This window comes from Vibrio sp. D54, from assembly GCF_021728075.1.
Lineage (GTDB): Bacteria > Pseudomonadota > Gammaproteobacteria > Enterobacterales > Vibrionaceae > Vibrio > Vibrio alginolyticus.
In genome coordinates this window covers 288,358-403,700 of the sequence record NZ_JAKKCS010000004.1, presented here as the reverse complement: position 1 = coordinate 403,700, position 115,343 = coordinate 288,358, and the positions used below count along the sequence as shown (strand labels likewise).

92 protein-coding genes and 6 tRNA genes (2 of these 98 only partly in view) are annotated in these 115,343 nt (G+C 43.2%); 37 read left to right on the top strand and 61 right to left on the bottom strand.

Annotation, left to right across the window (positions count from 1 at the left end):
* On the bottom strand, nt 1-511 hold the start of the coding sequence (locus L3V37_RS08280; protein ID WP_237306151.1) for a cobyric acid synthase. Its footprint begins 941 nt before the window's first position; the window shows 511 of its 1,452 coding nt (coding positions 1-511); its start codon is at nt 509-511; its stop codon lies off the left edge, out of view.
* A gap of 155 nt (nt 512-666) precedes the next feature.
* Here L3V37_RS08280 and L3V37_RS08275 point away from each other — a divergent pair, with 155 nt between their 5' ends.
* Nucleotides 667-1,041: a YgiW/YdeI family stress tolerance OB fold protein gene (locus L3V37_RS08275; protein WP_005376220.1), complete on the top strand. Its 375-nt coding sequence runs from the start codon at nt 667-669 to the stop codon at nt 1,039-1,041.
* A gap of 154 nt (nt 1,042-1,195) precedes the next feature.
* A complete protein-coding gene (locus tag L3V37_RS08270) occupies nt 1,196-1,732 on the top strand; it encodes a hypothetical protein (RefSeq protein WP_017634623.1) in 537 nt (178 codons plus the stop codon).
* 129 nt (nt 1,733-1,861) lie between these two features.
* On the opposite strand, the gene L3V37_RS08265 is transcribed toward L3V37_RS08270, so the two are convergent.
* The 3 genes from L3V37_RS08265 to L3V37_RS08255 all read right to left on the bottom strand — a co-directional run bounded on the left by L3V37_RS08265 (nt 1,862) and on the right by L3V37_RS08255 (nt 4,757).
* A complete protein-coding gene (locus L3V37_RS08265; protein WP_005388032.1) occupies nt 1,862-2,545 on the bottom strand; it encodes an ATP-dependent zinc protease in 684 nt (227 codons plus the stop codon).
* An 11-nt stretch (nt 2,546-2,556) separates the two neighbouring features.
* The gene (locus L3V37_RS08260) at nt 2,557-3,744 is read right to left on the bottom strand and encodes an amino acid aminotransferase (protein ID WP_053303643.1); all 1,188 of its coding nucleotides are present in this window, start codon (nt 3,742-3,744) and stop codon (nt 2,557-2,559) included.
* A 155-nt stretch (nt 3,745-3,899) separates the two neighbouring features.
* On the bottom strand, nt 3,900-4,757 hold the full coding sequence (locus tag L3V37_RS08255; protein ID WP_005388028.1) for an AraC family transcriptional regulator: 858 nt from the start codon (nt 4,755-4,757) through the stop codon (nt 3,900-3,902).
* A 120-nt stretch (nt 4,758-4,877) separates the two neighbouring features.
* On the opposite strand from L3V37_RS08255, the gene L3V37_RS08250 reads away from it, so the two are divergent.
* A complete protein-coding gene (locus tag L3V37_RS08250) occupies nt 4,878-6,263 on the top strand; it encodes an MATE family efflux transporter (protein ID WP_237306150.1) in 1,386 nt (461 codons plus the stop codon).
* Between the two features lie 84 nt (nt 6,264-6,347).
* On the opposite strand, the gene nrdG is transcribed toward L3V37_RS08250, so the two are convergent.
* Together nrdG and nrdD are read right to left on the bottom strand one after the other, a co-directional pair.
* The gene (gene nrdG, locus L3V37_RS08245; protein WP_005376213.1) at nt 6,348-6,818 is read right to left on the bottom strand and encodes an anaerobic ribonucleoside-triphosphate reductase-activating protein; all 471 of its coding nucleotides are present in this window, start codon (nt 6,816-6,818) and stop codon (nt 6,348-6,350) included.
* An 85-nt stretch (nt 6,819-6,903) separates the two neighbouring features.
* On the bottom strand, nt 6,904-9,024 hold the full coding sequence (gene nrdD, locus L3V37_RS08240) for an anaerobic ribonucleoside-triphosphate reductase (protein ID WP_205391165.1): 2,121 nt from the start codon (nt 9,022-9,024) through the stop codon (nt 6,904-6,906).
* Nucleotides 9,025-9,333: 309 nt separating this feature from the next.
* On the opposite strand from nrdD, the gene L3V37_RS08235 reads away from it, so the two are divergent.
* Nucleotides 9,334-10,197, top strand: coding sequence for an endonuclease/exonuclease/phosphatase family protein (locus L3V37_RS08235; RefSeq protein ID WP_237306149.1), 864 nt, complete (start codon nt 9,334-9,336; stop codon nt 10,195-10,197).
* A 36-nt stretch (nt 10,198-10,233) separates the two neighbouring features.
* Here L3V37_RS08235 and L3V37_RS08230 read toward each other — a convergent pair whose 3' ends face one another.
* Genes L3V37_RS08230 through L3V37_RS08220 form a run of 3 tightly spaced genes read right to left on the bottom strand, consistent with a single transcriptional unit; the run spans nt 10,234 to nt 11,398 of the window.
* On the bottom strand, nt 10,234-10,674 hold the full coding sequence (locus tag L3V37_RS08230) for a YeeE/YedE family protein (RefSeq protein ID WP_017820171.1): 441 nt from the start codon (nt 10,672-10,674) through the stop codon (nt 10,234-10,236).
* A 14-nt stretch (nt 10,675-10,688) separates the two neighbouring features.
* Nucleotides 10,689-11,102 carry a YeeE/YedE family protein gene (locus tag L3V37_RS08225; protein WP_254901900.1) on the bottom strand — a complete coding sequence of 138 codons (414 nt, stop codon included), beginning with the start codon at nt 11,100-11,102 and terminating at the stop codon, nt 10,689-10,691.
* 5 nt (nt 11,103-11,107) lie between these two features.
* Complete coding sequence (locus tag L3V37_RS08220; protein WP_005376206.1) at nt 11,108-11,398, bottom strand: metalloregulator ArsR/SmtB family transcription factor; 291 nt, start codon at nt 11,396-11,398, stop codon at nt 11,108-11,110.
* Between the two features lie 146 nt (nt 11,399-11,544).
* On the opposite strand from L3V37_RS08220, the gene L3V37_RS08215 reads away from it, so the two are divergent.
* Nucleotides 11,545-13,248 (top strand): FAD-dependent oxidoreductase, encoded by a 1,704-nt coding sequence (locus L3V37_RS08215; RefSeq protein WP_237306148.1) that lies wholly within the window; start codon nt 11,545-11,547, stop codon nt 13,246-13,248.
* 67 nt (nt 13,249-13,315) lie between these two features.
* Here the strand turns inward: L3V37_RS08215 and L3V37_RS08210 are convergent, their stop codons facing one another.
* Both L3V37_RS08210 and L3V37_RS08205 read right to left on the bottom strand, forming a co-directional pair.
* Nucleotides 13,316-14,014, bottom strand: a complete 699-nt coding sequence (locus L3V37_RS08210) for an aspartate/glutamate racemase family protein (RefSeq protein WP_237306147.1) — start codon at nt 14,012-14,014, stop codon at nt 13,316-13,318.
* 141 nt (nt 14,015-14,155) lie between these two features.
* Nucleotides 14,156-14,956, bottom strand: a complete 801-nt coding sequence (locus L3V37_RS08205) for a PhzF family phenazine biosynthesis isomerase (protein ID WP_237306145.1) — start codon at nt 14,954-14,956, stop codon at nt 14,156-14,158.
* 147 nt (nt 14,957-15,103) lie between these two features.
* On the opposite strand from L3V37_RS08205, the gene L3V37_RS08200 reads away from it, so the two are divergent.
* Nucleotides 15,104-15,553 carry a YkgB family protein gene (locus tag L3V37_RS08200; protein ID WP_005376100.1) on the top strand — a complete coding sequence of 150 codons (450 nt, stop codon included), beginning with the start codon at nt 15,104-15,106 and terminating at the stop codon, nt 15,551-15,553.
* Nucleotides 15,554-15,751: 198 nt separating this feature from the next.
* Here the strand turns inward: L3V37_RS08200 and L3V37_RS08195 are convergent, their stop codons facing one another.
* Together L3V37_RS08195 and L3V37_RS08190 are read right to left on the bottom strand one after the other, a co-directional pair.
* Nucleotides 15,752-16,228, bottom strand: a complete 477-nt coding sequence (locus L3V37_RS08195) for a DM13 domain-containing protein (protein ID WP_005376099.1) — start codon at nt 16,226-16,228, stop codon at nt 15,752-15,754.
* A gap of 195 nt (nt 16,229-16,423) precedes the next feature.
* Nucleotides 16,424-18,748, bottom strand: coding sequence for an FdhF/YdeP family oxidoreductase (locus tag L3V37_RS08190; protein WP_237306144.1), 2,325 nt, complete (start codon nt 18,746-18,748; stop codon nt 16,424-16,426).
* A 668-nt stretch (nt 18,749-19,416) separates the two neighbouring features.
* On the opposite strand from L3V37_RS08190, the gene L3V37_RS08185 reads away from it, so the two are divergent.
* The 10 genes from L3V37_RS08185 (at nt 19,417) to L3V37_RS08140 (ending at nt 32,848) form a co-directional block, all read left to right on the top strand.
* Nucleotides 19,417-20,301 (top strand): LysR family transcriptional regulator, encoded by an 885-nt coding sequence (locus L3V37_RS08185; protein WP_237306143.1) that lies wholly within the window; start codon nt 19,417-19,419, stop codon nt 20,299-20,301.
* Between the two features lie 52 nt (nt 20,302-20,353).
* Complete coding sequence (gene fdhD / locus L3V37_RS08180) at nt 20,354-21,184, top strand: formate dehydrogenase accessory sulfurtransferase FdhD (RefSeq protein WP_237306142.1); 831 nt, start codon at nt 20,354-20,356, stop codon at nt 21,182-21,184.
* A 406-nt stretch (nt 21,185-21,590) separates the two neighbouring features.
* Entirely contained in the window at nt 21,591-22,985 is a 1,395-nt protein-coding gene (gene uhpT / locus L3V37_RS08175; RefSeq protein ID WP_021707729.1) for a hexose-6-phosphate:phosphate antiporter, read from the top strand.
* 138 nt (nt 22,986-23,123) lie between these two features.
* Nucleotides 23,124-23,732, top strand: a complete 609-nt coding sequence (gene uhpA / locus L3V37_RS08170) for a transcriptional regulator UhpA (protein WP_005376090.1) — start codon at nt 23,124-23,126, stop codon at nt 23,730-23,732.
* Nucleotides 23,732-25,234 carry a signal transduction histidine-protein kinase/phosphatase UhpB gene (gene uhpB / locus L3V37_RS08165; RefSeq protein ID WP_237306141.1) on the top strand — a complete coding sequence of 501 codons (1,503 nt, stop codon included), beginning with the start codon at nt 23,732-23,734 and terminating at the stop codon, nt 25,232-25,234. The genes uhpA and uhpB overlap by 1 nt, the downstream gene beginning before the upstream one ends.
* A 6-nt stretch (nt 25,235-25,240) precedes the next feature.
* Complete coding sequence (locus L3V37_RS08160; RefSeq protein ID WP_005480243.1) at nt 25,241-26,581, top strand: MFS transporter; 1,341 nt, start codon at nt 25,241-25,243, stop codon at nt 26,579-26,581.
* A 124-nt stretch (nt 26,582-26,705) separates the two neighbouring features.
* Nucleotides 26,706-27,923, top strand: a complete 1,218-nt coding sequence (manA, locus tag L3V37_RS08155) for a mannose-6-phosphate isomerase, class I (protein WP_237306140.1) — start codon at nt 26,706-26,708, stop codon at nt 27,921-27,923.
* Between the two features lie 351 nt (nt 27,924-28,274).
* Nucleotides 28,275-29,537 carry a hydroxymethylglutaryl-CoA reductase gene (locus L3V37_RS08150; protein WP_237306139.1) on the top strand — a complete coding sequence of 421 codons (1,263 nt, stop codon included), beginning with the start codon at nt 28,275-28,277 and terminating at the stop codon, nt 29,535-29,537.
* Between the two features lie 407 nt (nt 29,538-29,944).
* A complete protein-coding gene (locus L3V37_RS08145) occupies nt 29,945-31,513 on the top strand; it encodes a DUF1800 family protein (RefSeq protein WP_237306138.1) in 1,569 nt (522 codons plus the stop codon).
* A 9-nt stretch (nt 31,514-31,522) separates the two neighbouring features.
* Nucleotides 31,523-32,848 (top strand): DUF1501 domain-containing protein, encoded by a 1,326-nt coding sequence (locus tag L3V37_RS08140; protein ID WP_158173096.1) that lies wholly within the window; start codon nt 31,523-31,525, stop codon nt 32,846-32,848.
* An 85-nt stretch (nt 32,849-32,933) separates the two neighbouring features.
* On the opposite strand, the gene L3V37_RS08135 is transcribed toward L3V37_RS08140, so the two are convergent.
* Complete coding sequence (locus tag L3V37_RS08135) at nt 32,934-34,028, bottom strand: ketoacyl-ACP synthase III (RefSeq protein ID WP_005387993.1); 1,095 nt, start codon at nt 34,026-34,028, stop codon at nt 32,934-32,936.
* A gap of 162 nt (nt 34,029-34,190) precedes the next feature.
* On the opposite strand from L3V37_RS08135, the gene trxC reads away from it, so the two are divergent.
* Both trxC and L3V37_RS08125 read left to right on the top strand, forming a co-directional pair.
* On the top strand, nt 34,191-34,625 hold the full coding sequence (trxC, locus tag L3V37_RS08130) for a thioredoxin TrxC (RefSeq protein WP_065275331.1): 435 nt from the start codon (nt 34,191-34,193) through the stop codon (nt 34,623-34,625).
* Nucleotides 34,626-34,801: 176 nt separating this feature from the next.
* Nucleotides 34,802-35,962 (top strand): MFS transporter, encoded by a 1,161-nt coding sequence (locus L3V37_RS08125; RefSeq protein ID WP_033907039.1) that lies wholly within the window; start codon nt 34,802-34,804, stop codon nt 35,960-35,962.
* 49 nt (nt 35,963-36,011) lie between these two features.
* Here L3V37_RS08125 and L3V37_RS08120 read toward each other — a convergent pair whose 3' ends face one another.
* Nucleotides 36,012-36,401: a nitrous oxide-stimulated promoter family protein gene (locus L3V37_RS08120; RefSeq protein ID WP_005387988.1), complete on the bottom strand. Its 390-nt coding sequence runs from the start codon at nt 36,399-36,401 to the stop codon at nt 36,012-36,014.
* Nucleotides 36,402-36,415: 14 nt separating this feature from the next.
* Nucleotides 36,416-36,925, bottom strand: a complete 510-nt coding sequence (locus L3V37_RS08115) for a GNAT family N-acetyltransferase (RefSeq protein ID WP_054865303.1) — start codon at nt 36,923-36,925, stop codon at nt 36,416-36,418.
* A gap of 136 nt (nt 36,926-37,061) precedes the next feature.
* Here L3V37_RS08115 and L3V37_RS08110 point away from each other — a divergent pair, with 136 nt between their 5' ends.
* Complete coding sequence (locus L3V37_RS08110; protein WP_005376066.1) at nt 37,062-37,253, top strand: DUF2986 domain-containing protein; 192 nt, start codon at nt 37,062-37,064, stop codon at nt 37,251-37,253.
* Between the two features lie 49 nt (nt 37,254-37,302).
* Here the strand turns inward: L3V37_RS08110 and L3V37_RS08105 are convergent, their stop codons facing one another.
* Nucleotides 37,303-39,474 (bottom strand): TonB-dependent receptor, encoded by a 2,172-nt coding sequence (locus L3V37_RS08105; protein WP_213885561.1) that lies wholly within the window; start codon nt 39,472-39,474, stop codon nt 37,303-37,305.
* Between the two features lie 89 nt (nt 39,475-39,563).
* A complete protein-coding gene (locus L3V37_RS08100) occupies nt 39,564-40,301 on the bottom strand; it encodes a siderophore ferric iron reductase (RefSeq protein ID WP_042520969.1) in 738 nt (245 codons plus the stop codon).
* 419 nt (nt 40,302-40,720) lie between these two features.
* Between L3V37_RS08100 and L3V37_RS08095 the strand changes: the two genes are divergently transcribed.
* A complete protein-coding gene (locus tag L3V37_RS08095) occupies nt 40,721-42,052 on the top strand; it encodes an anaerobic C4-dicarboxylate transporter (protein ID WP_005376060.1) in 1,332 nt (443 codons plus the stop codon).
* 85 nt (nt 42,053-42,137) lie between these two features.
* Here the strand turns inward: L3V37_RS08095 and L3V37_RS08090 are convergent, their stop codons facing one another.
* On the bottom strand, nt 42,138-42,626 hold the full coding sequence (locus tag L3V37_RS08090; protein ID WP_005387978.1) for an NYN domain-containing protein: 489 nt from the start codon (nt 42,624-42,626) through the stop codon (nt 42,138-42,140).
* 119 nt (nt 42,627-42,745) lie between these two features.
* Here L3V37_RS08090 and L3V37_RS08085 point away from each other — a divergent pair, with 119 nt between their 5' ends.
* A complete protein-coding gene (locus tag L3V37_RS08085) occupies nt 42,746-43,186 on the top strand; it encodes a DUF4174 domain-containing protein (RefSeq protein ID WP_005387976.1) in 441 nt (146 codons plus the stop codon).
* A gap of 16 nt (nt 43,187-43,202) precedes the next feature.
* Here L3V37_RS08085 and cobA read toward each other — a convergent pair whose 3' ends face one another.
* The 4 genes from cobA to nirB form a co-directional block, all read right to left on the bottom strand.
* Nucleotides 43,203-43,961 (bottom strand): uroporphyrinogen-III C-methyltransferase, encoded by a 759-nt coding sequence (cobA, locus tag L3V37_RS08080; RefSeq protein WP_017634651.1) that lies wholly within the window; start codon nt 43,959-43,961, stop codon nt 43,203-43,205.
* Nucleotides 43,962-44,167: 206 nt separating this feature from the next.
* A complete protein-coding gene (locus L3V37_RS08075) occupies nt 44,168-45,016 on the bottom strand; it encodes a formate/nitrite transporter family protein (protein WP_130545623.1) in 849 nt (282 codons plus the stop codon).
* Nucleotides 45,017-45,210: 194 nt separating this feature from the next.
* On the bottom strand, nt 45,211-45,534 hold the full coding sequence (gene nirD / locus L3V37_RS08070; RefSeq protein WP_045456938.1) for a nitrite reductase small subunit NirD: 324 nt from the start codon (nt 45,532-45,534) through the stop codon (nt 45,211-45,213).
* 13 nt (nt 45,535-45,547) lie between these two features.
* Complete coding sequence (gene nirB / locus L3V37_RS08065; RefSeq protein WP_237306137.1) at nt 45,548-48,112, bottom strand: nitrite reductase large subunit NirB; 2,565 nt, start codon at nt 48,110-48,112, stop codon at nt 45,548-45,550.
* 527 nt (nt 48,113-48,639) lie between these two features.
* On the opposite strand from nirB, the gene rnk reads away from it, so the two are divergent.
* Nucleotides 48,640-49,047, top strand: a complete 408-nt coding sequence (gene rnk / locus L3V37_RS08060) for a nucleoside diphosphate kinase regulator (protein ID WP_005376048.1) — start codon at nt 48,640-48,642, stop codon at nt 49,045-49,047.
* 616 nt (nt 49,048-49,663) lie between these two features.
* Nucleotides 49,664-50,869: a hypothetical protein gene (locus tag L3V37_RS08055; protein WP_225495853.1), complete on the top strand. Its 1,206-nt coding sequence runs from the start codon at nt 49,664-49,666 to the stop codon at nt 50,867-50,869.
* Between the two features lie 70 nt (nt 50,870-50,939).
* Here the strand turns inward: L3V37_RS08055 and L3V37_RS08050 are convergent, their stop codons facing one another.
* From L3V37_RS08050 to L3V37_RS08040, 3 genes are all read right to left on the bottom strand, one after another.
* Nucleotides 50,940-52,604 carry an Ig-like domain-containing protein gene (locus L3V37_RS08050; RefSeq protein WP_237306136.1) on the bottom strand — a complete coding sequence of 555 codons (1,665 nt, stop codon included), beginning with the start codon at nt 52,602-52,604 and terminating at the stop codon, nt 50,940-50,942.
* 948 nt (nt 52,605-53,552) lie between these two features.
* Nucleotides 53,553-53,626: transfer RNA gene (locus L3V37_RS08045), tRNA-Cys, on the bottom strand.
* Nucleotides 53,627-53,662: 36 nt separating this feature from the next.
* Nucleotides 53,663-53,749: transfer RNA gene (locus tag L3V37_RS08040), tRNA-Leu, on the bottom strand.
* A 692-nt stretch (nt 53,750-54,441) separates the two neighbouring features.
* Here L3V37_RS08040 and L3V37_RS08035 point away from each other — a divergent pair.
* Complete coding sequence (locus tag L3V37_RS08035; protein WP_237306135.1) at nt 54,442-56,691, top strand: hypothetical protein; 2,250 nt, start codon at nt 54,442-54,444, stop codon at nt 56,689-56,691.
* Nucleotides 56,692-56,799: 108 nt separating this feature from the next.
* On the opposite strand, the gene L3V37_RS08030 is transcribed toward L3V37_RS08035, so the two are convergent.
* Both L3V37_RS08030 and L3V37_RS08025 read right to left on the bottom strand, forming a co-directional pair.
* Nucleotides 56,800-59,487, bottom strand: a complete 2,688-nt coding sequence (locus tag L3V37_RS08030) for an Ig-like domain-containing protein (protein ID WP_237306134.1) — start codon at nt 59,485-59,487, stop codon at nt 56,800-56,802.
* A 777-nt stretch (nt 59,488-60,264) separates the two neighbouring features.
* Nucleotides 60,265-61,053 carry a thioredoxin domain-containing protein gene (locus tag L3V37_RS08025; RefSeq protein ID WP_237306133.1) on the bottom strand — a complete coding sequence of 263 codons (789 nt, stop codon included), beginning with the start codon at nt 61,051-61,053 and terminating at the stop codon, nt 60,265-60,267.
* A 422-nt stretch (nt 61,054-61,475) separates the two neighbouring features.
* Here L3V37_RS08025 and L3V37_RS08020 point away from each other — a divergent pair, with 422 nt between their 5' ends.
* Together L3V37_RS08020 and L3V37_RS08015 are read left to right on the top strand one after the other, a co-directional pair.
* A complete protein-coding gene (locus L3V37_RS08020; RefSeq protein WP_237306132.1) occupies nt 61,476-62,411 on the top strand; it encodes a CHAD domain-containing protein in 936 nt (311 codons plus the stop codon).
* 69 nt (nt 62,412-62,480) lie between these two features.
* Nucleotides 62,481-63,269 carry a lipase gene (locus L3V37_RS08015; protein ID WP_213987041.1) on the top strand — a complete coding sequence of 263 codons (789 nt, stop codon included), beginning with the start codon at nt 62,481-62,483 and terminating at the stop codon, nt 63,267-63,269.
* Between the two features lie 74 nt (nt 63,270-63,343).
* On the opposite strand, the gene L3V37_RS08010 is transcribed toward L3V37_RS08015, so the two are convergent.
* The 4 genes from L3V37_RS08010 to L3V37_RS07995 all read right to left on the bottom strand — a co-directional run bounded on the left by L3V37_RS08010 (nt 63,344) and on the right by L3V37_RS07995 (nt 65,756).
* Nucleotides 63,344-63,598, bottom strand: a complete 255-nt coding sequence (locus tag L3V37_RS08010) for a hypothetical protein (RefSeq protein ID WP_005375990.1) — start codon at nt 63,596-63,598, stop codon at nt 63,344-63,346.
* A 130-nt stretch (nt 63,599-63,728) separates the two neighbouring features.
* Complete coding sequence (amyS, locus tag L3V37_RS08005; RefSeq protein WP_213972774.1) at nt 63,729-65,252, bottom strand: alpha-amylase; 1,524 nt, start codon at nt 65,250-65,252, stop codon at nt 63,729-63,731.
* Nucleotides 65,253-65,559: 307 nt separating this feature from the next.
* Nucleotides 65,560-65,633: transfer RNA gene (locus L3V37_RS08000), tRNA-Cys, on the bottom strand.
* A gap of 36 nt (nt 65,634-65,669) precedes the next feature.
* A tRNA-Leu gene (locus L3V37_RS07995) sits at nt 65,670-65,756 on the bottom strand.
* 550 nt (nt 65,757-66,306) lie between these two features.
* Between L3V37_RS07995 and L3V37_RS07990 the strand changes: the two genes are divergently transcribed.
* From L3V37_RS07990 to L3V37_RS07975, 4 genes are all read left to right on the top strand, one after another.
* Nucleotides 66,307-67,938: a methyl-accepting chemotaxis protein gene (locus L3V37_RS07990; protein WP_005375988.1), complete on the top strand. Its 1,632-nt coding sequence runs from the start codon at nt 66,307-66,309 to the stop codon at nt 67,936-67,938.
* Between the two features lie 201 nt (nt 67,939-68,139).
* Nucleotides 68,140-69,369, top strand: coding sequence for an alanine racemase (gene alr, locus L3V37_RS07985; RefSeq protein ID WP_237306131.1), 1,230 nt, complete (start codon nt 68,140-68,142; stop codon nt 69,367-69,369).
* Nucleotides 69,370-69,680: 311 nt separating this feature from the next.
* The gene (locus L3V37_RS07980) at nt 69,681-70,412 is read left to right on the top strand and encodes an AzlC family ABC transporter permease (protein ID WP_017820197.1); all 732 of its coding nucleotides are present in this window, start codon (nt 69,681-69,683) and stop codon (nt 70,410-70,412) included.
* Nucleotides 70,409-70,717, top strand: a complete 309-nt coding sequence (locus L3V37_RS07975; RefSeq protein ID WP_017820198.1) for an AzlD family protein — start codon at nt 70,409-70,411, stop codon at nt 70,715-70,717. Before L3V37_RS07980 ends, L3V37_RS07975 begins: the two co-directional genes overlap by 4 nt.
* 140 nt (nt 70,718-70,857) lie before the next feature.
* On the opposite strand, the gene dld is transcribed toward L3V37_RS07975, so the two are convergent.
* The 6 genes from dld to L3V37_RS07945 form a co-directional block, all read right to left on the bottom strand.
* Nucleotides 70,858-72,564: a D-lactate dehydrogenase gene (gene dld / locus L3V37_RS07970; protein ID WP_086047351.1), complete on the bottom strand. Its 1,707-nt coding sequence runs from the start codon at nt 72,562-72,564 to the stop codon at nt 70,858-70,860.
* A 382-nt stretch (nt 72,565-72,946) separates the two neighbouring features.
* Nucleotides 72,947-73,849, bottom strand: a complete 903-nt coding sequence (locus tag L3V37_RS07965; protein WP_213966257.1) for a LysR family transcriptional regulator — start codon at nt 73,847-73,849, stop codon at nt 72,947-72,949.
* 239 nt (nt 73,850-74,088) lie between these two features.
* Nucleotides 74,089-74,164 (bottom strand) — tRNA-Gly (locus L3V37_RS07960).
* Nucleotides 74,165-74,201: 37 nt separating this feature from the next.
* Nucleotides 74,202-74,275 (bottom strand) — tRNA-Cys (locus L3V37_RS07955).
* 203 nt (nt 74,276-74,478) lie between these two features.
* Nucleotides 74,479-75,933 (bottom strand): ATPase RavA stimulator ViaA, encoded by a 1,455-nt coding sequence (gene viaA / locus L3V37_RS07950; RefSeq protein ID WP_033907023.1) that lies wholly within the window; start codon nt 75,931-75,933, stop codon nt 74,479-74,481.
* Nucleotides 75,934-75,942: 9 nt separating this feature from the next.
* Nucleotides 75,943-77,604 carry an ATPase RavA domain-containing protein gene (locus L3V37_RS07945; RefSeq protein WP_237306130.1) on the bottom strand — a complete coding sequence of 554 codons (1,662 nt, stop codon included), beginning with the start codon at nt 77,602-77,604 and terminating at the stop codon, nt 75,943-75,945.
* A gap of 269 nt (nt 77,605-77,873) precedes the next feature.
* Between L3V37_RS07945 and L3V37_RS07940 the strand changes: the two genes are divergently transcribed.
* From L3V37_RS07940 to L3V37_RS07920, 5 genes are all read left to right on the top strand, one after another.
* Entirely contained in the window at nt 77,874-78,389 is a 516-nt protein-coding gene (locus L3V37_RS07940; protein WP_017820203.1) for an NUDIX hydrolase, read from the top strand.
* Between the two features lie 22 nt (nt 78,390-78,411).
* Complete coding sequence (gene ltaE, locus L3V37_RS07935) at nt 78,412-79,416, top strand: low-specificity L-threonine aldolase (RefSeq protein WP_005375978.1); 1,005 nt, start codon at nt 78,412-78,414, stop codon at nt 79,414-79,416.
* 78 nt (nt 79,417-79,494) lie between these two features.
* Nucleotides 79,495-79,815, top strand: coding sequence for a cytochrome c (locus tag L3V37_RS07930; protein WP_130545611.1), 321 nt, complete (start codon nt 79,495-79,497; stop codon nt 79,813-79,815).
* Nucleotides 79,816-80,026: 211 nt separating this feature from the next.
* Nucleotides 80,027-81,559, top strand: a complete 1,533-nt coding sequence (gene yfcC / locus L3V37_RS07925; RefSeq protein WP_005387492.1) for a putative basic amino acid antiporter YfcC — start codon at nt 80,027-80,029, stop codon at nt 81,557-81,559.
* A 110-nt stretch (nt 81,560-81,669) separates the two neighbouring features.
* Nucleotides 81,670-82,665: a succinylglutamate desuccinylase/aspartoacylase family protein gene (locus tag L3V37_RS07920; protein ID WP_033907020.1), complete on the top strand. Its 996-nt coding sequence runs from the start codon at nt 81,670-81,672 to the stop codon at nt 82,663-82,665.
* Nucleotides 82,666-82,872: 207 nt separating this feature from the next.
* Here L3V37_RS07920 and L3V37_RS07915 read toward each other — a convergent pair whose 3' ends face one another.
* Nucleotides 82,873-83,406 (bottom strand): lipocalin family protein, encoded by a 534-nt coding sequence (locus L3V37_RS07915; RefSeq protein WP_017820207.1) that lies wholly within the window; start codon nt 83,404-83,406, stop codon nt 82,873-82,875.
* Nucleotides 83,407-83,713: 307 nt separating this feature from the next.
* Here L3V37_RS07915 and L3V37_RS07910 point away from each other — a divergent pair, with 307 nt between their 5' ends.
* On the top strand, nt 83,714-84,094 hold the full coding sequence (locus L3V37_RS07910) for a cystatin domain-containing protein (RefSeq protein ID WP_025767719.1): 381 nt from the start codon (nt 83,714-83,716) through the stop codon (nt 84,092-84,094).
* Between the two features lie 59 nt (nt 84,095-84,153).
* Here L3V37_RS07910 and L3V37_RS07905 read toward each other — a convergent pair whose 3' ends face one another.
* The 22 genes from L3V37_RS07905 to tagH all read right to left on the bottom strand — a co-directional run bounded on the left by L3V37_RS07905 (nt 84,154) and on the right by tagH (nt 113,102).
* Nucleotides 84,154-87,210 (bottom strand): AAA family ATPase, encoded by a 3,057-nt coding sequence (locus L3V37_RS07905; protein ID WP_237306129.1) that lies wholly within the window; start codon nt 87,208-87,210, stop codon nt 84,154-84,156.
* A 9-nt stretch (nt 87,211-87,219) separates the two neighbouring features.
* Entirely contained in the window at nt 87,220-88,353 is a 1,134-nt protein-coding gene (locus L3V37_RS07900) for an exonuclease SbcCD subunit D (RefSeq protein ID WP_213886021.1), read from the bottom strand.
* A 358-nt stretch (nt 88,354-88,711) separates the two neighbouring features.
* The gene (locus L3V37_RS07895; protein ID WP_237306128.1) at nt 88,712-89,551 is read right to left on the bottom strand and encodes an NAD/NADP transhydrogenase subunit beta; all 840 of its coding nucleotides are present in this window, start codon (nt 89,549-89,551) and stop codon (nt 88,712-88,714) included.
* Entirely contained in the window at nt 89,552-89,842 is a 291-nt protein-coding gene (locus tag L3V37_RS07890; protein WP_005375969.1) for a PAAR domain-containing protein, read from the bottom strand.
* A gap of 11 nt (nt 89,843-89,853) precedes the next feature.
* Entirely contained in the window at nt 89,854-91,689 is a 1,836-nt protein-coding gene (gene tssI, locus L3V37_RS07885) for a type VI secretion system tip protein TssI/VgrG (RefSeq protein ID WP_237306127.1), read from the bottom strand.
* A gap of 49 nt (nt 91,690-91,738) precedes the next feature.
* A complete protein-coding gene (locus tag L3V37_RS07880) occupies nt 91,739-92,218 on the bottom strand; it encodes a type VI secretion system tube protein Hcp (RefSeq protein ID WP_005375967.1) in 480 nt (159 codons plus the stop codon).
* Nucleotides 92,219-92,426: 208 nt separating this feature from the next.
* The gene (tssH, locus tag L3V37_RS07875) at nt 92,427-94,994 is read right to left on the bottom strand and encodes a type VI secretion system ATPase TssH (RefSeq protein WP_130545606.1); all 2,568 of its coding nucleotides are present in this window, start codon (nt 94,992-94,994) and stop codon (nt 92,427-92,429) included.
* Between the two features lie 10 nt (nt 94,995-95,004).
* Nucleotides 95,005-95,970 carry a type VI secretion system baseplate subunit TssG gene (gene tssG, locus L3V37_RS07870; RefSeq protein ID WP_005375963.1) on the bottom strand — a complete coding sequence of 322 codons (966 nt, stop codon included), beginning with the start codon at nt 95,968-95,970 and terminating at the stop codon, nt 95,005-95,007.
* Nucleotides 95,967-97,790: a type VI secretion system baseplate subunit TssF gene (tssF, locus tag L3V37_RS07865; protein WP_130545605.1), complete on the bottom strand. Its 1,824-nt coding sequence runs from the start codon at nt 97,788-97,790 to the stop codon at nt 95,967-95,969. Before tssF ends, tssG begins: the two co-directional genes overlap by 4 nt.
* On the bottom strand, nt 97,787-98,251 hold the full coding sequence (gene tssE / locus L3V37_RS07860; RefSeq protein ID WP_017635621.1) for a type VI secretion system baseplate subunit TssE: 465 nt from the start codon (nt 98,249-98,251) through the stop codon (nt 97,787-97,789). The genes tssF and tssE overlap by 4 nt, the downstream gene beginning before the upstream one ends.
* Before the next feature lie 7 nt (nt 98,252-98,258).
* Nucleotides 98,259-99,053 (bottom strand): type VI secretion system accessory protein TagJ, encoded by a 795-nt coding sequence (locus L3V37_RS07855; protein WP_017635622.1) that lies wholly within the window; start codon nt 99,051-99,053, stop codon nt 98,259-98,261.
* Between the two features lie 10 nt (nt 99,054-99,063).
* Nucleotides 99,064-100,575: a type VI secretion system contractile sheath large subunit gene (tssC, locus tag L3V37_RS07850; RefSeq protein ID WP_025767712.1), complete on the bottom strand. Its 1,512-nt coding sequence runs from the start codon at nt 100,573-100,575 to the stop codon at nt 99,064-99,066.
* Nucleotides 100,576-100,627: 52 nt separating this feature from the next.
* Nucleotides 100,628-102,121, bottom strand: coding sequence for a type VI secretion system contractile sheath large subunit (gene tssC / locus L3V37_RS07845; protein ID WP_005375950.1), 1,494 nt, complete (start codon nt 102,119-102,121; stop codon nt 100,628-100,630).
* Nucleotides 102,121-102,651, bottom strand: coding sequence for a type VI secretion system contractile sheath small subunit (gene tssB, locus L3V37_RS07840; RefSeq protein WP_005375949.1), 531 nt, complete (start codon nt 102,649-102,651; stop codon nt 102,121-102,123). The genes tssC (L3V37_RS07845) and tssB overlap by 1 nt, the downstream gene beginning before the upstream one ends.
* 15 nt (nt 102,652-102,666) lie before the next feature.
* Nucleotides 102,667-103,782 (bottom strand): type VI secretion system protein TssA, encoded by a 1,116-nt coding sequence (gene tssA / locus L3V37_RS07835; protein ID WP_237306126.1) that lies wholly within the window; start codon nt 103,780-103,782, stop codon nt 102,667-102,669.
* Nucleotides 103,775-104,569: a PP2C family serine/threonine-protein phosphatase gene (locus tag L3V37_RS07830; protein ID WP_237306125.1), complete on the bottom strand. Its 795-nt coding sequence runs from the start codon at nt 104,567-104,569 to the stop codon at nt 103,775-103,777. The genes tssA and L3V37_RS07830 overlap by 8 nt, the downstream gene beginning before the upstream one ends.
* A 9-nt stretch (nt 104,570-104,578) precedes the next feature.
* Nucleotides 104,579-105,274: a type VI secretion system-associated protein TagF gene (gene tagF / locus L3V37_RS07825; protein WP_005387528.1), complete on the bottom strand. Its 696-nt coding sequence runs from the start codon at nt 105,272-105,274 to the stop codon at nt 104,579-104,581.
* A complete protein-coding gene (gene tssM, locus L3V37_RS07820; protein WP_237306124.1) occupies nt 105,256-108,774 on the bottom strand; it encodes a type VI secretion system membrane subunit TssM in 3,519 nt (1,172 codons plus the stop codon). Before tssM ends, tagF begins: the two co-directional genes overlap by 19 nt.
* A 16-nt stretch (nt 108,775-108,790) precedes the next feature.
* Nucleotides 108,791-110,083 carry a type VI secretion system protein TssL, long form gene (tssL, locus tag L3V37_RS07815; RefSeq protein WP_167416000.1) on the bottom strand — a complete coding sequence of 431 codons (1,293 nt, stop codon included), beginning with the start codon at nt 110,081-110,083 and terminating at the stop codon, nt 108,791-108,793.
* 11 nt (nt 110,084-110,094) lie between these two features.
* Nucleotides 110,095-111,420 carry a type VI secretion system baseplate subunit TssK gene (tssK, locus tag L3V37_RS07810; protein ID WP_080659252.1) on the bottom strand — a complete coding sequence of 442 codons (1,326 nt, stop codon included), beginning with the start codon at nt 111,418-111,420 and terminating at the stop codon, nt 110,095-110,097.
* 21 nt (nt 111,421-111,441) lie between these two features.
* Nucleotides 111,442-111,897 (bottom strand): type VI secretion system lipoprotein TssJ, encoded by a 456-nt coding sequence (gene tssJ, locus L3V37_RS07805; protein WP_017820223.1) that lies wholly within the window; start codon nt 111,895-111,897, stop codon nt 111,442-111,444.
* 11 nt (nt 111,898-111,908) lie between these two features.
* Entirely contained in the window at nt 111,909-113,102 is a 1,194-nt protein-coding gene (gene tagH / locus L3V37_RS07800) for a type VI secretion system-associated FHA domain protein TagH (protein WP_237306123.1), read from the bottom strand.
* A gap of 312 nt (nt 113,103-113,414) precedes the next feature.
* Here tagH and L3V37_RS07795 point away from each other — a divergent pair, with 312 nt between their 5' ends.
* Nucleotides 113,415-115,343 carry the 5' portion of a serine/threonine-protein kinase gene (locus L3V37_RS07795; RefSeq protein WP_237306122.1) on the top strand. Its footprint extends 222 nt past the window's final position, so 1,929 of the gene's 2,151 nt are visible here — the first part of the coding sequence; it begins with the start codon at nt 113,415-113,417; its stop codon lies off the right edge, out of view.

Below are 115,343 nucleotides of genomic sequence, written 5' to 3'. Positions count from 1 at the left end.
GATCAATATCAGCGACAATGATCACTGGTACATCAGCGGCCTCAGCAAAACCCATGTTTGCAATATCGCCTTCTCGTAAATTGATTTCAGCAGGACTCCCCGCGCCCTCGATAATGATCGAATCAGATTCTTGAGTCAGACGAGAGAAGGAATCTAACACCGTGTCCATCGCCACTTTCTTGTAATCATGAAAGCCAGCCGCATCCATATTGGAAATCGCCTTACCCTGCAAAATGATTTGAGCACCTGTATCACTGTTAGGTTTAATTAAAACCGGATTCATATGTACAGTTGGCTCAATGTTACACGCCTGTGCCTGAACGGCCTGTGCTCGACCTATTTCACCGCCATCTTTGGTTACCGCACTATTTAGTGCCATGTTTTGTGGCTTAAATGGGGCAACATTTATCCCTTTTCGTGCTAATACACGGCATAAACCTGCCACAAGGACACTTTTTCCGGCATCCGAAGTGGTGCCTTGAACCATTAAAGATGGGATCGCTGATTTCATGAACATTTGTAAGGAATAGAGGAAGATGAACAATCATAACGTCATCGTCCCCACTTACTCAAGCAAATGAATAGAATATGAATGTTGAAATCATCATTGGTTCAAACAAGCCCTGCTTTAATGACCCCATCAAAACAAACCGATGAGGATGTAACATGAAAAAGAATACAATTATCGCAACAATCGCCGCCTTAGCTATTGCTCCTTCTATCGCGTTCGCGAAAGATAACGCTCAAAACCAATCAAACTTGCAGTTTAACGGTCCTGTCACTGTGGAAAAATTGGATGCCTTGCTAAACGACTCCAATATGTTTACTGAAAAAGATGTGGTCGTTGAAGGTAACTTATTGCGTCAAGTTCGCGCGGATAAGTTTGTCTTTAGCGATGGTTCCGGTGAAGTGATGGTCGAACTCGATGACGATATTCAGCTAAATACTCCGATTGATCACACGACTAAAGTCCGTCTGTTTGGCGAATTTGAAGGCGGGAACAAACCAGAGATTGAAGTCGAACAACTCGTGGTCATGTAAAACAAACCCCGATTGATGTGCATATCAACATGATGTAGTGACGATTACAGCTAAATAGTGACGGCAAGCACTTAAAATGATAGCTTTATCAATCTTGGTCTGCTTTTTGCAGACCATTTTTTTGTTCATTTTAATCATCTTGCCCGGAGACACCATGCTAGGTAAAGCTCTAAAGGTTGCAGCCTTTGGTTTGTGTGCTATTTTGCCACTTTCCGCACATGCAAATAATTTCAACTACAACACGATGGAATTTCGCATGGGCACTAGCCCTGGTACATTTGGTGGCGAGTTCAATACCTACTTTACAGAGAATACCCATTTCATTGCTCGCGCAGACAGTGAATTCAGCGGAGACTGGGACATTGCTGGTGGTATAGGCTTTAATGGGCCAGCAGGCCAATTTGCAGATATTTATGGCCAAATGTTGGTACACAACATTAAAGAGAACGGCAGTGATAAAGTGGGCGACGAGTGGCGCACGGAAGTGAATATTGGTACTCGTATTTGGTTTATGCAAAATGTTGAGCTACATGGCCGTATCGGCCAAATCATAGATAATGACGATTCGAATACCATTTACAATCTAGGCGCACGATTCCACTCAACTCAGCAACTATCGCTTGGTGCAGATTTTAAAAATAATGGTGTCTATGGCCAGCAAATTGTAATGTCTGCTCGTTTTGCATTTTAGTGGACATGACTATGACTACCAGGGCATCACAAGCAAGCATATGATTCAATAAAAATGGCCTCCAATTTTGGAGGCCATTTTTTGTTAATCACGAATTATTAGCTTGTAGCAGAAACTAGCTGTAATACATCAGTTTTTAGCGGTTTTTTTAGGTTTATCTTGCACATATTTTTTCGATACATCTACAACGGCGATATCTCTAAAAAAGCTTCGACCAAGCAAAATTGGAAACGTCATATGTCCGCGATCGGCTAACGTAAACTCTGTCTTTTCTTTGTGATCCCCAACGGTAATGTAGGCTTTTACCACCGCTCGTTTATCCACCTCTTCTGACGAAGACTGCTTAACTTTAGCCCAGCGCTCAACGGGTACTTTAAATTCTTTGGTGTCTTTGTCACCTAAATCTATCTTAAATTTAACCCAGTCTTTACCATCACGCTCAAACGGAACAATGTCAGTCGCACTAATTGATGATGTTGTCGCACCTGTATCGACTCTAGCCTTGAAAGTCTGGTCAATTTCAGGAACATAAACCCATTCTTCAGAACCAAGAATTAACATGCCATCGGGTGTTTTTGTGACCTTGACTGGCTTCTTAGGCTTTGGTTCCGGCTTTTTCTCAGGTTTCGCTTCTGGTTTGGGCTCCACCTCTGGCTTTGGATCTACATCAGGTTTCACTTCTGGCTCGACTTTAACGGGCTCTTCGACCTTTGGCGACTCTGGCTCAACAGGTTCCTGCGTCGTTTGAGTTGACGTACAAGCAATTAAACTGCCGCTCATCATAAGCGGCAGAATCAGTTTCCAGTTTTTCATCCACACTCCAATTAAGCTTGAGATACTTTCTTAATTGCGTCCGCTACGTATGGAATATGAGTTTCGGTAAGTCCGGCAATGTTAATTCGACCATCGCCAACACCATAAATGCCATAATCTTCACGCAGTTGCGCCATTTGGTTTCCACTAAAGCCTAGCACAGTAAACATGCCTTTGTGACCCTCAATGAAATCAAATTGATCTGTATTATGGTTGTTTCTCAACTCGTTACACAAACTTTGACGAAGGCTAACCAAACGATGTTGCATTTCACTCAATTCTTGCTTCCAAACGGAAGTGAGCTTGTCATCTTGCAGAATGGTCTTGACTAAAGCTGCACCATGGTCGGGTGGCATCGTGTAAGTCGAGCGAGCTAGAGTGAGGAGTTTACCTTTTGCATTGGTTACATCATGCATGTTCTTACCAACCACAATCGCTGCACCAGTTCGTTCACGGTACAAACCAAAGTTCTTCGAACATGAAGTAGTAATCAACATCTCTTCAACGTTATCTGCCATAAAACGAAGACCTTTTGCGTCTTCTTCTAGGCCATCACCGAAGCCTTGGTAGGCAATGTCCACAAATGGGATGAAACCGTTCTTCTGCGACAATTCTGTAATGGCTTGCCAAGCAGAGAAGTCAATATCTGCACCAGTTGGGTTGTGGCAACAACCATGAAGAAGTACCACATCTGAAGGCCCAGCTTTCGCAAGATCATCCATCATTTTTGCGGTGTCTACTTGTTTCGTTTCCGAAGAGAAATAGTGGTAGAACTTAACTTTAAGGCCTGCTGCTTCCATCACGGGCTTGTGGTTTACGTAGCTTGGGTTGGAAATCCAAACCGTCGTATCTGGCTGTGCGATCTTCATTAGATCACCGAGCATACGCAGCGCACCACTTGCACCTGGCGTTTGAATAGCTGCAACACGATCCATTGCAGACGTTCCCGTCAGCAGCAAATCGATCATGCTTTTATTAAATTCTTCGCAACCCGCAAGACCAACATAAGACTTGGTTTTTTGAGTTTCAACAACGACATCCTGCGCCATTTGAATGGCTTTCATAATCGGCGTTTCGCCTGCGCTGTTTTTGTATACGCCAATGCCAAGGTCAACCTTGTTTGGACGTTCATCGTTACGGTATGCAACGGATAGAGATAAAATAGGATCTAATACGGGAGTTGGGAGATTAGAAAACATGAAAGTCATAACCCTTTGAAATTCAAGTACCGAACCTCACGTTAACACCATCGCAAAAAATGACGAAATGATTTTTCACTTATTTCATCAATTAGAGAACAAAATTCTGGATTGCGGTGAGTTTTGTGCGCTCTATCGTTCAGAAAAAGAACGATTCACTCCTCGTCGTACCAATCCACTCTACCGTTTTTTCTAAACTCTCTTGGTGTCATGGTCGACCACGCTTTAAAACGTGTACTAAAGTTAGCGCTGGTCGGATATCCGACTATTTCTCCAATATGCTGAATTGGCCATTCTGTTGAACGAAGTAACCTAGCAGCATATTCCATGCGCATACGCGTTAAATGTGCCATTGGGCTTCGACCAAACTGCTTTTGAGTCAGTCGATGCAAATGAGGCTCCGAACATGGATATAGAGCCGCCACCTGCTCAACGCTCCAATCCTTATGGAGCTGACGTTGGACAAGGTCAAATACACGCCGAAGCCTCAATTGGCTGCGTGATATCGACTCTGAGGGCGGCATGTTTAACATCAGCTCTAACTGAGCCACACTATGCTCACCTACCGCACCACCATAATCGATTGGAAGGTGAATGCTGCGTAGTAGTGTTTGGATACATGCATACATCACTTCAGGTGTAGATGAAAGCTGATAGCGAACATCACATTCTAATATCGGCCACTCTCTATCAGGAGCAAGAAAAAGCCACGCGATCTGCCAAGGTTCTTCTTCTATACCAAAACCGTTTTCAACACCTGCGGGTACTGTAATCAACGAGCCCGGTTCCAAATCGTATCGATAAGTCCCACTCTCTAGCCACCCTTTACCACGCACCGTATAGAGCAGCATGTGTTTCTTTTGGTTTTTACGATAAACAGAGAAGAAGTCACGACAAGTGGCAATGCCGCACTGCACAATGCCTCTCTCCTCAAGTGCTAATACTCGACTGTGATCAATAAACTCTTGATAAGTTTTTTCTGAAATCGCGTAGCGTTCTTGTTTATCTTCCATGATTTATTGGCTCACATGTGCGTTAGTAGAGAGTTTTACAAAGGTTTTGGATTCCTTTGAAAAATACACCGCCAAATCATGAGGATAAACTACTCGCATTAATCTTTAAGGAGAAATGCGATGCTCTTAACACGCGAATACATCGATAAAGCATTTTGGCAAAAGCTGATTACGATTGGCCTACCTGTTTCACTTCAGTCCATGCTTTTTGCTTTGCTCGGCGTCGTGGATATTTTCATGGTAAGCCTACTCGGAGAATCTGCAACGGCAGCAGTTGGAGTTGGAAATCGTATCTTTTTCTTCAACCTAGCGGTTGTCTTTGGCCTGTGCGGTGCAGTTACCGTACTTGCTTCTCAATACTACGGCTCAGGAAACCTAGCCGGAATTCGCAGAACGTTGGCGCAATCTTGGTTTATTTCCATTTTGGTGACGCTGCCGTTTATCGTTCTTTATGCGATTTTTGATGAAGAGATCGTCTCTTTTATGTCAGACGATCCTGAATACGTCACTTATGCACGTGATTATCTTGTGGTTACGGGCTTTAGCCTCATTGCTACGGCGATAGTAGTACCGATTGAAGCGGTATTGCGCTCCGTGGGCCAAACCAAACTGGCAACCAACGTTAGTATCTCCGCCATTGTCGTTAACGTCGCGCTTAATTATGTTTTGATTTTTGGTTTATTTGGTTTCCCTCAATGGGGCGTATTTGGTGCAGCCGTAGGTAGTTTTGTTTCTCGATTTTTCCAAACCGCCGTCTTGATTTATTTTTTCTACAAACGATATGCTTACCTAATTCCGACTAAGTTCGATTGGGTACAAGGCCGCTTAAAACAGTATCGAAAAAAGTACTTTAAGGTTTCTTTACCCATGTTGGTCCACGATGCGCTTTGGACTGGTGGATTGATCGTTTACAGCATCATCTATGGTCAATTGGGCGTTTCAGAACTGGCGATCATCTCATTCTTATCACCGATTGAAGGGGTACTGATTTCAACCTTTATGGGATTTGCGGTCGCTGCATCCGTTCTTCTTGGGAATGATATTGGTGCAAAACATTATGACCGAGTCGAGAAAACGGCGTGGTGGTATGTGTTAACCAGCGCAATCTTAGCCACCTTGCTGTTTTTCCTAGTGTGGTTGAGCTCGCCCATGATTCATCACCTATTGGTACTGAGCCCGTTAACCGATGCAGACATGGCACTTAACGTATGTTTAGTCATGGCGCTAGGTATGATTTTGAGGGTGTTTAACATGGTTGGGATTGGCGGCGTACTAAAGAGTGGCGCTGATATTCGCTATAGCATTTTCATCGACACGTTCGGTCAGTGGGCTATTGGCATCCCCCTTACTTATTACACAGGCATGGTGTTAGGGCTGCCTTTGCATTTTGTCTTGATGTCTCTGCTCGCGGAAGAGTTAGTGAAAGACGTACTGACGACTTACCGTATTCAATCTAAACGTTGGATAAATAATATGGTTGAAGATGACCAATCGGTGACAGCGTAACCAAAAAGACATTAACGAACTCACACCAAAAGGGCTCACCCGTTATGCACGCGTGAGCCCTTTTTATGTGCGGAGAATGCTTGATTAGATGTCCGTAAAGCGATGAATGATTTGGTTTGAACTGCCACGCCATTCGAGATTGAGGTCTTTCTTGTCTTGTTCAAACTTACCATCAATCAAAACATCGATGTATTGCACCACTTCCCTTTGCGCGTCATTCAGTTCCGTCAGCGTGTAGCCAGTCCAAACCCAAATGTCTTTACCTGGGCACTCCTCTCTCACCCTTTTCACTATCTTCAAAATATGAGGCACATTAGCAGGGTGAAGCGGATCTCCACCCGACAACGACAAGCCACGGCGTTTGATACGCGTGTCGTTTAAGTCAGCGATGATTTTGTCTTCCGCTTCTTGCGTGAAAAGTACACCAGAATCCAAACGTTGCGTCGACTGGTTATAACAGCCACGGCACTGATGCACACAACCCGACACAAACAGCGTGCAGCGCGTACCTGGTCCGTTAACAACGTCAATTGGATAGTATTGGTGGTAATTCATAATCGTGCCTTGTTTTGCTGGCTAGAAAAGAAAATCAACCCACGACAGGTTGATTTTCATTATTGGGTTTGAGCTTAAGTAAACCTTACAGGTGCTTAACTCGACGCTTCACTTCTTCTTGCTTACCGAAGTTAAACGGACGTGCATCTGGGCTGCCTAGGTAGCCACAAACACGACGTGTCACTGATACTTTAGTTGAGTCATGGTTACCACAACTTGGGCAAGTGAAGCCTTTACTTGTACAGTCAAACTCGCCGTTGTAGCCACACTCGTAACACTCATCAATTGGCGTGTTTGTACCGTAGTAAGGCACTCGGGTGTAACTGTAATCCCATACGTTTTCTAGTGCTTCAACGTTGCGTTGCATGTTCGGGAACTCGCCGTAGCAGATAAAGCCGCCACTTGAGATTTCTGGGTAAGGCATCTCAAAGTCGATCTTGTCGTACGGGTTCACCTTCTTCTCAACATCTAGGTGGAAGCTGTTGGTGTAGTAACCTTTGTCTGTTACGCCTTCAATTACGCCGAACTCTTTCGCATCGATGCGGCAGAAACGGCTACATAGGTTTTCACTTGGCGTTGCATATAAGCTGAAGCCATAACCTGTTTCATCAGCCCATTGATTCACAGCATCTTTTAGATGCTTGATGATCGCGACCGCTTTTTCACGCAAAACAGCGTCATCATAAACGTGCGCTTCTGTACCGAATAGCGCGTTAATTGTCTCGTGTACACCGATGTAACCAAGAGAAATAGACGCACGACCGTTCTTGAAGATATCTGCGATTGAGTCGTCTGCTTTCAAGCGAACACCACATGCGCCTTCCATGTATAGGATTGGGGCCACACGTGCTTTCACGTTTTCAAGGCGAGAGATACGTGTCTCTAGTGCTTTACGAGCAAGACGTAGGCGGTCATTTAGAAGCTCGTAGAATTTCTCTTCGCTTCCGTTTGCACGGATAGCGATACGAGGAAGATTCAAGCTCACGACGCCAAGGTTGTTACGACCTTCGTGAATCAGCTCACCGCTTTCTTCGTAAGTACCAAGGAAGCTACGGCAACCCATTGGCGTTTTGAATGAACCGGTTACTTCCACTACTTTGTCGTAGTTAAGAATGTCTGGGTACATACGCTTAGACGCACACTCAAGCGCAAGTTGCTTGATGTCGTAGTTTGGATCTTCTGATTTGTGGTTCAAACCATCTTTGATGCCGAATACAAGTTTAGGGAATACCGCTGTTTTACGGTTCTTGCCTAGACCTGCAATACGATTCTTCAGAATCGATTTCTGGATAAGGCGGGATGCCCAGCTTGTACCAAGACCAAAACCGAACGTAACGAATGGGGTTTGACCGTTCGCTGTATGCAGCGTGTTTACTTCGTATTCTAGAGATTGAAATGCGTCGTAACACTCTTTCTCAGTGCGCGCTTTTGCGAACTCTTCTGGCTCAGCAATGTTCCACTCTTTTGCAATCTCTAGGTGTTTCTCATAGCTTGTGATTACGTACGGTTCTAGAACCTCATCAATACGGTTGATGGTTGTACCGCCGTAAATGTGGCTCGCGACTTGAGCAATGATTTGCGCTGTTACCGCTGTTGCAGTCGAAATTGATTTTGGCGTATCAATCTCAGCGTTACCCATTTTAAAACCATGCGTCAGCATGCCTTTAAGATCGATAAGCATACAGTTAAACATTGGGAAGAACGGTGCGTAGTCTAAATCGTGGTAGTGAATGTCACCCACTTCGTGCGCTTGAACCACATCGCGAGGAAGAATGTGCGTCTTCGCGTAGTGTTTCGCTACGATACCAGCCAACAAGTCACGTTGAGTCGGAATTACTTTGCCGTCTTTGTTCGCGTTCTCGTTGATTAGATCCAGATTACTTTCTTCAATCAAACCTTCGATTTCGCGAGTTAGTGCACTTTGCTTCTCACGAGCGATGTCGCGATCGTGGCGATATTCAATGTAAGAACGCGCTAGGGCTTTGTAAGGACCTTGCATGAGTTCATTTTCGACTAAGTCTTGAATCTCATGGATGTGAACTTCATCGTGTTCTCTTAACTGTAACTCGACAGCAAGAGCCACATTAAGAGCATAAATAGCGACATCTTTATCTTTGTTTTCCGCTGCTGCTTCAACTGCTGCTTGGATACGATCCCTGTTGAACGGAGCTCTTGATCCGTCGCGTTTGATTACGATTGGTTTCACCTTGTTCTCCTTACCCGAGCATACTCACAGAGTTATCCACAAACACACTATATGGGGTTATTTTTTATTCTAGCAACACAATATATTGTGGCGTATTTAACGAGAAGCACCACTCGAAAACATTGATTTTGATCAATAAAGATTGGCTAGCGAACAAGAAGAAATCGATCTTATTGGCGTTGATCTCAGTTGCGAAGAAAACCATGAAAATTGCAAAATTGGTACTAAATCTACTTGCTATTTTTGGAGGTCTTGTAGGATAAAGGATGGAAAGGAATACGCTAAAAGATAGGAGTGCAACAGGCCAAAATGCGATCACTTTTTGTTACGTTAATATTACTTTTTAGTTCTCTTTCATTTGCTCAAAACTCCATCAATCTAACCAGTTGGAACATAGAATGGTTATCTATAGATGGTGGAAAAGTGTCGAGAACACCACAAGATTTTGAAAAACTGACCCACTATGTGGATAAAACACAAGCCGACATTCTTGCTTTTCAAGAAGTCGAAAGCGTCGCTGCAATGCAAAAAGCTGTTGGCAATGACTTCACTATCTATCTTTCCGATCGTTCAAACGCCTCCAACCGACACTTTCAGTTTAACGACACCAACCAATACACAGGCTTTGCCGTGCGCAATGGCGTAAGCGTATTAGACAAGCCAGACTTCTCTATCACACGAGGCAACAGCAAGCTTCGCTTCGCGAGCTACCTTGTTTTAAATCCAAACCAAGAAAACGAGACTCACCTACTCTCTGTACATCTGAAAGCGGGTTGCAGTGGCGCGTATCGTAATAACCGCGATTGTAAGATAGTGAAACAACAAGGACAGGCACTAGCTAAGTGGATAAAGGCGCGCGAGGACAACAAACAACATTATGTCGTGCTTGGCGACTTTAACCACAACTTGGGTTATCAAGGAGATTGGTTGTGGGACGTGATATCGGACAATACTAGTGCAAAGCTAGTGACTAAAGACACTAAAGCGGAATGTAAAGTGCGCTCTAATCGTAATCCGAATAAAACCCACCAATTCCGCTCGGTGATAGACCACATCATTGCGAGTGGTGATTTAAAGGCGTCGTCTGGTGTTCAAACCGTTTTCAAAACACAAGATGTACTCGACTATAAACTGAGTGACCATTGCCCGGTTTCTACGACACTCACTTTTTAGCGTTTAAGTACTCTTTTTAACGTTGAAGTACTTTCTTTATTGACGAACCACTCTTTTAGCGGTGAATGAACCAACCAACATTGCCGCTATAAAGAGCAGAACTTGTGTGTTGCCAGTAAAAAGGCTGGCAACCGCAGGACCAGGACACACACCCAGTAAGCCCCAACCAATACCAAACAGTGCTGCACCACCGACTAACTTTTTGTCTATCGTTTTAGAAGTCGGACAGACAACCTCATCACCAAACACAGATTCGCTTCTTGGCTTTATTAATAAAAGATAAGCAGGAACGAACACAACAAGTGCTCCGCCCATAACGAAGGCTAAGCTTGGGTCCCATGAACCGGTAATATCAAGAAAGCCGATCACTTTTGCCGGATCTGCCATACCAGAGACCACCATACCAATACCAAAGAGCACACCAGAAAATGCAACAACGGACATTTGCTTAATACTTTTCATTACGTGAGTTTTCATAACGACACTATTCCTCACGATACTAGCAAGACGGTTAACATGGCTGTGGCCATAAAAGTACACGTCGCGACCACAGAACGGATTGAGAAACGCCCTATCCCACAAATACCATGGCCACTAGTACAACCATTGCCGATACGCGTACCAACACCGACTAACAAGCCAGCAACGATAACTAAAATAAGAGAACCGCTGTACTGATCTGGTACATGCCCGCCAAGAACATAAACAGCAAACAAGCCACCTAATACCATCGCAATTAAAAAAACAATTCGCCAAACGCGGTCTGCGCTCTCAACGGCACCGTTTAAGATCCCACTGATCCCAGCAGTCTTGCCAGTAAATAGCATCAGTGTTATCGCTGATACGCCAACTATTATGCCGCCCAAAAGCGACATCCAAGGAACTTCAAACATAGCATCCGCCAAACTAATTACTTACAGAAAACTTGCTTAAACGCTTCAACCAGCGGACCAACTCTTTCATCAGAAATTGAATAAAATACCTGCTGAGAAACCTTCCTAGCTTTAATGATGTCGTGCTTTCTCAATACGGTGAGATGTTGTGAAAAAGCAGATTGGCTTAATGATGAACCTTCAAACAGTTCACCGACCCCTTTCTCGCCTTCAATCAGCTTACACATCACGATTAGGCGCTCTGGATGAGCCATAATTTTAAGCAGCTCACTCGCTTCGGTCGCACTTTGTAGCATACTGTCGCCCATTCTTATGCCTCTTCATTACTACATTTCATTAGATATTACTAATTAATATTATTAAGTCAATGCTAATGTAGATTAAATAACATTAGACTAAGCTAATTTATTTAAGTAAGGTGTAGGCGTTTTCGATCATTCAGCAGGAGAAATCCATGAGCAAAATCGTGATTATTGGTGGGGTTGCTGGAGGTGCATCTGCAGCAGCTCGCGCTCGTCGTTTAAGTGAAGATGCAGAAATCATTATGTTTGAACGCGGTCCATTTGTGTCATTTGCAAACTGTGGCTTACCCTATCACATTGGTGGTGATATCCAAGAGCGCAGCAAACTGCTTCTTCAAACGCCTGAGAGCTTTTTAGCGCGTTTCAATGTTGATGTCCGTGTGATGAACGAAGTGGTTTCAATTAACCGCCAAGATAAAACGGTTACGGTTAAGAATTTGCTTGATGGCTCGGAATACCAAGAGAGCTACGACTTTCTTCTACTCAGCCCTGGCGCAGGTCCAGTTGTGCCGCCTATTCCGGGTATTGATAACCCGTTAACGCACTCGCTGCGCAATATTCCAGATATGGATCGCATCATTAAAACGATCGAAACCAACAAAGTTGAACACGCTACGGTCGTTGGTGGTGGTTTTATCGGTTTGGAAATGATGGAAGCCTTCCACCAGCTAGGCATAAAAACCACATTAGTTGAAATGGCGGATCAAGTGATGACGCCCGTTGACCGTGAAATGGCTGGCCTCGCACATGCTGAAATTCGTGAGAAAGGCATCGACCTTAAACTTGGCGTCGCACTTGAGTCGGTGAAATTCGTACCTAACGAGCACGTGGCAAGTTTCGACTCTGGTGAGAGCGAAAAACACCAACATCTAGAAGGTGAATTGGAATTAACACTAAACAACGGTGAAAGACTCACCACCGATATTTTGATTATGGCAATTGGTGTTCGCCCCGAGACCAAATTAGCGAAAGAAGCTGGCTTAGAAATCGGCGCTCTTGGTGGTATTTATACCAATGAATACATGCAAACCAGCGATCCTTCGATCTACGCTGTCGGCGACGCGGTAGAAGAGAAAGACTTTGTGACTGGCGAGCAAACTCTAGTGCCACTTGCGGGCCCGGCAAACCGTCAAGGCCGAATGGCAGCAGACAACATGCTTGGCCGCCAAGAAACTTACCAAGGTACGCAAGGCACGGCGATCTGTAAGATTTTTGATTTAGCCGTCGCTTCTACTGGTAAAAACGAGAAACAGCTGAAACGTGAAAACATCGCTTATGAAAAAGTGTATGTGCATACAGCAAGTCACGCGAGTTACTACCCAGGTGCAGAAACCGTGTCATTCAAAATGCTGTTTGATCCAGTAACAGGTAAAATATTAGGTGCGCAAGCAGTAGGTAAAGACGGTGTTGATAAACGTATCGACGTAATGGCAGTTGCTCAGCGTGCTGGTATGACGGTAGAACAACTGCAACACCTTGAGCTAACTTACGCGCCACCTTATGGCTCTGCTAAAGATGTAATTAACCAAGCGGCGTTTGTGGCAAATAACATCATCAAAGGCGATGCGACCGCGATTCATTATGATGAAATGGATTCACTGACAGAAGACCAACTGTTACTTGATGTTCGTAATCCTGGTGAATTGGAGTCCGTTGGTTATCTTGAAGGTGCAATTAATATTCCTGTCGATCAACTACGTCGTCGCATGCACGAACTTCCTAAAGACAAAGAGATCGTGATTTACTGTCAAGTAGGGTTACGCGGTAACGTAGCATACCGTCAGCTGGTCAACAATGGTTACAAAGCTCGCAACTTGATTGGTGGATACAGAACTCTCAAATTTGCTCGCTTATAACTTGATAATAAAAAAGAGAAAACCACGTGCTTGGTTTTCTCTTTTTTTGCAGGAAAGAAAGCGTAGATCATTCACCGTCAATTGCCAAACGGACTGCTGCTTGAGCATGGATAGAAGTGGTATCAAGTAGTGTAACCTCGGTGTGACTTTGGTTTACAAGTAAGGCAATTTCAGTGCACCCGAGAATCACAGCTTCAGCTCCGTGCTCTTTTAGTTTTTCAATAATTTGCAAGTATATCGTCCTTGACTCCTCTTTGATTTCACCTTGGCATAACTCTTTATAAATAATGTTATGTACTTTAGAGCGGTCGTCTTGATCGGGAATGACGACATCAAGCCCATAACGGTCGGAAAGCCTTCCTTTATAAAAGTCTTGCTCCATTGTGAATTGAGTACCAAGGAGTCCGACCTTTTGAACCCCTTTCTCACGAAGTAACTCAGCAGTCGCGTCTGCGATATGTAGTATGGGGATATTAATACTGGCTTCAATTTGAGGCGCAACTTTGTGCATTGTGTTAGTACAAATAAGAATGAAGTCAGCGCCCCCTTTTTCTATTAAAGATGCAGCATCAGATAGAATGCTTGCCGTTTCTTCCCATTTACCTTGATGTTGAAGTTTCTCTATCTCCGAAAAATTCACGCTATACATACAAATTTTTGCGGAATTTAGGCCGCCTAACGCCTCTTTGACTCCTTCGTTGATCAATTTGTAATAACTAAGCGTCGACTCCCAGCTCATACCACCTAGAAGACCGATAGTTTTCATATAACTCTCCAATCGTTATACACCACCGTGCCAGGGGTGTTTTTACAAAAAAAAAATCAGCCACTTAAATAAGCAGCATTCAAGCGTCTTCACTATTGAGCATTGGGTAACACGAAAATAAAATCATTCCCACAAGGACCGCTACGCGATTCTCATATATCCTCGCAATATCGTTACTGCATTTCCAGAAAGCTTAACGTGCTCAGTGCTTGACAACTCTGTATGGACGACCCCACTTCTCTTGGAGGCTTGGAAGCCTTTCAGTTGCTTTTTGTTGAGCTCTTTAGCCCAGTAAACACATAAAGCGCAATGTGCAGAGCCTGTAACTGGGTCCTCATTAACACCTACCCAAGGCGCGAAGTATCGAGAGACAAAATCGGCGTCAGTGCTTGATTGAGCAGTGATGACGACGCCACGGCCTTTTTGTTTAAGCAGCGCACCAAAATCAGGGTCGAGCTGTTCAAGCACAAATTCATCATTAATGACGACCAACTGCTTATTATCAAACTGACCGTAGGCGACTACATTGGCGGCATCTAGCCCCAAACCATGAAGTAAGTCTTTGTTAATACTAGCTCGCATATCTAAAGTTGGAGCAGGAAACACCAAATGAATTTCTTTATGATCGAGTTGTGCAGTTAAAACCCCAGATAGCGTAACGAACTCAATCGTATCTCCAGTATTATATAACCCCTGCTCTTTCAGAACGTGCGCCGTTGCAAGTGTGCCGTGTCCACACAAAGCAACTTCCGTCCTCGGTGTAAACCAACGAAGTTGCATTGTACTGAGTGACAGAAATGCCGTTTCAGATAACGACATCTCGGCCGCGATGGCCAACATCGTTTCCTCATCAAGGCTTGACTCTGTGATACAAACACCCGCGGGATTACCTTTGAAAACCTCTGATGTAAACGAGTCAACCTGAAAAATTTTAACTTCCACGAAATATCCTTAAGTTCTATCAAACACGTAATTCTGTATCACGTGATTTTTAATATCTGTTGTTTGAGCGAAAAAAACCTATGAAATTTTCTACCAACCTTATAGGTCTTGTTGGAAGCGCTAACAAACAGGAGAATGTAGTTAATTATGCAAAACGTAAAAAGCCATCATCAATGTGACTCAATTGGATATCTTATCGGAGTTTTCGGCGTTTCTTTAGTTCTAATATGGATTGGTATTTATAAATTCACACCTACAGAGGCCAAGCTTATACAACCGCTCGTTGAAAATCATTTTCTGATGAGTTGGTTGTATGATGTGATGTCAGTTCAAGCCGTATCAAACATCATTGGCGCAACAGAAATCATTGTCGCTATTGGATTAATCGTTGGCCTTAAAAACACACGAGTCGCTTATTTTTCTGGCATAGCCGCCGCAATTATTTTTCTTGCGACACTCAGCTTTCTAATTACGACACCGAATACATGGAAAGTGTCTGATGGGGTTTTGGTGACAAACTTCTTTTTAGTAAAAGATATTCTATTTTTAGCCATTGCGATTAGCGTCATCGAACGAAACAAGCCAAACAGAGAATAACTCTAAATAGTTCGAAATCTTGTTTTTCCAGAACGTAGCCTGAAAGGTGCAAACGACTTACAGGTCGAATGGTTCTGTCAATAACTCTAAACAAAGGCTCTTAAATTTAGAGTGTTTAAGAGTCTTTGCCTCTTAATTATGCGAAACAACATCCTAGCGTAAAGTGAAAAGAAAAGCCTTTCACTCTACTGCTAAGGTTTATTGATACTTTGCCGAAGTAATGAACTCACCGAATGTCTCGCACCATACAACAACCGTATTGTATTCAGAAATTGAAGTGCTTTGAGGAACCTCAACAACGAAGTTATCGAACGTTTTGACATCACCAATTAAGCTCATCTCAGATTTAAGGTCATTAAACTCTTGTTCCGTTTCGACAAACTTAGGAGATAGATAGAGTTTATAGTCTGGTCCGGGAGCGAGTTTTCCTACCAACGTAATGACTTCAGAACTCAAATGAATTTCTCCCTCTCCCCAATGAAAAGCGTCGCTACCTTTGAGTTCCCTCTTAAACACTGCGCTGTATTCTGCGCCTTGCTTGCTCTTAGCAACTTGCTCATCGGTCGGCGCAGGTGGTGCAATAAGGATCGGTAAAGTATAGATACCTATCGCAATGCCAATAGAAACTGCCACTAAGTGACTGATTGTTAATTTAATTATATTTTTCAAGGTCATAAGCATCTTCTTATTAGTTTTACTACTTGAAATTAGATTCAAATCGGCCTTATCTGTCTATTATCGAGCAGCATAATGTCATTAACATTATACACAAGCTATGCGCACTAAATGCAGACTGAGCGCAATTAAAAACGGCTGATAATTAATATCAGCCGTTTGCTTATCGGAAATGTCGTTGTGCCGGTTTGGTCACTATTCCGCTTCCACCAAAGCGATCTTATCGGATGTCGATTTTTCCAATTTTATCGCAATAAACTTAGAGGTTGGCGTAAACGTTCTATCCCCATAACTGTCCAAAGGAACTAATGGGTTTGTTTCTGGATAGTAAGCCGCCGCCTGACCTGCTGGTACATCGTAGGCAACAAGCGTAAATCCGCTCACACGGCGCTCAACGCCATCTTCCCACAATGACACCATGTCCACTTTGTCGCCCGGTTCAAAACCGAGTTTACGAATATCCGCTTCATTGATAAACAGCACTTCGCGCATACCAAATACTCCACGATAACGGTCATTCAAGCCGTAAAGTGTCGTATTGTATTGGTCGTGTGAGCGCATGGTTTGCAAGATCAAATCTGGCTTTTGGCCTTTTTCGAGTATCGCTTCGCTGATCAACTGCTTCGGCAACTCGCTAGAGCTGAACTGTGCTTTGCCGCTTGGTGTATTCCATCGACGCTCGGCAGCTGGGTTTACCAAGTGGAATCCACCCGGTTGTTTAAGCTTATGGTTAAAGTCGGTAAAGCCCGAAATCGTGTCGGCAATCAAATCGCGAATACGGTCGTAATCTTCAATCGCCCACAACCAATCAATTGGTTTTGCCCCGAGTGTAGCATTGGCAATACCGGCAATAATCGCTGGTTCTGAACGCAAATGCTCCGAACGCGGTTTTAGCTGACCAAATGAGATATGTACCATGCTGAAGGTATCTTCAACCGTCACGCCTTGTGGGCCAGTCGCTTGCTGATCAATCTCAGTACGGCCTAAGCATGGAAGAATAAGCGCATCTTTACCTGTGACAAGGTGAGAACGATTTAACTTCGTCGAAATGTGTACGGTTAAATTACAGTTTCGCATCGCGTTGTGCGTACGTTCTGTGTCTGGCGTTGCTTGTGCAAAGTTACCGCCCAAACCGATAAATACTTTCGCTTGCCCTTCTTCCATCGCTTTAATGGCTTGCACAGTGTTGTGGCCTTCACCACGCGGGACGTCAAAGTTAAATCGACTTTCAATGCGATCCAACAACAGATCTGAAGGTTTTTCATCAATGCCCATCGTACGGTCGCCCTGAACGTTACTGTGACCTCGCACTGGTGAAAGACCCGCGCCCGGCTTACCAATGTTACCCCGTAATATTTGCACGTTTGCGACTTCTTTAATGGTTGGCACAGAGTGACGATGCTGAGTCAACCCCATCGCCCAACACATGATCACACGTTCTGCACGTCGATACATGCTCGCCACCATCTCGATTTCACTTAAATCAAGACCCGATTGTTCCGCGATGTGTTCCCAAGAGGTTGCGTCCACTTCAGCCAAATACTTATCAATACCTGTTGTGTGTTGCTTGATGAATTCACGATCAAATACCGCTTTTCCACCGTTTTGCAATGCCTCGCGTTCCCATTGCAACAAGAATTTCGCGATGCCACGAAATACTGCCATGTCTCCGCCCAAAGCAGGACGCAGGTACGCCGTGTTTGTAGGCTCTGAGCCGTTACTCAACATCTCAATCGGCATTTGTGGGTTTTGGAAACGCTCTAACCCACGCTCTTTCAGCGGGTTTAGACAGATAACCTGTGCACCACGTTTTACCGCTTCGCGCAGAGGTTCCAGCATTCGTGGGTGGTTCGTGCCCGGATTTTGACCAATCACGAAAATCGCATCAGCTTCTTCAAAATCATCAAAGATCACTGTGCCTTTACCAACACCAATGGTGTCTTTCATCCCTATTGCACTGGCTTCGTGACACATGTTGGAACAATCTGGAAAGTTATTGGTACCGAATGCGCGGACAAATAGCTGATACAAAAACGCCGCTTCGTTGCTTGCACGACCAGAGGTATAAAACTCCGCTTGGTGCGGTGAATCCAATTGATTGAGATGCTTCGCGACAAGTGCAAAAGCCTCATCCCAAGAGACTGGCACATAGTGATCGGATTCTGCATCGTATCGCATTGGGTGCGTGATACGGCCTTGGTATTCCAACCAGTAATCGGTTTGAGTTGAGAGAGAAGAAACGCTGTGATTGGCAAAAAACTCAGGATCAACCAGACGATTGGTCGCCTCCCAGTTTACCGCTTTCGCGCCATTCTCACAGAAACTGACTTTACCGCTATCTGGCGACTCACCCCATGCACATCCCGGGCAGTCGAAACCGCCATTTTGGTTGGTTTTGAGCATAGTGCGAATGTTTTTAACTGCATTTTCACTGCCCCACCAACTTCTGGTTACGGCTTTCAGTGCACCCCAACCACCAGCTGGACCTTTGTATGTTTTTATTTGTTCTTTTTGGCTCACGACTTTACTCCTCGCAGATATACCAGCAAGCAGGGTGCCCGTGAAAACAAGCGCGTTATTTATTGAGATAATGCGGAAGTATTGAAGGGCTTAGTTTCTAATCCATGTATTTTTTAATCCAAATAAGTAACCACTCAACATGCTCTCGCTTGTCCGAGTGTTTACTTATCTAGATTCTTGATATCGGATACCCGCCTACTGTTTCTAAGACTGGTAGATTCAATTCGCATTGTTGCGTCTTGATCTAAATCAAAGATTAAGTCGTTATTCAATATGCGTCCAATTGATAATCCTGACCGAGTGATAAACAAAATCTATGACGAATTTTTCCACTGACGGTCTTCACATTTTTAATCAATACAATTTATGAGGTTAATCGTTTTCCCATCCGATTCCACCTAGTTCGCTTAACAAACTCAATAAAATCGGCACTCTTGATAATAGATAATATCTATCACACTATAGATACTTTAAATTTGACCCTAATTAATATCAGGAATAGCCTTGATTCAGATCAATTTTGAGTGTGGTTTTATTCTTGACTTGGTTTTGGTTTTCCATTCCCCAGTTAAAACGCTCCAGCGCTTAAAAAGTACGGTAGTGCTGTGCCCTTTTTAGGGAGTTCCCCCCCGTACATGTGACTCACAACGCAAGGTTAACAAGCCATTATGGATATCAAACAACTTAAATATCTCATCGCACTTGAACAGACCAAACACTTTGGTCAAGCCGCCGCATTGTGCCACATTACGCAGCCTACCTTGTCCATGAGAATCCGGAGCTTAGAGGAAGAACTCGATCTCGAATTAATCCAAAGAAGTCAACGATTTGAAGGGTTTACTGAAGCAGGAGAACGCATTTTAGCTTGGGCGAAAACCGTCTTAGCCGCTCATGATGGATTGCAAGCCGAGGCTGCTAACTGCCGTGGTCAGTGGGTCGGTTCACTTCGGCTTGGAATGGTGCCACTCGCCAGCCAAAACCCGATGCAATTGCTCAAACCATTAGCTCACCAGTTCCCTGAGTTACGCTTTCAAATACTCTCCATGACGACCGAACAGATCATAGACCAACTCAATCGCAATCAGCTTGATTTGGGGATGTGTTATGTCGATCAAGTTAACACCGCTTACTTCGATGTTATCGAGCTCGACTCGACCAAACTTGGCGTTTTATTCGATGAGCGTCATTTTGATTTTGGCGAATCTGAAGTGTTGTGGGAGTCACTCAATAACATTCCGCTAGGGCTGCTTTCGAAGGGTATGCACTATCGCCACTCAATTGATCTTAGCTTTGTGAGTAAAGGGCTGGTTCCGCAAACCGTCATTGAAAGTAACTCCACCTTTCACTTGATCCAAGCAGTAACCAGTGGCCTTTGTTGCGCCATTATGCCGCTGAACTGTGGATTGGAAGAGTTGAACGATACGCTTCGCATTATCCCTATCGAAGAAGCCGCCGTTCACGCCCCGCTAGGTTTGTTAAAGCGAAAACAAGAACCCTTCTCCGCGCTAACCGATCAGTGCTTCGCAGAAGCAAAAAACATATTCAATCGATAACAACAACCCACATGTCAATTTTGGCATACATAACAGCTTATGAGGTGATTTCATGAGATGTACTACTCAATCTTATTTTGAACTGTCCGATTTCAATCAAGCACCACCTCAACCAAGTGCGTTCAATTACCGAGAATTGATTGATGGCCGCCCAGTGCAACAAATGTCGCTGGCGAGTGAATCCGCCTTAGCTATCAGCTACAACGGCATTAGCCAAGCGGTCATGATGGTGACGCCAGGCCATCTGGAAGACTTCGTGAAAGGATTTAGCCTAAGCACAGGCATCGTCCACGACTTCAAAGAGATCAAAGACATTGAAATTGGTGGCGATCACGAATCTCATTATGCGGAAGTAGAAATCAGCAACCGCGCTTTCTGGGCGCTAAAAACACAACGTCGGAATCTTGCCGGCACAACCGGATGCGGCATTTGTGGCGTCGAGGCTCTGGAACAAGCTTTGCCTGATTTAGCAACGCTAACACCGTCTCTTCCTCCGCGCTCCGATGTATTCGAAGGGCTGCGAGACAAAGTCGCACTGCATCAAGAAGCCGCACGTGAATCTGGCGCGTTACACGCCGCCTTATTTGCAGATTTACAAGGCAACATCAAGTTGTGCCGAGAGGACATCGGCCGTCACAACGCGCTAGATAAGTTGATTGGCGCATTGGCCAACAATCACATCGAACCTCAAAGTGGCTTCGCAATCATGACAAGCCGTTGCAGCTTAGAGTTGATCCACAAAGCCGTTCGCGCGCGTATCCCCACTCTGGTTTGCTTATCTGCACCTACAGCGTTAACTGTCGAATGGGCAAGAAGAAACCATTTGAACCTAATTCACTTACCAAAACACGGCTCGCCGCGTCTATACAGCCCTGCCCCTTAACACGTCAACCTAGCCGAATTCCTAATATTTCTAACAGAGACCTCTGGGTCTCTGTTGTTTGCTTCTCGTTCCCAGTTGATACTTAGCGACAAGCCACTATTCTCTCCAACCAAACGTGCTCACCCCTTGTCAGCACTAAGCTTGCGTATATTAACCTGCTTGCATTTGAACGCTTTCCAATCCGATAAGAACCCTGTCAAAAACCCATAAATTAGTAAGGATTTTGTGTGACTCTTTTCACGCTTTTCCGCCTTCCTAGGCATTTCTAGGAATTTTTCCTAGCCGATCTAGGCAACCATCTCATGTGCCTCACAAAACCACTCTCTAGAATTCCGCTCAGTCAAAGGTAACAAGAGCGCATAACGGTCGCCGTTGTGTTTCTAAAACAATTACAAGAGAGTTCATCATGTTAAAATTCCTCGAACAGGTGCGGAAGCCGACCCTCGATCTTCCTGTCGAAGTTAGAAGAAAGATGTGGTTTAAACCGTTCATCCAATCTTACTTGGTCGTATTCATCGGCTACCTAACCATGTACTTGATTCGTAAGAACTTCAATGTCGCGCAAAACGACATGATCTCAACTTACGGTTTGAGCATGACAGACCTAGGTCTTATTGGCCTTGGCTTCTCCATCACATACGGCATCGGTAAAACCGTTGTCTCTTACTACGCTGACGGTAAGAACACCAAGCAATTCCTCCCTTTTATGCTGATCCTTTCTGGTCTTGCAATGCTTGGTTTCAGCTTCAGCATGGGCGGCGGTAGCGCAAGCCTGTTCTTGATGGTGGCTTTCTACGCTCTGAGTGGTTTCTTCCAAAGTACTGGTGGCCCTTCTAGTTACTCAACCATTACAAAATGGACACCTCGTAACAAACGCGGCTCTTACCTAGGCTTGTGGAACATGTCACACAACGTTGGTGGTGCGGGCGCAGCGGGTGTTGCTCTTTTCGGTGCCAACTACCTATTCGACGGACACGTAATCGGCATGTTCGTGTTCCCTTCTATCATCGCGATCATCGTTGGTTTTATCGGTATGCGCTTTGGTAGCGACTCTCCAGAAGCTTACGGTCTAGGTAAAGTAGAAGAACTTTTCGATGAAGCAGTGAGTGAAGAAGACACCGCCGCTGAAGAAAACCAGATGACCAAAAAAGAAATCTTTGTTGAATACGTTCTTAAAAACAAAGTTATCTGGCTACTTTGCTTTGCCAACATCTTCCTTTACATCGTTCGTATCGGTATCGACCAATGGTCAACGGTATACGCGTACCAAGAACTTGGTCTGTCAAAAGAAACGGCAATCTCTGGCTTTACTCTATTCGAAGTCGGTGCGCTTGTGGGTACTTTGATGTGGGGTTACTTATCTGACTTAGCAAACGGTCGCCGCGCATTGGTTGCTTGTGTGTCTCTTGGTTTGATCATCGTATCGCTTGAGTTCTACCAACACGCCACTAGCGAGTTCATGTACTTAGCCTCTCTATTTGTATTGGGCTTCTTGGTGTTTGGTCCGCAACTTCTTATCGGTGTTGCCGCGGTTGGTTTTGTCCCTAAAAAAGCAATCAGTGTGGCTGACGGCGTAAAAGGTACATTCGCTTACCTAATCGGTGACAGCTTCGCGAAACTTGGTCTCGGTATGATTGCAGACGGTACACCTATCTTCGGCTTAACAGGTTGGAAAGGTACCTTCGCAGCCCTAGATACCTCCGCCATGATTTGTATTGTTTTGCTTGCTTTCGTCGCTATCGCGGAAGAGAAGAAGATTCGACACGCGAAGAAGCTTCAACTTGCACAAAACCAAGCCTAGCTTCTCTGCGCGCTTTACTTCGGTAAAGCGCGCAAGATCATTAAAAAGCATGGCTCAATTCAGTATCATTAAAGATTTTTCTATTGGCTCCTGTTGGAGCTTATTGTTGTTAGTCGTCTGCTCTATTTGGTTGTAATAATGATTCATGTTGCTCTAGTTGATGATCACGTCATCGTGCGTTCAGGTTTCGCACAATTATTAAATTTAGAAAGTGATATTACCGTTGTTGGTGAATTCGGCTCTGTCGCCGAAGCGCGAAAAGGCTTGCCTGCGGTACACCCTCATGTCGTCATCCTAGATATCTCCATGCCAGATGAAAGCGGCTTAAACTTTCTTAGCGAAATACCAACTGGCATTGCCTGCGTGATGCTTAGCGTGCATGACTCCCCTGCGATGGTGGAAAAATCACTAAAGCTAGGTGCAAAAGGCTATCTTAGTAAACGCTGTAGCCCAGACGAACTTATTCAAGCCGTGAGAACCAGTGCTTCTGGTGGCTGTTACCTCACATCAGATATTGCACTTAAACTTGCAACGCCTAGCGACAACACCACCTCTCTATGCCAACTGACAAAACGTGAAAACGAGGTCTGTCAGCTACTTGCGACCGGGTTGGATGTAAAGTCAGTCGCGGCAGAGCTTGGCTTGAGCCACAAGACCGTGCATGTTCATCGTGCAAATGCCATCGACAAACTCGGCGTTAAAAACAACGTTGAGCTCGCCAAACTATTTTCTCAAGAGTCCTTTTAATGCGAGCTTATGCTATTACCACCATTTGCGGACTTTTTGTTATGGCTTGCGCCTGGTTTTGCTTGTGGGTGATTGCCTATTACTTTGTCAATGATCCCGAGCTGGCGATCTTATTGTTTCCTTTCGCTTTACGATTAGGTGTCGCCCTGCACACTCGCACCGCTTATTGGCCGACGATTTACCTTTCGGAGTGGGGGCTTTCCATCGCACTTGCGATGTTACTGGGTCAACCGCAGTGGCTTACCGTGCTGATTGCGAGCATTGCCAGTATCCCGGTCACTCTGATTGCGAAAAAATACTACTACGGAGACCAAAACCGCCATTTAGCCGTGATGAGCGTTGTCATTATCATTAGCGCGTTTATTAATGTGATGGCCGTTGGTTTTCACGTTCCTTCTGTTTACATGGTGTGGCTGGCTAGCATTTCTGGAGGCTTGCTCGTGGTGCCTATGTGCTACTTGTTATGGAGTTATTTGTTCCAAAGTCGTTGGTCTCCGCTTAGCTCTCTCCTACTTAGTAATGCCGTTGTATTTCAGGTGCGTCATATCGTGCTTTATGCGCTGCTTTTGATCGGCAGTATTTTGGTGCAAACCAGTTTGCCTGAAGAGCTAAAACGATTTGCGCCATTTTGTATGGCGATTCCAATCATCGTGCTTGCTCTGCGTTACGGCTGGCAAGGTGCCCTACTCGCCACCATGCTCAACAGCATTGCGCTGATTGCGGCTCGCAGCGGCGTATCAAATCTAGAAATCACCGATTTGTTATTATCTCTCTCGGCACAAACCATCACCGGCATTATGCTCGGCTTAGGAGTTCAGAAACAAAAAGACCTCAATCACAAACTGCGCGGCGAACTTGCACGCAATCAGAATTTGTCTCGCCAGCTTATCAAAGCGGAAGAATCCGTAAGACGCGATATTGCGCGCGAGCTACATGACGAAATCGGCCAGAACATCACGGCGATCCGCACACAAGCCAACATCATTAAGCGGGTAAATAACGCCGAAACAAGCGTGGGTTGCGCCGACATGATCGAAGGGCTTTCCCTCAACGTGTACGACACCACTAAGCGACTGTTAAGCAAACTAAGACCAAAAATGCTGGATGATTTGGACTTGAAAGAATCCGTCGAGCAACTGACGCGAGAGATGGAATTTGCCAATCACGGAACGACTGTTCAACTGAACTGGCAAGGCGATTACACCAGCCTGAGTGACACACTCAAAGTAACCCTATTCCGTTTATGCCAAGAGTCATTAAATAACGCTGCCAAGTACGCAGAAGCGCAGTTGATCAATATTGAACTGACAATTGGAGAAACGGCGGTGTCACTGATGATTCACGATGATGGTGTCGGCTTCAAAGTTCAGGACAGCATGAAAGGCATGGGCGTTCGCGGCATGCAAGAGCGTGTGCACGCGTTAGGTGGAAAAATGGTTATCTACTCCACCAGCGATCAAGTGATCGGCACACAAATCAGCATTACTTTACCTAAGGTGTAACTCAAGATGTTTGGATTTTTACGTTCACCTAAATTTACTCAACCGAGTCTAAGCAACGAGCAAATCGACCAGCGTTACCGCCATTGGCGTTTGCACATTATGTTGGGGATGTACATCGGCTACGCAGGTTTCTACTTTACCCGTAAGACCTTTAACTACGCCGCACCAGCGATGATTACCGATCTTGGCTTAGATAAAGGCGATTTGGGTCTTATCGGTACGCTTTTCTACATTACTTACGGCTGCTCGAAGTTTATTTCCGGTACGATTTCAGATCGCTCTAACCCTCGTTATTTCATGGGATTAGGATTGATTGCGACAGGTCTGGTCAACATCGCGTTCGGCTTTTCTAGCTCACTCGCGGCTTTCATTACTCTGTGGATCTTAAACGCGTGGTTTCAAGGCTGGGGCTGGCCTTCATGCTCCAAGCTGTTAACCACTTGGTATTCACGTTCCGAGCGTGGCTTCTTATGGGCGATTTGGAACACCGCACACAACGTTGGTGGCGCGCTGATCCCTATTTTGGTGGGCTATTTAACGTTGCACTACAGCTGGCGTGAAGGTTTTATTCTACCCGGCATCATCGGGGTATTGCTCGGTCTATTCGTTTGTTGGCGATTGCGCGACAAACCCACAACAATGGGTTTACCAAGTGTCGGCCAATGGCGCAACGACGCACTAGAACTTGCGCAAGAAAATTACGGACGTGGCCTCACCTACCGCGAAATTCTGAAATCGTACGTATTTAACAACAAATACATCTGGCTGCTCGCGTTCAGTTATGTGTTGGTTTACATCGTCCGAACCGCAATCAATGACTGGGGAAACCTTTACTTAACAGAGCAGCATCACTACAGCCTGATTAACGCCAACGCTGCCCTTTCTATGTTTGAAATCGGCGGTTTTGTTGGTTCATTGGTTGCGGGTTGGGGCTCAGACAAACTCTTTGGCGGTAACCGTGGGCCAATGAACTTGCTGTTCGCTATTGGGATTTTCTTATCTGTCTCTGCGCTTTGGCTAATGCCTCTGACCAACTTTGCTTTCCAAGCCGCGGGATTGTTCTCCATCGGCTTCTTTGTCTTTGGGCCACAAATGCTGATCGGTATGGCGGCGGCGGAGTGCTCTCACAAAGATTCTGCCGGCGCGGCAACAGGATTCGTGGGCTTGTTCGCCTACATGGGCGCAGCATTGTCTGGCTATCCGCTGGCGTTAATTCTTGAAGAGTATCATTGGACGGGTTTCTTCATCACCATTTCAGTTTGTGCAGCCGTCATTGGCCTTTTGTTGCTGCCATTTTTGCAAGCGCAGCCATCACGAAAACCTCTCGAACCAAAGCCTCGGTTGTAAATCGACTTATCGCCCTTCGGGCCAATTGGCGAGTGACCTAACCGCGCTCGCCCTCCTTATTTAACGTATCTCTGCTCAATTTTTCTTCCGATTCAGTTCGGAGGGTTAACTATGGGAAAAATTCATGAATTTGAACACTATTTCATCGCATAGCTTCTTTCAAATGAACAACAAAATCCAAAACTACGCTTGGGGAAGCACCTCTTCTATTCACGATTTGTTTGGCTTTTCTAACGAAACGAATGAGCCTCAAGCAGAAGTATGGATGGGTACTCACCCAAACGGCTGCTCTGAAGTTCAGGTTGAGCAAAACACGCTGCCTTTGTCTGAACTGATCAAACAAAACCAACCCGCTTACTTATCAGCAGAAACCGCAGCGAAATTTGGCGACCTGCCCTTTCTGTTTAAGATCTTAGCGGCCGAACACGCACTGTCGATTCAAGTTCACCCAAGCAAACAAGATGCCGAAATAGGTTTCGAAAAAGAGCAAAGTGCTGGGATCCCACTAAACGCAAGCCATCGTAACTACAAGGATCCAAACCACAAACCTGAGTTGGTGTACGCGCTGACAAGTTACCAAACCATGAACGGTTTTCGCTCGTATGCCGAGATTATTGAGGCATTTGGCCTTTGCGATATCGATGAGCTACGCGCGCCATTAGATGCATTCAAACGCGAAATCAACTCACAAGGTTTACGCGATTTCTTTGTGCACATTCTTACCATGGAAGGAGAAACAAAAGAGCGAGCACTGAAACAGCTTCTTGCCCACGCTTCACGTCAATCGGAGCAAGGCACTGACAGCGACGTTTTCCAGCTCATCTTGGATCTATCCACTCAATACCCTGGCGATGTCGGCTTGTTTGCGCCATTACTGTTGAATGTCATCACGCTGCAACCTGGCGAAGCGATGTTCCTGAGCGCAAGAACGCCACACGCTTACATTAAAGGTACGGGATTAGAGATCATGGCGAACTCAGATAACGTTTTGCGTGCAGGACTCACGCCGAAACACATGGATGTTGAAGAACTGGTTAAATGCACAGACTTTGTGCCTAAGCCGTTTAACAGCCTTGTTCTAGAACCCAATGCCGATGGTTGCCAAAGCCTTTATCCGGTCCCAGTGGCAGACTTTAGCTTCTGCATTCTAAACCAACCGAACAATGAAGTGGTTGAGGCAAACAGCGCAGAGATTTTGATGGCGATTGATGCCGACCTGACACTCATCAGTGATAACGGTGAGACGTTAACCGCCGCGAAAGGACAATCTGTATTTGTTCCTGCTTACGTTGGCCATTACCGTATTCAAAGTGCGGGACGTGTGGCTCGCGCCTTCAACTAGTTTTTGAATAACTGATTCAAACTAACGTCTGACCCAAGGGACTGGGTTAGACAATTTATTCCTTTCATAGATTGAACCATTCCGCTCTTAAGGCACTCATGCTTACACCTTGTCGAATCAAAACACCTACAGGCCAGTTTCTCTAAAAGCCATAACCTCCCGGATCTACCATTTACTCAACATTCATTGTCAAAACCCATTTATGTCCGATAAATTCGTCGCTCCAATATCAAATCACTTGGATAATAAAGGCGCTTGCACAGTGGTATTTGTTGCAAAACGTATAATCAACGTTGTAATCAAAGCCTCAATCACTACAATCTCTGGTTCGATTTTTCAGTTAACGTTTGTATGCCGAAGTTAAACCAAGATAACCCTGTTCAAAGCTCCGCCCTTTCCGATATCGAAACCAGCAGTAAGATTCAATCGGCATTAGAACCGAAGTTTCACAAGCCAGAGAAACGTCTCTGCTTAAGCCCTGGCCTATCGGATAAGCATTTGGCGCGCCGTTGGCAAGTATTGGAACACGTGACCAATAAAGATCATCTCCTTGATCCTTTCACGCAGTCACACCGCGATGCTTACTCCAACAACATCGAGCACTTCATTGGTACTGTTAATGTGCCGGTCGGCATTGCAGGCCCTTTGCGCGTCAACGGCTTGTATGCGAACGATGACTTTTTGGTTCCGCTCGCAACGACAGAAGCCGCGTTAGTCGCTTCCTACAACCGTGGCGCAAATCTTATCACCGCCGCTGGTGGCGCGAGCGCATTGTTACTAAGTGAAGGGGTGAGCCGAACACCAGTATTCGCCTTTAATCACCTTGCTGACGCCGGCCAGTTCGTCAGTTGGGTTGTGACCCAGTTTGACGTATTTCGTCAAATTGCGGAATCCACCACCTCACATGGCAAACTCAAAGACATCAATGTAAATATCGAAGGAAACCATGTTTATTTGGTCTTTGAATACGTGACCGGTGACGCTTCCGGACAAAACATGGTGACCATCGCAACAAACGAAGTGTTCCATCATATTTTGGCGACCAGCCCAATCAAACCAACTCAAGCATTCTTGGATGGCAACTTATCAGGTGACAAAAAACCAAACGCGCACACACTGCGCTCGGTACGCGGTAAGAAAGTATCCGCCGAAGTGACCATTCCTGCTGAGTTGGTGGAAAAATATCTGCATACGACGCCGGAGTCTATGATTCAATTTGGCAAAATGACCACAGTGGGCGGTTTACTCAGCGGGACAATTGGCGTCAACGCGCATTACGCAAACGCCCTTGCCGCGCTGTACATTGCTTGTGGTCAAGATGCCGCTTGCGTTGCAGAGTCTGCCATTGGAATCACTCGTATGGATGTGGACGCTCAAGGCAACTTGTACGCGTGCGTGACCTTGCCAAACATCATGGTGGGAACGGTTGGCGGTGGTACTGGCCTTCCAACGCAAAAAGCATGTTTGGATATTTTGGGTTTGCACGGCAACGGCAATGCGAAAGCGTTAGCCGAAGTCGCAGCTTCGCTTTGTCTGGCTGGCGAACTCTCGATTGTGGGCGCATTTTGTGCCGATCACTTTTCTCGTGCTCACCATAAGCTTGCCCGAAAATAACCTTTGTTGCTTTGTACAAGAGAACATCCGTGTGGTTTTCTCTTGTGCAAACCAATGGACTTTATTTATTGGCTCAATAATTTCTTGAAACTAAATTAAGCCTTAACAAACATACCAATCTCTTGTTAACAGTACTTTAGCTGTCCCCCTTCTATATCCATTGCGATATCTCTGCTTGTTACTCTTCATTGGCCATATTTAATATCAGTATCTTAGAAAAAATAGCATCAAAAAATTCTAGCACTATAGTACCAAATTCATCGTTTGAGTTTTTTGTTCACCACTTATTGCTACTATACTCGCCTATGCAGCTGCTTGATTTTCATAAATTTACTAAACAGCTCAAAAGAGCTTAATAACTCCCGTTAAATGGACTTAAATCGTTACTTCGGGTAAGCGAGTTAACTATGAGACGTCAGAAGCTAAATAAAATCTCTGCTTGGGTACTAGGATTGGCTATCTTATTGCTGAGCCATGTGCCTAATGTATCAGCACAAATACAGCAATCCCCATCCGATCAAACCGTTGCGCGTTTTCTCTATCAAACCTCTTTTGGACCAACTCCTGCGTTAATTAATGAGGTTAGGGAAAACGGGTTAGAGGACTGGATACAGAAACAAATCAACCTGCCAGCAACCTACCATCAACCACTTTATCAAACGCCTTTTTCTAAAGGCCTACAGTCAAACCGAGAAAATGCTTGGTATCAGATTGTTGTTACTGCTGAAGATCAGCTCAGACAGCGAACGGCTTATGCATTGAGTCAGATCGTAGTCGTTTCTCGTTATGGCGGCGTTCTTTCCAGCAAACCTACAGGGTTAGTGAATTACTACGATCTGTTGGTTGAGCATGCGTTTGGCAACTACCGAGACCTGTTGTATGACGTTTCCATCCACCCAGTCATGGGGAGCTATTTGTCTATGCTCGGTAGTGCAAAAGAAAATAGTGCGACAGGAACGCTTCCCGATGAGAACTTTGCTCGAGAGTTAATGCAGTTATTCACTATCGGTTTGTATGAACTCAATTTAGATGGCAGTAAAAAGCTAAACCACGCAACAGGCAAACCTATCCCCACGTACAATCAAACTGATATTCAAGAGCTCGCGCGAGCATTAACTGGATGGAAAAATTCCGACATCGCATTCGTGAAACCGATGCGAGTTATCAGTCAAAGACACGACACCGGCGAGAAGCGATTTCTAGGGAACGTGATCCCATCGGGTCTAACCGCACAAGAAGAGCTTTCAAAAGTGATTGATATGTTGATGTCTCACCCAAATGTTGCTCCATTTGTTTCAAAGTTACTTATCCAACGTTTGGTCAGTTCAAATCCAAGCCCAGAGTACGTCGCGCGTGTTGCTACGATATTTAACAACAATGGGGAAGGAGAAAAAGGCGATCTAACCGCCGTTGTTCGAGCCATATTGCTCGACCCTGAAGCATTAGGGATGACGGATACCCCGCCTATAAAAGTGAAAGAACCGATACTGGTCCTGACTAATTTTCATCGAGCATCAGGTTTTACGGTTAAAGGATCACGTTACGAAGACGCAACAACGATGATGAACATCGCTAATCAAGGGCCGCTTCGTTCTCCTTCCGTTTTTAATTTTTACTCTCCAGACTATCAGCCGTCTAACGAGTTTACGGAGTCTGGTATTAACTCTCCAGAGTATGAACTTCTCAATTGGTCTGTTTATACCGATTTGGTCAACTATATGTTAACCAGCACTCGTAGAGGAGGTGGTGATTCCTACCACTTCGATCTTAACGAGTTTTATCTTCTTCTGGACGATCACCGTGCCTTAGTCGAATTGGTTAACGAGCGTTTCTTTGCTGGAACGGCTTCTGCTGAATTGAAAGAGCTCATGCTCACCGCCCTGAATGATTATCGTGGGGACTATGTGCCAACAACAAAACTCGCTCTAGTGATATTTACCGCCATTTCTGGCGACGAATTCTATATTCAGGATTAGGAGTGAATTATGGATATTTCACGACGACATTTTATACAAAGCACGCTATCGATGGGCGCACTGGCCTCTCTTAGTCTGCCAGGTTACTCTCTCGCAGCGCCATCCAATGACTTTCGAGCATTAATATGTGTGTATTTAGCAGGCGGAAACGATGCATTCAACACCATACTGCCATTATCGGAGGCGCACTATCATCAATATTCCAAAGTCAGAGGGCCACTCTCTGTCGCCAAAGAAGACATACTCCCTATCAATTTGAGTGCTGTCGATAGCTCAAATCACCCAGTGAAGCTCGGCTTACACCCAAAGTTAAATGCGTTAACTTCCGTTTTCGAACAAGGCGATGCCAGCATCGTGCTCAATAGTGGCATTCTCAACCATCCCGTCACCAAACAAGCTATTGAGCAAGGTGAAGCATCACTTCCCGAGCAACTGTTTTCTCATAATTCTCAAACAGACGCTTGGTTACTTGGTGGAATGAGCGAGTCTAAAAATCTTGGTTGGGCTGGCAGAATGTTGGATGTATTAAACTCTGAATCAGAAATAACACCGCTATACAGTGTGCATGGCAACTCGCTTTGGTTACGGGCAATGGAACACCGCCAAACCGTCCTGAAAAAAGATCGCGCAGTTCAGCTTACCGCGATTGATAACCCGCTATACAAGGGGATCTATGATCGCCTTCTCTCTCATCAAACTGACAATCCATTTAATGGTCATTTTAATTTGATGGTTGATGAGTCGATGGTAATGAGCAGTGTACTGAGCGAGCAACTCAACCACATTGCTGACGAGCCGCTGTTTACGTCATCGACGCTCGGCAAGCAGATGCAAACCGTGTACAAATTGATAGCAAGCCAAGATGTATTGAAGCAGCAACGACAAGTCTTTTTCGTTAAACACTCTGGGTATGACCTACACGATTCGCAACTGGCACGTCATCCAGTGTTACTTGAGGATCTCGCGACAAACCTTTTAGCAATGTATCGTGCGGTCGAACGGTTAGGGCTAAACAAGCAAGTCACCTCTTTCACTATGTCTGACTTCGGTCGACGGATGATGAGCAACGGAAATGGTACCGATCATGGCTGGGGTGGCCATCAACTATTAATTGGAGGCGCGGTAAATGGGAAACAACCTATCGGTACATGGCCGGAACTAATACTGGGCGGAAACGATGATTACTCTCAAGGCCGACTCATACCCAAAATTGCCGCTGATCAAGTTGGTTCAACACTAGCGCAGTGGATGGGCGTGAGTGATAACGCTGCACTGGAATACGTGTTCCCGAACATCCGTAATTTTACTCATTCAAACCTGGGTTTTATGTCGTAAGATATTTTACAGGTAGCTGTAGAACGCATCATCAAATAAGGGAGACTCGCGCTCCCTTACTCATCTTATGTTTGCAAAGTGTCCGTTACACCTCGTCGCGACGGCGTTCGTTACACAGCTTAATGGCACGCTCAAGTAATTCTAACGCGGATTGCTCACATTCAGGCAGAACCGCATCACTTTCGCCAATTGGCGTTACGCGGTCACCCCATTTCAATACTGCCGCACCCCATGTCAAACCTGCACCAAACGCAGCAAGAAGCATGTTATCACCTGGGTTAACTCGACCTTGCTCTACCGCTTCACACAATGCAATTGGCACCGTCGCAGCTGAAGTATTGCCATAGTTTTGAATGTTAACAAACGCTTTGTCGTGTGGAATTCCAGACAGGTCACACAAGGTTTGAATAATACGAATATTCGCTTGATGCGGAATCACAACATCGATTTGTTCCGTCGTTAACTGTGATGCTTTCAGTACGGTTTTCGCAGCTAGCCCCATGCCTTTTACTGCACGTTTGAAAATTTCTTGTCCTACAAAGTTGAAATCCCAGTAACCGTTGTCTTCCGCAAAGCGATCCATACAAGTACCAAACTTTGGTACGGACAGAATATCGCGGCCTTTTGCGTCACAACCGATTTGAGACTGTAGTAAACCCGTTTCTTTTTCCGTTCTTGATAACACAACGGCGCCCGCACCATCACCAAATAGAACAGCGGTATCTCGCATTGCCCAATCGATGTAGAAAGACAATCTTTCCGCACCAATAATGATCGCGTTACGATAGTTACCTGATTGAATCAAACGTGTGCCCGTTTCTAGGCCATAGACAAATCCCGTACATGCGGCATTTAAGTCAAAGGCAGCGGCTGCACGAATACCTAGGTTCTGCTGTACCTTAGACGCGATATTTGGAATCAATGAATCTGGTGAACAAGTCGCCACAATGATTAAATCCACGTCTGTGGCATCGACGCCTGCTCGAGCTAATGCATGTTTAGCAGCAACGGTCGCCATGTCTGACGTGTTTACATGACTAATGCGGCGGTTTTCGATACCAGTGCGGGTACGAATCCACTCATCGGAAGTATCGAGGAAAGTGCTAAGATCATCGTTAGAGAGCACGGCTGGCGGAACACATTTCCCCCAACCTGTAATTTCAGCGTAGTAATTTGTCATCGCAGACCTATTTATTGTTGTATTTTAATAAAATTTCTTAGAACCTTAGGCTCAAATACAAACCTGCGCTGCGTTATTTCGGCAGGTTAAAAAATAAGTATACAAATAATGAGGCTGACTGGTAAGTCATGTTTTCATCAATACGTAATAAAGGAAGAAGTCATGTCATCGTTTAAAACTCGCTGCCCTTCGTGCGGCGGTCTAAATCGTATCCCTAATGAGCGCGTTGCCGAATCTGCAACTTGCGGTAAATGTAAAAGTGCACTTTTAGACGGCTCGCCTATCGAAGGTACACAAGATAACTTTTCTGCTCTATTACAAAGTGATATGCCTGTTGTAGTAGATTTTTGGGCCCCATGGTGCAACCCGTGCGTTGGTTTTGCTCCTGTTTTCTCTGATGTTGCTCATGAGCAAGCCGGAACGGCTCGTTTTGTTAAGATTGATACCGAAGCTCAACAACAACTTGCGACGCAATTTGGTATTCGCAGTATTCCTACCATTATGGTTTTCAAGAATGGTCAACGCGTTGATATGATCAATGGTGCGTTACCTAAAACTCAATTCGATCAATGGTTAAATCAAGCACTTACTAAATAATCTTCCACGCCAACCTTGTTTGTAGGTTGGCGTTTTTATGCAACTTATCAACCTATCTAGTTAACAAATATTATTTATCGAAACGACTTAAATTTATCATTTTACTTGCCTAACTATTAGCCTCATATTCGCGCCGAATAACCCTTAGATTTCATTTAACTTATAGGCGCAAAACAGTGGAAAACACAGTCGTTCCTGCAGCATCACCACGAGTTACAGTTCCAGTCGTCGCACTGTCTCTTTATGCGGTGGCTTCGGGCTATTTAATGAGCTTGATCCCTCTCATGCTCGGTGAATACAACATCTCAGCAGATTACGCGAGTTGGTTGGCGAGTGTGTTTTATGGCGGCTTATTAACCGGTGCTATTTTTATTGAACGTATCGTACGTCAAGTTGGTCACCGTAACGCGTTTATTGGTTGCTTGGCCGTATTTTCGCTAACTATCGTCACACTACCCGTGTTTGCTAACGGATTGATGTGGCTTGCCGCTCGCTTTATTGCGGGTATCGCGGTTGCTGGTGTTTTTGTCATTGTTGAGTCTTGGCTAATGTCTGGAGACGAAGCATCGCGTGCGAAACGTTTGAGCTTGTACATGCTATCGCTTTATGGTGGTTCAGCATTAGGCCAGTTTGGTATTGGCGTGCTTGGCGTAAGTGGCGGCGTTCCGTTTATTGCGATCACGACGTTGATCCTAATGGCGATGCTGGTGCTAATGTTCATTGAGTGTGAGCAGCCAAACAGCCATGAATCAACCGCTTTATCATTTAAGCAAATTGCCAAACTAAACCATGCAGCAATTATTGGTTGTGTTGTTTCAGGTTTGACCTTAGGCGCGATCTACGGATTAATGCCAGTTGAGTTAACTAACCGTAAAATTAGCCATCAAGACATTGGTACATTGATGGCGCTAGTGATTCTAGGTGGCATGCTAGTTCAACCAATGGTGACCGCGTTAAACAAATACATGAGCCGCACAGTGCTAATGGCGTTTTTCTGTATTTTGGGTATTTTTTCGATCGGTATGACGTTTATTTCCTCGTCAGCCGTGGTATTGGCTGCTGCATTATTCTTTTTAGGTGCAGCTACTTTTGCTTTGTACCCGATTGCAATCAACTTAGGTTGCGAAGGTCTTGATGAACGCTTTATTGTCTCTGCGACACAAGTCATGCTGTTTAGCTACAGCATCGGCTCTGTTGCTGGTCCTGTTGTCGCTGATAAATTCATGGGCCAAGAACACGGCTTGCTAGGCTACTTGTTTGCCGCTTTGGTTGCGACTGGCGTATACATGCTACTTGCTGCGAGCAAAACCAAGCAGCGTATGGCCGCTGGCCTCTAACCACGCCGCTTCTACTCAACGAAAACGAGGGCATGTCGCCCTCGTTTTTTTATTCTTCGCATTTTTGTTTAGATAAACGCTTGTGACGGTTTGACGCGTTCGCTGCAGGCTTTTCCGGTACCATGCGCTTTTCATGAAGCAAATGACGAACCGCCAAGATGGGATGTTTCAGTAACATTCTGGGGCCAGAGTAACGCATGACCAAACGCATTTGTTCTTTCGGCTCTGGTTTGTAGCAGTGAATCGGACATTTGTTACACGTCGGTTTATTCTCTCCATAAGGACAGCGGTCGAGGCGCACTTCTGCGTATTCAAGCAGCTCACGACATTCTGAGCATAAGTCACGTTTTGTTCCATGATGGTCATGACAGTAAACCTCTACCATGGCTTTTACTGTCTTAAATTCAGTGGCGAGTTTGCCAAGTAAAATATCGCTCATGCGCTATCCAAAAATCACAACATCATTGTGTAAAGTTCTAACGTGCGGCCATTATCATATTGCTGCTCAACTCGTTCAAACTCAAAGCCCAGTTTTTTGAGCAAACTTATACTACGAATATTGTCATTATTGGTGATGGCAACCAAATTATCGAGTTTCATTTCCTCTCTAGCGTATTCCAGCACTGCGGTTGCAGACTCCGTTCCGTAGCCGAAGCCATAAGCGGAAGGTAAAAATCCATATCCGAGATCATAGTGTTGTAATGTGTCACGTTTAACCAACCCACAAATCCCGATGGGTTGCCCATCTTCTTTCTTCTCTACAACGAGTAAACTCACGCCTTTAATTTGTTGCATGCGTAGCATGTTTTCTTTTATGTAACGCGCCGCTTCATATTCGGTACGAATTTGTTTGTCTCCGACAAAACGGTAGAAGTCTGGGTGGTTATAAAGTTCTAGTATAAATGGTGCATCATCTACACTCACAAGACGCAGTATCAAACGTTCGGTGTACAGTGTTTTCATTTGGGCTCCATTAAAACGCGATAGATGATTGGACATAGGAACGTACTTGAATTTTGCGACCGATACCGGCGCTTATTTAGTTGTAACTTGATAAAAAAGTAACTATCCTGCCTCGCTAAATTAAAGGACCACCACCATGAACCGCAAGAAGAAAATCAATCAGATCTTGAAAGCGAAGCAGAAGAAGCATAACGCTAAGCTACATAAGAGCAATAAGCCGCGTTATATCTCCAAAGCTGAACGCGCGAAAATGGAAGCTGAAGAACAAAACCAAGCTTCAGAACACACGGAAAACGTTGTAGACACAGCGCAGACAGATCAAGCCTAAAAGAAAAGCCGCTTCAAGCGGCTTTTTTGATATTTGGAGCGAGTTAGCTTTAGTATTCAACACTGTAGTTCAGTGTGAATGTGCGACCTCTTCCTTTGTAGTCGTACGCTGCTGCATCGTAGTGTGCTGCATAAAGAATCTGCGCACGTTGTCCCCAAGCGGTTGTGTAGTCTTCGTCAAATAGGTTTTGAATACCAAAACCTAACTGCCCGATAGGTAGTGTTACGTTACCAAGAAGATCAAACGTAGTGTATCCATCTAGTTTATTGTTTGCGTCATCTTCGTAATCAAACATCGTCTGGCTTTGTAAACGTACTGAATAGCCATCCTGATAGTAAGCCGCCCACGCGTTCGCTTTTGATGTACTTGCTTTACCCGCGCTTAGATCTTCCCACTTACCGTTGGTTTTAAGCTCAGAAACCACATAGTGACCTGATGCACCTAACAAAATATCACGGTTTACCCAGTAGTTAATGTTTGCTTCGGCACCGTATACACGTTGCTCGTCATCAACATTGGTGATTAGGAGCGTCTTCTTGTCATACTTGATTGAGTTATCCGAAACCGAATAGTAACCCGCCGCTTGCAGTGCGACAGTATCCGTATCTAATCGGTAACCAATTTCATAGCTGTCCGTTTTGATGCCCGACATTTTTGAGTCAGATACATTAATGCTATTGTTCAACGCGTAGTGACCATTTGCATCCGCGGCATCGTAGCTACCTTGGCCGTAGTACTTTGCAGGATCAGCGAGTTCGAAACCTTGAGAGAAGTTCGCCCAAAGCTGAGATTCATCGTTAAGCTGATAAATAGTGCCCAAATTAAATAAGCTCACAGAGTAGTCAGTGCTGCCACCTGGTACCGCATCCGCTGATACACCATTACCCGATGCGATCTTCTTTTGTATACTATAGGCAACAAAATCATCAATCTTATTGTCCATGTATTGGTAGCGGTAGCCTGCTTGTACTGACCAATCTTGATTGATTTGGTAATCCCCTTGGACAAATATTGCGTAAGACGCCACATCAACATCTGGGTAACGCCCCACTTCGGCATAGGTTCGATTAATTAAGTTCCCAGAGCTGTTCGCAATGGTTGGATCGAACAGAGCCTGGTTACTTTCAAAACGGTCTAAGTACGCATCGACACCATAAACAAGTTTGAATGACTCCCAGCTTTTAGCTAACGCTAAGCGCCCAGCAAAAACTTCTGTTTTTTGTTGAGAGGCACTTTGGTAATAAGGAGTAAAGGTTTGGTCTTCACTACGGTAAGATAACTCGCCTATCAGTTGATGACCGAATACGCTGTCGTGAGCGTAGTTCGCACTTAAGAGAACTCGCTCTGTACCATGTTCACGGTCGGAATCGAACCCCTCTCGTACATCAACAAATTTATTGTTAACAATGTACAAACCGTATGGCGAATCTTGCTGGCTGTCATAGTATTGTGCGACAAGGTTTAACTTGCTGGCATCGGAGATTTGAATCTCGGTCGATCCCATAACATCGAGCGTTGAATTATACTGCAAGGAGCCCTGTGAAATGTCTGGGGTGACAATGTCGCCATTTGCGTCAAATGCACCTTGTGTCTCGGTGTACACAACCGAACCTCTAGCGGTAATTCGCTCATTACCACCCGAGATAGACTGAGCGAGTTTGTAATCAAAGTCATCGCTGCTATTAAAACCTGTAGTGCCACTCACGTAGGATTCAAACGACAAGTCATCCGAGTACGCTTTCTTGGTGATAATGTTAATAACACCACCAGTAGCGCCTGCACCATAAATGGAGGTTGCACCAGATAGTACTTCAATTCGCTCGATGTTGAATGGGTCTATTGCGTCTAACTGACGACTAATCGGGCGAGAAGACTGTAACGAGACACCATCAATCATTACCAACATTGCTCTACCGCGAAGGTTCTGACCATAATTAGTTCGACCACCGGTGCCGACGTCTAAAGAAGGGATGGTTGCAGAAAGAATATCACCCAGTGTCTTGCCCGCACGATATTGCTGAGCAATCTCTTCTTGGCCAACAAACCAAACCGTTCCTGGAATATCGGAGATCGATTTCGGCATCACACTGCCTACGACAACCAATTGCTCATCGCTCGGAGTCGATGTTTGTTGAAGATCTTCTGCTGCTATTGAGCTAACTGCGTATCCACTGCTCATCGCAAGTACGATGAGATTGAAAGAAAACGTCCTTTTCATCATTGTATTTATCTTTTTGTTGTCAACAAGAGCATGCAATGATACTTATTCTCACTCTCAAATCGAGCACTGTTACACAAGTTAAATAAATGTTAATTAAGAACCTTCTTGCTCATAAGCTGTCGATTTTCCTCTAAACGAGGACAATCTGCACAAAGCTTTCTGCCTTCACACTTATAGACTAAACAACAACTTTTTCTTACTAACTTTAGCGGCTGATCAGATTCCGTCTCATGAAGTGAGCGGCTATTATCAACATCCAAACCCATTGCGCTTAGCCACAAGACCGCATGCTCCTGAAGTGTCGAGTTAGTCATTTGCGGAAAGCGCTGTTGGAGACGAATTAAACAAGCCATGATTCCGTCCGACATCAATTGATGGGTGAAGCCAGGACGAATGCGTGTCCATTGACTCATCTCTTGTTGATAGAAGTCGAACAGTTCTCGGATTTGACGCCCCGCCTCTTTTATCAACGCTTCTGGCTCGCCATGTATATGCGCTTCGTCGGCGAATCGGTACCCAGAAACAAAACAAGGTTTGAGGTGCTGCGCTATCTCGCGAATGTTTGGCAACGTGTGGTAACCGTAAATAGAGATGAATGCGACATAAACTGGCTGCCAACAAAGTAAATCCCACGTTCTTGTCAACCAATATGCTTTTCCCGCTTCCGGATGAGCCTCCGAGATTTGCTGGTAAAGGCCTTGGATGATCGGGTTGATATCATTCTCGATATGGATAGCTTCTTGCCCTATCTCGCCGATATCACCGTGTAGGTAAGGTGTAATCTCACTCGAAGTTTGAAACAGTTGCGGGAAAAATTGCTCAGACATGATGGCTTATTGTTGGTGTAGTCATTCTGACACCTTTATACCCAAGCACCAATCGCAATGCAAACTATTATCCTTTGCGTTTTCATAACAAAGAAGCACTCTTAGGGTTAGTTATGAATGTATTTCCGAGTTCTGTGAAGCTGTAAGGTCTGGTTACGTATGCGATGAATAGCAACAAACTCTTAAACCTCTTCGCATTTAACGCTCACATGATCGCAAAAATACACAGCATAAAAACACCCTGATAAAACTGTGTTAACAGTTCCCCTGTGTAGCGTGAGTTATTGCCAATAATTGAATATTGCTGTTTCTTATCCAGCGGATTGTGAACAACATGAAGTATTTTCTTTCTGAATATCGAGACAATACAAAGAGGTAATTTGGCTATGTAGCCCTCTGTTTTGAATAAGGAAATCCACATGTTGTATCTTGAGTTTCTATTTTTGCTCGTGATGCTGTATATCGGCTCACGTTATGGTGGTATAGGCCTTGGGGTCGTATCCGGAATTGGCTTGGTGATTGAAGTATTCATCTTTAAGATGCCGCCAACCTCTCCTCCTGTCACCGTTATGTTGATCATTTTAGCGGTGGTAACATGTGCTTCCATTCTTGAAGCCGCTGGCGGTTTGAAATACATGCTGCAAGTTGCCGAGCGTGTGCTTCGTAAGAACCCAAAACGCGTCACCCTTATTGCGCCGTTCGTGACTTACTTTATGACCTTCCTACTTGGTACAGGTCACGCGGTTTACTCTATCATGCCAATCATTGGCGACGTTGCATTGAAAAACGGCATTCGTCCAGAGCGTCCTATGGCTGCCGCTTCTGTCGCCTCTCAAATCGCAATCACAGCCTCGCCAATTTCAGCGGCCGTAGTTTACTACTTGGCGCAACTCTCCGACATTCAACACGAGATCACTCTGCTCTCAATTCTGCTCGTTACCGTACCTGCAACGCTATTCGGTACGTTGTTGATGTCACTTTACAGCCTAAAGCGTGGTAAAGAGCTAGACGACGATGAAGAATACCAAGAGCGTTTGAAAGATCCTGTGTGGAGAGAAAAAATCCTCAACACAACTGCAACGTCTCTTGATGAAGTACTACCAACAAGTGCTCGTAACTCTGTATTGCTGTTCATTGCTTCTATCTTGGTTATCGTCGTTATCGCGATGTGGCCAGACATTCGTACCATCGTAGATGGCTCGAAGCCAATCAGCATGGCAGTTGTGATTCAAATGATGATGCTCTGCTTCGGCGGTATCATTTTGCTTGCGACCAAAACTGACCCGCGTGACGTACCAAATGGGGTGGTATTTAAATCTGGTATGGTGGCGGCGATTGCTATCTTCGGTATTGCATGGATGTCAGATACCTACTTCCAGTACGCTATGCCTCAATTTAAATCCGGCATCGTAGAGATGGTAACCAACTATCCTTGGACATTCGCGCTTGCGTTATTCATTGTGTCGGTTGTGGTGAACTCTCAAGCTGCAACGGCTCGCATGATGCTGCCTGTTGGTCTCGGCTTAGGTTTGGAACCTGCGCTGCTTATCGGCTTGATGCCAGCGGTATACGGCTACTTCTTTATTCCAAACTACCCTTCAGATATCGCGACTGTGAACTTCGATACCTCGGGCACAACTAAGATTGGTAAGTGGTACTTCAACCACTCATTCATGTCTGTGGGCTTAATCGGCGTGATTGGTGCGTGTTGCTTGGGTTACTTGCTAGGGCAAATGATCATTCCTTCGTAACTAGCCAAATCAACGATAAATTAGAGGCGAGTCATTGTACGTTTCGTACAGCCTGAGTGACTCGCCTTTCTTTATTGCACTATTACTACAGCAAGAAATCGTCATCAATCGCGACAAAATTGTCGGCACAATCAATCAGAGTTTGAGATGTAAGTTTAGGTACACCATAAACGGTCACCGTTTTATTGAAGCGCTGCTGAATTCTCTCTACTAGCAGACTAAAGTCTCCATCTCCCGAAACTAGAATCACTTCCTCAACTTCGGGAGCAATTTCAATTGCATCGAGAGTAATACCCACATCCCAATCGCCTTTCGAGCTACCATCACGACGCTGGATGTAGGGTTTAAGCATCACCTCAAAGCCAACACCCCGAAGAATATGGTGGAACTGACGTTGCTTGGGATCATTGCTCGCAATAGCATAAGCACGAGCACTTACCACCTCTTTCCCTTGTGTGGCAACATACCAAAACTGGTTGTAATCAAAATTGCTTCGATACGCTTCGCGACAGGTGTAATACACATTCTGTACATCAACCAAAATGGCGATTTTTTGTTTGCTTTCCGAACTCATCTATTTCTACGCTCAATTTATTTGCTGCCTACCCTATGCCAGTTTTGGAAAAAGCACAATGAGCCAATTCCACTAAACTTAACGTATAAAAAGTTATTTGGGTTTCTAGGGGAACTGTCATGGGCGGAAAGTTACTAGTGATACTGCTTTCTTGTATCTTGTCATCGACAGCATTTGGTTATCCAGCGCACTCCAAATACTGGCCACATAGAAGTGTGCTCTACTTTGCGCCAGAAAATGATGAATACGTCAAACAATTCTTGCTAGAAACACTTATGAATGAGTGTGAGTTGGAAGACAGAGATGTCGTCACGCTGGTCATTACAGAACAAGGTTATACTTTTCCTGCTTGGCTTAAAGAAGAGTTCGACCTAAAAATGCTAGCTCGTCTTTATGAGGTCGAAAAAGGTTCTCATACCGCTATTTTGCTTGGTAAAGATGGTCTAGAAAAGCACCGCTGGGGCGCAGAAACAGACTGGTCGTTTATCAACAACCTCATTGATCAAATGCCTATGCGTAAGCAAGAAATGCAGAGGCAACAAAGCCCCTGTAAAATATAGTCACTTCTGGGCAGTATTACTTTGCGAACCAATCCAACTTGTTGTGAAGTTGAGTCACGCTGCCAACCACAATCAATGCTGGACTCACGGCTTGCTCTGCCATGATCGATAGCTCGTTCAACTTTCCTTGGAACACGCGCTGCTCCGGGCGCGTACCGTTTTCAATAATGGCGCATGACATCTCAGGATCTAACCCATGAGTGATCAGCTTATCCATAATGTGGCCGCTTTGCTTCAAACCCATGTAGAACACAAGTGTGTTGTTGGATTGTGCTAGAGAATGCCATTCAATCTCACGACCATCTTTTTGTACGTGACCAGTGATGAATTGAACGCTTTGCGCATGATCGCGGTGTGTTAATGGAATACCAGCGTAAGCCGTTGCGCCCGCTGCGGCTGTGATACCCGGAACCACTTCGTATTTGATACCAAATTCCGCTAGTTCTTCTAACTCTTCACCGCCACGGCCAAAGATAAATGAGTCACCGCCCTTCAGACGCACAACACGCTTACCTTCTTGTGCTTTCTGCACCAAGATTTGGTTGATTTGATCTTGAGGCACACAGTGAAAGTCTAATTTTTTACCTACGTAGATCATCTCTGCTGATGCATGAGCCAATTCTAGAATGTCTTTCGACACCAAACGGTCGTATACAACAACTTCAGCCGCTTGAATGGCTTTTAAGCCTTTTACTGTGAGCAAATCAGGATCACCTGGACCTGCACCAACAAGAGAAACAAAGCCGCTGTTTAAAGATGAGTGAGCAGTAGTCATATCAACGCCTATCGAAAAATTTAGATATAAAGAGTAACACTCGCGTTATGCACTTAGGGCTAAAACCACTCTAAGGAGTTATTACTTTTTATAGCTAAATCAATAAAATATGTCGCGAAAGTGAAAGTTAAAAATTGAAATCTAGTTAGAGAATAGTCCCGCCCATCCAGAAGCGGGACCATATTAAGCGAATTACCCGTTAATGGTTATTTAGCCATTGCAGGTTGCGCTTTTACTTCTTCTTCAGCATTGATAGAAGGCGCAGTTTTAGCGTGAGTTAGGTACAGTGGAATACAAGTCATTACTAGACCACCAACAATGTTACCTAGGATGGTTGGGATAAGGTTGAAGTTCAACCAAGTCGCGATACCAAAATCCGCACCTAGAATCATACCTAGTGGGAATAGGAACATGTTTACTACTGTGTGCTCGAATACTAGAGCGAAGAAGATGAAGATTGGGAACCACATCATTGCTACGCGACCAGATACTGAACGTGCTGTCATGTTGCCGATAACGCCTAGACATACCATTAGGTTACAGAAGATGCCGCGTACGAAACACGTGATCCATCCGTCCATACCCATATTTTCAAAACCAAGGCTACGCGCGGTGGAAACAGCCACAAATTTCTTCGCTACTGCGTTCAGTTCTAGAGAGAAGTTACCTGTTAGAGAGATAGCCACTAGGTAAGCAACGATCAGAGAACCGATAAGGTTACCCAAGCCTACAAGACCCCAACAACGGAAGATACGACCCCAAGTGATGCCCGGACGGTTAGCAAACTTAGCCAGAGGCGCTAGACCAAAAACACCGGTTACTAGGTCATACCCCATCACACTTAGAATTACGAAACCAACGGGGAAAACAAGTGCTCCTACAAGGCCGATACCCGTTTGTACAATCGCGGTAATAGCAACCACCACCGCAAGCGAAAGAATAACGCCAGCCATCGTACCGCGAAGCAGAAGATCTCGCGAGCTTGTATTGGTTTTCGCTTCACCAACATTGATCATGGTTTGCACGAATTCTGCAGGCTTAAAATCAGTAGACATGAATGTGTCCTTATCCAAAATTGAAAGTTAAAAAGTTAAAGATTGAATAGAGAAAGGCTTCCCGTTGACACCTGAACGCTGTCTACAACACCTCGCTTCCCTGTTCCCCTGAGTTGATGCTTGGAAAGCCTTTGTCTATTAAATCTAGGTTTCAGTTCATTCCCTCCCCTAAGAGGAGGGAATGAAAACCAAGCTTACGCAGAGATTTCTACTTCGCCGTTTGTTACGCGGGTTTTGTACGCTTTCACGCTAAAACGCTCGTCTTCCATGCACGCACCTGTTGTCAGGTTAAAGCGTTGCTTCTTAAGTGGGCTAGCCACCCAAAGCTCGCCTTGGTGCTCACAGATCAAACCGCGAGAAAGCACGTTTGATTGGAAGAACGGGTCTGTGTTGCTGATCGCCAGCACTTCTTCTGCTTTTGTTGGGCGGAATACCGCAACTTGCTGACCATCAACCAAAGCACAAACACCCGTGCCCGGTACGATGTCGCTGATTTGGCAAATCTTTTCAAATGACATAATCAACCTTCCCTTATGCTTCAGTGATCGCTACGTGTAGGATGTCGCCTTTCGCTTCAGGGTGTTTTTCCGTGAAGGTTGCTGGGCGGTGCTGTTCACGCTCATGTACAAACACAACGTTGTCATCGCGCTTGTCAGAGTTGATGAAGTGTGCGAAACGAGTCAGTTGTGATTCGTCGTTGATGGTCGCAGTCCACTCACACTCGTACTCGTCTACAAGCTTCGCTACGTCAGCTTCTAGTTGAGCGTTGATACCAAGCTTGTCTTCAACAATCACTTCGCGTAGGTAGTCAACGCCACCTTCCATGTTTTCCATCCAAACTGATGTGCGTTGTAGTGGCGCAGCAGTACGGATGTAGAACATCATGAAGCGGTCGATGTACTTAATCAGCGTTTCTTTATCTAGGTCACTTGCAAGTAGGTCTGCGTGACGAGGTTTCATACCGCCGTTACCACATACGTACATGTTCCAACCTGCGTCAGTCGCGATGATGCCAAGGTCTTTACCTTGTGCTTCCGCACACTCACGAGTACAGCCAGAAACACCGAACTTCATCTTATGAGGTGTACGAATGCCTTTGTAACGGTTCTCGATGTAAGAGCCTAGACCAACAGAGTCTTGAACACCGTAACGACACCAAGTAGAGCCCACACATGTCTTCGCCATACGAAGTGCTTTTGCGTACGCTTGACCTGTTTCGAAACCAGCGTCGATAAGCTTGCGCCAGATCTCTGGAAGATCGTCTTTTTGAGCACCAAACAGACCAATACGTTGAGCACCGGTTACTTTGGTGTATAGGTTGTATTCTGCTGCAACGTTCGCTAACGCACCCAGTGCTTGAGGTGTTACTTCACCACCCGCCATACGTGGGATAACAGAGTAAGTACCGTCTTTTTGGATGTTACCTAGGAAGTTATCGTTCGTGTCGTGCAGCTTAACCAGTTGTGGCTTAAGAATGTGCTCACCCCAGCAAGAAGCCAAGATAGAACCAGCCAGTGGTTTACAAACTTCACAGCCGTAACCTTTACCGTATTTCTCTAGAAGCTCATCAAACGTTTTGATCTCTTCAATACGGATTAGGTGGAACAGCTCTTGGCGTGAGTATGCAAAGTGCTCACACACGTCGTTCTTCACTTCGATACCAGATTTAGCAAGCTCAGCATTTAGAACAGACGTCACTAGAGGAATACAACCACCACAGCCTGTACCTGCGCCAGTCACTGCTTTGATGTCACCCAATGTATGGTGACCATCAGCAACTGCTTGTGCGATCTTGCCTTTTGTCACGTCGAAACATGAACAGATCACTGCGCTTTCTGGTAGAGCGTCTGCACCTAATGCTGGTTTCTCAGCGCCTGCGTGTGCAGGAAGGATCAACGCATCTGGGTGTTCTGGTAGGTCGATTTCGTTCAACATAAGTTGAAGCAGGTCGCCGTAGTCAGAGGTGTCACCAACCATAACCGCGCCAAGCAGTTTCTTGTTGTCTTTAGAAACGATAAGACGTTTGTAAACTTCTTGTTCTTCGTTCTGGTAAACGTAACTCTTACAGCCTTCAGTACGACCGTTCGCGTCACCAATTGAACCTACTTTCACGCCCAACAGCTTCAGCTTCGCAGACATGTCAGCGCCTTCGAATTTGCTTTCTGTGTTACCTAGTAGGTGATCAACAGCAACGGTCGCCATCTTGTAGCCAGGAGCAACAAGGCCGTAGAACATTTCGTTCCAAGACGCACACTCACCAATCGCGTAGATGTTCTCATCAGAAGTCTGACAATGGTCGTTGATAGCAACACCGCCACGAGGTGCCACTTCTAGCTCCATTTGGCGTGCTAGTTTGTCTTGTGGACGAATACCTGCAGAGAATACGATGAAGTCTGTTTCTAGCTCTGAACCGTCAGCAAAACGCATAACATTGCGTGCATTTGTGCCTTCTGGCGCAATCTCAAGCGTATTTTTGCTGGTGTGAACGTTCACGCCCATACGCTCGATCTTTTGACGAAGTTGGTTACCACCAGCAAGGTCAAGTTGTTCAGCCATTAGCTTCGGTGCGAACTCAACAACGTGCGTTTCTACACCCAGTGCTTTCAATGCACCAGCTGCTTCAAGACCTAGCAGACCACCACCGACAACAACGCCTGATTTGCTCTTCTTCGCACACGCTTCGATCGCTTTAAGATCTTCGATAGTACGGTAAACAAAACAGTCTTTGCTTTCGTGACCTTTGATAGGTGGAACAAATGGGAATGAGCCAGTAGCAAGAATCAGCTTGTCGTATTGAACTTCACGGCCAGTGCTTGAGTAAACAATGCGGTTTTCACGGTTGATGTTAATCGCGCGTTCGCCGATCAGCATGTTAATACCGTGTTTCTCGTAGAAGCCTTCTTTCACTAAAGAAAGTTCATCTGCAGTATGGTGAGAAAAGTAAGAGGAAAGGTGCACACGGTCGTATGCGACACGAGGTTCTTCACAGAAAACCGTAATGTCTATATTAGACATATCAGCTTTCTCGACTAAGTCTTCAATATAACGGTGCCCTACCATACCGTTACCGATGACTACTAGCTTCAACTTGCTCATTATAATTCCTAAGGGTTAGGTTCTTATCACTGAGCTCATTGTTAATTGTGAAAGAAAATTAATACATGATGTAAATCAATTACAATTTCAAACTACCCTAAAGGGGTAGATGAACGTATTTATCTGACTATTGCGAAATAAAAAGTAATTTATTAACGGATATTGGTAGTTTTAACAAACTGAGATAACCGAAGCCATGCTAGCAACGGACTATACCGTTTTGCTTTTATGAAGTTAGGCTGACCATCGAAACCGAGCACACCTACGATAAATCCTGCTTTGCTTCTAAACGACGCACTCACTTGACTTCACCGTTTCAAGGTGATCAGTGAACAATATCTGAAGTGATTGAAAGATTTAGAAAAATCAAGCTTCACAACAAAAATTTTTTACTAGCTAAGTCGCACTATAAAGACTAAAATCAGGTTTAGTTCATATGGAATAGCGTCCATATGATTGATACCGTAATTGACATATAGAGTGCCGTCCCATTTTTGTGTGGCGGCCTTTTATTTGGGAGTCATAAAATGTCAGAAAACAATTCTATCTACATCTCAAGCTTAGATATGAACCGAATCACGGCTTTGTTGGATAAAATGCCAAACATCGCAGCGGAGCTTGTGGAGTTAGAAGCAGAGCTCGACCGAGCAACAGTTCTTGAGCCAGAACAAATGCCAGATAACGTGGTCACGATGAACTCGACTGTAGAGTTTAAATTTTCAGGTGAAGATAGAACCATGACAAAGACACTGGTTTACCCTTCTGAACTGAAAAGCAGTGATGATATCTCTATTTTTGCGCCCGTAGGCAGCGCACTGATCGGTTTGTCTGTTGGTCAAAAACTTGAATGGCCAATGCCAAATAATCAAGTGAAGACAATTGAAATTGTCGATATCACCTACCAGCCTGAGCGTTGTGGTGCACTAAACCGCTAACCCTCAGTAGTCCCGGTGCAAAGGCCTCCATTTAAGACTTTGCACCAGGAGAGTTATCCACCTTGAAAAACACTCTAAAGCCCCCTTCAAACCAACTAAATTTTCAACCTATCATATACACTGTCATCTACACACTCTCTATTAGACTCACCATACTTTGCAACTCAGTAGCGCATACGAATTCCGGGCCCAACCGACTAAAGCTATTCACTTTTTGAATTGTGGCAGTGGAGATTAAGGGAGCCATAACCCTCATGTGTAACACTGCTGAACACTGTGTAACATTGCTGTGGACATTTTTAACTTCGAACTTAAATCTTCCCAATCATAGAGTTAACTGAAATCAAAAATACGCCTGCATAAAACTGTAAAAAGCGCTGACACAATTTTATCATCAAAAATCACAAAAATAATGCAAATACAAATAGTTATCTAATGGCATGCTCTGTGCTTTTATTTTCACCCGAAGTTGACGTTCCACAACAAATAACAAACTAACAACGAGTTTTGGTAAGCAGTACCCCCCAGGCTCAACGGAGGTTTTATGGAAAGCAATATTAATTCATGTTGGATCACAAACGTATTGAGTTGTGCCAACATAACCAAGGCAAAACTATTGGCTTTATTACTAGTTGTTCTAAGCTTTGTTTTAAGCACGCAAAATGCGTTAGCTAACGACCCTGGTGAACCTACAGACAATGGGGTACACCCTATGTTCGTAGAGGGCAATCCAACTTGTTCGGATCTTATGGGCAATGTTGAAGGGCTCGTGGAGTATCGCATAGATGGAGATCAATTGGGCGATGGTGTGCTCGGCGATGGGGAATTAAGCGTTACTATCGATGTTCAACCAGATAAGACATTTGATTGGTCAAGCAGCGGAGGTATTGTCCACTCTATCTTTGTTAAAGGCGGACCAAATGGTAATTTCTACGAATATTATAGTGACGGTGGTGTAATAACTTATTCCGACGGAAACTTACACTCTCCCGTTAATCCTAAAAATGGTAACTACTACGGTCTGAGCCATGTGTCATTCTGTTACACACCAGGAGAACCAGAAATTACTCTTGTTAAAGAATGTACATTTGGCGAAGTTGTTGGTGGTGATTCATTGCGATTCAATTACAAGTTAACCGTAACAAACTCAGGTACTGTGCCGCTATACGATATTGTCGTCACTGATGATACCGCAGAAGATATAGATGGTTTAGGTAGCCACACAACCAATATAGGTATGCTCGATCTGGACGACTCACAGGTTATTAATGGCAGTTTTGTTATTAACCAGAATGGTATCCTGAACCATGCTAGTGCTAAAGCTGCAACTGAAGTAGGTGGCGAAGTGGCAACTCAAGACACGGCAAGTTGGGATTGTCCTGAACAAAACCTTATCGGTTCATTATCACTTGAAAAAGATTGTGACGTACTCGTAGTGCTTAACGACTATGGACATTACGGACTACAAGTGAATTACAGTGGTGAAGTCTGTAACACATCCGAAGTAACCATAAATAACGTATTTGTGACTGACGATAAAGACGCTGATCCTCAATTTATCGGTACCCTAACCCCTATGGGAACTATAGGGGCATGTGCTCCATACTCAGGTAGCTACGTTCCTGTTCCAGGAGAAGACGAATTGGGTGAAGGTACTCCGGGATTTTATGTAGGTGCCTTTAAAGATATGGTAACTGCAACGGGTGTTCCTGTGTTTGGCGATCTAGCACCAGTTATGCCTGCTGAGGCAGAATGTACCTTGTGTCCTCAATGTGTTGATCTCGAGATGTGCCCTGCGCCCGCATCGGACCTTAACCTATAAAATGCGTTTCTAATAATTAGAAATAGGAAAATGCCTGACTCAAAGAGTCAGGCATTTTTACGTGATCCTGCTACTTGTTTTTTCCTTTACCTGGCTTGCTGTTATCACCACCATCCGACTGTAGCTTTATCAACACATCGGCCGTTGAGCGGCTATTACCATCGCTAATGGTATAACTAAAGCTGTCATTATTTTTGAACCTTCGGCTTGGTGTGTAGCGCAAGGAACCATCTGACAATAGTTCGACACTGCCTTTATTAGGCTCTGTAAATGAGACGACTGAGGCCGAAGCTTGCGCATCAATAATATCGTTTACCAACACATCTATTAGAACAGACTTTTTTTCATTCAAGATAACGGTATCATCAACAGCAGCCAGTTCAGGCTTTGTCAATTCATCTGCCATCACGGCATACATTACTGATGTTGCAGCATCATAAGATAGATCAGCTGAGTGCTCAGTTTGAATAGACAGTGAGTAATTTTTTGCTTCAGTTTCTGTTGCTGAGGTCACAACGACTACTGCTTGTCCGGACTCACCAGAAGCCAGTGTTAACTGATTGTCACTAGCTTGCCAACCAATCGGTACCACGGTATTGATATTAAAGGTAGAAGTTCCGCAATCTATAGAGTCATTGTTTGTTATGCTCACCTGATACTGCACATCTTCACCTGCCAGAACTGAGTTTTTCGTAATCGCTTGAGCCGTTATACTCGGTGCGTTAATAGTGCAGTTACCCATGCCACCACCAAGCTCAGAACCACTTAGCGTTACCGTAACCTCAGCCTGAGTGCCATTTGCGCTATTTAAGTTGATCGTCGCTCCAGAAAGCGGATCAGTATAACTATCACCAACTGGCATGGCTGGATCGTACCAGTCGTTTGAGCCAGTAATGGCATAATATTCAGAGCCCATTTTAAAATGAAGCAGATTGCTACTGCGTTCATCACCTTCTAGTGCTGAGCGAATGACAATGCCGTCCGTTACATCGCCACGATAAAAAATGTAAGAGCGTGCATCTAAAAAACTGTCGTAGCCAACTGATTGGCGATACTCAATATAAAACCAGCTTTTCTTCCCCGTAGTCGGATCAATACCACGTGGTACCTTGATGGTTACAGGAGCGCTACTTTGTGTTTCGTAGTTTGCAATTACATAAGTGCCACTTTGAGTAACTTCAATTGTTTTAGCAGCATAACTACCTTCTAACCAACCTAGCTGCTCTCTCTGGAAAGTATTGATATAACCATTAGAGCCCCCCATCACATCATAGCTGTCACCATATTCACGTCTTGTACAGTGATCTGAGATAGGTTGGTCACCACAGTCAAGTGCCCCCGAGTGACGCATTCCAAGATTATGTCCCAATTCATGAGCAATGTTCATTGCGGAAAAGTTGCCATTAATCCAAGCTCGTGACGGCTTACCCTGCATCGTCGCTGAGCCAGCAATGCTGCACGCCGTTTTCGTCATCATATAAACGATACGATCATACTGGCCCAAGTCTATACCTGATGAAATAGCTTTCTGATCTGCCGCTTCGCGCACGGCGCTTAAGTCACATATCTGGTTTGAAACAGGCAGTGTATACCAACCCACAACTTGACCAGAAAACCAAGTCTGGCCAAAAGAATTCTCGCGATAAAAATCATCCACAGTATCAAATACTAAATGATTTGCTTCGGCCTTGCTCAACGGTTGCTCATTCGGGTTCTCTTTGAAATTCAGCAACATAACTAGTGTATTTTGTTGTCCCGTCGTATTTGCTGTTGCATTGGCGTAGTGGGTACTCTGTAGAAAAGAGAATATTACCAATAAAAATGACAACCCTTTATTTAGAGTTTTTCTATTTATTTTAATATTTTTTATCACTGCTTCACCTAATTTAGAATAGTAAATAATTCATTTTTCAATGAAAATACATAATGTAAATAATATAAAATTTAGACAATAAAATGCCCTAGCCTACTAATCCAGGCATGTCCTCATTTAACATGAATATGTTCATAAATGAATAATAAACAAAAATATATTCGCGAGAATCATAACAAAACAAATGGTCAAAATTCAACCACAAAGACGAACAACTTAAATAAAGAGCATAAACAAAAAATTTATCTTAGCTATCAAATATTTAATTGAATATAAAAACAATTTTATATAAACAACATTTATATTATAAAATAAATTTAGCAATTAAGTTTAACCACAAAAATTAATTCTTTAAATATCAGCAGAATAGGGACGAAAAACAAAATAAAGAAAATACACAACAAAAGTTATAAGCTTTAAATTCATTAACTTAATAACGACACATAATGTTAATATTATTCATCATTTCCTGAACCACATTAACTCATTATATTGTTAAATTTACGTCAAATAAAAACAATGAAACATCACAATACTCACCTATACTCATATTTATTAAAAGGTTAAACCGAAGTACAGAGCACACTAATAAATCAAGAAAAATATATTTAAAAGGAGATAAATATCAAAATTAAATTCAGTATTAGACTAAGTTAACAATAATTATATAGAGAGAAATATAACTAAGTTAGATATAATAATTAATTTAGGTCTGTAGTTTATACACAACTACTATTTAGATATGTATTGGAATGGTTTGAAATGCCAAATATAAAAAAACCGGCTATAAGCCGGTTTTTTTATAAATATTGGAGGCGCCTCCCGGAGTCGAACCGAGGTCCACGGATTTGCAATCCGCTGCATAGCCACTCTGCCAAGGCGCCTTTCTGATTTTATATCTCTGTCATCAAAGATTTTGATGGTGCCCCGGGCCGGACTTGAACCGGCACAGCGCGAACGCCGAGGGATTTTAAATCCCTTGTGTCTACCAATTCCACCACCAGGGCAACGCAATCATGCGATGGGTTAGACACCATCTTTCTCAGCGACCTTCATCGTGAGAACGAGGTGTACTTTAACGGATTAATTTATTAGGTCAACAATAAATTTTATCTTTTTGATTCATATGGTTAAGAAACAGCCCGAAAGAGTAAATAACCTTCAAATTGTAGATCTATTATCCTAATTATATCCATGTAGCTTCTCAGAATAATCCTTTCGATAAACATCTAATTGGCCATCCTTCCACCAGATTCTTAAATAACAGTATTCCGTATTTATTCAGCATACCCTTTAGCATCGAATACCGACAAAGTGTTCACTTGTAAACTAGAAACACATACTAAAGGTATGTTCTTCTGCCTCCTTGTAACTTATTGATATTAAATTTAATTCTCGTTTTCTGTCTTCCATGCGAATGCGAACAAGTTAACACTCTGTTCACAATGTGTATTTTAAAGACACTTGTCAAAAAACAAAAACAATAAAAATCAAACAGTTAAGCTTGGTTTGATTTTTGCTCTCTTATGGTCACCGACAACCGCTCCAAAAGCACAGTTTCTAGTTATCCACTTTGGAGTAATTGTCTTAGGACTAGGGGCACAGCAGTTCGTGTACTCAATGATGCCGAAGTCCAGTGTTGGCATCATTGGGTATTCACATCGCCCTTTTATCAACTTTCAAGAAGAAAAGAAGGTAGATGATGGAACATTTAATAAATAGCCGACATAAAAGGCTGCTTAGCGCCATGTTAATAGGTGCCGCGGCATTTTATGGGCAAACCGCATTCGCGCAAGACCCTGGTATACAAAGTATTTGTATGGAGGATCAATATGGTAAGAATTTGAATTGTACCGCTAATGATATCAATATCGCAGAAGCTACAAATATCGAAGTTACTGCAATCGGTGGTAATCCGGTAGACCCAGGAACGACGGTCTGTGTAGCTCAACAAACCGTAACGTTTACCGCTGACTTTGAAGTTGTATCAACTGCAAGTGATCGTTATGACATCGGACTTTACTTCCAGAACGAAGGAGGACCGAATGCACTTAATGGTAGCTGTAACATCTATACTTTGAGCGATGAATACTCTCAGAACGCGAACGACACCGATGGTGACGCTTGTTTTGACGTACAACAAGCACAAGTCGTTATCCATTCTGCCGAGGTAACCACGCTGTGTGAAGATACTGACGGAGATGGTCAACTCAACCTACCAAACTGTGTTAGCTGGCGCCAACCTGGTAAAAATGAAGTCTGTGAAGATGGTAATGATGCCTACCCTGGCGCTCCATCAAAATGTAATTGTGACGACAATTACAACATTCCAATTTTTATTCAACCAGATCCACCCGTTTCCACCAAATCGGTTAATAAAATGGCGGGAACAGAACCTGGCGACGAATTTATCTACACAATTAAAATCGTCCCAGCTGAAAGTACTGGTAACAGCGTTTTCGTGACTAAAATCGAAGATGAAATATCCTCTAGCACTAACTCTGATTCACAAACATTCTTGCTAAACAGTGTAGGTGGCGGTAATGATATTGGCATGACGAAAGGTCACTACACATTAATGTCAAGTGAGCTAGCCAACGCTTGTGAAAACATCGTGCTTCCTTATGAGATTCCGCCAGAAGCGGTTGGTTTAGAGTGTACATTCAAAATTGCTATTAGTGACAACGACTTACCAGATATCCCTACTGACGAATCGTTTGAAAACTATGTTCGTTCCACTATCGTCGATGAATATGACGAACCTGTCGGAGACAACACTTGTACCGTCGCGAGTACCGCTGGTACGCCAAATCCAAACTGTAGTAATGAGATCATCGTAAAACTCACGAATGTATCTCCTGAAATTTCTGTTACTAAATCAGCTAATCCAACAACCGTTGTCGAAAGTCTTGCTGGTGAACCTGTCGAATACACTGTTGTTATCACCAACAATTCGTCGGTTGACGAGGTAGAGATCACATCTATAACAGATGACCAATACAACATCGCAACTGAAGCAGCAACGTGCTTGGGAGCAATGCTTGGAATCGGTGAGTCTTGTCAATTTAGCTATACACGAAATGTTGCAGGTAATGTGGGTGATCCTGCATTTGTGAACAACGTTACTGCTATCGCTTTTGATAACGAAAACGACTCGGATGAAGACTCTGGTCAAGCGAGTGTGTCCTTTAGTAACAGCCCTGGTGCTATTGATTTGGTCAAAACTCCTAACGCTTTAGACGAGCCACCATATTCTGTAACCGAGTCTGGTGATAATGTAGACTTCACGTTTACTATTACCAATACGTCCCCTGTAGACAGTATCACTCTCACAGAAATGACGGATGACAAACTTGGTGTGTTATTCGATGCAGGAAGCTTCCAAGGCAATTGTAACTTCTATGGTGATATCTTAGCTCCTGGAGAAAGTCGATTCTGTACTGTTACGACTTTCCTATCGGGTGAACCAGACATGCCACATATGAACACAGCGGAAGTAACAGGTGAAACCGATGATTTCATTCCTGAAATCGTCACAGATACCGATAACGGTAAAGTTGCATTTATCAATGAACCAGCTGATATCAACTTGAATTTCGCTCTGTCATTAACATTGAGCCTTAACATTGAGAACGCCTCTAGCTATGAAGCGGTTAATTTAAATGCTCTTAGTATTGCGGGCACTCCAATAGAAGCTGGTCAAGGTAATACACATTACTTGATTACCGCAAGTAATTGTCCAGTTGCGTTCCCATTCTCTATCGCTGCGAACGGTAGCATGAACTGTACATTCAGTGTTGATTTGCTCACACCGGATGCTTCTGTAGATAACCTATTTAGATCTGCAGGCTCTGGAGGCTTATTGGTAATCTCAGTAGCAGATGAAGATGGTGGGCCAGCAGTAGAGCCAGTGATTGTTGTCAACGCACAAGCCGTATTGGCGCCCTAACTAATGATGATGAGGTAAATAAAGTTATCGGCTTACCTTAGTTAAAAAAGGTGCAATGATTTAACACATTGCACCTTTTAATTTTACTGAGCCTTGTTTACAGAAAAATTATTTTCTACCCTTTCCTTTATTGGTATTAGAGCCTGAAGTGCTCGCCATACTAATATACACTAGCGCTGACGCAGTAAGATCGCCATCGCTGATGGTATAACTGAAACTATCACTTCCTTTAAAGTTCTTAGCTGGCGTATATATTAACTGACCATCTGACGTCATTCGTACCGCTCCTTTCGAACCCTGAGTTACAGATGTTATCGTTAGTTTATCCCCTTCAGGATCGCTATCATTTGCGAGCACATTAATACTTACTGAGTCTTTTGAACTTACTTCCACTCGATCTGTCTGGGCAACTGGTGCGCTATTCACCTGGACTGGAACTGAGATTCCGAAGCTCACCTTTTTGCTAATATTCAGGCTCGTATCTGCTGAATGCTGAGCGTTAATGGCGATATCGTATGTTCCATCTGTTGCTTCTGCGCTTGACGTAACATTCATTGTGAATGATTGAGTTTCACTAGGGCTCAAAGTAATACCACCGCTATTAGCAGTCCACCCACTTGGCACACTCGCTGATAGGGTAAATGTACTCGAATCACAAGTTGCACTATCTTGGTTGGTCAGAGTTGCTGTGTAACTAGCAGTACTGCCCGGTTCAAACTCCCCCGTCTGATTTGCAGATAACACCAACAAAGGCGTTCCACGTGAACAGACGTCCACTGGCGTTTTGATAACAAAATTTGCTTCTGTATTTGTGTAGTAATCAGTATCAATACTGTTTATTACGCTAAATAGCATCGAGTAACTACCATCCGTCGCCGTTAAGTCAGAAGTCACATCAATGACCACACTCTCACTGTCTCCTGGCGCTATACTTAGCGTAGATGAGGTGGCACTCCACCCACTTGGTACCGAAGCTTCAACGTCAAACTCTGAGGTATCGCAACCTTCTGCGTCATTATTAGTGACTGTAACACTATAACCGAGCGTGCTCCCCGACTCCGCTGTGGTATTTTGGCTAGGAGAAACGGCAACAGTGGGAGCATTTTTATGGCATGTTGGCTGCGTAAAGCTGATATGGACACTTGCTCCGGTATTTTCGGCCCACTCGGTGGTAATGGTTAACCCAGCCTCTATATCTGTATAACTTTTTCCAACAGCCAAAGCAGAATCGTTCCAGTCAGTTATTTGGCTAGCCGGGGTTAAATCAATAAGTTGGCTACTGTTCATATCGGACTCTGTACTTAGGCGCATTGTTACACCAGACGTAAGATCCGAATAACTCGCAAGATAGCTGTCAAAACCTTTAGGCTGCCGATACTCTAGGTAGTACCAAAGTTTCTTTCCTGTTGAAGAGTCCACACCTCGCTGAATCTTTATTGCTTTGGCTTCCCCCTCAGGAACGGACTCATAAGGCTCAAGTATGTAACTACCATCAGAATTTACTTCAATAATTTTACCTGCAATTGATGATGGCTCAGAAGAAAACCACCCTAGACTGTCTTTGTTGAAAGCACTGAAATGTCCGGTAAAGCCCGGAGCTCCCATGATCTCCAAACTATCACCGTATTCAACTGTGTAACAATCACCACTAATCACCTCAACACCACATTCAAGCTTTTTCGCATGATGCAATCCAAGGTTATGGCCAAGTTCGTGGGCTACAGTTCTTAGTGTCATAGAACCATTGATCCAAGTTCTCGACGGTGTCCCACCCACTGTACCTTTTCCTGTCCACCCACAATCAGCAATTTTAGGAAAAACGAAAACCACTCGATCATAGGTATCGATGTCTACGCTGTCAGCTGTAGCAGCTTCTTTAGCCGCAGTATAAATTTGCGCAGTATTACATACTGCGTTCATAGGCAGCGTGTAATAGCCTAGAACGTCTCCAGTAAACCATGTCTGATTATTTGAATTTTCTTTATAGAAATCATTCACCGAGCCAAATACTAGATCAGTTACTTCTTCAACAGTCCATGGTTCTTGTACATCATCCAGAAAATTCACTAACATCACGAGTGTCGACTGCTCACCTAGAGTATTAGACAAAGTAAAAGGTGAAGTACCGGTTGATGCGGCACCTGTATCTCCATCAGCCAATACAAGAAGACCTTGCTGCGACTCTTCCAAAACTAACGCGTTTTGATCATCAAACTTCCAACCGCTAGCGCGAACTTTAGCACCAGATGGAATTGGGTTGATTTGTGATTTAGAAGAACCGTAAACCTCAACAAAGCCCTCAGAGGTTTGCAGTACATATCGAAGACGGCTCTTGCTATGATCTTCATAATCTTCATAGAAAACTTCCAGTTCGCCTTCTAGCGTTTGCTCATGCTCTAACAAAGCTTGCACTTTTTCAGGCATACCTTTGCGAGCTTTTGCAGTCAGAGCAACCTGCGCTACCGTGCTAGGGTCTGACTGAAACAACTCGGAAATCAATACTTGACGATCGTGAGCAAGAGAAATCATTTGCTCTAAATAGTGATGTTTGTTTTTCGCCGATGCACCATGATAATTAATCATCGTCTGCTTTAGCACGCTAGTATTATCTTGAGCCTGCTGGCGCTTCTCCTTGGCAGTAGGTGAAACCGATTTTTCTTGTTGAATCAAATGCTCATGCGGGATGTCTTGTGACTGCGCCGTCGCGTTGAATGTCAGAGATAAGAGGCTGATAAGAGCCGTTGTGGAAAGTTTAAATGTATTGGAAGTAACAATATTAAAATGGGTATTAAACATACTTAATTTCTTATGTGGTTTTATCTTTGGTTCTAATTTTTCACACAGCATAAGTCCGCAATCATGTCGAAAGATTGATGATTAGTAAGCGAAAAAAATAACTAGCCTAAACGTATAAATTTAATTTAACTTCAAACGCTTATAAACGTTAAAAGCAATAAAATAAGCTATAATTAGAATCCAAAGACATATAATAATTATTCAATAAAAGGCATTGCCTTTTAAGCAAAATGAAAATCATAAATTAGTTATTTATTATTTAAGTTAAACTTGCGTTAGTCACACAAGATAAATCATTTATTCGTATGCAATTAATTTACCTCTTTTTCTTCAGCCTTTAAGCATAGGTTGGTTTTTGTGGGTAAAATCCTACAAACACGGCGATTAAATTTCAACCAAAAACAATTAATTTTCATCACAACATCAAACATTATTATTCAAATCATGAATATATAAGAAGATTTATCTTACAAGTAAACTCTCACCACTAATATGAGCCCAGACTAATATCAATTTAATATTTTTATATAATTCAAAAATTACTATATGAAAAATAAGAACTTTATTTTAAACAACAAAAAACTAACACAAACAAAACAACTATTAATAATCGATGATTTAATAAAAAAATATGCATGTCGTTTCAATTCACCACAACAGCTATAAATCTCGACACTTAATATCAAATATCGAGAGCTAATCTCTAAATCAACGAATTAATTTAGATAAAATAAAAGGCAACTAACATTAGTTGCCTTTTATTCAATATGAAAATCATTATTCTGTTTTATCACTATTTGATAACCCCTCTAATAGTGATTCAAACACCGTATAGCCCTGTGCACCTACCACGATTTGCGGTTCTACAAGTTGATCATTTTCTACCCGACCAATTAAAAAAGTTGGTGTGCCGCGAATACCTAAGGATTTTCCTAGCGTCATATCTTGCTCAATCTTGTCAGCAACAGATTGATCTTCCATACATTTATTGAACTCTTCAATGTTTAAAGATAAGTCTATCGCTGCTTTTTGATAGAACTCCTCCCCTAAATCTTTAGCGTTGTTAAACAACATTTCTCGCATAGTCCAATAGGAGTTTTGCTTAAGACTACATGCAGCCGCGATCGCAGCCCCTTTGGCTTTGGCATGAAAACTTAAAGGAAAATCTCGCGCAATATATTGCACCTTTCCGTTATCGATATAATTTTCCTTTATCTGTTTAAAAGCATTATCCGTAAATCGCTTACAATAAGGACATTGAAAGTCAGAAAATTCAACGATAGCAATTTTTGCTTCTTTATTCCCAAGAATTGGAAGTGTACCACCTTCGGAAAAGTTAAGTTGGTTTGGCAAAGTCGGAGGTTCTTTTTTCGGTGGATTAAATGCTAAGTCTTTAATTTCTTTAACTTCATTTTGTATCTCCCCCATTTCTTTTGTTAATTCACTTATCTCTTCCTTTAACAACTCAACTTCTAATTTTAGATTATCATTATCATCTGACTGACAACCGGTTAAAAATTGCAGTAGCACTAATGGTATGATGAATCTTACTGTTTGTATAAACATCTCACGTCCTCAATATGAAACAAAACAAATATAAAGATTTAACTTTACTTTTCTCTATCAAAAGATTTGCTGAGGCGTCAATGATGAAATAAGCCTATAAATGAATATCTAACATAGAAACCATCAGTAATAACAACAAGCTACAAGGTACCACCGAATTCAAAAACTAATAAATTATAAATGACCATTCACACTCCGATAAGACAGCAATTTCTTTCGAGTTGATAAAAAGTATTGTAAAAGAGTAATTATAAGTCAATGAAGTCACAAAGATTATGACGCCATTTTAAATAATTTAGAATGGAGAGAATAAATGTTATTTAATAAATAGTTATTGTTTTAAGATCAAATTTATATAAGCCACTATTAGTCGTACAAAAAATCAGCCTCTACACTAAGTTTAAGCTTTTTGGAGGACAATCATGACCATTCATAAGAAACCATCATTTCACTTACCCTTACATGCCGACTCCGAACTCGACTTCGTAATGTCCCACTTCTTCCTTAGTGAATTTGATTATGCACGCTCTCTGGAACAGGGGATCGTCCATGACTTGGACCCTGAATATACACACCAGTATCGCGTCACACTAAGGCGCATACGCTCACTATGCGTACTACTTCGCGAACTGATACCTCCTTTTGAACAGCGTATTTTGAAACCTCATTTAAAAATAATGATGAAGAAAACAAATAAGCTGCGTGATTTGGACGTATTTATCTTGGACAAAAACCAATACATTGAAATGCTCCCAAATCACAAATCGTCTCTTGAGCAGCTTTTTGGCTTTATCGAAGCCGAACGTGCTTACGAACAGGCAAAAGTTACGCGTTGGCTAGCTACAGAAGAATACACAACGCACTGCACTTTGGTCAGGAATAGTCTGCTGCGAAGTACGCAACACGAACGAGTGGATAGCAACGTACCTGCGTTACTCTTCGCAAGCCAAAAAATCTCCGATCAATTTAAAAAAGTTGATAAAGCACGACGCAAGATCTCGGACAAAAGTCGTGACAGCGTGATTCATTCGATGCGGATAAAGTGCAAATCGCTTCGTTATTTGTTAGAAGGATTTTCCACGCTCTATCCTTCCCAACAGCACAAAAACAACGTGAAACAACTAAAACTATTGCAAGACAAGCTCGGTGACTTTAACGACACTTCAAGTCAAATTGAATTTTTCGCACAACTCAAAGAAACAGCAAATCTTGATAAACAAGATCGTAAGGCTTTGAAAAAGCTAATTAACGTGCTTAGCGAACATCATGCACTCTCTCGCCAAACCATCTTGACGCATTTAAGCCAGTTTGAGTCTTTCATTCGCGATACCAATACACAGAATCTCTACCGACCCTAAATCAAGGTTCACGTATTTTTAATATTCATTAATTACAGTCAACCGTTAGGCTCCACTAAGAAAGTTAACGTGAAACCATTAAAACGATACCAATACGAGCGCTATGCGGTGCTTTGTAATCTCGCCTACCCTCGCGTCTTCAGGCAAACTCAATACGGGTTCGATCCTAATGGGCAACGAGTCATTAGAAATGAACACGGTAAGATTATGATTCGCGTGCTCTGGAGTAAAAAACAGAGTGAAGTGGTCGTAGTGATTAAAGGCTCACACAGTATCAGTGATTGGTTGTTGAACTTCGCGATGTGGACGAGAAGCTGTCGAAGGTTGGGACTAAACTATCGCATTCACGCGGGTTTCTATCATCTGTTGTTCCAAGAAAGTTTACCGAGCCGAAATGAAGATCGGTTAGGGTTGACCGTGATCGAACGCCTCGAAGGTATCGTTGTACCACTTATTCTCAGGGGGAAAAGAATCACTATTACTGGCCACTCTTCAGGTGGCGCGATTGGCAGTGTTTTTGCTGACTATATTGACAAAAAATACCCAAAAAGCATTAAACGCGTGGTCACTTTCGGACAGCCCGCTGTCGGGGATTGGACGTTTAAGAAACGCTACCGTTTGGGGCACAAAACATACAGGATTTGTTGCGACATCGACATCGTGACCTTTATGCCGCCCGTACCTTTTTTGTATTGGCATGTAGGCAAAATGCTATGGTTATATAACGGGAGAATATACGAGAACACCCCAACGCTCATACGGCTTGGGCGCTCCTTATTTAGTTGGCTAATGCGACCGTTCTCTTATCACTTTATGAGTAAATACATTCGCGACAAAGACTTTTTTGATGAACGCTGAGTTAAACATCCGAAAGGTATGACGTACAGACACGAAAAAGCCGGACTTCGCCGGCTTTACGATTAAGTGGTGATCTACAGAGAGGCAATTTCTTTTTCAAGTTGATATTTGTTATCTGTGACAATTCGCTCTAACACTTCAACACGTCGCTTCAAGTCACCAATTTGCTTGTTAAGGTTATCTTGTTCTTCTCGGCTCATCGTATTACGTTCAGATATCTCCAACGCTCTTACTTCTTTACGATGGTTCAAGATTAACTTTATTATCCCGCCCCCAAATATGGCACCGAACACAATAGCCACAACCAATACATCAGCAATAGATTCCATTCTTTATCTTCCTCTAGATTATGCTCAAATATAAGTTACTCATTTGTTGAATGAATATCAAATAACACATTGATTCATTGAAAAGTTTTATCAAGAATTGCCTACTCTGTATCAAAATCACAGGAATGGATTATTCAACGCCAACCCAAACCGAGACAGATCCGCCGTTTACTGGGAACTCAGCCCAACCATTCGCATCAGTCCAAACTTCTTCAGTTCGGATACCCAACTTGTCTACGTAGCGAGCACTTGGTTTACCCGTATACATCCACTTCGAGCCGCCTGGTCCATCGCTCATGATCACGGCCATTGAATGTGGATGCTCTGCATCACCTTCTCGAGTCCAACCAATTACGTCCCAGTGGTCGAGATAAGAATGTTGTTTGCCATACGCATAATCTTTACGCAGTGTTACTAGCTCTTCAATGTAAGGCACTTTGACCATGTTGATGTCATGCCCTTTATCACTGTACTGCGCGCCGTAGTAATCTGCATAAAACACGGATGGATAACCTTCTTCACGCAATAAGATAAACGCGTAAGCGAGCGGCTTAAACCACCAATCAACCGTCGACTCCAAAGCCTGCAAAGGTTGAGTGTCATGGTTTTCTACTAAGGTTACCGCTTTGACTGAATTGTCCTTCATCAGCGTACCATCCATGATTTGACGCATATCGTAGCTACCACCCGATTTAGACGCATTGTAGAAGTTCATATGTAACGGTGCATCGAATAGAGACATGCTGCCAGAAGTTTTGATGATAAAGTTATGCAGCTGATTCACATCGTAGTTCCAGTACTCTCCGACCGTGAAAAGTTCTTTCCCTGTTTTCCAACGTAGGTGATCAATCCATTCTTGCAGGTATTGATATTTGATGTGCTTCACCGCGTCCATTCTAAACCCATCCACACCCGTCATGTTGATATACCACTCGCCCCAGTCTTTCAGCTCTTGCTTCACTTCAGGGTGATCCATGTCTAGATCAGCGTACATAAGGTAATCGTAGTTGCCTTTTTCCGAGCTAACTTCCCAATCCCATGCCTTACCCTCACCTTTGAATTTGAAGATAGCTTTTTCTTCGCCAGCATCGTCCCAATCCACGCCATCAAAGTGGTACCACGTCCAATGAAAGTTTGAATACTTGTCGTTGCGCCCAGGGAAATCAAACTCTACCCACGCTTCAATCCATTTATCACCAAGTTCAATATTTCGGTTGTTCCAATCTACTCGCTTGGTATCAACCCAAGACTTTCCATCCGCACCACCGCGATGGTTGAACACCACATCGCCATAAATCTGGATATTGTTTTTATGGGCAGCATTGATGGCGCTTAGGTACTGATCTTTGGTGCCATACTTGGTGCGCACCGAACCTTTTTGATCAAACTCTCCCAAATCGTACATATCATAAACGCCATAACCGACGTCGTTGCTACCACCAGCACCTTTATAGGCGGGTGGTAACCATAACGCAGTAAAGCCGTTATCAGATAGTGCCGACGCGTTGTTTTCAACTTGTGTCCAGAGTGCACCGTCATTTGGCACATACCAATGGAAATACTGCATCATGGTGCCATTTTGTGCCGCCATTACAGGCGAACTGAGCAGCAAAGTTAAGGGTAAAAGTGTAGGTTTAAGGTTGAATGTTTTCATTATTTTTCTCTCACGTTAAGGACTAGAATCCTCCTTTCTGCATATACGCACCAAGCGATACTAACTATGACGCTAGCTAGGTTGCTGCCTGTAATACAAAAAGTTCGGATTACAATCGAAGAGAAACTATCACCAATCACACTATACAATTATTGAGTTGTCTAACATTTATAAAATCAATAATTAGCGCGTTAAAAATATTGAATGGTGATCAAAACATGGGAGACTTTAGGAAAGCGCGAAGGGTTACGAAAAGGCGGATTAAAAACGAAAAAAGCCAGTCATTTAAGACTGGCTTTCGAAATAGTGGAGGCGCCTCCCGGAGTCGAACCGAGGTCCACGGATTTGCAATCCGCTGCATAGCCACTCTGCCAAGGCGCCTTTCTGATTTTGTATCTCTGTCACCAAAGATTTTGATGGTGCCCCGGGCCGGACTTGAACCGGCACAGCGCGAACGCCGAGGGATTTTAAATCCCTTGTGTCTACCAATTCCACCACCAGGGCAACGCAATCATGCGATGGGTTAGACACCATCTGTCTCAGCGGCCTTTGCCGTGAGAACGAGGCGTACTTTAACGGATTAATTTATCTGGTCAACAATAAATTTTATCTTTTTGATTTAAGTGCTTAAAAAGCGATCTGACTAGTACGTTTGGCATTCAATTAGACCAATAAGCACCCTTTCCCTTTCATTAGCTATGAAGTCATACGCATACTAGTGTCCGTAACTGCTTCGAGGTAAACACGCGACTATCACGTTATGAACGCTGATCTTTTCATCGTTGTAACATCTGTAACAATTTGATTCCCTACTCTTGGCACGACTGCGTACAGAACATCATATTTTGTTACCGATAACTTTATATCGAATGTGGTCGTACCTTTATAAAATCATTGACTTTTTTTATTTTCAAACAAAGCTCAATTCATTATCGAAAATATCAATAAATAATGGTACGTTACACGAGTTGCAGTAATTTAATGGACATATATCACATATAAGGATGTGGTTTACTTTGGCGACACAACATAAGAAAAACAAGGTATATCACTAATGTCTATCAAGAATCTTTCTATAGCGAAAAAGATATCGCTATCGTTTTTACTCATTGCCATCGTCAACATTGCATTTGGCGTATTTTTATCTACAGAGCTCAAAAGCATCAAATCTGAGCTTTTAAACTATACCGACGATACGCTTCCTGCAATGGAAAGGGTCGATTCGATTCGAGATCACTTGTCTCGCTGGCGCCGAGCTCAATTTGCTGCGTACACTTATGAAGACGCAGACCAAGTCAAAACTAAAATTTCTAACAATATTAGAGAACGCGAAAAGATCACTAGAGAGCTCAACGCTTACGGTGAAACTATCTGGCCTGGCGAAGAGCAGCAAACTTACCAGCGTCTTATGCGTCAGTGGAAAAAGTACTTGGTTACTATGGACCAGTACAATGAAGCGATGCTAGCTAACGACAAAAGCAAGGCCCACCCTATTTTGGCGAACTCTTTGTCTGCTTTCGAAGCGGTTGACTCAGAGTTAGGCGAACTAATCCGTCTCCTTAAAGAAGCTATGGACAGCAACAAAACTCATATCCTGTCCTCTGTAAATGGATTGAGTAATTCTTCAATTGCAAGTAACGTGATTATTCTACTGATCATGGTAGGCATGACATACGTGCTGACTCGCCTAATTTGTGGCCCACTTAAACTTGTTGTTGAGCAAGCAAATGCCATCGCGACAGGTGATCTATCAAGTGACATTGACCGTAAAGCAATCGGCAATGACGAGCTTGGTGAACTGGCAGACGCGACCACTAAGATGCAAGATGACTTACGCCAAGTTATCGATAACGTGATTGCTGCAGTTACTCAGTTAAGCAGCGCTGTCGAAGAGATGAACCAAATCTCCGATATTTCTGCGTCTGGTATGAAAGATCAACAGCTGCAAATTACGCACATCGCAACAGCAATGACAGAAATGAAAGCGGCCGTAGCCGATGTTGCTCGTAACACTGAAGACTCAGCGAACCAAGCTAACGAAGCAAACCGCCGCACACAACACGGTGTTCGTGAAACCCAAGGTATGGTTGACGCGATTCAAGAAGTTTCAAACGTAATTGGCGCTGCAGGCGATACCGTAGCAGAGCTTGAACAGCAATCGAATAAAATTAACGTGATCGTGGATGTTATCCGCGACATCGCCGATCAAACCAACTTACTTGCACTTAATGCAGCCATTGAAGCGGCGCGTGCTGGTGAGTCTGGTCGTGGCTTTGCCGTCGTTGCAGACGAAGTTCGAACTCTTGCCGGCCGTACGCAAGATTCAACGAGTGAAATCACTTCGATCATTGAGCAGCTACAATCACTTGCAAAAGACGCAAAATCAGCCACTGAACTTTCTAGAACCAGCATCTCAGAATGTGCAGAACAAGGCATTCAATCAAAACAGCTGATGAGCGACATTGAGCATTCGATTTCGGACATCTCAGACATGGGTACCCAAATCGCCACGGCTTGTAACCAGCAAGACTCTGTTGCGGAAGAGCTTAACCGCAGCATTGAAAACATACATTTGGCATCTCAAGAAGTATCACAGGGCTCAGAGCAAACCGCACAGGCGTGCCGCGAACTAAGCCAGCTATCCATTTCTCTTAAAGATGTAATGAGCCGCTTTAAACTGAGTTAAACTCAGTGGATACCTTAGTAGATACCAAATCAATCCCGATTTGCTTAAATAGAATGTCATCACTGAGGTATATTTAGGTATATATTAAATCACTATCTTAACAAACGCTCCAAAGCACCACTTGGAGCGTTTTACTTCGTCAGGTACTTTCCCCAAGTACTCAATAACATAACCAATACAAAAAACGCGTACGGAGACTTTATGCGCTTAAATAAAACCTTACTATCACTGACTATCGCTGCTGCAATCGCGGTTCCTGTAATGCAAGCTACTGCTGCTCCTCTTCAAATTAGCAATACAGCAGCAAAAGCAGAGCAAGTTCAAGGTGCTAACGCTTGGCTAGAAATAAACTTAGGTCAGTTCCGCGATAATATTGAGCATTTTAAATCGCACATGGATGGCAAAACCAAAATTTGTGCCGTGATGAAAGCCGACGCATACGGCAATGGTATCGCAGGCCTGATGCCGACTATTATCGAACAACAAATTCCTTGTGTTGCCGTTGCAAGTAACGCCGAAGCACAAACTGTTCGCGACAGTGGCTTTAAAGGCCAACTTATGCGTGTACGCTCAGCGGATATTGGCGAGATTGAAGCCGCAATCGACCTAAATGTCGAAGAGTTGATAGGCACAGCAGAGCAAGCTAAAGCACTGTCTAAACTAGCCGAGAAAGCTGGTAAAGAAATCAAAGTTCACCTTGCTCTGAACGACGGTGGTATGGGACGTAATGGTGTTGATATGACGACAGAAGCGGGCAAGAAAGAAGCGCTAGAAATCGCTCAACAAGCTGGCGTTAATATTGTTGGTATCATGACTCATTTCCCTAACTACAATGCAGACGACGTGCGCCAAAAGTTAGCTTCATTCAAAGACAGTTCTGCATGGCTGATTAAAGAAGCGAATCTAAAACGCGACAACATTTTACTGCACGTAGCAAACTCTTACACCGCGCTTAATGTTCCAGAGGCGCAGCTTGATATGGTTCGCCCTGGTGGCGTTTTATACGGAGACTTACCAACTAACCCTGAGTACCCTTCTATCGTGTCTTTCAAAACACGCGTGGCATCCGTTCACCACCTGCCAAAAAATAGCACAGTCGGTTACGACAGCAGCTACACAACAAGCAAAGAAAGCTTAATGGCGAACATTCCTGTTGGTTACTCTGATGGTTATCCACGAAAAATGGGGAATACAGCAGAAGTTCTGATCAATGGCCAACGTGCAAAAGTTGCGGGCGTTGCTTCAATGAACACCACAATGGTAGATGTTACAGGTATCAAAGATGTTGAGCCTGGTTCTGAAGTTGTTTTGTTTGGCTCCCAACAAGGCAAAACGATTTCAGCTGCTGAGATGGAAAAACACGCAGAAGTCATCTTCCCTGAACTATACACGGTTTGGGGAAGCGCGAACCCTCGTGTCTACGTAAAATAAACCTACTCAGTTATTCGTAACAGAGCGAAAAAGCGAGCCTCGTGCTCGCTTTCTTTCTTATTTACTAATCTGTACTAGCTCGTGATGTTATCAATTAAACAGAGCTTACTATTTCTGTTGTTTTACTCTCCTTTAGCACTACCAAGTGCGACTCTCTACACTCTGTTTCTTAAAGCCGCTTGGATGGCTCATTTTTATATAGCACTTAGTGTTTGAAAGCCCCTCTAATTGATGTTAAACATGAAGTTTACAAAAGAATAACAAACACACTCGTATGGCACTGCCCCTTTGCCTGCTAGCTAGGTATCTCTATGACAGAAAATACTCAACATCTTCAACGCTCCTCCACTGAGTTGCACGAATTTAATCGGCTTGACGTCTGGAACGGATTCACCCAACTTTTACCCCTCTCTATGTTCGTGGTCATATTTGGCCTCGCTTTCGGTGTTGCTGCCGTACAGACTGGACTAGATGTATTTCCCACTATGTTGATGAGCACACTGGTCTTCGCCGGTGCTTCACAATTTGCCACGTTAGAAATGTGGGGAGCAGAAGTCCCTCTCATTCCAGTACTTATTACTGTATTTGCGATTAATGCTCGTCACCTCTTGATGGGAGCCACACTTTATCCATGGTTACGACAACTCCCACCAACAAAACGTTACGGTGTAATGCTGGTAGCATCAGACGCTAACTGGGCAATGGCACTCAATGCATTTGGTAGAAAAGAACCAGGCTTTGGCTTGCTTGTTGGTGGCGGCTTAGCGATGTGGTCTTTTTGGATTGTGGGCACCTGGATCGGCATTTATTTTGGTAGCGCAATCAAAGATCCGGTGGGCCTAGGGCTCGATATGGTTATGGGATGCTTCCTGCTGTCTATGGTGGTAGCCGGGCCGAAAGACTTAAGAATCTTTGCGATTTGGGCCATAGCAGCAGCCTCTTCTATGTTGGCGTATTGGTATTTGCCAGAGAATAGCCACGTAGTGGTTGGCGCCATTACTGGCGGAGTATTGGGTGCTTGTTGGAAGGAGAAGAAAGCATGAACATCGAAACAACCTTAGGTGGCACACTGCTTATCATCATCGCTATGGCGTTAGTCACGCTCATAACCCGCTGGGGCGGAGTGTATGTTATGTCATTCATTCCAATTAGCGAACGGGTTCAACGTTTCATTACTGCGATGTCAGGCTCCGTATTGGTTGCCCTTTTAGCTCCGCTAGCAGTAGAGGGTGATAACGGTGCTAGAGCAGCACTGTTTTCTACTGCCGTTGTCATGTTCATCGTGAAAAAGCCTCTACCCGCAATCGCAGCAGGCATCATCGCCGCCGCTGCAGTACGTGCTCTTTAGTCGTTGTTTCAAAGCCGATACCAGTCATCAATAAAAGACCCAAAACACAAAGCCCTGATGTCACAAGTGTCATCAGGGCTTATCTTATGCTCATCATTTTAACGATGAACAACGATTATTAATCATAGTGAGACAGCACATTACGCACAGCAGTTACAATTGCGCTTATATTTGTCCATTTTACCAATACCAGGGTTAAAGGTATTGGTTGGGTCTAATTCGTGGTAAAACTTCTGCAACGAGTTTTCGGCTTCATACAAGTGACCCACGTTATGTTCTGCTGGGTATTTGGCACCACGGCTATTGAGGTGCTCTAGCATCAGCTTTTTCATCAACTTCGTGTCAGTCCCTTTTTTGAAAATGTAATCTTGATGGAAGACGTAACACATAAAGTGACCATAATAGAGCGCTTGAACAAGGTTCTTACTCACCTCTTCAGGCAAAGTTTCTAGCCACTCTTCATCATTACGTCGCAAAGCGATATCAAGTGCAACGATGTCTTCTACGTCTTTTCGGTGAATCGTCTCGTAACGAATTGCTGCACCTGCTGCTGCAAAGCGATGTAAATAAGCTTTTTTACCTTCTTCCGGCGTACACTCGAAGAAATCACAGTCGTCTTCAACAGCCCAAACTTCTTTGAGGTATTTTTGTGCTTCAGCAATACCACCATCACTCATTTTCAATACCAGGTGATGCTCATACTTGTCACGGAAATCCAGCATTCGCTCTGGTAAATGTTGTGGGAACAACTTGCTCGCGTAGTACAGAATGGTGTCTGGCAGATATTTACTGACAAACGGGATGCGCTCTAAGAAGTTTTCTACCTTAGCTTTAAGTGCGAACATTTTTGGCAGCTTATCTGTGCCTAACAAATCGATTGATAAGAACACATCCTTGCCGTACTTCTCTGCCATGTTGAAGATATCTCGATGCAAGTATTCTCCCATCTCAGGCAAGTCATCAAACGTAGATAAGAAGTCTTTTCGCAACTTCGTTAGTTTCGCAGGGTCATTGGTGCCAAGGTAAAAAACCTGCTCTTTTTCGGGTACTGGGTAGCTGTCAACCCGAACGGCAAAAACACCCAACTTGCCAGCACAGCCACTGGCTTCAAATAATCGGCGTTCATCGGCATTAAAGCGAGAAGGAATGTCAGAAGTCACGTCTCGAACACGTTCATCGTATTCTTTGTCTGATGCCATTCGCTCATCATGAATGATCTTCGCTGGGTCAAAGTTCCCTTCTTGCAGGTTTGTTAGAATTTCTTCTGGCGTTTCACCTAATCCTTCAATACCAAGGTGGTTCACCAAATGTAACTGGCCTTGCTTATCCACCTGCGCATAGATCGCCAGTTCCGTATAAGCAGGACCACGCTTAACTAGCGCACCGCCCGAGTTATTGGCGATACCACCAACCACAGTGGCACCTAGGGATGAAGAACCGATGATAGAATGCGGTGCTCGATTCACTGCCTTCAGCTCTTTCTCCAAAGAGTGTAAGCTCGCACCAGGCAAGCAAACCGCCTGCTTACCGCCATCTAATAAGTGAATCTTCTTGATTTTGGTAATATTGATCACAACCACATCGCGATCATAATCATTACCACTCGGAGCCGAGCCCTCTGTTAAACCTGTTTTAGCCGCCTGCATGATAATGATGCAGTTTGCTTCAACACACTGTTTAATAATCTTCCATTGTTCTAGAAGAGTGTTAGGAAACACGATAGCAAGCGCATTACCACTACCCGAACGAAACCCCGAGCGGTAATATTTCGTTTTAACCTCGTCGGTTAGAACATTTTCTTCCCCAACGATGGCTTTAAATTCTTCAATCAGCTGCTTTTGTTTCATATCCGTATCTCTAGTTATTGTACTTCGCTCACAACACCGCTTAGCGGCAGGCATGGCGTTTGAGCCACTATAAGCAGTCCATTTCTCTGCGTCTATGTCAGACGGGCGAGCAATACGTAATCAATCAACAACAAACAAAATAATTCTTTATTTTTCTGTTACTTACCTTTCACATTTGAGAAATTTAACGTAAGAAACAGACCGTTTCTTAAAAGAAACAATAGCAAAACCATTTGTTAACAGTTGTGCGAGGTATCTTGTTATCAATATTAGTGAAGAAAACGAGGAGAAGCGTAAACCCCTAAATTTAAGAGGATTCTTAGAAATGAAGATGGAAACATAAGCTCAACACCAACATAACGATCGGTGTTGAGTCATTGGCTTAAAATCGATGGTTTTGACTTTGAAAGCTTGTGTATAGATGATCGATAAAGATCTTAATTTTTTCTGGTTGCTGACGAGTGTAAGGATATACCGCATAAATACCCAAACATTTGGCGGTTTCGTCTTTAAATAACTGAATCAGACTGCCTTGCTTTAAGTCTTCATAAACCAAGACACGCGGCACATAGATGATTCCCTGCCCTAACAGCGCCACATTTCTCAATACAGAAGAATTGTTGGTACAGAGATTACCGTCGACGGTGATTTGATATACTTCGTCTCCATCTTTAAACGCCCACTCATGCGCTCCGGTTTCTTGGTAGGAATAGACTAAACAATTGTGTTTAGCCAAGGCTTGAGGTTGTTTAGGTATGCCATGTTTAGCTAGGTATTGGGGTGACGCGCAAATGATCCAATTCGCATCCACCAGCTTTCTTGCAATCAGACTAGAATCTGGCAACACACCCGTTCTAATTGCCAAATCAAAACGTTCATTCACGATATCGACGAAACGATTATCTAGATCCATATCGATATTGATGTCTGGGTATTTCTGATTAAATTCATTAATCACTTGAGGAAGAATTAATTCACCAGAGATAGTAGGCACCGAAATTTTAATGTTTCCAGATAAGTTTTTACCTAAACCCACAATGGATTCTTCCGCCGTTGCCACCGCTTGATAAACCGCTTTTGCATGAGTAAAAAACGCTCGTCCTGCTTCAGTCAACGTTAGCGTTCGCGTTGTTCGATAGAGAAGCTGTACACCAAGCTGTTGTTCAAGCTTGGCAATGCGTTTACTGACGACCGATTTGGTCAGTGACATATGTCTCGCGGCAGCACTAAATGAACCTTGCTCGATCAAGTGATAAAAAATGATGTAATCGTCGGTATTTCTCATGCGTCTTCGTCAAATCCTTTGGAAGCCCGTATTGTAAACTGAAATTGGCTGAGGTGCGAAACATCGGGTCACACTTAATATCAGAAACTCGTGACAGAGATGGGGTTGCTAAGCTCACAGGTAATGAAAAAGAGATGGTGTGAATTTATTAGTCTTCAGATACAAAAAAACCAGCTGTCGCTGGTTTTAAGTTGATGCACTTGGCATCGAGATACCGCCATGGCCATATCTGAATAATTTGGAGCGACACACGAGGTTCGAACTCGTGACCTCAACCTTGGCAAGGTTGCGCTCTACCAACTGAGCTAGTGTCGCATTTATTCTCGAAAGCCATTAGCTCTCAAAAGAATAATGGAGGCGCCTCCCGGAGTCGAACCGAGGTCCACGGATTTGCAATCCGCTGCATAGCCACTCTGCCAAGGCGCCTTTTATTACGCTTCAGGGCTCTACCCCGTTGCGTTGGTGGCTACTTTACGGATTGAGAGAAGATAGTCAAACAAAAATATTTCATTTTCTGTTCGTTTGATTTCTTTTAAGTCAATTCGACCAAAGTTCGATCTTATTGGCTTAAAACGAAGCAATATAAATCTAGCTTTCAGTTCGTTTTGTCCCATGAAACATTAAGGCGTTTAATAGTTGCTGACCCTTTTTAGCAATCTTCCCACAACATTAGGGTGATAAGACCAAGTGTGATCAAACATCGACATTAATGCAGGATTTCCGTATTTCGATAAGCTAATTGCGTGAAAACGGTTTTTCTTCGCTTTGAGCGCATCCACTTTGGCCAGTAACTCGTCTTGTTGTTTTGGCGCGATAAAGTCGGAAATGACTACCATGTCTGCGTTTTTATATTTATCACCGCTCATCAAGTCGATAGATTTAATCAAAGTTGGCTCTAAGTCTGTACCACCATGGAAGCTATAAGTTAGAAAGTCCGCCGCCTCGCGCAGACCATCTTGTTTGGTTAGTTCGTAGGTAATGTGTTCCGTAGAAAAAATAATGACATAGCAATCACGTTGCTCCGCTAGTGCGATTTGCATCAGAGCATAAGCCATGGCTTTGGCGCATTGCTCAGGAAAGCCACTCATGGAACCGGACGCGTCCACACAAACAATGAAGGGGCCTTTTTCGATATCTACCGCTTTATGGTCAGGTCGGTGAGCTTTAACTTTACGTAACGTGCGCGATTTGCCTTGTGTACGATAGTTCATGAGCCGTTTATCAACTAAGTGTTTATAGAACACAACTTCAAGTTCAGGATACGCCAAAAACATCGTTTCGTTGGGAAGTAGCTTATTTAGATCATCGCTTTCGTGAATACCGACAATATCATCCGTCGCCTCATCACTTTTCTCTTCGACCAATTGAAGTTCTTCAGTGGGCGCACGATTTAGTTCAGGATCATTTACTTGCCCCGCCATACGACCGAGTTGCTCCGCAATTTCTTGCAAGCCTTGGTGCTTCTTCAGAAACTCAGCATGGCGTTTCATCACCGTTAAGTCTGTTTTACTCAACTTGGCAGATGCCATATCCCACAGGCGCCCTACACTTTCAGCATCACCCGACTCCGTGACTTTATCCATATTACGCATGGTTTCCATACGTTGATACAGGTCATTCAGCACCTTTTCTTTATTGGCTTCAAGCTCGCTTACTTGCGCTTGTTTTATTGCATCGGTGAGGCTTTGGTACCATTGGTCACAAAAGTAATGTGGGAACATAGGGTTATTCATCCCTTTGTTCTTTTCCATCATTCGGCGAGCTTGCATGTAAAACGCAGAGTGCCATTCCAGCTTTTTAATCACATCTTCGATGTTTTCAAAAAACGCCTCTTCATCCCAATGAATAACCTCTTGATATAAAGACAGCTCTTGTTGGAAGCGCTCTGTCTCACATACCTTGGTGATCCGTTTTTTGACGCTGCCTCGCCACTTTAACAAGTGACCTTTGACCGAAGATTTAACGCCTCGGTTTTCTGCCATCATCATGACTTGTGAACGCGCCATCAAATCATTAACTGCGCTATCGATGATGCCAGAGTCGGCCACCATCAGCGCGAGGTTAAGTCCGTCTGCACCTAGCATGTCGTCTCCTTATGAGAAAAACTGATGTAAGTTTTTAAAGCGTTGGATAACTTTTTCACTTTCTGCTTGGATTGATTCAAGTCTCTGACTTACCTGTTGCAGACTCGACTCCATTAGGCGGGGTAATTCAGGATCAACAAAGCTATGCGGAAGCGCATCATGAAAGTTCGCTTTCACCTTGCGCATATGGTGTTCTGCCTCACTAAGCTGATTTACGGCTTTTTCGCTCTGCGTTAACCACTTTTGGTAAAGCTCTACATCCAAGCCCTCTTGAGTCACTAGGCTAACCAAAATGCCTCGATTCGCGATATCACGGATAGCTAGGTTATTCGCCGCGTCAACGTCAAATCGTAAACGGCACATGTTGGTGTTTTGATTGACGTAACCATACACATCACCGCTTCCCTCTTTAATGACTCGATCTAACTCATCTTTGGGTACATAAACCCAGCGGCTATCACCTTTTTCTGATTCTGAAACCGACATGTTGCTTTGCAAGACAACCAATTTAACTAAGTTAACGGCTGCGCCAACTTTGTACATCTTGGCTTTAGAGGTATCAAAGCGCATGGTTTCTTTACGCAAAATACCCGTTGCCGCTTCAGACGTTAACGTCATGCGGTAGGCATCTTCAAGTTCATGTTGAACATCAACCAAAGACTCTCGGCAGTACTCAATTTCCTGCTCCGCGTCTTGTTGATCAAATGCATGTTTTAAGGCGAACTCTTGAACCACTTCACGTACCACATCTCGCGATTCAGGACTGTTCCATAAACAATCTTGCAACAGTAGAAGGTCAAGCGGATTTATTTCATCGCGACCATTAAAAAACGCGCTCGCTTTTAACAACTTCACGGCTTTCTTCCAGCGGCGGTCAGAGACATACATATCGGTATTGACCACATCACCAAACTGAGCTTCAACTTTGCTTTCTAACATCGTTTTAAGCTGGAAAAGCTTTTCGAATGCATTGTCGGTTAACGTCAATTTGTCGAGCTGTTGTTGCCATTGATGATATTCTTCATCAGTTATCGCTAGGCCTTCTGGTACTTGTGCCTCTTGCGATGTGCCCACAGTCAACATCGACTTAAAGTTTTGTTTATTCTGAATTCGATTCACAAACACACGCACCAACATGCGGTCGTAGAGCGCATCCAATCCACTATCTTCATCGGGTAATTCATTGGAAGCCGATACCAACAAGCGCATTGGCACACGCTCGATATCGCTGCCATTTTTGAATGTTTTCTCATTAACCACTGTCAGCAATGTGTTAAGAATTGCAGGGCCCGCCTTCCAGATTTCATCCAAAAATACGACTTGTGCAGTTGGTAAATACCCTTTAGTTAAGCGAACATAACGGCCGTTGTCTTTTAGCTCTTGGATACTCAGTGGCCCAAACACCTCTTCAGGGGTTGAGAAGCGCGTCATCAGGTATTCGAAGTAACTGCTGTTATCGAACGCTTGGATGAGTCGTTTGGCAATTAAGCTTTTTGCAATACCAGGGGGACCTAAAAGAAAAACACTTTCACCAGCAAGTGCAGCAAGAAGGCAGAGCTTGATCGTATGTTCACGCTCATAAACGCCATCCGTTAACGCTTTCGCCAATTTATTGATGCGTTCTGAGAGAAGCGCTTTTTCGGCATTTGAGGCAAATAAGGTTTGTGTCATACGTTCTCCGGCTGCTGAAGTAGTATTGCGTTAACATTTTTATACACTTGTTATAACTTTGTTACAAATGTATTTTGTCGAATTCCCCTTATAGCAGATGCTTTTCCCCTTCTTGACGAAGCAATCAAAGTTTCCATTTATGAGACATTGCTCACTTAAAGTGCAAACGCTTTCGTCGTGTTGCAGTATTTTTTGCTTTTGTTTCCCACCATTTGTGGTTAATGTCGAAAAACGTCAAAAATGCGGTAACAGCTAGGGTTCATAACTGCATGAGCAAGATAATTCATAAATGGAAGCAAATTTCTCTGATTGAAGAAGACGTTATGCTTCCTACAGGACAGGCAATTACGCACACCACAATCCATCATCCGGGTGCTGCGGTGATTCTCCCTATTACAGCGGAGGGTGAGATTGTCCTTGTCCACCAATTTCGGCCTTCACTTAATAAATGGCTATTGGAACTGCCTGCTGGTACCAGGGAAGGCAACGAAGAGCCACTCTGCTGCGCCAAAAGAGAGTTAGAGGAAGAAACTGGGTTTAGTGCAGAGAAATTCACGTCTCTCGGCCAAGTCACCCCTCTTGCCGGATTTTGTGATGAGATACAGTATCTATTTGTTGCCGAAAAGCTCAACAAAACAAACCGTTACGAGTGCGATGAAGACGAAGTGATTGAGGTCGTCACCTTGTCAATCAAGCAACTCGAAGAAAAGATTGTCGATGGCACGATCACCGATGCCAAAACGATCGCTTGCTTAAGCAAAGCGCGCCTTTGCGGATATATTTAGGACTTTGACCAAGGAGACATTCATGGATTTTCGATCAGATACCGTTACACAGCCCACCCAAGCCATGCGAGAAGCCATGTTTAAGGCCCCCGTTGGGGATGATGTTTATGGTGATGACCCTACGGTCAATGAGCTTGAAAAATTTGCTGCGCAGCTTGCTGGTTTCGAAGCAGCTTTGTTTACCACTTCAGGCACTCAAGCCAATCTGCTCGGTTTAATGGCGCATTGCGAGCGGGGAGATGAATATCTATGTGGGCAACAAGCACATAACTACAAATACGAAGCTGGTGGCGCGGCGGTTTTGGGATCAATTCAACCTCAACCAGTCGAAAATAACCCAGATGGCACGCTACCATTTGATAAACTGGCTGCTGCGATTAAACCAGATGATTGTCACTTTGCTCGCACTAAGCTTCTCAGCTTAGAAAACACAATTAATGGTAAAGTACTACCTCTGTCTTACTTAGCAGAAGCACGTGACTTCGTGAATAAACATAACTTGCAGATGCATCTAGATGGCGCTCGCGTTTTTAACGCAGCCGTTGCACTTGATGTTCCGGTAAAAGAGATCGGTCAGTACTTTGATTCAATGACGATCTGTCTGTCGAAAGGTCTGGCTGCCCCTGTTGGCTCGCTACTGCTTGGTAGCAAAGACTACATCGCAAAAGCACGTCGCTTAAGAAAGATGGTCGGCGGTGGTATGCGTCAAGCGGGTATTCTTGCCGCAGCAGGCAAACTTGCCCTTACCGAACAAGTGGAACAGCTAAAACAAGATCACATCAACGCAAAAACCTTAGCGGAAGGTTTAGCAGAACTGCCTGGTTTTTCAGTCAACCCTGAATTTGTTCAAACGAACATCGTGTTCGCGAAGCTTGATCCTCAAGTGGACATAGTAAGTATCGCTGCGAAACTAAAGGAACAAAACATCACGATAACCCCTGGAAATCCAATTCGTTTTGTAACTCATAAAGATATTTCAGCGAAAGACATCGACACTTTCTTATCAAGTATAAAATCTCTACTTTAATTTGATTTTGATCATTGAGCTTCCCCTAAGGGGAAGCTTTATTGTATCGGCATGATTTTTAGCGAATAGATAACCTCCATGCTCAGATTTGTACTTTTAATCTCTTTTATTTTCTCTTCCGCTATCCATGCCGAGCCGTTTGGTGATGCTGATAAAGGTAAAATCAAATCACCTAGCTGTGTCTATTGTCACGGTGTTACAGGCATCGCAACGAACAACACCTATCCAAGCCTTGCTGGTCAAAATTCTCAGTACCTTTACAATGCAATGAAATCTTATCAAGCCGGTGAGCGTAAAGGGCCACTTGCAGAAATGATGGCAGCACAGTTAAAAATGTTAAATGATGAAGACCTTCGTGATGTCGCTGCTTTTTATGCAGAACAGACAGAAATCAAGTGATTAGATCACCTGTAGATGACTATGAAAGCTCGTGAATCATCCAAACTCAGCGCATATTGAAACATTAACCCAACATTTGACCACAAAACAATCAAATTAACTTCACTTCAAATATTTGATGAATTTATAGTTCAACATAAGCATTAATATTGACTTTTTATTCTATTTTATCGATATTTCATGCTTTATTGAATTTGACGTGAAGTAAGTTATGTCTCACACACATGCGCAACCAGCAGACTCGGTTGCTACCCCTAAGTCGTGGCAGATGCCAGATACCCTCATTTTGATCTTCATTGTTGGTATTCTTGCTGCGATTCTTACCTACTTAATTCCTGCTGGTCATTTTGATAGCCAACAGGTGACCTACATGGTCGACGGTGCAGAAAAAACTCGCACAGTTATCGATCCTTCTTCTTTCTCTTATGCAACCGACGAAAACGGTGAATTGGTTTACAACAAGGTTGGTCTGTTTGCTTCTGGTGGTGGCATTGGCCTGATGAACTTCCCTTTCGAAGGGCTAGTTTCTGGCTCTAAATGGGGCAGCGCGATCGGCGTGATTATGTTCATGTTGGTTATCGGCGGTGCTTTCGGCGTTGTAATGCGCACAGGCACAATCGATAACGGTATCCTGCGCCTTATCGATAAGACCAAAGGTAACGAAGCGCTATTCATTCCAGTGCTATTTTTGCTGTTTTCGCTAGGCGGTGCGGTATTTGGTATGGGTGAAGAAGCCGTAGCATTTGCGATTATTATCGCGCCGCTTATGGTTCGCCTTGGTTATGATGGTATCACTACGGTAATGGTTACCTATGTTGCGACTCAAATTGGCTTCGCTACTTCTTGGATGAACCCTTTTTCCGTAGCTATTGCGCAAGGCATTGCGGGTGTACCTGTTTTATCCGGCATGACAGTACGCATGGGGTTATGGGCTGGCTTTACGTTAATCGGTATCGCTTTCACAATGATCTACGCCGCTCGTGTGAAGTCAAATCCTAAACTTTCTTACAGCCATCGCACAGACCAGTATTTCCGTCAGCAAGAGCTTGGCAATCAAGATTCTCGTTGGAACCTAGGTGACACACTCGTTATCCTTACGGTTATTGCGACCACGGTGTGGGTCGTTTGGGGCGTAGTCGCTAACGCATGGTACATCCCAGAAATCGCGTCTCAATTTTTCACTATGGGCTTTGTTGTCGCGATCATCGGTACGATTTTTCGCCTGAACGGTATGACACTAAACTGCGCAGCTGATGCATTTAAAGAAGGTGCAGCTATTATGCTTGCACCTGCCCTATTAGTGGGTTGTGCAAAAGGTGTATTGTTGATCCTTGGTGGTGGTACAACTGATGAAGCGAGTGTACTGAATTCAATTCTAAACAGTGCTGGCGGCGTGATTAGCGGGCTTCCTGACGTGGCTGCGGCATGGTTAATGTATGTATTCCAATCTATCTTCAACTTCTTCGTCACTTCGGGCTCTGGACAAGCGGCACTAACGATGCCTCTACTGGCCCCTCTGGCAGACATTGCAGGAGTTACGCGCCAAGTGGCAGTTTTGTCATTCCAACTTGGCGATGGCTTTACTAACGTTATCGTCCCTACTTCGGCATCTCTCATGGCAACGCTTGGTGTCTGCCGTATCGACTGGGGTGACTGGGCAAAATTCTGCTGGCGATTTATTCTATTACTCTTTACCCTATCAAGTATCGTCGTTATCGCAGCTCATATTATGGGTTTTGCGTAAAACGAAACCAATTGGTAATTAAGGCGAGACATGTTCTCGCCTTATTAATATTCATGGTATGACGACGCTAAGGTTTTAGATTAGCTTATGGTTTTGGAGTGGTAACTTTAATGGCAACACAATTTCTCGATGACGTGATTCAGGGTCATCAAGTGATTCAATCTCTCAATGTAGCAGACCTAAATTCGGGCGAGCATAAGTTTTGGTTTCGCATCGCAACGAATGCTCTCTCTCAGTGGCAACACCTACCTGTGCTAGTGTTCAAAGGTGAAAAACCTGGCAAGAAGATCATGATTACCGCAGGGGTTCATGGTGATGAGTACAATGGTGTGTTAGCAGCGCAGAAAACTGCTCGAGAGCTCATCGGCACTGAAGTCGCTGGTACTGTCACTATTGTTCCAACCATTAACATGCCAGGTATGCTAAACCACAGCCGCGATTTCTATTCCGCAGACCCTGATGCGTCTCCTGCAAACTTAAACCGCTTTTTTCCTGGTGACCAAAACGGCAATGAGGCCCAACGTTACTTATATGCATTGTGGAATGATTTGCTCAAGCCAAATGCTGATTTAGCCATTGACCTTCACACTCAAACCAGTGGTGCGGCCTATCCACTTTACGTGTTTGCAGATTTCCGAATCGAGCAATCATTAGAAATGGCTCGCCTCATTAATCCTGATGCGATTTTAAATGATCCTGGAGATGCTGGCGTCCTTGAAACGGTCTGGAATAACCATGGTGTCCCAAGTATTACTGTTGAAGTAGGTATGGGGCGATATACCGAGCAAGAACTTATCAGTCGAACTGTAACAGGCATTTTTAATGTGCTGAAAGAGCATAACATTGTTGAAGGTGATGTGGACACTATTACGTCATGCTTGGAAGGAAACGAAATCATCAGTGTGAAAGCGACACACGGCGGCTTTGTACTGCCTCATGTTAGTTTGATGGATTTTGTCGAGCAAGGCCAACTTCTTGCGATTCAATACGACAGCTTTGGCGCTGAGATTAAACGCTACACCGCCCCAACAAGCGGCACAGTACTTAGCCACAATGTTGAATCTATTCGAGCACCAGGTTCCCTGATCGTTCGTTTGATTAAGTAAACCATAACCGTTTGTTGATAGATCAACCTTTCGACGCTCACTCAAATTTATATAAGCCCCATCACGAGTAATCACAAATGATGGGGCTATATCCATTTTGACCACATTAAGTTACGCGGTAACAAATTACTGTTAAGCGAAATGACAAACTGAGCTCTTAATTAGGAAGCTTCCCCTCTGTCCGCTTTTTCAGCCACGCTGATGAACTTAAAGCTGTCTTTGTTTCTCTTGTTCAACAAAAATGAGCTCGTCTATAGCGAAACCTTTCTCTTTAGCTACGTACTTAAAGCGCTCCACTACTTTCTCATCAACGTTAGGCGTTCTAGACAATAGCCACAAGTAGTCGTGGTTGTAACCGGAAACAAACGCATAGTCATAGTTTTCACCTAGCTCAAAAACAATGTAAGAAGAGTATATTGGCCCAAAAAAGGAAACCTTTAAGTGTCCAACCGTTTTATCTTCAACAAAATAAGCTTTGCCTTCAGCTTCTGACCACTGTCGCTCTTCTTCGGAATATCCACGGTTTATCACCTTAACCCCACCATCCTCGCGAACCTGATACTCAGCGGTAACGTTGGATAAGCCTCGCTCAAATGAATGGTCTAGGCGTGCAATCTCATACCACTTACCTAGATATGGCTCTAAATCGAAATTATTGACGGGTTCCACCCCATCCGGCTTCGAGGTACAACCAAATAAAGTTGCAAGTGACAAAAGTAAAAATATTTTTATCGATTTCATACAACACCTAAATTTTAATTAGTGATTGATTTTACTCTAGAAGATAACAAATCGATCACTAAGCCGCACCATCGCCCTCATAGGTACACATCACAATTCTTCATCATCAATAGCGCGCTGAACACCGAAACCTCGTCATCTCAGCAAATCGATAACAAGATTGCTCTATTTTTGACTTACAAGCTGACCATGCTTGTACATTTTGTCAGCATTTAACCCTATGCATATAGAAACTTTGCACAACATAGACATTCGTAGGCATATCACCCTCCTATAATACGTTGCGTTATAGACAGAGGTTATTGTTATGAAATTAAAAACAGTGTCAGTTTGTGCACTTTTGGTGTTACTTGCAGGTTGTCAGCAGGAAAAGCCGAGCGAAACGACACAATTAACGACCTCGGCAGATGTATGTAATGCACAAGGAAACATGCCAGGTGGGTGGAATGAGTTTAACGCGACCCCTGATGCACAAAAGGCAATGGCCTTTGTTTTAAAGAAAATGGACACAATAGCGTCGTTTAAACGAATACTGAATGTTCACGCGCAAATCGTTAGCGGCGTCAACTATGCTATTGAGTTTGAGTTGGATGATGGCTCTGTTTGGAACACGATTGTTTATCGCAACCTTGATGGCGAATATGCGATTACCCAATCACCAAAAGAAGGCCACTTTTGCGAACAGTAGCGACTTAGTCAGAAAGCCCCTAATAATAGGGGCTTTTTGATCTAACAGTAGTCACTGAATTAGACAGCGAAGCGACATTGAGATTTAATCGACACCGTTGAACCAAGTCTTGATGGTTCAACATCAATCCTCTGCGCCATTTGCTCTTTCAGCTCAGAAACGTGAGAAATAACACCGATCATGCGCCCAGTCTGTTGCAGGTCCACTAGCGTTTGAATAGCAAGATCTAAAGACTCTGGGTCTAAACTACCGAAGCCCTCATCAATAAATAAAGTGTCTAAACGGATACCGCCACTATAGGATTGCACAACATCCGACAAACCAAGTGCCAGAGCAAGCGCTGCCATAAATGATTCACCGCCGGAAAGTGTCGCAACATCACGCGTTTTTCCTGTGTAGCCATCTTCAACCATTAAATCTAAGCCGCGACCCGCAGCGCCTTTGAAGCCCTCTGTTTTTCGAGCAAGTATATAGCGCCCTTTACTCATAAGGCTTAAGCGTTGAGAGGCCTGAATCAGCACATCATCCAACAGTACACCAAGAACAAAGCGATGTAGGCTAACCCTGCTGCCTGTTTTACCGCTAGCAACGTCGTACAACGTACCAAAGACTTTGTATTCTTCTTCTAACTTACTATTTTTCTCATGCAACACGGCAATATCTTTACGAACCTTTTCAAGGCGTTCAAATATTGAGCGTGTGGTATCAAGTTGATTCCTTACTTCAATATATTGCGCCTGCAGAGTGGTTAACCTGTCGTTAATCGACTCCAAATTAGGCCTTTCAAGATCTTTCAATGCATGATTTAAATCATGTAGTGTTTGCTCAAGCTTGGTTTGTGTCTGTTTGAAACTGTCTATTTCTTGCTGCCAGGCTTGAAGTTCATCATCTCCCACTCGACTACTTAGATAATGGCTTTCATCCTCAAATTTACTCGCCTGTAGTGCCTCATTCCACGCTAATTCTGCTTGGCTAAGTTTTTGCTCTGACTCAGATAACCACTGCTTGTTCGTCGCTAAGTGACTTTCCGCATTTGATTTCTCCAATATCGCTTGCTGCAAAGCGTTTTGCGCCTTTTCTAAGCCTGTGTTCAAACTCAGAATTTGCTCGTTTGTCAGCAAAATTTCACGTTCAAGCAAGTCAGCGGAACTGTATTTTGGGTCAATAGAAGCTTGTAATTGAGCCAATTGTTCTTGGTTCGCTTTAACGGTTGATTCATTTGCCGCCATTTGATTCTGCAGCTCATGAATTTTATTTTCACCCACGACGCAGCGTTGATTAAGCTGTTCAACGTTCTTTTCTAGCTTTTCAATATCAATAGCTTGTAGACGTAGGAGTTGAGCATTGATCGCTTGCAAATCATTTTGAACCGTCGAGATCTCAGATGTAGCATACTCACCCAACTCCTCTTTCAACTGGTTACACTGATTCTGATACTGACTAATGACAACGTTATGTTGTTCTAGCTGATTGCTTAGTTGGTTCAACAAGGTTTGAGCTTCTCGCTCTTTCGCTCTAGCCGCCTGAACTTGCTCTTTTGTAACGGCTTCTTCAACAAACGTTGCGGGGTTAGGATGCGTTTCGCTACCACACACCGGGCATGCTTCACCTGCTTTTAGTCGCTGCGCTAATACTGCCGCTTGAGCGTTGTGCCACTTAAGCTCTATCGTATCAGCGGCTTGTTGACGCTGCATATAGCGCTGACTGGCTTCGTGTAGTGACTGCTGCTTGCCTACAGTTAGCGCATTGAGTTTAGAGAGCTCTAAAGTAAGATCATGCAGCTTTTGTAGATCCTGTAACAGCCGTTGTTTTTGTTTTATTTCCGCATCGATGCTGCCAATAAGCGCAACATCAACTCGTGCTTTCTCTAGCTCCTTCTGTCCCTGCTGGGCCTGTAACGTTAACTTATCTTTTAGTTCTATGTACTGTTTTAACGTTGCTTCAAATTGTTGTTTTTGTTGATAACCCGCCGTTATTTTACTTTCCAAATTGTCTTTCTCGACCAACTTGTTTTTCATACTTTCAAGCTGATACTGCAGTTGCGTTAACTGCGGGACCTTTGCCGCGGCCTCTTTTGCACTTTGCTGCAAGTTTTCTTGTTCTCTCGCAACGACATGAGCTTTTTCGAGACTCTCTTTCAAAGCTACGATTTTTTGCCTAAGCTCTTGCGTTTGAGCTTTTGCATTTTGTAATGAGATATAGGGCAACTCTATCTTATTGGCATTTTTAGCGTTTTCTAATTGCTGTTGAAGAGCTTTTATCGAATCTGAGTGTTCTAGATGCAGCTTGAGTGCGCTTTCTGCTTGCTCTCGTTTCGAAAACTCTCCATTCAAGGTTTCCGCTTTTTGCAATTCAGATTTAGCAGTATTGAGCTTATCTAACGCTGCTTGCTCATTCTTTTTATCAGACTCTAATTGCTTAGTTACTTGTTCCAGTTGTTGTAATAGTTCTTGTTCAGAACTCGCTTCTGCAACTTGTAAAGCACCTCGAATTTGATTATCAAATTCGCCTTTCGCTTTACTAATTGCACTCGCTTTATCTTTGAGCGCGTACTCAATTTTTTTATATATGTCAGTTTGAAAGAGCTGGCCAAAAATTTCTTCACGCTCTTTAGAGCTAGCAAGCAACAGTTCTCGGAATTTTCCTTGAGGCAACACCATAACTTGACGAAATTGAGTTTCATTCAAGCCAATAATATTGCTAACTTCAGTTTTAACCTGAGTCGTCTTGCTGGTGATAAGCGTTTCAGTCTCACCGAGTTCATAAAGAGCCGCAGTGTGCTTTTTAATCGTCATCCCTTCACCACGGGCCTTGGGCGCTTCCTGCTCAGGGGATCGAACAACTCGGTATTGTTTGCCGTGTAACGAAAATTCGAGAACTACTTCGGTTGGTAAATCTTGCGCGGATAAGTCACACCGCATCTGAATACCTTGTCGCTCATTACCTGTGGTTTCACCATAAAGGGCGAAGCAAATGGCATCTAAGATCGACGTTTTACCGGAACCTGTAGGGCCATTAATCAAAAATAGAGGGTTACTGCCAAGCTTCTCAAAATCAATGATTTCAGTTTTTGCAAACGGACCAAAAGCTTGCATGGTTAGTTTAATTGGTTTCATCTTTGGTCCCTATTGCTGTGATAATTGCTTAATAATGTCAGTAACAGCTTGCTCTTGCTCTTTAGACAACTGGCTATCTTGCGCCTCAATAAAAAAATCTCGGAACATATCAATTTCGCTTCGCGCCAACTTTGCTTGCGCCATTTCCTGCTCTACCCCAATTAACATGCCAGGTTTCTCAAGGTGTAAAACGTTTGGATACACTGAACGAAGTTTTTCCATTGGGTTTAAAATCGCATGTTTATCCATCAAACGAACTAACAAATAATCTTCATTCTTGGGGTCTGTTTTCCCTTGCTCAATAACTTTATCCAGCTCGCCCTCTACAATACGCATTTCATGAGGAGCCGTAAGATCAATATGCTTTGCAGAAACGAATCCTTTCTTGTCCAGTTCAACTAACGTGAAACCTTTTCTCTGGTTCTGTTCACCAAAGCTATACTTCATGAGAGAGCCAGAGTAACGGATATGCTCTGCGCCTTTCTTTTGAGGCTGATGCAAATGACCAAGTGCGACGTAGTCAAAATCTAAGAAGTGTTCATGACTCACGCGATCAGAACCACCAATAGATAATGGTCGTTCAGAGTCTGACTCGATAGCCCCATCAACAAAACAGTGACTCACGAGCACGCGCTTTTGCTTAGAGATAAAGCGCTCTTTAATTTGCTCAACAAGCAATTGATGAGCCTCATCATGAGTGGATACCGAGGCTTTGTAGGCAAACCTAACCTGTTCAGGGTCGTTATAAGGCATACCATAAAACGCGACCTCATCCGCAGAGTCCGTTTTTATGATGATGGGAGTGAGCATCTCTTCAAAGTTGCTAACAATATGGAGACCTGCATTTTTCATTTGCTCTGAGCCGAAACCTAGCCTTTCTGCACCATCATGGTTGCCAGATATCAATATCATTGGTGTTTCTAACTCGGTACAAATGCGTTTCACGACTCGATTTAACAGTTCTATTGCAACCGTTGGCGGCACCGAACGGTCATAAATATCTCCCGCCACTACAACCGCATCGACGGGATTGTGTTCAATATAGTTAATCAGTTGTTCGAGTACTGCTTGTTGATCTTCGAGTAGTGATACGTTGTGGAATTGTCGACCAAGATGCCAATCTGAGGTGTGGATAAACTTCATTCGAATTCACTTTCCGCCAATTCTATGAGTAGGCTTGCTTCTGTCAGAGTCCATGTACCGTTTATAAAAAGGAATGCGTCACGGGTGGGATCTCGAACAAGCCAAAACTCAAGTTATTTTATATCGGTAAGGATATCTTGAGTCGAACAGCTTTTCATGTGGTTTGTGTTCTATGGCTGGCTATTTAATCAGAAAGCGAGAAGAACACTGTAAAAACGCGGTGAGCAAAGCTATTTTGACAAGCAAGCTGCGCCTAGTCATTGTCCAAACATCATTAAAGGGCCAGTTTCGAGTCAATCCCCCAAAACATTTGCATCACTAAAACCTCAGCTACTAGAAGGAAAAGCAATAGCCAGGCCTATTCACTACGCCAATTGTATATTACTCCTACCGCGTAGCCATCTGGCTCGATGTCGGCTTGCAACACGTGAAAGTCTGGGCAGGGGCTGCTTCTTTGAAGCTCATCAATCACTAACGCTTTTAAAACGCCGCCACATGCACCCAATCCGCCAAGCTTGATATCAACAAATTGATACTGAGTTTGATCGGTCACCCACGGAGACAAGAATTGCATTGAGTTTAACCATTGCGGTTCTTCCTTATTAACGGATAAATACAATTGACTGAGTGGATGTTCACAACTTACTCCTAATTGCTTAAACACCTTGTCCACGGCGATGCGTTGTTGTTTGGCATCTAAATCAATTCGAACAACATCAGGCACAAGACCTGAATGTCGAAAAAAACACTTGGTTAAAATGATAGAGCTTTGAGGTTTGACATGCCCTTCTACATCACTCGTAACCTCTATAGCCAGTATCCAAGTCGCTTGCGTTTCATTAACTTCACGATTTATCCGATTTAGTGCCATCAAAAATGCAGCTTGGCCATAAGGATAAAAGTAAATTTCAGTATTGACAGTTTGGCCAACGAAAATAGAAAGCTCGCTTATCAATGCTTTAAGCAAGCTTTTGTCTACCGAAGATGGTAAAAGAACACAGAGATTCCCCTTGATATCAACTTGCTCAAGACTCTCGCGCTCAGAGCGCACGAGGCTTAATATATGCTCATCTATTGATTGAGCAAAGTCAGGGGGTCGGATTTCCTCGGACAATCTAAAAGAATCATCAGCTATCTCGCGAACGGTGTGTGAACGGCCATTAAAGGATAGAAGATGCGTTTGAAATGCGAGTGGCATCTAGCCTCCGATTAAAACCGTAGGCATACCAGATAGAATTTTGCCACCATGAGACGTTGAATCGCCGACTCTCGCGGCTGGTTTACCGTTGATTGTTACGCTAGAAGAACCTGCTGAGATACTATCCGGAGGACCGATACAAATAAGCTTGTCGCCTTGTCTTGCCGCAGGTATCCCGCCAATCGTTACGTTTGGTGAACCAACAACGACGGGACCACCGACATGCGGTATCTTTCCTGTTTTTTTAGGGCAAAGATGAAAGCTGCCCAAAATTGCGGCTGGTTTACCCACTTTAAATCACCTTAGTTCAATGAAATTTGCCCAGCTTTAAGAGCAATAGCTGAGCCGTTAATGGATATTTTATTACCTTTGATATTGATTTCTCCAGAGCTAGACATCTGAATAGAAGCACCACCTACTTTGATCTCGACGCTCTTTCCTGCATTAAAAGACAGCACTTCACCCGTTTCATTCGAAAAGTTTTTACCTACTTTCAAGCTCGCGTTCTGACCAACCTCTTGATTAACATCATTGGTCACTTTTTCGGTTTTACTGTTTTCAACGGCGATATCAACACAGTCTTCAACTAGCATTTGGAACAGTTTTTCAGCATGAAGATAAATGTGCTCTTCACCGGGCTTATCATCAAAGCGCAACTCATTAAAATTGGATGTACCTTTTTGTACAGAGCGTGATTTATAACCACTCTGAGAACTTTGCTCTGGTAAAGCGTAAGGAGGGAGTTGACTACCGTTATATAGTGACCCCGTAACGATTGGTTGATCAGGGTCTCCGTTAACAAACTCGACGATGACCTCTTGTCCGACTCTAGGGTGAAACACCGACCCCCATCCGTTACCTGCAATATTTTGCGCAACACGAATCCAACATGAACTATTTACATCGTATTTACCAACACGGTCCCAGTGAAACTGAACTTTGATACGGCCATGTTTGTCTATGTAAATTTCACCATCTTTGTTCCCCGTAACTACTGCGGTTTGCAAACCTTTCATCTGAGGTTTCGGGTAGTTAACTGAAGGACGCAGGATTGTCTTTGAGTCAACACAACTAAACGAGACTTTGACACCTTGCGCACCGGTGCCACCTTGACCAGTCTGGTTATAAACAGCAGCAGACAAAAAAACAGAAGACAGTACATATTCTTTGCCAACTCGAGATTTATCTTCATGTTTTTTAAACTTGAAGCACTTGCCTACGCTGAATGTTCTGCACGTAGCCTCGCCACGACACAAATATGCATTTTGCTGTAGTGCTTCTATTGCATGCGTGTTTCTCAGTGCGTATTGATCATTGCTCTCCATTTCACCCATGTATTCAAAATACTCGCTTTCAGGCACTGTAAAAAAATCACTTTCACCCTTTGCAGTATTTTTAGGATTCGAAGAAGGCTTGAGCATGTTATAGCCTGACTTTTGACTCGCTTTAGTAGTCAGAATTTGCGTTTCATGCCAAGAAGAAATGTGGCTAGATTTCGCCGTACCTGTATCAAAATCGACTAAAAACTCAGTACCCGGCTTATAAAAACTGATGTCATCAAAAATATTGAGCGTATGGGCAGACTTAGTATGTGTAAAACAAAATGATAGCCCCTCTTCCGATAACAGACGTCGAACAAATTCAAGATCTGATTCTTCATATTGTACTTTGTACGTGTATTTAGGATAGGACTTGGTTAGCTCAAAACTAAAGGCAACACTATGCTCCGATAGTACTTCAGAGATAATTTCCTTTATATCTTTATGCTGAAATATTCTGCAATTTTTTCGATATTCAGCGAAACGTAATTTAGGCTCTATTAATAATTCTATGTTTTTATAATTTTCGCCTTTATGTGTATTAGAAACCCTTTTCCCTTCTAATCTTGCAGCAGAAACGTAACCATGCATATAACGAGGATTTGAAGAAACATCCTCATTATTTTCAAGGGTAATGGTAACTTCCTTACCAATAATTTCGTTTAACTCACTTCGTTGATCATTAAAGTAAGCTTTAGCACGCAATGAAAAAAGTTCTGAGATCTCTTCTCTATACTCAAACGAGTTTAGTATGATGGCATCTTTACCGAATGGCGAAGAAATTCGGATGAAATTGTTATCTTGAGTTGCTCTTTTCATTAAATACTTCTTTCAAAAAAATGCGGAGGAATACTCCCCCGCATGAAAATTACATTTGTTGACCTTTAACACCGCTGTAGCCGTATACCAATGGAGCAGAAGTGTTGTTCTTATCGTCAGTAGGAGTCACTGTCATCATCATTTCTGTGTAAGAAATTGTGATAGTTTCAACTGGACGATCGTCTTGGATAGAAACTGAGTAGTTAGAAATCATCGCATCAGTCAGTTCGATCTTCATGATCTCTTCAACCTTCTCACCCTGCTTAGTAATATGGAAAACCGCTGGTTTACCTTTACCAATCGTCGCTTCTTTAAATAAGTCAGGAGAAGAACGGTCTTGAAGTTTAGTGATAGTCAAATCATATAGACGAGTAGCGCTCGCTTCACGGTCCATCGCTGTACCAGTGTATGATGAGATCTCACGACCTACACTCCAATCTACAGATAGTAGTGTAATCAAATCTTTGTATTGCTCGGCTGTTGCCTCACCCTTAATATCTGCGTATTTAAGATACGTATTAGACTGCATGCTAATCTCCTATAGCATTATTAATTGACATATATCGTAGTAATTTAATTATCTGACGTTTGGTGATAATTAGTGATTAATGTATCAAAAAATTCATTTTAAATACGCCCTGTTATATCTTTAAATAAGATTTAATTTAAGCGTTTTTTATAAAAAATAATAGTTAATATGAACCAACTCCCAATTATTATTGAGAGTGTAAAGGATGTTAAACTATTGAGACATCGAGTCCACTAGTTGTACCTTTAACAATAATTTCATCAAACGTCTTATCATTAAGAATTGCATGCAATATTTCATGAGAAATCTTCGGAAGCAATGTATTTTCTATGGTTGTTTGTACCACACGCGCACCACTCCCAGACTCATTGCTATTGTCTACAATATCATTAATTAGTTCCTCATCAAAAAACAGGTCAGCGTTATAGTGCTTACGAATACGAGTCGTAATTTTATCCAACTTTAATTTTGTTATTTCTATCAATACTTTTCTTGATAGAGGCAAATAAGGTAATACATTCACACGCCCTAAAAATGCAGGTTTAAAGTCGACCAACAAATCATCGCGTAAAGCATCTTTTAGTGCTGACGGCTCGGGAGATAAATCAGGATCAGAATACAAAGACATCGTCGTTTCGGTCCCTGTGTTCGCGGTCATAATAATAATAGTGTTTTTAAAGTCTATATCTCGACCTTCACCGTCTTTAATTGAGCCTTTATCAAATACCTGATAAAAAATATCTTGAACACCAGGGTGCGCTTTTTCCATTTCATCGAGGAGAATTACACTATAAGGTTTACGTCTAACAGCTTCAGTCAGTACACCTCCTTCTCCATAACCGACATAACCAGGAGGAGAACCTAATAGCAATGAGACTTTATGCTCTTCCTTAAATTCCGACATATTGATAGTCGTGACATTTTCTTCACTACCATACACTTTCTCTGCAATCGCCAAAGCCGATTCGGTTTTACCCACTCCGCTTGGTCCGGTTAGGAGAAATACACCATTTGGTCGTGTCTCATCCGTGAGCTGCGCACTCGCAGTTTTTATCACTTCAGACATGAGCTCTAAAGCGTGATCCTGCCCGACAACTCGCTTACACAAACTTTCTTTCAAACCCAATACTGCTTGGATTTCATCATCCTGAAGTTTACCCAACGGTATACCGGTCCAATCCGAAATAACTTCTGCGATTAGCGCTTCATTTACATGCGAAAAAACTAAGGGCTGTGAGTTAGCGGAAAGGTTATTTTCAAGCTCTTGTAACTTGTCTCTAGCAGTTTCAGAACCCTCCTGGATTATTTGGGTTCTAAGTGACTTAGCTTCACTTACCCATTCTTTTTCTTTTTCCCAAAGTACCTCTAATTCAATAATGTCATTAGATAGCGCATCAATCTCTTTTCGGACACCTTGGAGCTGTACATCAAGAGATGCTCCTAATCGATTCTCTTGGCTAAGATGCTCATACTCAGCTTGCTTTGCTTTAAGTTTATTTCTTTTCGCACCTAGGCCTCCCGGTGTAGATGACTGACTTAACGCAACTCGAGAGCAGGCTGTATCCAAAACAGAAACCGCTTTATCTGGCAGTTGACGACCATTAATGTATCGAGCTGAGAGTTGGACCGCTGCATTGAGAGCTTGGTTAGTGATATGAACATCGTGGTGTTGTGCCATTACATCAAGTAAGCCTCGTAACATTTCAATCGCGAGCTCAGGGGCTGGCTCATCAACCTTTACGACTTGAAAACGCCTAGTTAAAGCTGCATCTTTTTCAAAATACTTTTTATACTCTGCCCACGTTGTTGCTGCGATCGTTCTGAGTTCACCTCTCGCTAATGCTGGCTTCAGAATATTCGCCGCATCACCTTGGCCCGCTTGCCCACCACCGCCAATTAGGCCATGAGCTTCATCAATAAACAATATAATAGGCTGTGGAGCGTCGTTTACTTCCTTCACAAGGTTCTTAAGCCTGTTTTCAAACTCACCTTTCATGCCTGCGCCGGCTTGCAGTAACGCCAAATCCAGAGACTTAATTGCCACATTTTGCAGAGCGGGAGGTACATCGCCATCAATGATCTTTTGCGCCAAACCTTCAACAACGGCTGTTTTTCCAACACCAGCTTCTCCCGTAAGAATCGGGTTGTTTTGTCGGCGTCTTAATAAAATATCGATCATTAGGCGAATTTCATTATCTCTACCAATCACCGGATCTATTTTACCTTCCCTAGCTTGCTCAGTAAGGTCTGTTGTAAATTGATTCAAGGCGGAATTCGCGTTTGACTGCGCTAAGTCATTCGATCTTGATTGAGGCGCATTACTTTCTTTAAAGTTCAATAAGCGAGATGGTTCTATCTTGTTTAGTTCAGGACTAATCGAACCAGCCATGTTGACTAACGTATCATCAGACAAGTAGGCAAATAAAAGATGGATGCACCCCAACTGTTCTTGATTGAATTCAATGGTTGCAGACAACAAGGCATTTTGCATAACAGTCACCGTATGAGCTGATAGCCCAGGCACCGACTGGCATCCTGTTTTGTATTTTTCTAATGCCTTTTGAATATCGGTTTCAACCTTGATTTTATCGACATCAAATTCGTCAAAAACTTCAGAGTAAATATCGTCAGGATGGCGGATAATCATCATTAACCAGTGAGACATTTCAATACTGTGATGAGTTCGGGAGCTTGCCATCGCAGCTGCCTGTTCAAGTGTTTCCTTAGCCTGAGGAGACAATCTTTCGACCAACGCTGAAAGTGAGAGTGAAGCCATTACATTTCCTTTAAATAGTAATTGTTATAGTTCGATCTTTTGTACGTTCGTGTTTTTTAAGCACAGAACCAATACCTAACTGCCCCTGCTGTTTCGATAAACAAGCTTGTGGTAGCAAACTATGTTTGGTGGTGAGCTGCCACTTCAGTTGTTTATGTTTTCCAATCAACTCATAAGCAGCGTTCTTAATGATTGCTATATTGGGTTGGTTAGGAAGCAATTTACTAACTAGCTGTTTATCTTTTGGCAGAAATTCTATTGTTGTCCCCGCGTTGATGTTCCATGCTTTCGAACCCAAAGACGCTCCTAAACCAAGTTGAGCAAACTGCCCTTCAGGCATAGTTCGGGATGCAAGGCGTGTTTGCTCTTCTTTCGTAAGGTGTAACCATTGTCCTTGAAATTCATGAACTTTTACTTGGCATCCAGATAAACATTCAAGAATACTTTTTAGTCCACCTTTACTTCTCACTGGTGAAGCAAACACACCACCATAGTGCCGGGACAGTGAACTCCCTTTCCCAGTTAATGCCGATTTACAGCTTTCTAACGGCGAACGCGCGCCCTGCGCATGCGCACGAGACTGAACAGTCAGCTGACTCAGTTGCCAACATCGATAATAAAGAGATAATAAGCGATGATTGAAAATATCGTAGAAGTCCACCATAGCCGTATCGCCTTCTTTTTGGCGATGTAAAGCTAATTCACTATAGTGCTGGGGAAGCACACCTTGCTCACCCGTTAGGCCTATTAAATTGGTCTCAATCTCTAACTTGCTGTCATCTATATTTTTCAGTTCACAAAGCTGAGCATTTTCAAAACCTAATGATGGATTAACCTTTAAGTTTAGCTTTTCATGCTTCGGTAACGCATCTGTTCCTATTTGCGCCTCTGCTTGCAGAACTTCGTGTTCAATAAGATGAATCGCTTCAAACAATGGATGTTGCTTTAATTCTCGATAAAATTGTTCCGCGCTCATAGCAACACCTTATCGCCAGTTAATGCGGGCCATAGGTGGAAAGACTTTCCCGTGGACTTAATTCTTATTTCTAACTGCGTAAAAATGTTAATTTCAGCATATTGCGAGAAGTAAACAGATAAAACACTACCTAAGAGAAAGATCTGCTCTTTAGGTAAAATTTGATCAGAAACCGTCAAAATAATTTTTATACCGTGCGCAAATCCAACTTTGCCTTTCTGACTAATTCTTCCTGTAGTAGGCTCAAACTCTAACTTAGTTAAAGCATCGATTACCGCTTTCGTTTCTGCTGTCCCAGAAAATGCATAGAGATTAAGGGTCTGCTTCAAAGTTGCTAAACCATCTTCCTCGGTAAAATGGTTTAAAGTTAAAAGCTTAGTTAACTGCCATCGTGTGCTTTCATCCATTTCTGGCCGAATAGTTTCTGATAAAGAAACTAAACAACGAACAGATTCGAAATTGTCATTTACCTCCGGTAAAGATACTTGCGGCAGCCCACCTCCAAATGGAAGTTTCTGCGCTAAGTTGCGGTTACAGCACTCAGCTTCCACGTACATTAACCAGTTTTCCCGGCTATCCGGGCTGAACAATTGATGTTTTTTATCAACAAAAGAAATGTAAGTTTCTCTACCTGGCTCATCATACCCACCAGCCCAGTTCTTATCCTCACGTCTCATCAACCAATAAATCTCACTAGTGTTTGTATAATGCGTGTGCTCACCAGCGTGATAACATGGCAAATTGTGGTACGTTTTGTTCCAGTTTCTCAACGTTACGTCAGAAATTGAGACAACCTCATTACTTTCAGATTCTTGGTATTGCGGAGACAAGTGGTAATCGTATTCAGTTGGTAGAATACGCTTAGGCTCCATAATACTTTTAAATAAGTTGATTACAGGCACACAACCTACCATTAAGCTTTCTTCGTCCACTTGCTTTGGAAGCCAGTCATCGTTGGTATCAAAGTAAAAATACAGTTCGACTTGCTCTCCAAGATCTAGCTCAGATAATCCAAGTTCGGTGATATCAAAGAACATAAACTTCTCAGGAAAGTGCAAATACTCAACAAGTAATCTTGCTCCTGAAAAGCTTCTTTTACTGTATGGCACAACTTTCTCATCTTCTGAAAATCCTACTTCAGAAAGATGTCTTTTGGTTAAAGGACGAACTTCTTTGCCATCCACAACAACAGATAAACCAATTAGGTTTTGAAACAGCATTTGGTAGAGCTTAAAAGTCAATTGAGATTGACCGTTTAAATAGAAGCGCAGCCGTTCTATCCCCATTTCACCAAGAGGAGTCTCTTCATCTTGAGCCGTGAGCTGTACTTTCAAAACTGAATGAGCATTGCTTTCCCATCGTGAGCCAACTGGCTTGAAAGGCGCATTTTTAAAAACGCCAGAGGTCGCATCAACAGGATACATTCTGACCGGATAACAAGTTCTAAACTCGCATTCATGATATCCAGTAGCACCGATAACAACTCGCTCGCCTTCTTCTACATCAAAATAAGAGGAAGTGGAGTTAGAACAGCTCATTTTAATGACTGACATTGACGGGATTGGGGCGTGAAAATCCGGATATAACTGTCCCATCAAAGACTCTGTAAACTGAGGGTAACTATTGTCTAAGCTTTGTCTAATCCTTGCTGTTAGAAATGCGCAGCCTTCTAACAATCTTTCTACGTGTGGATCGTCAACCTGTTCCTCACTAATACGAAGTCTCGCGGCAATCTTGGGATACTGCTCACCAAACTCTTGCCCTTTGTGACGCAAATAAGCTAACTCGCGATTATAGTACTTGAGAAACTCTTCACTCATTTTGCTCTACTCAGTTTCATACCTAAATTTACCGGCTCTACTTCAGAATTGAATCGCACTTCATGAATACTGTTATCAATTAAGCAAGTGGCATTTATCTGTAACCTCAATACCCTATCAATAGCGTTTTTCTCGTCCGAAATCTGGACATGAGGGTTCCTTAACCTCGGCTCAAACTCTTTAATTGCATCATGAACGATGTCGCAAAGCTGATTCTGCCCTTCTTGGCTGCTATAGGGCATTGAGGAAAAATCTGGCAGCCCATAGTTCAATATTGAATAACGAACCTCTAGAAGATCATCAGGAATATTTTTCCATCCAATACGACTATTCAGCATCGACTCTAGATCTCTAAGTAAGCTGCTCAACATCTGTTGCTGGCTTGCAGGGAAGTCTTTCTCATCTCGAGTGAGAGGATCACTATCTATCAATTTGTCGAGCAGAGAAACGGTTAACGACATGATATTTCTACGCTATTTGTTTCTGTTCTAATAATGTAGTCAAATCACAGATTGGAAGCGCTGAGTCACCGACTAACCAACATTTTTGACCCAAGCCAACAAAAGATTCTTGCTCACCAATCTGCTTCCAATCCGTTTCTCGACCTAACTTTTGCGCATCGGTCTCTGAGTCAACATATGTCAACGGCATATGGCCTTCGCCTTCACCAAGTCCATCGATATCAAACTCGACAGGTCGCCAAATACTCTCTAACAAAGAAGTAGGTGCTTTAACTTCTAGCGTATGGATGCTCGATATGGGTACAAGAAAATAGTTACCTGCTGTAGAAAACAGTTCAATGTAACCACCTAAACGATCATCAATATCTCTAGCATCTTCGTAGTTTGTGCCGTTTACGTTAAACCCTTTAATAGTGCGATGCTCTTCAATGCGATGCGATAGACGTGACGCTTCTTCGTACTCTTGATTTCCGAGAGCAAGATTAAATCGAACAAGCTCTTTAGTTAATTCCTCATCACCTAATACTTTGGCACTAGCCGCACCATTGATAAAATCCTTTCTAGCTTGAGCTGCTTTCACTAAATGTCGTAGCTGACTTGCACCAGGCAGATACTCAGGAAACAATTTAATCGATTGCATGAGCTGAGCGTCCGCACGCTCGAAGTCCCCATCAATGCAAAGAAGCTCAATGAAGGAACTTCTCAAGCTCGCATCTTTAGGGGTTGCTTTAATTTCATCAATTAATTGCTCTAGAGCGTGTTGCAATAGGCCTTGGGACAAAGCATTTTTCCATTGAGTCATTGTTATTTCCTTACACCATGTGCTCTGGTGATAATTCGGTAATTAATTTAATGCTAGATACCATTTGATCGAGTTGAAAATGCGGTCGCAAATGGATAACTGAGTAATAATGTCCAGGAGTTTCTCTTTTCTCTCGAACTGTAATTTTCGCTTCATTTAGGGGGTATTTAGCTCGAAGCTCATCAGACGCTTCATCTGATGCGGTAGTGTACTGATGTAACCAGCGTTGAAAGTCACGCTCTAGGCTTTCTGCGTCTTGATACCCACCAATTTTGTCACGCCCCATAACCTTGAGATAATGTGCGACTCGCGATACACACAATGTGTATTGCAACATCGATGTCAGTTTTGCATTCGTTGAAATATGCTTTTCTGCGTATTGTTTGGGCTTGTAGAGAGATACATTCGAGGTCATCCCCACCATATCGGTCTCAGGTATTGGAGAAATAGAAATAAAACCGCACTCAGACAATTCTTGTTCTTTTCTCTCAGAGATTTTCAAGTTTAACGGACATCTTTCACGATCATTCTTGCCATTAACACGCATCTTGCTCCTTGTAGGAGCGACGATAATACCCTGACTGTAATCGCCTTGTTTAATCCCTCGCATATGCGTGAACCAACCATGTTCCTGAAATGCTCTAATTGATACGGCAGCAAAACAGTACGCACTACTCCCCCATAGCAAATCTCGGTTGGAGTCGTAGATGTGTTCTTGAAAATTGAATTTATCATTCCGCGAGCCATCACTTTTGTATGGCTGACGGAACAAGACGTTAGGTGCAGTCAAACCAATAAATTTAGCGTCATCGTTGTCTCTCAAACTACGCCACTTTGCATAATCTTCCTGTTCAAATTGGGCCGCTATATCTCTTATCGCAGAGAGTTGAGCGAAACTATCAACACCAAACATCTCTGGCGATGCAGACATGATAAATGGGCTGAATGCTGCAGCTGCAGACTGAGAGATCTTACTCAACACAGACAGATCTCTATCAAAATAATTTTTACTAGGATCACAGCGAAGCTGATAATCTCCAACCACCACACCAAAGGGTTCTCCCCCTGCCATCCCATATTCATTTTGATAGAGCAACTTAAATAGTGCTGATTGGTCAAACTCGATGGCTTTTAAAGCATCTTTACTGATTTCATTCCATGTCGCCGTTAAAACCTTAACTTTTACAGAATCCGATGAACGAGAATCAACCTGTTCACATAAATACCTAACTCCAACCCACCCCCTTTCGAGCTGTTGAAACTCAGGATGATGTAATATTTCATTTAGTTGAGATTCTAATAGCTCATCAATGCGGTTAATTGTGTTCATCACACTATGACGAAAGCTGTCCAAATCTCTTGAACGTGTACCTTCTAGCCAAATTCGAGCTGACGATACAAGATCAGAAGATTCATTGAATCGAGTCAACCACGGGCTATCAAGTTCAGCGTAGCCTCCGGTACTGAACTCATGTTTTAGCTTGCTAGGGTCGCGAAAGTTAAGTGACACTGCTAATTCCATCTAGAACATAAAGATTGGTCATGGCTGGCCTTTCGACCAGCCAATTCGTTTCTTATCCACCTGACTGAGGGATCTTGGCCACAAGTCGCAAAGATGTCGTCAGTTCTTCCATTTGCAACCAAGGTTTCAGCCATGCTACGGCATTGTAAGAACCAGGTGCGCCAGGAATTTCCTTAACCTGAACACGAGCGTCTGCTAGAGGGTATTTCGCTCTGATCTCTTGACCACCGCCTTCAGAAGCATTGACGTAACCTAGGATCCAGCGGTTCAGCCAAGACTCAACGTCTTCTGCTTCCATAAAGCTACCAATTTTATCTCGAGCCATTACTTTCAAATAATGCGCAAAACGAGATGTTGCCATCATATAAGGTAGGCGGGCAGAAATGGCCGCATTGGCCGTTGCTTCAGGGGATTCATGGTTCGCTGGTTTTTGACAGGTTTGCGCACCAAAGAACACTGCATAGTTGGTGTTTTTGTAGTGACAAAGCGGTAAGAAACCAAGCTTACCAAGCTCCGCCTCACGTCTGTCGGTAATACCAATCTCTGTTGGGCACTTCATATCAGGGTCGCCATCATCACTCATGAAGAAATGCGTTGGCAAGTTATCCACTCGACCGCCGCCTTCTGCACCACGGATGGCAGTACAAAATCCATATTTTGAAAATGCGTCGGTTAACTTAACACCAAGAACATACGAAGAGTTCATCCAACAGTAGTCGTTATGTTCAGCGTTAACAGCAATACCTGAAACAGGATCTACTTCGAACTCTTCAAACCCAAACTCTTCGACTGGAGCGGTAGCTTGTCCGTATGGCAAACGAGCAAGGACTTTTGGCATCGTCAGACTAACGAAGCGCGAATCGGCACTCTCGCGGAACGAACGCCATTGGGCGTATTCTAGTGATTCAAATACCTTATCTAGGTCGCGTGGTTTTGACAGCTCAGTCCACTCATCAAAGCCGAATAGTGCTGGTGAAGCCGCGGACAAGAATGGAGAGAAGCCAGAAGCCGCTACATTTGACATTAGGCGTAACGACTCAATATCTTCTGGGTGGTTGGTAAACTCATAGTCTCCAATCAATGCACCATACGGTTCACCACCAGCACTACCAAACTCAGACTCGTAAACCTTTTTAAAGATCTGGCTTTGATCAAACTCAACAGCTTTGCTCAAGTCTTTATGTAGCTCTTTCTTGGTCATGCTCATCATGCGAACTTTCAGAGTAGAGCTGGTCTCTGAATTCATCACTAGATAATTTAAGCCGCGCCAAGAACCTTCGAGTTTCTGTAATTCTGGGTGATGCATTACTTCAGACAACTGATCAGAAATCTGCCTATCGAGCAAATTAATCGCTTCACGAAAAGTTACTGTTAGGTTTTTGTTCCAAGTAACTGTCCCTTTCATTGCTTCTTCAGCGAGCGTTTTAATCAGCTCCTCAGCACGAGAAGCTTCGGTCTGCTTAGTCGCACCAATAGCTTGATCTAAGAATGAAGTTGTCTGTTCATTAACAGTTGGATCTAACTGTTTTTCAGCTTCAGTCGTCATTATTCCGCTCCTTCAGTACTGTCTGACTTCGCTTTCTTGCCAAGATCTAACTCGCCTGCAAGTCTTGCCAGATTGTCTGTATTGTTCAAAACATCCTCTAGGATATTTTCAAGCTCTTCTGAGCGGTCAACTTTTGTCATCAAATCACGCAGTTTATTACGCGTTTCCATCAATTGGCGTAGTGGATCAACTTGATTTACGATCGCAGCAGGCTCAAAGTCTTGCATTGATTTAAAGTTTAAATCGACCTCAAACTGTGAATCGTCATTCGCAAGCTTATTCGCAACTTTAAACTTCACCGATGGATTCATTTTTTTGAGTACATCGTCAAAGTTATCTCGATCGATCTGAATAAAACGGCGGTCTTTTAATGGCTTCAACGCTTCTGTGTTTTGACCAGCGAAATCACCCATTACACCTACAACAAAAGGCAGTTCTTTCTTAAGAGTTGTACCTTCAGTTTCAACATCATAGGTAATGTGGACACGAGGCTTCCGTACTCGTGATAGTTTCGAGTGGATACTCGTCATACCATTCTCCCTTTATTAATTTTCATTTTGTTCTGCTATGCCAACCAAACGGAAGTAGCTTTTCTTTGCATCCCCGTCGGAGATAAGTTCCGCCAGTAACTGCGGCAGAGGCATCCCACACCAACGAATGATCTGTTCGATGGAGTAAGAAACTGGTGAGTGAGGTTCACTCTCTCGGAAGAAATCAGCTACTTGCTGCAATTGTCTAATTGCCTGCTCTCGTGATTTCATGTTTGTCGCTAATAGTGCATCACAACTTTGTGAACTTAACGGTTGTTCAGAAGAAGATTCATCAAGATCCTCTAGCTCTTCAAACACTGCTTGTGGTTGATTAAAACGATCTCCAAGAAGGTGCTTTAATGCCGAGTGTATTGATTCAAGTCTTTTCGATATATAAGAACTAGGAGTCACATCACCGACCGCTTCATCTAATCGCTGACTGAATTCATTAAATGATTCCGTAGCGAACTCCAAATCCATGATTAATTCTCGATAAAACGTATCAGAAGTCGACTTAACCGTAGTTATAATTTCAGATAGCTCAACAGCCCCAAGCTCGACTCGATTTCGGCGCTTATCTTCGTCTAAGCGCTCAAGTTCTATAGCTTGCTGATATTCCCAATAGGCATAAGCTTGCTCCACGCCTAAGTCAGTCAGTGGTATACAAGCAATTGGAAAAATAAGTGTTCCTTCACTATCGATACCATTGAGGCCAATAATCGCCGATATTCTTGTCTCAATACCATCTTCATCAGGCATTGGGTGCAGATCATCCCAAAAGTTCTCAATTAAACTGGTTGCGAGTTTGTAGCCAACGCCCATACCACGAAAACCATACAATCGAGTTAGGGCTTCTATAAGCCAGGCAACAAATTCCAAATCTTTAGACTGATTCGTGAGTATTTCTGGGACATCTTCAATAAATACTCGCCATAAATTACTGTGGGTATAGATACTTTCTTCTTCTATAAGAGCATTACGTTCAGCGTTGCGGGCGGCCATACGCTGATCTTTCAACCGATAGTAAGCAGACTGTGGTGATACATCCTCTCTAGGATCAACACCTGTAGGATTTTCTTGAGATATAGGAGCCAACGCTTGTTCATACCAATCAAACATTTCATTACTCATAAGCTCTCCCTCTTAGAAAGACAGGTATTGTCGCGTCTTCTCTAGTTACTGTTTCGCACTCCGTTTGCGCTTGGCGAACTTTGATCAAAGCACAAGTTACGTTATCACTTGCGCCCCGAACCAAAGCCGAATGCATGAGCGCTAATCCAGCTTGGTTGACTGAGTCTGCATACAATGTCCGATGAATTTCATCACTCGTAAGTTCCTTAGAGAGTCCATCGCTACAGAGTAAAAACTGATCGCCGTCAGCCAACTGCCCTGAAACTTGATCAATAGTGACACTTTTGTCGACTCCAACAGCTCTGGTAATAACATTTGCAAGAGGGTGAGATTCGGCATCTTCAAATGCCAATAAGCCCTGATCCACTAAGTCCATGACTTGACTATGATCACGTGTTTTTTGGACAAAATTACCACTTCTAAGCTGGTAAATTCGGCTATCCCCCACCCAAAGACAGTGGTAATACCCATCCTGAATAAACAACAAAACAAGTGTTGTTCCCATCGTTTTACCGTCTAAGTGATTTTGTGCGTATTGGTAAATTTCTAAGTTCGCTTCTTGAACCACTCTTCGGATATCATCGATATTAGTATTGGAGACATCCTGCATGTGGCGCGCGACTCTATCCACTAGCATCTGGCTTGCTATATCGCCAGCACTGTGTCCACCCATTCCATCGGCAACCACCCAAATATGCTGCTCTGTCATATCCAACAGAGCATCCTCGTTATAAGGGCGTACTTTTCCTGCGTGCGATTTAGCAAAGGTAAAATAGTTCCAATTCATTCTTCTATCCTACCAATTCCACTTTTTCCAGCCGCCATCAAGCATGGCTGAAAACTGACCAATTGAAGGAAATCCACTCGTAATGAACATGCATGGTTCAACCTTCGTTGAACCTTCAGTCCACCAAAAACATGGTTTACTCAATTTTTCTTTAATGAGGTAATTCAAAAGCGTATTTTGATCAGTATTGCCGTGATCATGAAAAACTGTAGATATTTGGCTTTGATAAAGAAACTCTAGAGGCCTCACTTCACTTGTTACATTCGCAACGAGGTCATTTTTTTCTTGAGTACTCTTATGCCAAACATCAAAGACAAAGTCGTCCTCAAGTACTGAAAGAGCAAGAGCGGCACTGTCCTCTGTCCAAGCTCTGTCACCCCAATATTGCGCAGCTTCACCTTTTACGGCACGAGCTATAGTAAAGAAAAAGTATCTACCGCATGCATCAACACTAGGAATCATGCTACCAATGTAGGTTGAGTCTTCTAAATAGCTAATATCCAAAGCAAAGTGCCACACAGGAGCCGTTAAAAAGTGCTCATTCCAGCTTTCACCCAGTTGTTCCCTGCTGACTGCAATAACCGCCTGTTGCCAATCATGCCAACGCTCCGAGAAATCTTGTGATAAACCATCTTTCACAAAGTCCCCTTTTGCAGGCATTTTACCGATATAACCCCAGCCTGATGTTATAAGGTTCGTGGACATCTGAACCTCTCCATTTCATTTGACCAAAACGGATTAATGGCACTAGAAGGAATAAGCTCTAGCTGCACCTTATTTCCCTTTAAATCAATCATAACTATATTGTCTTTACGCGATTCTGGCCTTGCTTTAAGTGATTGATCCAAAAGCTTGAATATGCCCCACTCACCTTCATAGGTATGCGCAATTTCGCGTTTAGATTCAGGTGGTGTGAACACAATTCGAGTCTGATCTTGACCGGCAGGCCAACTCAACGATTTAGCTCTTGCTGGTCCATGCTTATAAACCAAATCTTGTCCACCCAACTCTAAGACAAATCGAGTAATGTGCTGGTCTAGATAAACAGGCTTCATCCCAAACTCTACGCGTAAGGAATTATCAGATTCAAAGAAAGACTGCCTGATACGTTGCGCTCTTTGAAAGACCATTAGTGTTTCTGGACGAACTCCAATTTCCTTTTCTAATCGCCAACGACTTTTCGAAGTATCCACAAACGGTTCGAGGTATTCTTGGAAGAATGCGTCAAGCGTACCTCCATAACCAAAGAATCGCTTAAAGTCTTTCAATCTAACTTCTCTGCTCGCGTTGGGCTCGAATGGATATCTGCCAGCAATAGTCCGCTGATAAGGGCGGACCACCTGTGTTACCCAAAGTTGATTTAGATGATCCTTCGAACCGCTCTCCGCAAACTTAACCGACTCTTGAGAAAGCTCACCTAGCCATTGATTAAATGGTCTCGGCAAAAGTTCTTTAGCACGAGCAAAGGAAGCTGCGACATCTTGTGTAACGGTTCCATCTAAAATACTTTTGTAGGCAATTTTCTGATTGTTACCAGAGCTTGATAAGTCACTTAAATACGAACGCAAGTTAACCATTGCTTGTTGAATATCATCAAAGTCTTGCTCACCAAGGCGTAAGATCTCTGAAAAATGCGATTCGACTTCTTTACCTGGCAGAGCAACATTGAAACCGTTTTCTTCAGGTAAATACATGTCTAGCCTATCTGCCGTATTTGAAAACTTAACTTTGGCAACTTTACCAGCAACTTCAGAAGCGGCTTTTTGATTTTCTGACAATGATACTTTTGATAGAGCAACCTCTTTTTGGATTGCTCTCAACAAAGATTCGATTGGTCTTTCAACTCCAGATAAAACCCTCGCTTGCTCTGTCGCAAGTTCTAGGCTCGGAGCCTGCTTCAATTGAATATCTTCGATCAACGTTTTCCATTCATTAACATAATCTTGATAGTATCGTGACTGAACGCCTTGGATGGCACTATCTTGATCAATTTCATGAGCCTTAAGATCGTCACCATAAACCCAGTTCTCTTCCATTAGGCTTTTTACTGTACGGTTGATCTGAATCTGAAAAATGCTATGAAAACCATTGTACGTGTAGAAGCCCGAAATGCCTTGTGATAGCGGTTTTCCACTAGCTCGCTCGAACTGCTCAAGCCCTTTAGGTCCCAATACATCAGTCAAGCGAAATGAAGGTACATGACTCTTAGAAAATTGTATTTTCATTCGCTGATAAGCACGTTCAGGTAGAGACATTTGAGTCAACACTTCTCGAGCACTCGTCACAGCAGCAGTGTTGTAAGTAAAGCCTTGTCCATCGTTGCCTAATAAATATTGAGTGTGCTGTAGCAAGCGTCTTCTTAAGTCTGCGTTTAGCTCACCCGGATATTGACGTTCGAAATAAAAGTTAAACCAAGCCAACACTTCATCTTGTTGATATTTGTCTGGATTGAATAACATCAAATACGTTTTTAACGTTTCGTACAAATACTCACGATGCTGTTGATTGCTCTCCATTTCTGACACCAGGCTATCAAGAAGCAAAGGGGCGTAATATTGGGTCAAAGCATCAGAATATGCATTGCTTGCCGCCTGAGATACTTTGTCTCCTTGATAGAGACCAAACCTCTTTACAGAGTCGGCATCACCGTAGTTGCTTTGCTTTCCGAGAGGAAGCGTCATCAACCTATCTAATGTTTCTACAGCTGAAACAATATCCGCTTCAAAATCTAAACTTTGAGCGCCAATCATTGCATCAATATGGCTAGCTTGTTCATTGGTGTCGACAATTAACCGTGAGTTCCACTTATAACTCATAAACCAAAGCGAAGAAGCTCCGAGCAGTAGCGTTGTACATCCAATGTAAACACCTCGACGCATCCAACCTGACTGCTTTTGATAGTGACGATTAACTGTTCCTAACAGTTGCTCTTTGAAAATAACCTTGTCAAAAAGATTCTTTACGAAATAACTATGAGAACCAGTTTGACTCTTTGCTAGAGCTAATCGATTTAACCCAAGTCCATTGGTTGATTCATTCATCAGCTTATCGACTGGTAAGCCTTCTTGAACCGAACTCAACATAAACACACCACGAATCAAGGCAGGCTCTTCAAAACTGTTTTGTGCAAAAATTTCAGCTAAAAACTCGTCAAGATTAGCTTGTAGCACTCTTAATTGCTTTGGAAATTCAAAGATAAGTGCGCGTTTATCTAAATCGTCCTCAGTTTCAAGTATTCTAAGCATACGGGCATCAAGACGCTCCAACATGCCATGAAATTCTTTGTTGAATAGAGAAATAACGCCTCTTTCATCATCCACTTCACGAGGGAACATGAAACCAAATAATTCCTCTCGCTCTTCCTTACTTAAATCGGCAAAGAACTCATTGAAACCGGCAACTAAATCCATTTTGGTGAGCAATACGTAAATCGGAAACTGCATGCCTAACTGGTTTTTCAGTTCTTGAAGTCTCGACTTAATTGCTCGAGCATGAAGACTTCGCTCGGTTCGAGTCTGAGACATCACGCTGGCTAAACTTATCGTAACAATCGCACCATTAATTGGTCTTTGCGTTCTATACTTTTTCAACAATCCTAAGAAACCATGCCACGCTTTAGAGTCGACCTTTTCTTGACTGTCTTGTGTCGTATACCGGCCTGCCGTATCTATAAGAACTGCTTTATTTGCAAACCACCAATCACAGTGGCGAGTGCCACCTACACCGGCAATAGAGTCAGAGCCAAGGCTGTCTCCTAATGGAAACTCTAACCCCGACTGCTTTAATACGGTTGTTTTCCCCGTTCCAGGAGGGCCAATCAACACATACCACGGTAAGTCATACAAGCTTCTCTTGCCTTTGTGTGTTTTCGTCACTACTTTGACAGCTTGCTCAATACGCTCGCGCATTAAGTCAATTTCACTTGCTGCTTCTTTATCTGATTGGCTATCAACCTCAAGCAACGTTTGAATACTTTCGTCTTCTTTCACCTTTTGCTTATGCTGCTTGGTAACGTTAAATATCGCCCAAAGCAACACCAACACTAGAATAGTGACTAGCCGTTGAAAGTCACTCTTTAGGGGCTCATATCCCGCTATCGCAATAAGTGGACCAACAACCCAAATGAAAATAGAACAAGCAACGACACCGATAAGACCGAGAAACCATCTTTGAGTAAATATTCTGCCAATTTCTTTAATACGCATCTCTATCTACCTATTATTAATTCGCGACAAGAAGGTCGATTTCAATCCGGCGGTTAATAGCTCGGTTTTCATCACTACTGTTTTCAACTAATGGTCTTGCATCCCCCAATCCCTCGGGTATCACTCGCCCTTCTAATGCACTATTCGAGATCAGTTGTTCAGACATAGCAGTGGCTCGAGCTAATGATAGGTGCCAGTTCGAGGGATATTTACTCGTGAAAATAGGCCTATCGTCGGTGTGACCAGTAACAATGATCTTGCCTTGGGTCGACTCCAATGTTCTCGCAAGCTTAGAAATAACGGGTTGGATGTAAGCGACAACATCAGCACTACCTGATTCAAATAGATCTTGAGACTTTAACGAAATTCTTACCCTGTCTTGCAGCGGCTCAACATTGATTAGCCCCTTACCGATCTCAGTTGCTAGATACATTGAAATCTTTTCTGCAATTGGCGCTGATTTTGATTCTGACGTTGCATCTTGGTTAAGTTGTTGCGGTTGAATCAAATTGACTAATTGAGAAAAGGTGCGATTGGATGCCTTATTTAGCTCATAGCTAAAATACATATATATGCAGACCAATAATGCCGCCGTTACAGAACATACAACCCAAAGAGGGGCTCTATCAGAAGCCTTTGAGCCATTCAAAATGTGTTGGTCGATACTATTACTTAGCTCCTGAGGGACTCCTCTCCCATAAGACTTAAGAGTAGCAATAACCTGTCTTCTCAATTTCCGGTGCGATTCCAGTCCATTTTTTTCTAAACGGTATTGACCCAGAAACCCGAGAGATAAGCACACATACATTAGTTCAAGCAAATCTAAGTTCGCATCTGGTTTCGCCATGCACTTATCAAGATGCTTAAAAAACGCTTCCCCACCTTGACTGCTAGCATAGAAGGAGCTAAGTAATGAATCGTGACTCCAGAATGAATGCCCACCCCAATTGGTGTTAAGGACAACTTCATCTAGTGAACAGCATAAACAATAACGAGCTGTATCAATGGTATCCAAATCAACGTCATGCTGACGTAATCGGTTCTCATAATCTCTAAGCTTTTGTGCCAATGTCTCTTTTAGAAACAACGGATCGGAATGAGTCGCTGTCGACCGAATTTGACCGATAATAGATAACAGGCCATTCGCCTCTGCTAGTAGAGAGTTACTCCCATAAGCGACCACTGAATCATTGTTCACCAATTCAGGGCTTTTTGAGATAACTACGGTATTATCCACAGACTTTTCTGATTGTGGTTTCGATGCGGGTGCTCTTCCACCCGGTGTTGGTTTTACTATCGTTTGTTCCATACAGAGCGCGCCTATTGATTAATACTCCAAAGCTCAAGTTCAGCATTAGGAAAATGCCCTGATAGGTGAAGCGCAATACCGCCACTATCTTTTAGCCTCATCCAAAATGGCCCTTTCTTGACAACTTCGAAATAGACATAGCCCGTTTGGTAAGGAATCTGTCTCGGGACGACACTCAACGGCACTACGTTTATACCGTTGATCTGATTATTAATTAGATCGCGAATCTGTTCTGCCGGGCCAAACTTGAGTTGCGCTGGGACCAGGCGTCTTATTTCATCTGTTGTGGTATCTGCTTTAATTGCTAGCACAAATTGGCATGACTCAAGCAAGCGTTTATCTGGAAGCGGCGTCACTTGAATACCGTATTGGCGAGGCTCCAACGGAAGTTTGGTCGCAGTTTGGTCAAGAACAACACTGAGGTACTGACTGAGTATCTGATTCAACTCGCTATAAACACTTGATACATCTAAGTGATCATACGCAAGCAAACTTGGGACTCTTTTAGTTTTATTAGAAAAAGTGGCTAACTCACCAATGTAACCTTTAAGTGTCGTCGCTAATTCCAGTGGATGTAACCTATCTAACTCACTGAAATGCTTTAACTTCGCCTCATATCGGTTCAACATTTGGAGCATGATGAAATCAACAGCAGATGCCGATGCAGATTTGCCCTTAATCAAGCGCTGCGCAATAACGTCAGCACGCATCTTTGTCATCGCGATAACGTTACGTAGATAAGCTGACATAACTTTATCGCTCAGGAGATTGATAAGCGGAGGAACGTACTCATCGTCTAGTATAACTTCCCCTTCAGGAGTTACCTCTTTGATCCTTAAGATAGGTAACTCCACATAACCCGCTAATTTGTCATTACTCGCTTTCAACTCAAGGTTGAGGGCTGCAACTTGGATGGTTTCTTCATCTTGTCCTGTAAGGTTATCTATCACGTCGATATCTTGAAGTACATAACGAGAGACGATCGATTCGCTTACATCCGAAACGTTTTTACCTGTAACACTTGAAAGAGGGAGAGTTATTTTTACTAACGTATTTTCAGTGTTTTTATCAATAAGTAGAGGCGAAACTGAATCGTTGGATATTAACGTATTAACCAACGTCATATCCGGCAAAACAGCTTCAAGATGCTCAAGTTCAATAAGACCATCTTTTAGCGCGTGTTTTTTTACTCGACATTTGCAAACTCCCCAATTGTAAACCCCACCTAACTGATGTAAGCCTTTGAATTCTTGAGAGGTTGCGCGTTCTTGTTGTTGGAAGTGCTGGGGACGTAAAAACATTCCTTCGCACCAAGCCGTCTTGGAGTATTGCGTCATTTATAATTAGCCAACTAAACGTTATTTAACGACCAAAGACAGATCTTCTAACAATACTTGATATGTGTTGTAACCGGTCTTATCCACTTTAATGACTTGTCGCCAATTTGAGTTTTCAATATCTCGAAACGCGACGACAATGCCTAAATATTCTGTCTTTGGAGACATACTTGCTTGATATGTTTCTTTCTGACCTGGAGTTAATGAAACTTCATATTTATTCACTAAATCAGGTCCTAAGACTTTTTCACTTTCTTCATAAATAGAAAAAAAGTCCTGGCTTTCGAAAATGGTATTTGACGTTAATTCAAATACATACACCACTACAGGAGAAGGCCTGCCGTTTGAATCAGGATTAATGTTATGACTTGCTGCTATTTCTAAATCTGAGTATGGATCAACAACTAGGTTCGCTGCTGAGCACCCAAATAAAGCCATTGAAATTAATAACAAAATATATTGGTAAAACTTTTTCATCACCCTAATTCCTAGCCTTTGTTTTTTAATGCTAATTCATAGTGCTTAGCGAAGTCTTCTAAATAGAACGGAGACTCTTTATTGATAATATCATCGGATAACTTTTCATGAATATCCTCAAACCTCTTCCAACTTTGAGCATATTTTCTAGCTGGAATAACCTTATTGATAACCGTGTCTTTCGCTAAAGCATCTGAGTATATAGAAGTAGGTTCAACAAGTGACATAACACTCGAAACCGTACCTTCAACACCTTTCATTAAGGCTTGCTCATGACTTTCGATGTCATTAAATGCTTCTTTAATGGCTGCATTTGGCTTTAAGAAGCTAGCGGTTTGACGGTTATATAAGTTATGAATCGCATCTTCTAAGTTTGCAGAAAACTTTAAAGGGTTATTTTCTGACTTACGAAATGCGGTATGACTAAGTCGATTTGTTTGTTTAAACACTGCTCTGTTATGCAGTGTTTCCATTAAACCAACTAGCATCAAAGAAAATGACTCCCCCAGTTGTTCGAACCATTCCTCTCGGTTATCGTTGGGAATCATCATTGGATCTATACCCACCCCTCTAACAAAAGCCGCAAGTTCACCCCCATTGGTATCAAAGTTGGGAGTCGATAGGTGTTCTGATTGTCGGTTAACTTTCGGTAAAGTTTCAGATACGGTGCTCTGTTTTTCGGGCTTTGGGATATCAATAAAATCATCGACTAAACCAATATCTAGCTGAAAGTCAGAAGGAACACTTTCGTTTAAGAGTTCACTAGCACTAAGGCCTAGGTCAACAAATTCCTCTTCCGATGGACTTGAGACTACTTCAGGGGGGGCGCTAGAAAGACTTTTACTTGTCTCAAGACTGAATACATCTGTATCTGTTTGAATAGAAACTGAAATTTGATAATCCCCTAAGCTAACCATATCGTCATTGCTTAGTGCTATTTCATTTCCTTGACCCACAGGAGTTACAGCATTATTTACAAAAGTACCATTAGTTGAGAGGTCTTTTATCAAGTATTTGTCACCAAACTTAATCAGTTCTCCGTGGGTTCCGGATACCACTCTTTCAGGATCTGGTAGTGTCCAATCACATTGTTCAGACCGACCAAATGTAACCTTGGCATGTTCATCACTTGATTCAAACACGAACTCACTCTCAATCTCTGGAGTAAATTTGTGAAAACTTGTTATGGTTAAAACCAACTTCATGTAAACCTCGCCAAAGACCTGCTAGATATTATTTTTAATTTTATTATTAATTGCTTTCTTATTAACAGTAAGATTAATAAAAACCTTAATACTGCCATTGAAAATCATGCACGGAATAATGAATCATTTTTTTATCAAAGCAATCACGTATTGTTCAACAATTTTAATTATCCAACCAAGTTCAAATTTTTGACACTTAGACTTTCATCAATAAAAAAACGAATGTTAGTTTGGCCGAGAAATTCTAACATAATGACTTTTCATTGAGCAGAAAGGTATATATTCCCCCATCATTTATACGGAGTTCTTGTGATGGAAGACAGTAATAAAAACAATTCTATAAATAACAAAGAAAGCGGAGATAAAACTAAAATTGTAAAGACTCAAAAACGAGACAATGCAATTAAATCAACCAAACTCACTAATAATGAAACCTCCGTTAAAAATAAAAATGAAACAAATACAAAACTGTCTCAAAAAGAAAACACTCCGTTAGTTAATAAGAAAAAAAACAATAAATATGACTCATTAAATAATAACAAAGATGTTATTAACGAAAGCTTAATAGGAACGACCGTTAAAAATCGGTATGAAATTGAGTCGGTTATTGGGCATGGTGGGCTTTGCGATGTTTACTTAGCTAAAGATAAGATTCTTGAATCTTCAGGTTCAGAAACACCCTACGTTGCGTTAAAAATATTACAGAAAGAGTTTGCTTCTCAACCAGAGACTGCACGCATGTTAATACGTGAAGCTCAACAAACTCAAAGGTTAAGCCACCCTAATATCATTAGGGTTTTTGATTTTGGTGTTGATGGCGAAATATACTTTTTAGTTATGGAGTATATTAACGGAGAAACATTAGAGAGTTTAATACAGCGTTCTAGGCCCCATGGGCTGAAGTTTAATGCAACTTTATCAATCCTAAATCAGGTACTCGATGCACTCTCATATGCTCACTCTCTTGGTGTAGTGCACGCCGACTTAAAGCCCGCTAATGTGATTTTAACGTCTGAGGGTAACGTTAAGCTGCTTGATTTTGGTGTATCTAAAACTCATCAATTAAAGCAGGATCAATATGCGGCTAAACGTAAATCCGAAAATGTTGAAACGCTTGGTTATACTCCCAACTATGCATCACTCAACCTGTTATCCGGTAAGGAACCGAACTTAAGCGACGATATGTTTGCTCTATTTTGTATTGCTTACGAGTTATTGAGTTGCAAACACCCTTACGCAAGAACTCCAGTTAATGAAGCTCTCAAAAAGAAGATCAAGGTCTCTAAACCAACTAACATGCCTGCATCTAAGTGGCCAATATTTTCAAGCGTATTTTCAACTGGCATCATTCCGAACGAGCTGACCCCTGAGCAGTTGAAACGCAAATTGAATATGCGCTATTGGCCTATCGCTAGCGGCGCGGCAGCGAGTATATTATTAGTTAGCGGCATTGTATTTGGCTATCAGCAGCAACAAGAAACCATCGCCACTTTGGAAACCGTTATTAGCAAGCAAAATGATCAAATTGCCGGACAAGAGTGGCAGCTTGATACGCCAGCAGAAAAAAGTTTGGCACTGATTGATAGTGAAAAAAGCTTACATCCAGTCGTTAAGGCTGGCTTATTACGCTTACACAAGACCTATATTCTCAGCGAGTTTGAATCTGAAATTGATCAGGTTTTGAATTCTGATGCCAACAACTACCCGAATTATGATGAAATTGAGTCCATACTTGATAAAGCAAAAACCTACTACCCTGACTCACATAAAATAGAAGTTCTTGCCTTAGATATTCAGTCAAGCAAGCACTCCACGTTACTTTCGATAGCAAGGCAAATCAACAGTCAACTTGAAAAGTCTCGGTACAGTAAAGAAGACGGCAGTAAATCCATCTATGAGCTCAAGGATGAGTTAAATCAGATTCATCAAGGTTATCCTTTCACGCCAAGTTCGTTATCTAGCGATGTTTTCGGTCAGCACCTCACTGAAGCACTCAAAAAGAAAGACGCAGCTGCACTTGTTGCTCTTATTAAGGTTGGGAACACCTTCTTTTCAAACGTAGAAGATCATCAAGAGAACTTACAGATAAGTAATGCGATGAAAGATGCAGTGCTTGAAATGAAATTATATGAGACAGCGCTAGATTCCAACAGCCCTCTACCGTTTCCAGAAGATGCCGCTAGAATCCTGTTCCAAGAAGAGTTTGAAAACTTTTATTCTCGCCTAGAAAAGGCAAGGACG

What these genes read in the sequence shown, in the direction of transcription:
- L3V37_RS08275 (WP_005376220.1), top strand. Translation starts at nt 667, where the DNA reads ATGAAAAAGAATACAATTATCGCAACAATCGCCGCCTTAGCTATTGCT.
- L3V37_RS08270 (WP_017634623.1), top strand. Translation starts at nt 1,196, where the DNA reads ATGCTAGGTAAAGCTCTAAAGGTTGCAGCCTTTGGTTTGTGTGCTATT.
- L3V37_RS08265 (WP_005388032.1), bottom strand. Translation starts at nt 2,545, where the DNA reads ATGAAAAACTGGAAACTGATTCTGCCGCTTATGATGAGCGGCAGTTTA.
- L3V37_RS08260 (WP_053303643.1), bottom strand. Translation starts at nt 3,744, where the DNA reads ATGTTTTCTAATCTCCCAACTCCCGTATTAGATCCTATTTTATCTCTA.
- L3V37_RS08255 (WP_005388028.1), bottom strand. Translation starts at nt 4,757, where the DNA reads ATGGAAGATAAACAAGAACGCTACGCGATTTCAGAAAAAACTTATCAA.
- L3V37_RS08250 (WP_237306150.1), top strand. Translation starts at nt 4,878, where the DNA reads ATGCTCTTAACACGCGAATACATCGATAAAGCATTTTGGCAAAAGCTG.
- nrdG (WP_005376213.1), bottom strand. Translation starts at nt 6,818, where the DNA reads ATGAATTACCACCAATACTATCCAATTGACGTTGTTAACGGACCAGGT.
- L3V37_RS08235 (WP_237306149.1), top strand. Translation starts at nt 9,334, where the DNA reads ATGCGATCACTTTTTGTTACGTTAATATTACTTTTTAGTTCTCTTTCA.
- L3V37_RS08230 (WP_017820171.1), bottom strand. Translation starts at nt 10,674, where the DNA reads ATGAAAACTCACGTAATGAAAAGTATTAAGCAAATGTCCGTTGTTGCA.
- L3V37_RS08220 (WP_005376206.1), bottom strand. Translation starts at nt 11,398, where the DNA reads ATGGGCGACAGTATGCTACAAAGTGCGACCGAAGCGAGTGAGCTGCTT.
- L3V37_RS08215 (WP_237306148.1), top strand. Translation starts at nt 11,545, where the DNA reads ATGAGCAAAATCGTGATTATTGGTGGGGTTGCTGGAGGTGCATCTGCA.
- L3V37_RS08210 (WP_237306147.1), bottom strand. Translation starts at nt 14,014, where the DNA reads ATGAAAACTATCGGTCTTCTAGGTGGTATGAGCTGGGAGTCGACGCTT.
- L3V37_RS08200 (WP_005376100.1), top strand. Translation starts at nt 15,104, where the DNA reads ATGCAAAACGTAAAAAGCCATCATCAATGTGACTCAATTGGATATCTT.
- L3V37_RS08195 (WP_005376099.1), bottom strand. Translation starts at nt 16,228, where the DNA reads ATGACCTTGAAAAATATAATTAAATTAACAATCAGTCACTTAGTGGCA.
- L3V37_RS08185 (WP_237306143.1), top strand. Translation starts at nt 19,417, where the DNA reads ATGGATATCAAACAACTTAAATATCTCATCGCACTTGAACAGACCAAA.
- fdhD (WP_237306142.1), top strand. Translation starts at nt 20,354, where the DNA reads ATGAGATGTACTACTCAATCTTATTTTGAACTGTCCGATTTCAATCAA.
- uhpT (WP_021707729.1), top strand. Translation starts at nt 21,591, where the DNA reads ATGTTAAAATTCCTCGAACAGGTGCGGAAGCCGACCCTCGATCTTCCT.
- uhpA (WP_005376090.1), top strand. Translation starts at nt 23,124, where the DNA reads ATGATTCATGTTGCTCTAGTTGATGATCACGTCATCGTGCGTTCAGGT.
- uhpB (WP_237306141.1), top strand. Translation starts at nt 23,732, where the DNA reads ATGCGAGCTTATGCTATTACCACCATTTGCGGACTTTTTGTTATGGCT.
- L3V37_RS08160 (WP_005480243.1), top strand. Translation starts at nt 25,241, where the DNA reads ATGTTTGGATTTTTACGTTCACCTAAATTTACTCAACCGAGTCTAAGC.
- manA (WP_237306140.1), top strand. Translation starts at nt 26,706, where the DNA reads ATGAATTTGAACACTATTTCATCGCATAGCTTCTTTCAAATGAACAAC.
- L3V37_RS08150 (WP_237306139.1), top strand. Translation starts at nt 28,275, where the DNA reads ATGCCGAAGTTAAACCAAGATAACCCTGTTCAAAGCTCCGCCCTTTCC.
- L3V37_RS08145 (WP_237306138.1), top strand. Translation starts at nt 29,945, where the DNA reads ATGAGACGTCAGAAGCTAAATAAAATCTCTGCTTGGGTACTAGGATTG.
- L3V37_RS08140 (WP_158173096.1), top strand. Translation starts at nt 31,523, where the DNA reads ATGGATATTTCACGACGACATTTTATACAAAGCACGCTATCGATGGGC.
- L3V37_RS08135 (WP_005387993.1), bottom strand. Translation starts at nt 34,028, where the DNA reads ATGACAAATTACTACGCTGAAATTACAGGTTGGGGGAAATGTGTTCCG.
- trxC (WP_065275331.1), top strand. Translation starts at nt 34,191, where the DNA reads ATGTCATCGTTTAAAACTCGCTGCCCTTCGTGCGGCGGTCTAAATCGT.
- L3V37_RS08120 (WP_005387988.1), bottom strand. Translation starts at nt 36,401, where the DNA reads ATGAGCGATATTTTACTTGGCAAACTCGCCACTGAATTTAAGACAGTA.
- L3V37_RS08115 (WP_054865303.1), bottom strand. Translation starts at nt 36,925, where the DNA reads ATGAAAACACTGTACACCGAACGTTTGATACTGCGTCTTGTGAGTGTA.
- L3V37_RS08110 (WP_005376066.1), top strand. Translation starts at nt 37,062, where the DNA reads ATGAACCGCAAGAAGAAAATCAATCAGATCTTGAAAGCGAAGCAGAAG.
- L3V37_RS08105 (WP_213885561.1), bottom strand. Translation starts at nt 39,474, where the DNA reads ATGATGAAAAGGACGTTTTCTTTCAATCTCATCGTACTTGCGATGAGC.
- L3V37_RS08100 (WP_042520969.1), bottom strand. Translation starts at nt 40,301, where the DNA reads ATGTCTGAGCAATTTTTCCCGCAACTGTTTCAAACTTCGAGTGAGATT.
- L3V37_RS08095 (WP_005376060.1), top strand. Translation starts at nt 40,721, where the DNA reads ATGTTGTATCTTGAGTTTCTATTTTTGCTCGTGATGCTGTATATCGGC.
- L3V37_RS08090 (WP_005387978.1), bottom strand. Translation starts at nt 42,626, where the DNA reads ATGAGTTCGGAAAGCAAACAAAAAATCGCCATTTTGGTTGATGTACAG.
- L3V37_RS08085 (WP_005387976.1), top strand. Translation starts at nt 42,746, where the DNA reads ATGGGCGGAAAGTTACTAGTGATACTGCTTTCTTGTATCTTGTCATCG.
- cobA (WP_017634651.1), bottom strand. Translation starts at nt 43,961, where the DNA reads ATGACTACTGCTCACTCATCTTTAAACAGCGGCTTTGTTTCTCTTGTT.
- L3V37_RS08075 (WP_130545623.1), bottom strand. Translation starts at nt 45,016, where the DNA reads ATGTCTACTGATTTTAAGCCTGCAGAATTCGTGCAAACCATGATCAAT.
- nirD (WP_045456938.1), bottom strand. Translation starts at nt 45,534, where the DNA reads ATGTCATTTGAAAAGATTTGCCAAATCAGCGACATCGTACCGGGCACG.
- nirB (WP_237306137.1), bottom strand. Translation starts at nt 48,112, where the DNA reads ATGAGCAAGTTGAAGCTAGTAGTCATCGGTAACGGTATGGTAGGGCAC.
- rnk (WP_005376048.1), top strand. Translation starts at nt 48,640, where the DNA reads ATGTCAGAAAACAATTCTATCTACATCTCAAGCTTAGATATGAACCGA.
- L3V37_RS08050 (WP_237306136.1), bottom strand. Translation starts at nt 52,604, where the DNA reads ATGTTGCTGAATTTCAAAGAGAACCCGAATGAGCAACCGTTGAGCAAG.
- L3V37_RS08035 (WP_237306135.1), top strand. Translation starts at nt 54,442, where the DNA reads ATGATGGAACATTTAATAAATAGCCGACATAAAAGGCTGCTTAGCGCC.
- L3V37_RS08030 (WP_237306134.1), bottom strand. Translation starts at nt 59,487, where the DNA reads ATGTTTAATACCCATTTTAATATTGTTACTTCCAATACATTTAAACTT.
- L3V37_RS08025 (WP_237306133.1), bottom strand. Translation starts at nt 61,053, where the DNA reads ATGTTTATACAAACAGTAAGATTCATCATACCATTAGTGCTACTGCAA.
- L3V37_RS08020 (WP_237306132.1), top strand. Translation starts at nt 61,476, where the DNA reads ATGACCATTCATAAGAAACCATCATTTCACTTACCCTTACATGCCGAC.
- L3V37_RS08010 (WP_005375990.1), bottom strand. Translation starts at nt 63,598, where the DNA reads ATGGAATCTATTGCTGATGTATTGGTTGTGGCTATTGTGTTCGGTGCC.
- amyS (WP_213972774.1), bottom strand. Translation starts at nt 65,252, where the DNA reads ATGAAAACATTCAACCTTAAACCTACACTTTTACCCTTAACTTTGCTG.
- L3V37_RS07990 (WP_005375988.1), top strand. Translation starts at nt 66,307, where the DNA reads ATGTCTATCAAGAATCTTTCTATAGCGAAAAAGATATCGCTATCGTTT.
- alr (WP_237306131.1), top strand. Translation starts at nt 68,140, where the DNA reads ATGCGCTTAAATAAAACCTTACTATCACTGACTATCGCTGCTGCAATC.
- L3V37_RS07980 (WP_017820197.1), top strand. Translation starts at nt 69,681, where the DNA reads ATGACAGAAAATACTCAACATCTTCAACGCTCCTCCACTGAGTTGCAC.
- L3V37_RS07975 (WP_017820198.1), top strand. Translation starts at nt 70,409, where the DNA reads ATGAACATCGAAACAACCTTAGGTGGCACACTGCTTATCATCATCGCT.
- dld (WP_086047351.1), bottom strand. Translation starts at nt 72,564, where the DNA reads ATGAAACAAAAGCAGCTGATTGAAGAATTTAAAGCCATCGTTGGGGAA.
- L3V37_RS07965 (WP_213966257.1), bottom strand. Translation starts at nt 73,849, where the DNA reads ATGAGAAATACCGACGATTACATCATTTTTTATCACTTGATCGAGCAA.
- viaA (WP_033907023.1), bottom strand. Translation starts at nt 75,933, where the DNA reads ATGCTAGGTGCAGACGGACTTAACCTCGCGCTGATGGTGGCCGACTCT.
- L3V37_RS07945 (WP_237306130.1), bottom strand. Translation starts at nt 77,604, where the DNA reads ATGACACAAACCTTATTTGCCTCAAATGCCGAAAAAGCGCTTCTCTCA.
- L3V37_RS07940 (WP_017820203.1), top strand. Translation starts at nt 77,874, where the DNA reads ATGAGCAAGATAATTCATAAATGGAAGCAAATTTCTCTGATTGAAGAA.
- ltaE (WP_005375978.1), top strand. Translation starts at nt 78,412, where the DNA reads ATGGATTTTCGATCAGATACCGTTACACAGCCCACCCAAGCCATGCGA.
- L3V37_RS07930 (WP_130545611.1), top strand. Translation starts at nt 79,495, where the DNA reads ATGCTCAGATTTGTACTTTTAATCTCTTTTATTTTCTCTTCCGCTATC.
- yfcC (WP_005387492.1), top strand. Translation starts at nt 80,027, where the DNA reads ATGTCTCACACACATGCGCAACCAGCAGACTCGGTTGCTACCCCTAAG.
- L3V37_RS07920 (WP_033907020.1), top strand. Translation starts at nt 81,670, where the DNA reads ATGGCAACACAATTTCTCGATGACGTGATTCAGGGTCATCAAGTGATT.
- L3V37_RS07915 (WP_017820207.1), bottom strand. Translation starts at nt 83,406, where the DNA reads ATGAAATCGATAAAAATATTTTTACTTTTGTCACTTGCAACTTTATTT.
- L3V37_RS07910 (WP_025767719.1), top strand. Translation starts at nt 83,714, where the DNA reads ATGAAATTAAAAACAGTGTCAGTTTGTGCACTTTTGGTGTTACTTGCA.
- L3V37_RS07905 (WP_237306129.1), bottom strand. Translation starts at nt 87,210, where the DNA reads ATGAAACCAATTAAACTAACCATGCAAGCTTTTGGTCCGTTTGCAAAA.
- L3V37_RS07900 (WP_213886021.1), bottom strand. Translation starts at nt 88,353, where the DNA reads ATGAAGTTTATCCACACCTCAGATTGGCATCTTGGTCGACAATTCCAC.
- L3V37_RS07895 (WP_237306128.1), bottom strand. Translation starts at nt 89,551, where the DNA reads ATGCCACTCGCATTTCAAACGCATCTTCTATCCTTTAATGGCCGTTCA.
- tssI (WP_237306127.1), bottom strand. Translation starts at nt 91,689, where the DNA reads ATGAAAAGAGCAACTCAAGATAACAATTTCATCCGAATTTCTTCGCCA.
- L3V37_RS07880 (WP_005375967.1), bottom strand. Translation starts at nt 92,218, where the DNA reads ATGCAGTCTAATACGTATCTTAAATACGCAGATATTAAGGGTGAGGCA.
- tssH (WP_130545606.1), bottom strand. Translation starts at nt 94,994, where the DNA reads ATGGCTTCACTCTCACTTTCAGCGTTGGTCGAAAGATTGTCTCCTCAG.
- tssG (WP_005375963.1), bottom strand. Translation starts at nt 95,970, where the DNA reads ATGAGCGCGGAACAATTTTATCGAGAATTAAAGCAACATCCATTGTTT.
- tssF (WP_130545605.1), bottom strand. Translation starts at nt 97,790, where the DNA reads ATGAGTGAAGAGTTTCTCAAGTACTATAATCGCGAGTTAGCTTATTTG.
- tssE (WP_017635621.1), bottom strand. Translation starts at nt 98,251, where the DNA reads ATGTCGTTAACCGTTTCTCTGCTCGACAAATTGATAGATAGTGATCCT.
- L3V37_RS07855 (WP_017635622.1), bottom strand. Translation starts at nt 99,053, where the DNA reads ATGACTCAATGGAAAAATGCTTTGTCCCAAGGCCTATTGCAACACGCT.
- tssC (WP_025767712.1), bottom strand. Translation starts at nt 100,575, where the DNA reads ATGGAATTAGCAGTGTCACTTAACTTTCGCGACCCTAGCAAGCTAAAA.
- tssC (WP_005375950.1), bottom strand. Translation starts at nt 102,121, where the DNA reads ATGACGACTGAAGCTGAAAAACAGTTAGATCCAACTGTTAATGAACAG.
- tssB (WP_005375949.1), bottom strand. Translation starts at nt 102,651, where the DNA reads ATGACGAGTATCCACTCGAAACTATCACGAGTACGGAAGCCTCGTGTC.
- tssA (WP_237306126.1), bottom strand. Translation starts at nt 103,782, where the DNA reads ATGAGTAATGAAATGTTTGATTGGTATGAACAAGCGTTGGCTCCTATA.
- L3V37_RS07830 (WP_237306125.1), bottom strand. Translation starts at nt 104,569, where the DNA reads ATGAATTGGAACTATTTTACCTTTGCTAAATCGCACGCAGGAAAAGTA.
- tagF (WP_005387528.1), bottom strand. Translation starts at nt 105,274, where the DNA reads ATGTCCACGAACCTTATAACATCAGGCTGGGGTTATATCGGTAAAATG.
- tssM (WP_237306124.1), bottom strand. Translation starts at nt 108,774, where the DNA reads ATGCGTATTAAAGAAATTGGCAGAATATTTACTCAAAGATGGTTTCTC.
- tssL (WP_167416000.1), bottom strand. Translation starts at nt 110,083, where the DNA reads ATGGAACAAACGATAGTAAAACCAACACCGGGTGGAAGAGCACCCGCA.
- tssK (WP_080659252.1), bottom strand. Translation starts at nt 111,420, where the DNA reads ATGACGCAATACTCCAAGACGGCTTGGTGCGAAGGAATGTTTTTACGT.
- tssJ (WP_017820223.1), bottom strand. Translation starts at nt 111,897, where the DNA reads ATGAAAAAGTTTTACCAATATATTTTGTTATTAATTTCAATGGCTTTA.
- tagH (WP_237306123.1), bottom strand. Translation starts at nt 113,102, where the DNA reads ATGAAGTTGGTTTTAACCATAACAAGTTTTCACAAATTTACTCCAGAG.